This is a genomic window from Enterococcus sp. C102(2024) (assembly GCF_040888205.1).
In the GTDB taxonomy this organism is placed as follows: domain Bacteria; phylum Bacillota; class Bacilli; order Lactobacillales; family Enterococcaceae; genus Enterococcus; species Enterococcus faecalis.
Window position 1 is genome coordinate 57,672 of sequence record NZ_JBFOHH010000002.1, and the last position, 115,343, is coordinate 173,014.

Here is a 115,343-nt window from a genome sequence, read left to right on the forward strand (position 1 = left end):
TTCCCCAGCTAATTGGCGAGCACGTTCAATTGCTTCTGCTAAGATTTGTGTTGATTTCGCTTCAGCATCTGCAATCATTGCATTTGATTTACGTTCAGCTTCTACCAAGGTTTCTTTGGCTTGGTTATCTGCCGAAGTGATAATCATTTCTGATTCTTTATTGGCACTTGATTTCACTTTATCAGCGGTATCTTGTGCAACAATAATTGATTGGTTCAATGCATCTTTCAATTCATTGAAGTATTGTAATTTTTCTTCTGCGTGTTTTAATGATTTCTCAAGTTCACGATTTTTTTGTAATGCATCTTCATAATCACGTGTGACTTGATCTAAAAAGTCATCTACATCGTCTTGGTTATAGCCTCTCATTTTTGTTGAGAAGTCTTTGTTTTGAATATCTAATGGAGTTAATGCCATATTCCTTCACCTCTTTGGATTATTTTTGTAAAACCCCTTATGAACACATTCTCATACTAATCCTGAAATAGCAAATATCTTACTTTTTTTATTATACACAACTTCGTCTGAATGAACAGCCAAAATGGTTTTCTTAAACAAAAGTTCGAGATTATTTTCTCAATACCCCTAAGAGGACACGAAATTTTTCTTTCTTTGTTTTTCCTTCTAATTCTTGAATCTGAAGGCGCCCAAATCCTCGTATCGAAACAATATCTAATAAGTCTAAGGCAAAATCTGGTCGTGTCGTTTCTGTCCAATTGACTTTTACTTTACCAGATTCGATCAATTGTTTTGATCGCTGCCTTGAAATATTAAATACGGCGGAAATCACACTATCCAGCCGCAAAGAGCTCATAGTCGTTCGCTCTTCTTGCCAACCATCCTTCGGTATCAAAATTTGTGTATAATCCCGCTCTTCTAAGCGAACAGTAATTTTACCAATTTTGTCGACTTGGTTAACAACGAAGCCAGCTACTTCTTGTGCTATAAAAACCTGCCACTTATCACCATCGGAAATAATATCTCCAAAGGCTTCCCTACGAACCCCAACATTCATCAAGGTGCCTAAAATTTTCCCATGAGATAATGTCGCAAATTTAGATGGATAAATAATTTCAAATAATACAACACCAAAATCTGTCTCTTCTGGTATGTAATACGCTGGATAAATCAAGCAGCGTTTTCGTTCTGCTTGCTCATAACCACCATAAAAAGTAAACGATAAATCACTGTTTTGTCGAATCAACGTTTCCAAAATATACGCCTGTCTAGGATCAAGAAAGTCTGTCAAATAAGGCGCGTATTGCATCTCCACTTGCTCTAGCCAATCCCCGACAGTGTCAATAAAAGGATGTTCATCTTTGCGGAAATGTTGATACACATTTGCGTTCATAGATAAATCATCCTTTCTAAAAGTTATTAATAAACAATAGCTCGTAAAATGACTGCTAAGCCACCCGCTGCTAGGTTAAGGACAATAATCCCTACCATTACGTTAAATCCAACCATTCCAATCCTTAAATTCAAACGGTCAAACAAACTTAAGTATGGTTCACAAATTCTAGAGAGCAAACGCCCGAAAGCAGAATCATATGCTCCTGGAAACCATGAAAGTAGCGCGTAAATCACTAGTAATCCTGAATAGATTTGAACGCCTTTGTATAATAGAGTAATCAGTGTTGCGATAATAACACCTCCCTAAGGCTTAAAAATCAAAGAACTGTTTGTTGGCTAAAGATTGTGCTGTCGCACTATCAATTTCCATATTCGCTGGTGTGCATAAGAAGATTTCATTGCCAACGCGCTGAATATCTCCGTCTAAAGCATACACAGTACCAGTTAAGAAATCAACGATGCGTCGTGCTTGGTCTTCTTCTACTAATGTAAAATTAACTAGCACAGCTTCTTCAGCAAATAAATGTTTCGCAATGCTCATTGCTTCTGAATACACACGTGGTTCAATAATAGTAATTTTATGTGTTTTTGCATTGGCGGTGCTTTCTTGTGCTCGTCTTGTATTCGTAGTCGCTGATTGATTAGAACTACGCATAGAAACCACTTTTTTCTCTGTGTAAGCAGCTTGTTGTGTGTCTCTTTCTTGATGCGCTTCAGCAGAACGATAGCGTGCAGAAGGTTTTTCAACTACAGGCTCACTTTGTTGTGTATAAGCTGGCTGACTGTAACTTTCCTGTTGTTGAACAGGGCGTTGTGGTTTAGGCCGAGCTGCACGACGCGGTGGTTCATTAACTGCTTTGCGCTCTTCATATTCTTCGTAGTTATCATAATAATCATCTTCTTCGCCAGATAAGCCAAAAAAGCTCGATAACGCATCCTTGTTAAAAATTGACATAAATTCCTCTCCTTTACGCATCTCTGAATAACGCTGTTCCGATTCGTATAAAAGTTGCACCTTCTTCAACTGCGATTGGGAAATCGTTACTCATTCCCATGCTAAGTTCTGTACAAGGAGCAAAAGATAAATGTTTCTCATTTACGGTCATTTGCAGCTCTTTTAATTCTCTAAATGTTGCATGTAATACTTCTTCACTTGCCCCAAAAGGTGCCATAGTCATTAGACCGACGATTTGAATTTTGTCCAAATCAGCAAGTTCTTGAATGAAAGGTAAGACGTCTTCTTTACGAAAGCCGTGCTTGCTTTCTTCCCCAGTTATATTCACTTCAACAAAACAACGAATAACTTTCGTTGCTCTTTTTTGAATTTCTTTGGCTAGACTCAGACTATCTAATGCATGAAAATAATCTATCTCATTAATAATTAATTTTACCTTCCTACGTTGTAAATTACCAATTAAATGCCACTGAATATCATTAAATTTTTCCAATCCAGCTTTCTTTTCTAGTAACTTATCTACTCGGTTTTCAGCTAAATTCTGGACACCAAGCTGAACAAGCTCTGCTGCTTCCTCAATTCCTACTGATTTAGTGACGCCAATCATTGTCACATCAGCAACAGAGCGCTGTGAGCTTTTACATGCTAGCTGAAGTTGATTATTAATATTTGTTAAGTTTTCAGCTATCATTTCTAATCGATGCTCCTTATCGTTTTCTGCGGAAAAATGGTGGCGTACTTAATTCGTCATCATTGTGATTTGGTTCTTCACGGTGGAATGTGTCAAATTCTTTTTTGTCTACTTGTTCTAATGAAGATTCATCAACTTTTGGACGTGTATTTTGTTCTCTGCGAATATCCCAATCGCCAAAAGCACTTGCTTCTTCTTGTGATTTTGGTTGATCCATTTCCACAGATTGAGTTGTTTGTTGCATTGGTTGAACCGCTTGTCTTGTTTGACGGTGCGGTTTTCTATCCTTTTTTGATTCATCAATACCTGTAGCGATTACTGTTACACGAATTTCGTCGCCTAAATCTTCATTGATTGATGTACCTAGGATGATGTTCACATCACCTGAAGCAGCATTTGTAACGATATCTGAAGCATCTTGTGCTTCAAACAAGGTCATGTCTAAGCCACCAGTAATGTTTAATAAGACTTGTTCCGCACCATCGATTGATGTTTCTAACAATGGTGAAGAAATAGCTTTTTTCGTTGCTTCAATTACACGTTCTTCGCCGCTCGCTACACCAATTCCCATTAAAGCTGTTCCTTGGTTTTCCATCACTGTTTTCACGTCAGCAAAGTCCAAGTTTACGTAACCTGGCGCAGTGATTAAATCTGAAATTCCTTGAACACCTTGACGTAATACATTATCAGCTTCTCTAAATGCTTCAAGCATTGGCGTTTTCTTGTCAACGACTTCTAATAAGCGGTTGTTTGAGATAATTAATAGTGTATCAACGTTTTCTTTTAATAAGGCAATTCCTTCAGCGGCAAAACGACCACGCTTTGGACCTTCAAAACTAAATGGACGAGTTACTACACCAACTGTTAAAGCGCCTAATTCTTTAGCGATTTTTGCAACTACTGGCGCAGCACCTGTACCAGTTCCGCCACCCATACCAGCAGTAATGAAAATCATATCCGCGCCTTGTAATGATTCTGAAATCACTTGTTCACTTTCTTCTGCAGCTTTTTGGCCAACTTCAGGTTGTGAACCAGCACCTAAACCACGAGTGTATTTAGGGCCTAATTGAATCACTGTTTCTGCTTTTGAATGTTTTAATGCTTGAACGTCTGTATTGGCTGTGATAAATTCCACGCCTTTAACGTTTTCTTCGATCATACGGTTTACAGCGTTTCCGCCGCCGCCACCTACACCGATAACTTTAATGACTGCACCGTTGTTAATGTTATTGTCTAATGAAAATTCCATGATATCGTATCCTCCTGTTTGTGTGATTAGTCGAAAATGTTCGAGAAGAAGTCTTTGATTTTGCCTGTCACTTTTTCACCAGACTCACGTTCGTTGAATTCTTCGTATTCTTCTTGAGGCTGTTCAGCATATGTGTCATAGCGAACTTCTTGTTGGACAGCGACTGATTGTGCTGGTTTCGATTTTTCACCAGGGATTGCATATTTGGCAATGTGATAAATATCGTTTAGTTGCGCTGAATATTCCACAATGCTAATGACATTAGCAAAGACTGGGTTACGTAAGCCCATGTGATTTGGTACGTATAGTTTTACGTTGGCTTCAAAAATCTCTTGCGCCAAATCGACAATACCTGGCATACTAGCGGCGCCACCAGTTAACACAACGCCTCCAGGTAATTCAAACGCATCAATTTCATCCAGAACTTCTTTTGATTTTCTCAAAATTTGTTCCACACGCGCTTCAATAATTTCTGAAAGGTAACGTTCGTCCACTCTTACAGGCTCTGACTTACCAATAACATCAACAGGAAACTCTTCGTTTGCTGAAGTTCTTTCTGGATAAGCATCCCCATAATTAATTTTTAAGGCTTCGGCGTTGTTAAAAGAAGTATTCAATACGATTGAGATATCTTTCGTGATGAACTCGCCGCCTTCTTGGTTAACATGAGTAAATTTCAATTGTTTGTCGTGGATAACAGATGTCGTTGTTTGACCGCCACCCATATCAATGACAATTGTTCCAAAGTCTTTTTCGCCATCTGTTAAAATTGTTTCTGTTAAAGCAAGCGGTGTAATCACTAATTCGTTAATTCCTAAGCCAGCTTTTTCAACACATTTACGGATGTTATGGATGATTGTTTTTGGTCCAGTATAGACAACGCCAAACATCTCCATGCGAACGCCAAGCATTCCACGTGGGTCTTTGATGCCTTCAAAGCCGTCGACGGTAAAGTCTTGCGGTAAGATTGCAACAATTTGACGTTCAGGAGGAGTTGAACGAACCAAAGCTGCAGATGCGACGTTGCGCACATCCTCATCTGTAATTTCTTTTGATTCACTGCTAACAGCTATCATTCCTTGACAGCTTTCTACTTCTAATAAATTCGCTGGTAATCCAACATTTACACTTTTAATTTGAATGCCGGCTTTTTCTTCGGCTTGTCGAACGGCCCGTTGGATTGCTTGAACTGTTTGATCAATATCGACGACAATTCCTCGATTCAAACCGTCTGATTTTGCATTTCCAACGCCGATGATGTTCATTTGACCTTCAATATATTCAGCGACAACTACTTTGACAGAAGTTGTACCAATATCGAGGCCTACATACATTCCTGTTTTTGCCATGAACGGAATTCCTCCTCCTATTAATTCCAATATCTAAGCGGACAAAGGCGTCCGTTTAACTATCTCTTTTTTAGTATTATTCACTTCTTCCAATTTTACCATAAAAATGGGGGTTTTAGAAAGCAGATTATACGAATTTGTTCGTTAATTTTTGAAACATTTTTGTAAAAAACTTATTCTGCTTGTTGCACTTCTTGATTTTCTCCATTTGTAGGCGTACCGTTATTCGCTTCATCCGTTGCTACGCCTGCATTTGGGTCCTCAACTTCTTGATTTTCAACCGCTGAATCTTCGGAAACTTCACTGCCCGTTTCTTCACTTTCTTTTTCATACGGATAAGAAAAAATGCCGACTTCCATATCAACGATTCCAGGTTTGTCCATTTGCTCGGCTACTTGTGAATAATAAGCCATTTTCTCACTTAAATCAGAAATATTAACAATCACTCGATTTCCATCATTCATATAGACATTAATCAAGTCTTTATTGGTTTTGGATGGTGCATATTTAATTTCTGAAATTCCTTGTTTAATTTCTTGAGGTAATTTGTTGTAAGAGGCCATTAATTCAGGGATTAATTTATCCTCTTTGAAATTCTCAAAAATTGGTTTGCCACTTTCAGCAGCTTTGGTGGTTTCCGCCAAAGTTTTACCATTCTCTAAAATCGGATGATAGCCGCCTTTAGTCGCAGCAAGAGCGACAATTTGATACTCTTGAATATCAATTTTAAATGAATTAATACCATTTAACTTAATGTTCGCCTTTTTTATAATTGGAAACTTTTTCTGAATATTTGCAGAAAAATAATTTCTATTTGAATACTGCTCCCATAAGCCACTGCCCGTTTCAAGTTTTGACTGCTGAATAATCGCTTGACTCTCCACACTTTTGTTGCCTGAAACTGTTACTTCACTCAATCGACTAAGAGGCGAAACAAAATACAATGCCACTAAAATGGCTGTCCCTAAACAAGTTAAAATAAAGGCTAAACGCCTGTATAAGCGCTTGTTCCGTGTTTTCTTAACGTTCGGTAAACGATCTGCAAAATGCTCCTCTTCTTCCACTGTTTCTTGTGGAAGATGTTGTTGAGGCTCTTCTTGACTTTGTTCTTGTAAAGTGATGGTGACTTCTGCTTGTTCGTTTTCACCTTTTAAAGCAGCTTCTTCCGCTTGCTTCTTCAAATATTCTTGGTTTTGTTTTTGCCAAGGTGTCAGTTCAGGTTGAGACTCTTCCGATTTTTTTGGAGGTAATGGTTTTCTTTTTTTGAATATATCGTTCTCGTTACTAATCTTCCACACCTCCTATCTCAGACTAACGTTTTCACAACTTGATACAAACGATCACTTGCATCTGGGATGCCTTCCCCTTTGGACGCCGTTGCCATCTGTTGTCTTTTTTCATTGTTTAATAAAATATCATCTATTGCCGCAACTAAACGAGCGCCGGTCAATTCTGCATCTGGAATCATTTCAACAGCACCAACTTTTACTAAGCTTTGCGCGTTTTTCGTTTGATGATCATTCGTGACGTAAGGACTCGGAATTAAAATTGCTGGTAATCCTAATGCGGTGAACTCCGCAATTGAGGTTGCTCCTGCACGTCCCACCATTAAATCGGTATTAGCCATCACTTCAACCATTTTATCAATATACGGTTGCACACTTATGTTTGTCAATTTCTTTTCAGAAAACTTTAGACTTTCTTGAAGTTCCTGATAATATCTTTCTCCTGAAGCGTATAAAACTTGATACTCTCTCTCTTCAAACAAAGGAAAGGCCTGTTCAAACGCTTGATTGATTTTCAAGGCGCCACGACTTCCGCCAAATAAAACCACCGTTTTCTTTGCTGGATCCAAGCCAAACTCTGATAAAATAGCTGACTTTTCCACCGTTACGACTTCTTGTCCCCGCGGGTTCCCTGTTAAAATTGTTTTTTCTTTCGGGAAAAAACTAGCGACATCCGGAAAACAAATCGCAATTTTATCCACATAACGACTTAAAAATTTATTTGTCATTCCGGGGATACTATTTTGTTCATGAATAATTGTCGGTATTTTTAATTGGTGGGCCGCATAAACCACTGCACCAGAAACATAACCGCCTGTACCAATGACCACATCTGGTTGAAATTCACGAATAATTTTTTTTGCTTTATTAATGCTTGTTAAAAATAAATAAATTGTTTTAAAATTTTGAGGACTTAGCGAACGCTTGAATCCTTGAATTTTAATCGTTTTAAATGGAATTTTCGCCTTTGGCACAATTTGACTTTCTAGACCATTTTCTGTTCCCACATACAAGAATTCTGTTGCAGGTGCTTCTTTTTTGACGTGTTCGACGAAGGATAACGCAGGATAGATATGCCCACCTGTGCCACCACCAGTTACTAGTATCTTCATTTTCTCACATTTCACTTTCTTTTAATTGTTGAACAGCTTGCATAAAGGCTTCCCCGCGTACTTCAAAATTCGGGTATTGGTCCCAACTTGCGCAAGCAGGTGATAGTAAAATAGTATCATCTTTTTCCGAATAATCAAAGGCAATGGTAACCGCCGTTTGAACATTTTCAGCAAATAAAATTGTTTCAATGTTCGCTTTTTTAGCAGCTTCCGCCAATTTTTCTTTGGTTTCTCCAAACAAAACAATTGCTTTGAGTCCCAACAGGGCAGGAACCAATTCATCAAATGAGTTACCGCGATCCAAGCCACCCGCAAGTAAAAGTAGCTTTTGGTTGTCAAACCCACTTAACGCCATCTCTGTAGCTAAAATATTGGTTGCTTTTGAATCGTTATAAAAACGTCTTTGCTGAACTTCGCCAACAAATTGCGTTCGATGAGGAACGCCTGAAAAGTTTGTCAAAGTTTGTCTAATCTGAGCATTCGATACATTTTTTAATTTAGCTACACAAATCGCTGCGAGTGCATTTTCAATATTGTGACTGCCAGGAATCCCTAGCTCATCGGCGGGCATAATATATTCTTCATTGAAATATAATTTCCCCTCTAAAAGATAAGCCCCTTCTACTGCTTCTTTCGTTGAAAAAGGCAATACGTTGGCAGCTGTGGTTTTGGCTAACGTTTGAAGCTCTACTTGATTCCAATTTAAAATCAAGGTGTCCTCTGCGGTCATGTTTTTTTGAATGGCCCATTTTGCAGCAACATATTCTTTCCGCGAACCATGATAATCCAAGTGTGCCTCAAAAATATTTGTAATTACTGCAATTTGTGGGTGAAACGTCTCAATTCCCATTAACTGAAAACTAGAAAGTTCCATCACAAGATTATCCTTGGCCGTTGCTTCTTGAGCCACCGTACTCGCTGGAAAACCAATATTTCCCGCCAAACGTGCCTCACCAGCCGTTCTGTCAGCGTTTAGCAGTAAACCAATCATCGTGGTCGTGGTTGTTTTACCATTGGTGCCCGTAATGCCGACAATTGGACATTCGGCAATTTGACCTGCTAATTCCACCTCAGTTATGATAGGAATTTTCCGAGTTAGTGCTTCTGCCACAAGTGGATTTGTATAAGGAATACCAGGATTTTTAACGATTAGTTCAAATTCTTCATCCAACAATTCAATTGGATGCCCCCCTGTAACAACACGAATACCCAAGGTTAATAAATCTTGGGCGTCAGGGTTTTGATCAAATTGTTTTGCGTCATTAACGGTAACGAGCGCACCTAACTCATGTAAGAGTTTCGCTGCGCTGACACCACTTTTAGCTAGTCCTAAAACCAACACTTTTTTGTTTTGATAGGTTGTTATTTTTTTCATTGTCAATTTCCCCTTTGATAGATTAGAAAAGAATCCATAATGTGATTCCTGAACAGATTAAACCGACAGACCAAAAGACAAAATCAATTTTCCATTCAGACCAACCACACATTTCAAAATGGTGATGAATTGGTGACATTTTAAAAATCCGTCGACCAAATAATTTAAATGAAGCAACTTGTAAAATAACACTTGCTGTTTCACAAACGTAGACAAGTCCAATTAAAAGTAGCGTCCATTCTTGATGCAAAATAATTGAAATTGCTGCTAACAATCCACCTAATGCTAATGAACCAACATCACCCATGAAAATTTTTGCTGGTTTTCTGTTATAAGGGAAAAAGCCAATCAGCCCACCAATCACACTTAGGCAGATAATCACAACATCAAATTGTTGTTGTTTCCAGGCAATAATTGCATAAGTACCAAATGAAATTGTTCCTAAACCAGCAACTAAGCCATCAATCCCATCTGTCAAATTCACGGCATTAGAAAAACCGACTAACCAAAAAATAATAAACACACCATAAAAAATACCTAACGGAACTTCTGCTACTCCAAACAAATCTAAGGTGTCTGAAAAGCCTTCACTTCGATAAACAAAGTAGAAAACCAACCCACCAAAAATTTGACCAATTAATTTTTGACGAGAATTCAAGCCCATGTTCCGTTTTTTAAAGACTTTAATGAAATCATCTAAATAACCTAACAAACCGTATAATACTAAAATAAATAGAATAATTAGTAGAGACGGCGTAAATTGGTGGAAGAACAACCCCATTGCTAATGAAGTAATCAAGCTGGCTACAAGGAAAACGACTCCCCCCATTGTAGGGGTACCTGTTTTCACGCTATGCCAAGTCGGGCCATCTTCACGAGTAACCTGCCCTTGTTTTTTCATTTGAAAATAGCCAATGAATAGTGGCATTACGCTCACTGTAATGGCAAAACTCACCACTATGGGAATAAAAATCTGTGTCCACTCCATGTTATCTCTCCTAATATTCTACGTTATTATTCTGTGCCTTCTAAAGTCACGGTTAATTTTTTCTCCGTAATTTCAGTTTCAGCAGCGATACTTTGTTTCGTCACATAGCCTTCACCTTTAAACTCGACAGTCAAACCTAATAGATCACCAAACTTGGTAACATCGCTCTTGGACCAGCCGGTTAAATCAGGCATATAGTTCGTTCCATTTGTGATCAAAATCAATTTTTGATTAGGCATTAATGTTTGACCAGACGGCGTTGATTGCTTCTTGATTTTTTCACCATCGCCGATAATCACAGGATCCACCCCGTTCACTTTGGCATTGGCCAACGCTTCCGCTGGTGTCATATTTTTATAATCAGCAACTGTGACTTTATCAGAAGCTACTTTCGTTGTTTCCGGATCTGTCTCTTTAATGTCTAACGCTAATTTCATTAATGGGTTTGCAATTGCCGCCATTGCTTCTGAAGGCGAACCTGATTTTGCTTGTCTCAGTGTAATATACAAAACATATTCAGGATTATCCGCTGGGACCATTTCTACTACAGAAGACAAGACTTGACTTGCTCCATCAACGTACCCTTTACCATCTGAAATCTGGGCAGTTCCTGTTTTGGCAGCAACATGATAGCCTGGTACTTTATAAATATCATACGCAATCCCGTAAGTCGGGTCTTCAACAGTATCAATCATGTACGTACGAATCTGTTGAGCTGTTTGCGCTTTGATTGGGGTTCCTACGATTTGTGGTTCCGTAATCGTTTCTTTTCCTGTATTTTTGTCAACAATTTTGCTGATGTAATGAGGTTGCAACATTGAACCGTCATTTGCAATAGCTGAGAAACCTTTCATCATTTGGAAATTAGTAACCGTAATTGCTTGACCAAATGCCGACATTGCTCTATCTACAAAGTTTGTTCCTGGCAATTTACCAGCAGATTCACCACTTAAACCTGAATGCGTGCTCGTACCAAAACCAAATTTTTTCAAATATTCCATCCATTTTTCATCACCCATTTTTTGTTCTAGTTTTACCATACCAATATTACTAGACCAAGAAATGGCTTGACGATAATTCAAATATTCTTTGCCGTTCAACCGAGTGTAGTCATGGTCATTCACAGTTACATCCCCAACCTGAATTCCACCAACACGATTGAATAATTCATTAGGATTAAACTGTCCTTGTTCCATAGAAGCAGCTGTTGTAAATAATTTGATTGTTGAGCCTGGTTCATAAGGACTTTCAACTAATAGGTTCTGCCACGTGCCATTATCGTCTAACCCTTGTTTCGTTTCAGGATTAAATGTTGGCCGTTGAGACATGGCAACAATTTCGCCTGTTTTTGCTTCCATTAACATGGCAGTCATAGAAACTGGTTCATATTTTTCATTAACTTGCGTCATTAAATCTTCTAAGGTATTTTGCAAGCGACTATCTAGCGTCGTGTAAATATCTTGACCATCCACTGCTTTTTTCTCTTCCGCCACAGTTCCTGGTAAGGCATTGCCATAAATATCTTTTTCAAAATACACACGGCCATCGGTTCCACTTAAAATATCATTATAGGTCTGTTCTAGTCCCATCGCGCCTACTAAGCCTTCTTTATCATCATCTGGATTGGCTGCTTTTGTATAGCCAATAAAGTGAGAAGCAAACTGACCATTGGGATATAATCTGGCTGGATGTTCATTGAAATAAACACCTGAAATTTTTTTCTTTTTCAAATCTGCTTCAATTTTTTGGCGTGTTTCCAAGGTGATATTTTGACCACCCGTACCAAATTCCACTTGATATTGTGTTGACCCATCTTCATGGATCCCATTATTCAAGTATTTCAATGCTGTTTTTTTGTCTAGTTTGGTATATTTCGCTAAAATTTCAGCAATATCATCGAAGTCTTTTTTCTCCGCATATAGCTTTTCATTATTTTGTCCCGTATATTTTTTTGATAATACGACATATAACGAATAAGAAGTAGCATCTTCTGCGATTGGATTACCATATCGATCTAAAATTGATCCTCGCTTAGCTTTTACCACTTGGCTTCCTTCATATAGAGAAGCTGTTTTTTCCTTTAGTGATACACCGGCTACTTTGCCTGTTGCCACAATGTATGTCGTTCTAAAGGCAAATAAAAAGAACAATCCAATACTCGTAGCGAATAAAATGATGCCTACTTTTTTACGATTGTTCATCGGATTTAAGTTTTTCTTTTTCATGAATTGTTTAAATTTATGTCTTTTACTCATTATTTAACAGTCCTAACATTGTCGCCGTTATTTTCTAGTCCTTGTTTTTTAGCGACATCTTTGATTCGATCTGATTTAGAAAGTTCGCTTCTTTCTTGTTCCAATTTCAAAGCGTTATCTTCCTTTTCTTTAATGACTGCTTGTGTTTCTGTAATATCGTTCATGGTTTGGACAATTGTCGTTCTTACTTGAATTGTCGCAATTGCAATACCAATCGTTGCACAAACTAATACAACACCGATTAATTTTTCTAGTAAAGAGACATTTTTTAGTTTCTTTTTGGGTAATAGAGTGGGGACAGGTAGTGTTTCCTCTTGCATTTTTCTGTCTTGCTCTGTTGCCACAGTTGGCTGATCCATTTCTGGTGCTTCATAATGGAAATCATTTACTTTCTTCAATTCAGCCATGTGTCTACCCCTCTCTCTATCTAGATTTTATTTTTTCGGCAATGCGTAACTTCGCACTTCGTGAACGATTATTCTCAGATAACTCACTGTCACTTGGTAAAATTGGTTTTCTAGTAATTACTTTTAATTCTGGTTGAAATTCTTCTGGTACCACTGGAATGCCTGGTGGCAAATCTTGTACCGTACTGTATTCTTTAAACATTGTTTTAACGATACGATCTTCTAACGAATGGAACGTAATCACACTGATTCTGCCATTTTTCGCTAGCAAATCAATTGCTTGTTCTAGCGACTCTTCAACTGCCCCTAATTCATCATTAACGGCAATGCGAATTGCTTGGAAAATTCGTTTTGCAGGATGTCCACCTTTGCGTCTTGCTGGAGCTGGAATCGCCGTCTTAATAATCTCAACGAGTTCACCTGTTGTTTCAATTGGTTGCTTTTCGCGAACACGTTCAATTTCTCGAGCAATCTGTTTCGAAAATTTCTCTTCCCCATAACGAAAGAAAATTTTTACCAACTCACTATAACTATACGTATTCACCACTTCGCGAGCCGTCAAGGGTGCGTCTTGATCCATGCGCATATCTAAGGGCGCGTCTTGATGATAGCTAAAACCACGTTCTGCTTCATCTAATTGTGGTGAAGAAACACCTAGATCGTATAGAATCCCATCAACGTGGAACACCCCGTGTTCTGCCAATTCTTCTTTAATATTTCTAAAATTTGATTTGATGAAGGTCACTTGACCTTTGTCTACATATTTCTGCAAACGAGTCTTAGCATGTGCCAACGCTTTTTGGTCTTGATCAAAGGCATATAAATGACCGTGCTCATTCAATTGTGTCAGTAAGTATTCACTATGTCCGGCACCACCGAGTGTGCAATCTACGTATACACCATCCGGCTTCACTTGTAATCCATCCACTGTTTCTTTTAAAAGAACGGTGTAATGGCGAAATTCTTCAGTCATCATTTGCCTCATTCCTAAAATCCAAAATCAATCATTGTTTCTGCTAATTCATCAAAGTTTTCTTCAGCTTCATCAGAGAATGCATGCCAACGTTCGTCACTCCAAATTTCAATTCGGTTAGAGACGCCAATAACAACACAGCCTTTTTCTAAACTGGCATGTGTTCGTAAATTCGCCGGAATATTGATACGACCTTGCTTATCAATCTCACATTCTGTTGCAGCGGAATAAAAGAATCGTACAAAGGTACGTGCATCTTTCTTAGCTAAGGGCATTTCTTGAAGTTTTGCTTCAAGTTGTGACCATTCATTTAAAGGATAACCAAATAAACAGCCATCCATCCCTCTCGTTACCACAAATTTTTCACCAAGTTCCTCACGAAACTTTGATGGAACGATTAGGCGGCCTTTGGCATCGATATTATGTTGGTATTCACCCATAAGCATAGCCAATACACCCGCTTTTCCACTTGATAGAACAAGTCTACCACATCCCACCACTTTCTACCACTATAAATCTAAAAACTTCTATTTTTTAACTGTTATTTAAAATTTCTGTAATATTTACAGGGTTTTATGTAACAAGCATCACCCAACAAAAAATGTTATTATAACAAGGTTTTTACTATGTTTTTTATAAAATAACCCCACAAATAACAAAAAAACCCCACGGAGTGGGGAGTTGTGGGGGACATTTTCCCACAGCGTATTTCCCCTATTGTCTCCACGCTTTATTACAGTAGATAATGACTGATATTTAGCAAGATAAGCAACACATACAACACAAACGTTAGTAAAAACGTCAACCGCCAAAACATCTTGAAATATCGTCTATATAAAATCTCTCCATAATAATAAGCTTGAAACAGGGCAACAGCGACTCCTAATAACAAAATAGAAATCACAAAATACGGCATAATCGATTCATCATAACTATCTTTGGATAACTCATGGATCCCTATGAATAAAAACGGAATGGCCAAATCCGGTGCTTTTATTTTCCAACGTTCCGTTAGGGAAAAAGTGGACACGAGAAAATTGCACGCAAAGAGCACAATTACCGGAAAAATATACCAAAATAACATTATTGCCGAAAACGACACCATTCTCTCAACAAATCCTTTCATTCCACCTGCTATAACTATACTTCATCAACGTTACACAGATGTTTCATTTCGTTTAAATATATGTGCTAAAAGCCCTTTTTGCTTGCTTTTTCATATAAAAAACGGATTACTTATCAAACCATTTTCAAAACGAGGCCTCACCTATCGCGGCCACTTATTTTTGAATGTTTTTTATAAGCTTTTCTTCTCGTATTGTGTCATACTTCTATTATAATGGATTTAGAACAAAAAATGTTGATTCGGGGTGAATCTTTTGATTAATTATTTATTATTGAAAAATGACTATTTTGAACCTTGTTCACCAGACGATGAAGCCCTAAGTTGGATTTCGGTAGAATCTCCTACAGAAGAAGAAATCGAGCGTCTCGTCAATCAATACCACTTACCAACAGATTATCTTACCGGCGTTTTAGATGATGAAGAAAATGCTCGAGTGGAAGGCTTCCGCCACGAAAAATTACAAACGCCTACGTTACTTTTATTTCGTTATCCCAAAGCTAGTATCAGTCCTAGTGGCTATCTGCAAGTAGAAACGGTGCCGATTGCTTTAATCGCAACCATCGATAACAAACTAATTACTGTTAGCAATGGGCCTAACGACATCGTTCATGGGATTCAAAAAGAGGCGTTCACCCATCAAGATCTTTCTATTGAGAAGGCCTTAATTTTAGCCCTTTCATGGAAGATGGCCCTTTCCTTCAATAAAAACTTACAAGCACTTATCCAACAAACCAACAAACTTGAAGGAGAGCTCCAAGTAGCCACAGAAAATAGTCAATTGTATCAGATTATGGACATTCAAAAAAGTCTAGTTTATTTCGAAGCAGCTTTAACGGATAATTTAAAAGTATTAAAACGTTTATATAGCGCTGAAATTTTTAATCATCCAGAAAAACATTTGCCATTTTTAAGGGATATTCTGATTGAACTAGAACAAGGACTGAATACGACTAAAATACAACTAAAATTAGTTGATAACATTAGTAATACTTTTTCAGCAATCGTTTCAAATAACTTAAATAATGTCATGAAAATTTTAACATCCTTAACAATTGTCCTGACCATTCCGACCATCATCGGAGGAATTTACGGCATGAATGTGAAACTCCCTTTTGCAGAGCATGAATATTCTTTTTGGATTATTTTTGCCATCACTACCTTAATCTGCGTAATTAGTATTCGAATTTTAAAGAAAAAGAATCTCTTATAACTTTAGGTTGCTGTTTTCAGGAAAAGGTTGTACACTATTAGCAGAAATTAAAAAGGACGTGTCATTTATGAACGACAAAGAACAAAGTCGCTTTTCAAAAATCACGAAAGTCGTGGTTTGGCTAATGCTGATCGCAATTGTAGGTTCAACTGTTTTAACAGCGATTCTTAGTCTTTAAACTGGAGAACTTTTTCACACATTAAAAGTAAAAAAACAGCCCCTTCTATCAATTGAAAGGGCTGTTTTTTTACTTGCTCAAATAGAGCGGCTATTTTTTCGCCATCGCCAACAGCTCTTGTGCATGTTCAATGGTTAATTTCGTAATTTCACTTCCTGCGAGCATACGCGCAATTTCGTTTACTCGCTCTTTTTCAGATAAAATTCGGACGCTTGTTTCTGTCCGCCCCGCCACAATTTCTTTTTCAATAAAATAATGTTCATCGGCAACGGCCGCCACTTGTGGCAAGTGCGTGATACACAACACCTGCGAATTTTCTGAAATTTGATAAATTTTATCGGCAATCGCCTGTGCTACTCGGCCACTAACTCCTGTATCCACTTCATCAAAAACAATACTAGTGATCCCTTGCGTTTGAGAAAAGATTGTTTTCATAGCCAACATCACTCGCGAAAGTTCTCCGCCAGAAGCCACCCGAACTAACGGTTTTAATGGTTCCCCTGGGTTAGTAGTAATATAAAATTCTACTCCGTCTAAGCCATTTTCTTGTAAATGCTCAAGTTCTGTAAAGCGGACTTCAAATTCAGTTCGCTCCAAATATAGTTCTTTTAATTCGGTTAAAATTTGTTGTTCGAGCTCTTTGGCTAGGCGCTTTCGTTCTTTTCGTAAAGCTAATGCTTGTTGATGAGCGGCTTGTTGTTTCTCTGCAAGCAACGCTTCTAAGTCACCTGTACCACCTTCCAAAAAATCAGCCTCTGCTAACTCTTTGGTGATTTCTTCATAGTAAGATAAAATCGTTTCGATTGAATCGCCATATTTACGTTTCATTTGACGGATTAATTCCAAACGATTTTCTACTTCATTCAAGCGACCTTCGTCTAGTTCTAAGCCATCAATCAACCTAGAAAGATCTCCACTAGCTTCTTGTAGTAAGTAGTAGGCATTTTGAACAGTATCTGACAATGATTTATATTCTGGATCAAGGGATTCAATCGAAGCGAGTTCATTCATACTTGTTCCGATTTTATCCAAACTACTATCGTCTTCACCATTTAGCGCGGCATAACTAATCGTCAGTGCATCAGCAATCTTTTGAAAATTGTTCAGTTTATTGCGTTCTTCTAGCAATTGTTCTTCTTCACCAGCCACTAACTGTGCATTAGCAATTTCATCACTTTGAAAATGAAGCATGTCCATTCTTTGGGCAAATTCTTTTTCATTTTTTTGTCGCTTTCTGACTTTGGCTTCGAGTGCGCGATACTCTTGATACGCCTGTGTATATTTTTCTTTGACTGCTAAAAGTTTTTTCCCACCAAATTCATCTAACATATCAATATGGCGTTCACTTTGCATCAATTCTTGATGTTCATTTTGCCCATGAATATCTACTAAATATTCCCCAATTCTTTTTAAATTAGTAATGTTGACAATTCGTCCGTTGACACGGCAAACATTTTTACCAGAAGCGGAAATATCTCGTTGAATCACTAAAGAATCTTCTTCTGTTTCAATACCTAATTCTTCTAATAATTGCTTTAATTCTTGACTTTTCGGCATTGAAAAAAGTCCTTCTAAGGTGCATTTATTTGCTCCTTGACGAATATAGTCACTGGAGCCACGTCCGCCTGTGAGTAATCCCATTGCATCAATAATGATGGATTTCCCCGCACCCGTTTCTCCCGTTAAAACGGTCATACCCATTTGAAACTCTAATTGTAACGAAGAGATAATCGCAAAATTTTTCACGGAAAGTTCTTGTAACATCTTGTTCACCTCATTCTTTATAGATAGCTTAACAGCTCTTTATGAAGTTTTTCTGCCGCCTCCTCAGTTCGTGCAATCATGAGAACACTATCATCATCGTTGATGACGGCAAAAAGTTTCTCTTGGTAATTCTTTTCGATTAAACTACCACACGCCGCTGCATTGCCAGGAATGGTTCGTAATACGACATATTTTTCCATTTGTTCTGCAGCTACAAAGGCATCTTTTAAAAGCTTTGCAAGTTTAGCACTCGTATTAGCTTGTGTTTCTAATGGAAGGCTATATCGATAACCCCCTTCTGCAGAAGGAACTTTAATCAGTTTCATATCTTTAATATCGCGAGAAATTGTTGCTTGTGTAACAGCTACGCCCTTTTCTTGTAAATAGTTGACAAAATCTTCTTGCTTTTGAATATTTTTTTCAGTCAATAAACGTGTAATTAAACGGTGTCTATCTTGCTTTCTCATGGCGCCGCTCTCCTTTTCAGTTTACTCTTGCCCTCATCATAGCTTATTTTTATGCATTTTAAAAGACTAAACAAAGAAAAGAATAACAAAAAGCAAGGGAAGCTCCGCTGACTTTTTGTTATTCTCTACTTCTATTCTGCTGGAAGTTCAATTCCTAATTCATCTTTTAAATAGGTAGTTAAATTAGTCGTTTCTTTGGTTGATTCATTGACAACATTCCACGTTTTGCCAATCGCTCGGCGATTCCTTTTGGTTAATTCTTCAGCAGGTTGCTGCTCGTCTTCTAAACGTAAAGAACCGTATTGATAGCCCATTATTAACCCCTTATTCCATTCCGTATCCCAATAAACATAAAACAAATAGGTCTCACCAGCTGCTAAATAAAAATCTCCTTCATACTGTAGTATTTCAACAAGCTGACGACTTTGCTGAATTGGCGGCATTCGTCTTGTTGCACGTCCACGATTCAATTTATCAACATTTTCTTTCGCATCATTTAAAAACATCCGCCCTTCTTCCATAATACCGCCTGGTCGCGCAAATTCAATCGTAGGTGCTAATTCGCCTTGAATATTTTTTAGTACTTGGATTTTTCCAAATGTCCATGGGTAGATTTCTCCATTATAAGGACTACTAGGATCATTAGCAGGCGCGTCTGCTTTATCTAAAGAAAGAACTTTGCCAATAACAATATTTGTTGACAAAGATTGGATATCTTTTGGGATTTCAGGATTATACATTAACAGTCGTTGCGATCCACCGGATTGATTAATAACCTTACTTTGGTCAATTTCATCAAGATATGAATAATATTTTCTTTCTGAAGAATCAATACTATTTTTCAAGGCTTTTTTCTTTAATGAATTGGAAGTTGTTGTTATTTTTTCAGCAGCAACTTGTTTCTTCTCGTTCTCTTTAACGAAATTAATCATTAAGAAAGCGAACGCCAACAAAGAAAGCGCTACCAAAAATACTATGGGATTTTTTTTCATTTTTTCACCACCCATATATTCTTGCTAAGATATCATTATTCGCTTTATCAACAGCAAGATTTGTATTAGTACTTACAGAACGTATCATAATGCCATTTGAATGTGCAATCCCGAGCGCATGCCCAATTTCATGTCTAGCAATAGTCCCATTCTTCATCGATGAAGCTCGTAAATACATAGTATTATAATTAATTTTAGCATAGTAGTAGTTTATTCGCGGAGCTTCTCGCATCCCAGTTGCAATCATCCTATCTCTGCCATCAAAAAAATCTGTAACCCCACCTATTCCCGGATTTAACTTTGTCGAATAAAAATCAATTGATGTCCCATAGTTATTTCCTTGTTTATAAATATACAAAGGATTCCCCCACGGAGTATACATCCAATTTCTAATCGCTGTATCGGTATTACCAAATGTTGCGGTTGGTCCTAACCAATAACTAATCCCATTAATTCCTCTCGATAATACGCCAGGAAACCTAGAGGCTGCAAATGCATCAACACCAGTACCCAAAACGATTGCTACAAAAAAAACCAGAAATTAATAACTTCATTTTTTTCATTTTTTTACCTCTCTATTCAATTACTTGGTCTTACTAAAATAGTTTGTCTGATCAGAACTATCCTTAGTTTAACATTAAAAAATACACCAGTAAATTAAAATAAGATTAAATAATATTTTCGATGTTTTTTTAATTATTATTTAAAAGATACATATCTTAAAAATGTTATTTCATCACGATAAAAAAGGACTAATAAAGTTCAATTCAACGACTATTTTTATTCAAATCCCTTTCTATCATTATTAAATGTCTCACTAATTCATTTATAAAATAAAAAAAGACCTGAGACAGTTATACTTCTAATGGCTGTCTCAAATCCCTTTTTGTTTAATTGCTTAGTCTACAAACTTTGCTGCCTTTCTCATCATTCCGCTAATTTTTGATGCGCATGCGCGACAACTTCTTCAATGGATTCTGTCGCTTGATAGGATCCTTCTCCTTCAACAGAAACTAAATGTGCCAAAAATTCAATGTTTCCTTCGCCACCAGTGATTGGTGAAAAATCCAAGTTTTTCACATCATAACCATTATTCATGGCAAAGCGCGTGATTTCCTCCACAACCATTTGATGGGTTTCTGGATCACGCACGATTCCTTTTTTCCCAACAAACTCTTTGCCAGCTTCGAATTGTGGCTTAATTAACGCCACCACACTACCACCTTTTTTCAAAATATCATGAAGAGGTGGCAAAATTAAGCGTAATGAAATAAAGGAAACATCAATCGTTGCAATATCCGGCACCCCTTCGGTGAAATCTTCAGGTTTACTATAGCGAAAATTGGTACGTTCCATTACCACCACGCGTTCATCTTGCCGAATTTTCCATGCTAGTTGGTTATAGCCAACATCTAAAGCGTAACTCAAACGAGCCCCATTTTGTAAAGCGACATCGGTAAAACCACCTGTGGAGGAACCAATATCTAGCATTGTTTTGCCTTGAACGTTGATTGCAAAAACATTTAGTGCCTTCTCTAGTTTTAAGCCCCCACGAGAAACATAAGGCATTACTTGGCCCTTAGTATGTAAGGGTGTCTCCACAGAAATTTTTTCCCCTGGTTTATCTAAACGTTCATTTTTATCATTGTAAACCAAACCAGCCATCACGCTGCGTTTGGCTTTTTCTCGTGTTTCAAATAGTCCTTGATTAAACGCCAAGACATCGACGCGTTCTTTTTTCATAAGTGCCTTCTTTCTATCTCAATTGTAACTGAGTTAACAAGTTTGCTAAATGTTCTTCTGAAAAGTTGGGAACATTTGCTTTGATTTTTTCTAAAACAGCGCTACCTTCTGCTAATTGATGTGTTAGCGCATCTTTCGCGCCAGCAATCCCTAGAAGAGCTGGATACGTACTTTTATTCAACGCTTCATCTCGGCCTACTTTTTTACCTAAATCTGCTTCTGTACTTGTGGCATCTAATAAGTCATCACGAATTTGAAAAGCCAAGCCATAGTGATGCGCAAACTGTGTCAGTAAACCAATGACTTCTTCTGTTTGATTGGCTAATACGCCCCCAGCAATTAAGGCGAATTCAATTAGCGCTCCGGTTTTCTTTTCATGAACAGCTGCTAACTCTTCTAAAGTCAAGCTGACTTTTTCTCCTTCAATATCACCCATTTGGCCGGCAACCATGCCTTGATTCCCCGCTGCCTTTGCCAGTTGTTGCATCAATAAAACTTTTTCACTTAAGCCTAATTGACTCAAAGAAAGTAACTGAAATGCACCTGTTAATAAGCCGTCCCCTGCTAAAATGGCAGTCGCTTCACCAAACACTTTATGATTGGTTGGTTTGCCACGACGTAAATCATCATCATCCATTGCTGGTAAATCATCATGAATTAATGAATACGTATGAATCATCTCTAAAGAGGCAGCCACTTGGTAGTCTTGTGTTTCCATCTCTTTTTGAAAAGCGGCCACTGTTGTTAGCACTAATAGCGGGCGTAATCGTTTACCACCTGCGTGTATTGAGTAGAGCATTGCTTCTTTCAAACGCTCATTTTCAGTATATTCTGCGATAAAATCCACCATGACTTTTTCAACCAACGGTAAATGCTGTTGACTAAAATTCGTCATTACGCTTCCTCGCTCTCTTCAAAAACAATTTCTTCATTGTTTTCTGTCATCATTTTCGTTAAAGTTTTTTCCGCTTTTTCCAATGTATCTTGACATTGTTTACTTAATGCCATGCCCTCTTGAAAGGCAGCTAAGGCTTCTTCCAAAGGAACATCTCCTCGTTCTAAGCGCTGAACGATTTCTTCTAAGGCATTTAATGATTCTTCAAACGTTTTTTCTTTTGCTGGCATGTTAAAACTCCTCTTTTTTCGCTGTTATTGTTTCGACGTTTGCTTGAACTGTACCGTCAGCATAATGAATCGTTAATTGATCTGCTGGCTGTAACTCGGTAACAGTTTTAACGAGACGGTCCTCTTTTGTAGTATAACTATATCCTCGACCCATAATTTTGAGTGGGCTGAGTAAGTCTAATTGTTGAACAGCAGACGTGAATTGCTTTTGTTTGTTTAGGAACAATTGTGTCATTTGCGTTTGCAAGTTTCGTTGTAAAAACGCCAACTGTTGCTGACTTTCTCTTAATTGTCCCTTTGGTGTCTGTTGTTGCAATTGAGCGATAATTCCTTGGGCTTGACGTTGTTTTTGGTGATGAATCGTTGTCATTGCTTGGAAAAGACGTTGCGTCATTCGATCTAATTTAATCGTTTGACCTTCATAAAGTCGCTCAGGTTGCTTAAACACATAAGAGTTTTGTAGTCGTTGGAAACGTTCTGTTCGTTGTTGCAAGAGATATAAAAAGCTTTGTTCTAAACGACTACGCCGTTCACTAATTCTTAATAGTTCTTCATTTAAAACTGGTACCGCTAGTTCCGCTGCTGCCGTTGGCGTTGCTGCACGAACATCTGCTACCATATCGGCAATTGTCACATCTGTTTCGTGACCAACCGATGAAATAATCGGTGTGGTGGCAGCATGAATGGCTCGAGCCACTTTTTCTTCATTAAATGGCCATAAATCCTCGATTGAACCACCGCCACGGCCGATGATCATCGTATCAAAATCGCCTTGCGCATCGGCTCGCTGAATGTTCCGCACAATGTCATCCGCCGCCTGCTCGCCTTGGACCAAGGTTGGAAAAAGGACCAGTTGTGCAATCGGATACCGTCTTTTGACTGTCGTAATGATATCCCGAATGACAGCACCACTAGGACTTGTAACCACAGCGATTCGTTTGGGATAACGAGGCAACTGTTGTTTAGGCCCTTCAAAAAGTCCTTCTTTTCCTAGTTTTTCTCTTAATTCTGCCAATGCTTGATAAAGTGCACCTACACCATCTGGTTCCATATGTTCAATATAAATTTGATAGGAGCCGCTGTTTTCATAAAGCGAAATCCGCCCCACCACCATGACTTTCATGCCTTCTTTTGGTTGAAACTTCAATTTTTGAAAGGCTGATTTAAACATAATTGCAGAAATCTTCGCATGGTCATCTTTTAAACTGAAGTACTGATGCGCGTTCGCTCGGAAACGAAAGTTCGAAATTTCACCTGTTAAATAGACACGTCCTAAGTAAGGGTCTGCATCAAATTTACGTTTTAAATACTTCGTTAAGGCTGTTACTGTTAAATACTGTTGCGTCATTTTTTCACCTTACTTTTGTTTTTTTGCTGCCTCGACTGTTTGATACATTAACATGGTAATCGTCATTGGGCCAACACCTTTGGGAACTGGTGTGATATAGCTTGCAATTTCAGAAACTTCATCGAATGCTACATCACCAATCAGTTTTCCTTCTTGATTGCGATTCATACCCACATCAATCACTACCGCACCTGGTTTCACGAACTCTTTGGTGACAAAATGCCCGCGTCCAATTGCTACAACTAAAATATCCGCTTCTTTTGCAACTTCTGCTAAATGTTCAGTTTTAGAATGGGCAATCGTCACGGTCGCATTTTTCATTAACAATAATTGTGCCATTGGCTTGCCAACAATATTGCTTCGACCAATAACCACCGCACGTTTACCTGTTAAATCAATATCATAGGCTTCAAACATCTTCATAATTCCATACGGCGTGCAAGGAATCATTTCAGGTTTGCCGACAAACAAACGGCCTAAATTCATTGGATGGAACCCATCTACATCTTTTTTGGGATCAATCGCTAATAAAATCTTTTCTTCATCAATATGTTTTGGCAAAGGTAGTTGTACAAGAATGCCATGAAAGCGTGAATCTTGATTATATTTGTCAATCTCAGCCAATAATTCTTCTTCTGAAATAGTTTCTGGCAGTTTTTCGACCTTTGACAGAATGCCAATTTTGGCTGCTGCACGTTCTTTATTTCTCACATACGTTTGGCTGGCAGGATTTTCCCCAACTAATAAAACAACTAATCCTGGTTGGATGCCTTGTTGTGTCATCTTTTCTACATCTTTTTGAATTTCTGCTTGCATTTGATCTGCTAATTCACGACCGTTAATTACTGTACTCATTCCTTCGCTCCCTCTATTGTTTCTTTACTTCTTTAATAGTATTTATTTTAGCATATAACCCAGTATCTTAACACCAGTTAGATAGTAAAAAAAGATTCAGAGCTTACGCCTCTGAATCAATTTCTTTCATTACATTTGATAACACACCATTAACAAATTTACGTGAACGGTCGTCGCTGTATTTTTTACTTAACTCAACGGCTTCATTTAATGCCACAATGTTTGGCACATCTGAAACGTATAGCATTTCAAAAATAGCTAAGCGTAAAATAACAATATCTATTTTTGCTAAGCGTTGCATAGACCAGTTATTACCTAAATGATTCGTAATCACTTCGTCTAGTTCTGCTTTGCGGCTACACACACCGCCGACAAGTAAATCTAAATACGTAGGGACTAGGTCTTCGCCATCTTCACTAACGATTTCCCGATTATCATAAGCCAATGCATAATCAATGGCATCTTGTTTGGTTAAATCAGCATTAAAATCTAAAGGAAAAAGGGCTTGGAGCGCTTTTTCACGAATCTCGTGACGGGTTAATTCTGTTTTACTCATTCTCTTCTCCATCTTCATCTTCTGGGAATAATTCATTTAAGTCTGGTTGAGGGATTTTTTCAGGTACTACCGCTACAACATGAATATTCACTTCAACTAAATCAATATCTGTCATAAATAAGACTTGTTGTTTCACACGGTCTTGCATTTCTAATGCAACTTTTGGCACAGAAACACCGTAGTTCAAGTAACAATAGATATCGACTTTTAAGCCTTCTTCTTCTGTTCGTAAATATACACCTTTGCCGTGTGCTGCACGGCCTAATAATTCATTCACATTATTGGCGAACGTGCCACGCATCCCATAAACGCCCTCTACTTTTGAAGCAGCGATTCCGATAATTACTTCAATGACTTCAGGAGCGATCACGATTTCTCCTAAAGAATCGTTTGCATTGATTACAAGATTTTTTTCTTCTGACATTTGGTTGTCCTCCTTATCTATTACGCACAAAATCGTTAAATAAACGATTTATTTGATGAATCACTAAGTCTCTTAAGGATTCTCTTTTAAGCAACGGATGATTCTTAAAAATTAAAACAACACTGGTTTCTTCAGTTAGTTGTGAAAGAACGTCCAAATTTTGCTTATCAATACTCGTTCTTAGTTTATCATTAATTAGCCTATTTCGCTACCAGAAAAGCTAAGTTCTGACTAAAAGAACAGATAATTTCTTGTCATAAATTTCTAATTCAAGCCTTTAGACGTAAAAATAAGAAAGACCAAGTAATTTTGGCTTTCTTATTTTTACATCTTTATTCTTCAGGATAACGTTCCATTAGTTTCGTCCGATGCTTTTGCATAATCATTTCTAAAGAGATGTCATATTTATCCGCTAAAATAAATAAATTATCCAACACATCGCCTAACTCTTCCGTTAAGTTTTCCAGATTCTCTTCATCTGTCAAAACTGTTTCATCCGGTCGATCACGGCCAATTTCAATTGTCCGAATGGCCCGACAAACTTCGCCGACTTCTTCTGTTAAAAAGTTGGAACGAATAAACGGATCATATTGATACCAGTTACGTTTTTTATAAAACGCGCTAATAAACCGCTGATACTCTTGGATATCCATGTTCTCCCAACCTTTATAAAATGATTAATTCTTTTGGCGCATGTGTTAATACACGATTACCTTCAGCAGTAATTAATAAATCGTCCTCAATACGCACGCCACCAATTCCTGGCAAATAAATTCCAGGTTCGTCCGTAATCACATTCCCTGGTACAAACTGTTTATCTGCTCGGAATGAAACATTTGGTCCTTCATGAATTTCTAACCCAATGCCATGACCAGTACTGTGGCCAAACGCATCGCCATAGCCATAGGAAGCAATATGATCCCGTGCAATCGCATCTAATTGAATGCCCGTCAACCCAGGTTTAGCTTCTGCTAACACTTTTAATTGTGCTTCTAAAACAATATCATAAATTTCTTTTAGTTTTGGCTGAATACTACCAATAGCAAATGTCCGTGTCATATCAGAAACATAGCCTTCATAATAACAACCGAAATCTAAAGTGATTAACTCACCTTTTTCGATGACTTTATGGCTAGCAACGCCATGTGGCATCGCCGAACGTAGACCGCTGGCCACAATTGTCTCAAAAGAAACACCACTGGCTCCTTTTGAACGCATGAAGAAATCTAATTGATTAGCCACTTCAATCTCTGTCATTCCAGGTTTAATCATCTCTAAGACAAAGGCAAATCCTTGATCCGCGATGGCACACGCTTTTTCAATAATCGCTACTTCTTCTTCATCTTTCACTTCTCTTAATTCTTCAATCAAACCCATTACAGGAACTAATTCACATGGTAAAATTTCTTCCAATAAGCTATAATCAGCGAAACTAACTTGCGTTTCTTCAAAAGCTAAATTATCTAATTGCAAACGTTCAGCTAAATCTGCTACTTCGTCAAAAATATGTCCTGTGTTTTTAACGATAGTAAAACCAGTTGCTTGTTCCGCAGCTTGTTCCGTATAACGAAAATCCGTTACAAAAAAAGCTTTATCTAATGTAATCATTGCCAAGCCTGTTGTCCCAGTAAAATTGGTTAAATAACGTAAATTATACGGACTTGTCACTAAAAATCCTTGTAAATTATTTTCTTTCATTAACTCCCGTAGCTTTTCGACTCTTGCCATCATTGGTTCGACCTTCTTTCTTTTTTCTCATTTTTCATTATAGCAAATTTACTTCAGAAAAGCATGAATCACCAAAAAACTTCATCGAGAAAGTTTACTAAAAATTTTACCTTTCCTTATTTTTTGCTTAACACTTTTGTAGTAAACTAATTTAGCGACTTCAAGGAGGAAATTATGAACGTTTATTTATTTCTGGCACTATTTTTCATTATTATCGGCATTTTAAGCTATAGTTTTTTTATTGAACCTAACTGCTTAGTCATACACAAAAATCAAATTAAAGTAACAGAATCAGGGAAAACCTTACGAATTGTTCAACTCTCTGATATTCATTTAAAAAAGAATTATTCTGTGAAGGTCTTAAAACAGATTGTTGAAAAAACAAATACATTACAACCAGACATAGTCGTTTTTACAGGAGACTTATTTGATGATTATGCCCGTTTCGGTATCGAAATTCAGGATGAAGTGAGTCAACTTTTCCGTAAAATTAACGCCCCTTATGGCAAATTCGCTATTTATGGCAACCACGAATATAGCGGGTTAGATACCAATTTTTACGAAACAATCTTAGAAGCTGCCGACTTTACCGTACTTAAAAACACGGGCAAATTACTGCCTGTCTCACACCGTATCTCCTTGTACGTCGCTGGTTTAGAAGATTCGTTATATGGACAAACCGACTTAGCTGCAGCTTTAGTCAACCGCCCTACTGGAACGCCCACTCTGCTACTAACCCATGAGCCAGATGTCGCAGACTCAGCAGTCAACAAAAACATTGACCTCATTTTAGCAGGACATAGTCACGGCGGACAGATTCGCTTGCCTTTTTTCACTTACAAAAATCAGCTTGCCAAAAAATATACACATGGGCTTTATCATTTAGAAGATGAAACGCCGCTAATTGTTCACCCAGGAATCGGAACCACTAAAATCAGCGCACGCTTTGGTGTCTTACCAACAATTGAACTGATTGAGTTAACTATTTAACTATGCATTAAAAAGACCGCCCCACGTTAGAGAAAAATTCTCACGTTGGACGGTCTTTGATTATGTTCAATTAATGATGAAAATCTTGCTCGTGATCTTCTTCTACTTTCGCTTTTCCTAGCGTATAAAATTTGCTGCCATTTAACCCGAGAATAAATAGCACAACCACTAGTAAAAGAATTGATAAAGATAACAATAAAGTCTGCAAGCCATCGCCATGTGCAACCATTAATTGACGTAAAATTGCGGTTAAACATATTAAAATCAAATAACGAATCGGAATATGGTGTCCTTCTTGAATATAGCGAAGAATCATCATAATAAACTCAAATAACATAAAGAATGAAATAATTTCTTGCATGATAACTGAAAAATTATCCGGCGTCATTGGCTTCATGAGATATGTAGCGAGGTCAACTAAATAACTAGCCATAAATACTAATAAGAAAACTCCTAAAATCCCTAATACAATATCCAAAATCAAATTCACGTACTTCTTTACTACACTAAAATTCTTCTGCATAATACCCTTCTTTCTTTTGACTCAATTATTTTATAACATGCTTGTTATTACATTAAATATATCATCAATTAACCTTGTCAGACAAGCAGTTAAACCCAATGTGAGATTTTTTTTATTTTGAGATGTTTCTTTATTTTCCGGCTAACCCTTTATGCAAGACAAAAAAAGCTGAATCCGCAGATTCAGCTTTTTAATCGTATTAGTTAGCTACTGGATAAACTGATACTTGTTTTTTGTCGCGGCCTTTACGTTCGAAACGTACCACACCGTCAACTTTTGCAAATAACGTATCGTCGCCACCGATTCCAACGTTCACACCTGGATAAATTTTAGTTCCGCGTTGACGGTATAAAATTGAACCACCTGTAACTGTTTGGCCATCAGCACTTTTAGCGCCTAATCGTTTAGATTCAGAGTCACGGCCGTTTGATGTAGAACCGCCACCTTTTTTATGGGCAAATAATTGTAAATTCATAGTCAATAACATAGTCTGCACCTCCTATTTCTCAGTGATTGTTTTTATTTGAATAAATTCAGTATTTTCGTTCTCTATTGATTGTAAACCTAATAAAAGATTTTCTAATAGAATTTGGGCAATATTTTTTTGTTCCTGATTGACAGTTGTTAACATCTCGACATAAAGGTAGCCACCTTCTACATCATCAACTTCCACAATCGGTTCAAAACCTGCTAAGGCATCAATTCCATTGACTGCGCTAATTGCTAAGGCAGAAACTGCCGCGCAAACCACATCGCTGCCATAAGGACCTGCTTCAGCATGCCCGGTTAATTCGAATGAAACGATTCGGCCGGAGCCTGTTCGTTTAAAAGAACCTTTAATCATTGATAGGCCTTCTTTCCTGTCAACAAGAGAGATTAAGCGTTGATTGCTTCGATCATAACTTTTGTATACGGTTGACGGTGACCTTGTTTACGGTGAGAGTGTTTTTTAGGTTTGTATTGGAAAGTCACGACTTTCTTTTGTTTGCCGTGTTTTTCAACAGTTCCTTCAACAGTTGCGCCTGCAACAGTTGGCGCACCAACTTTTGTAGATTCGCCACCTACTAAGATAACTTCGTCAAAAACAACTTTCTCGCCAGCCTCAACGTTTAATTTTTCAACGTAGATTGCTTGACCTACTTCAACTTTCACTTGTTTACCACCAGTTTTGATAATTGCGTACATGCTATACAGCACCTCCTTCTTCTAGACTTAGACTCGCCATCCCAAGTGATGATTGCTCATGCTTAAAAACTTGTTCTGTGCGGTTGTAGCTGTGGAGACCACAATTACAACACTAACTATAATAACAGAACCAGAAAACCTCGTCAATATAAACTCTCTATTTTCTTCACTTTCTCTCTCCAAAAAAACTTCTTCTGTTATTTAAATTTCCGATTGACTTTCTAACACTACTTCCATTATAATTAGCTTTGTTGTGTTACAACTATTGTCATAGTAGCTCAGCAGGATAGAGCATCCGCCTTCTAAGCGGACGGTCGGGGGTTCGAATCCCTCCTGTGACGTAACAGACTGACAAAGACAGCGTTACCTTTAGAGGTGACGCTGTTTTTTTAGAGTTTATCCAATTCTTTTCGATATGTTCTCGTCCATTCACGTTCTTTTTCCTCTAATTGTTGTCTATAACGATTTCCTTCTTGACGTATCAGATGATCACTTTGTTCCATTGCATGGTAAAATTGCTGTTTGTGCCATTGATCATTTTTCGTTAAATAATTGACTTTATCTACCAATTGTCCAGTTTCTCTTCTAAAGTTTACTAATTGATTACTCAGCACTTCTTGTTGGCGGTGAATTTTATTTTTTTCTTCATAATATTGTTCTTCTAAATATTGCCGTTTTCTTCGCTGTTCATCCATTTGTCGGTCACTCTCCCTTGACAGGTGTTTTTAAATTTGGTCTCTGGCTTCCTTTTAAAAATTTTTCTGCTGATTCTGCACTTTTCCCCTGCAAAGCTCCGTTCAAGGCATTAGGTAGGGCACTATTTGTTTGTTGAAACATGGCTTCTGAAAGTTCTTTCAAACTTGCGGTTGTGTTTTGTTTGGTTGTAGTAATTCGTGTTTTTTTAGCAGTAATTACTGTCTGGATTGCTACTCGTTCACGAGCTTTTTGTTCTACTTCTAATTTTTCTTGAAATTCTCTTTCATCCATAAGAAAACCCTTTCATTTATTATTTTTGAAATAAACTACTTCTTGCTTGTTGATCGTATGCTTGAATATTTTTAGCAACAGTTGTTAATTTTCCGCTAAAATCAGTTAATTTTTGCTTGTATTGCTTGGCTTGGTTGCTAGTATTTGTTGCTTCAGCGCTATCCCAAAGACGACTTTTTTCGTAAGGAGCAATCATTGCTTGGACTTCTGCATAGGATAGATACTGTCGGATATTCATTGCACTTTCACGAATTTCCTTTGAAACTGTCTGGACTTCATCTTCTGCTTCTTGGAGGATATTTTTCACAAGTAGTTCGTATTCTTTTCCAGCTTGCTGCGCTTGTTTTGCAACTAGTTCTGCTAATTCACTACGTAATTCAATCTTTTGACTACCTGAAGCACTGGCTAAACTTTTCTGAATACGACTCACTTTTCCTTGCCATTGGCTGGCAATTTTTGCTTCGTGAATGATTTTTTCATATTCTTTGATGATTTTCTGGCGATTTTCTTCAGATAGCAGACTTAACAAAAATTGGAGACTGTTTTTAGCTAAGGATTCACCTGAAGCATCCATGATTTTCCCTAAATATTTATCAATAAGTTTGGAAACTTTTACTCCTGCCGCAAAAATATAGCCATGTTCCTTTAGATTGGCTTCTTTGGGCGTACCATCAGGATTTAATTGATACTGACCAAAATCATGACTAGAACCGTATTTGTCCGTCAGATCAAAAGTAGTGGTGAACGTTTTTGGTAATAGATAATGCACCCGACCAATTTCATCTACCCCTTTTTTATTTCGATTCAACATGGAGACAATATCAAACGCATTCACATAATAATCGATTTTCCCTTGTTCTTCTAATTGTTGAATATTTTCCTGAGCTTGTTGAGACATTTTATTAATGCTTTCTCGCGCATCAGGGCCTTGAAACAATACTACTTTATCAATTTTAGCAAGATCGGCTTGTGGGAGATTGGCCACCGCTTGAATAGAAATCATGGTCCCTAAAGAATGACCTGTAATCGACATAGTCGCATTAGGGGCTTTAGCACTCATCTCCATTATCTTTTGATGCATGGCTTCATTGGCTAATTTTGCTTGAGGCAAATAGGCATTAAATAACGTAAAGGAACCATTATTATTGACCCAGTCATTCAAATTATTCCCTGACCAACCTTTTTTCACGTCCATTGAAACGCCGTCACTACCGCGAGTGGCAAAATATGTATGTTGCGTTTTTGGACTCAAGGTCGGCGTATCTGTTACATAATAAGAATTATAGCCAGCTTTCTCATCTGTTAATAACCCTTTTTTATAAACCTTTTCCCTACCTACCCAGTTTTTTTCTTTGATTGTTTTTACAGTGTTGTCGGGTTGGAGGTAGACAGTACTGGCGTCATTTCCGTGGGCGTCTTTGGCGTTGGGGAAATGGAATGTAGCATGTTCATTTAGCTTAAGCTCTTCTTTTTGAACTTGTGTCAATTTAGCAAACATAAACCCTTCTTTTCGACCGATGTATGCTCCTTGGGCTAAATCAGCATAAATATTAGTATACTTTTCTAAATTTGCCATTAAATTTCATCTCCTTAACTATTCAATATTTTTTATTTCAGTTGGATTTTTTACATTATCTGGAAGCACATATATTTCAAACCCATCTAATTTTTTACCAATACCATCAAAAATAGATACTTCAACAGCTATAGTTTTTGGGCTAAAAGCCATACTTCGAACTTCAATCACTGATTGCCAACTATAGGTTACTTCTTTAACATCATATTGTTTTAAAAGTACATATTCACTTTCATACTTTACATACTCCGTCATTTCCTCTTCATGCTTTTTCAAAAAAGCAATTTGTCTTTCTTTTTCTGTTGGTTCATTCATCTTCTTCACTCCAATCGTTCCGATTATAACTATTGCTATTATTGTTGCGATTAATATACCAAATTTTATTCGCTTTCTATTTTTCACTTTTTCACCTCCTTAATATGTATGAGGAAGAGTTTCTATGTGATTTATTTTTTCGATTTGAATTGTTTTTACAGTGTTGTCGGGTTGGAGATAGACAGTACTGGCGTCATTTCCATGGGCGTCTTTGGCGTTGGGGAAGGTGAATGGAACAGCCTCTTTATTTCGGTACTTATCTAATTGTTTATCATTCCATTTCTTTGCACTATACGGAAATTGTATGGATCTGCCATTATAAGTTGCCTGCGCTAAATCCGCGTATAAATTACTATATTTTTCTAAGTCTGCAATATTATCCTCCTTCTGTATAGTAATCGTAGTCAGCATTAATCGTATACAGTTCTTTTATTTTAGTAGGCTCATTCCAATTATTTGGTTTTATTGCAAGTCCAAATGAATTTATTTTATTGTTATTATTATCAATAATTTGTATTCGGATAGATAGAATATCTCCTGCTCCTTGCGGAAGACCATTTCCCACTGACTCTTTTTCTAACGATTCCCAACAAAACGCAACTTTAGCAATCTTTTCATTTTGCTGTTTTACATACTCCGTCATTTCTTCTTCATGCTCTTTCAAAAAAGCAATTTGTTTTTCTTTTTCTGTTGGTTCGTTCATTTTTTTCACTCCAATCGTGCCGATTATGGCTACTGATATTACTGCGATTAAGATTCCAAATTTTATTCGCTTTCTGTTTTTCACTTTTTCACCTCCTTAATATGTATGGGGAAGAATTACTATGTGATTTTTTTTGATTGACTTTTCCTATGTTAATAACCCTTTTTTATAAACCGTTTCCCTACCTACCCAGTTTTTTTCTTTGATTGTTTTTACAGTGTTGTCGTGTTGGAGGTAGACAGTACTGGCGTCATTTCCGTGGGCGTCTTTGGCGTTGGGAAAACGGAATGTAGTATGCTTTTTGGTTTCTATTTCTTTTTTCTTTTCAGGTGTTAATCGGTCATGAGGAAAAGAGTATTTTTGAGGTCTTCCATTATAAGCTCCTTGAGCTAAATCGGCATAGATATTAAAATATTCCTTTAAATTAGCCATTGTTGTCACTCCTTACTTAAATATTTAGTATCTTTCAAAATTTAATATTTTTGTCGGCTTCTTTAATGAGTCAACATCAATTAACAGTTCAAAGATTTCTGTATCATTATACAAACCAGTAATATCAATCGTATAAACTTCATAAGGAATTCCACCTGCATCTCGTTGATACGTACTGTAGTTTTCATAGTCAAAACTCACTTTTTTTACTTCAGGTTGTACTTTTTTATTTTCTGAAGTAATATACAATTCCTGAGATTTAATATACTCCGTCATTTCCTCCTCGTGCTCCTTCAAAAAAGCAATTTGTTTTTCTTTTTCTGTTGGTTCGTTCATTTTTTTCACTCCAATCGTGCCGATTATGGCTATTGCTATTATTGTTGCGATTAATATACCAAATTTTATCCGCTTTTTATTTTTCATTCATTTAGTCTCCCTTTGTATCTACATACAAGAATTAATCTTTCGCTTTCTCCTTTTATTCCATTGTTTTATCAAGATTTTTATAGCCAGTTTTTCTTTGTTTACAGTTTATCAAAAATCAATCTGGCATTTTCTCAATTTTTTTAACGTTAGATTAATTATTAGAGAATAATGCTGTATTTCTATGACACACTTACTTTCTATCTCCAATTTTTTACTGTCTTGTTGATCACTACAGGATCATTGGTATTTTACTTCTATTGTAAAATAAAAAAAGTGGTACTCATCTCTGAGCACCACTCCTTACTACATTTCTTTTTCTAAAATTTCTGTTCGCTCTTCAAAATTTAGTTCTTGGTTAATTTGATGCACCATCCACATGTAACCAAATGGATCAACAAATAACGAATTTTGAATAGCTCCTTCCATCATTTCTGTAACTGGTTGCATCTCAATGCACTTATTTGCTAAGGCTTTTTTATGAGTTTGCACAATATCTGCTACCGTGATATTGAACCAAATTGTATTGGGATGTTCTGAATCTGGTGCTTTTAAACCAAATTCTTCATTAGCATCTAACATATGGAACCGAGTATCATATAAGTTAAACACTACTTCATTCCTTCCAACAGGATACTTTGTCGCTTCAACTACATGAACCTCAAAGATTTCTTTATATAAAGCTAATGCCTTTAAACTATCACTAACAATAAAATCAATTTCTGTGCCTGTAATCATTGATTGTTCCTCCTTAAAATTTTTTGCAGCAGAAAGCTACTTTTTATTTCTGTTTTCCGCAAACCCTTCAGAATTTCTTAATACTGGCTATTTTCCACTTCGTTATTCTTTTTTAGAAGTTCTTCGATTCATTTGTTTCAACACTTATTTTTCTGGCACTGGATATTTCACCGCATTTTTCTTCAACTTTTCTTCGATAATTTCGTCCAAATCAAACCCTAAATTATCGGCCATCATGTAGGAATAAATGAGAACATCAGCCAATTCTTCTTTGATTCGTTCTTCTTGTTTGATGCCTTCTTCTGCTGTTTTCCATTGAAAAAGTTCTAACAATTCTGCTGCTTCTAAACAAATTGAGAGCGCCAAATCTTTTTCATTATGGTGGGGGCGCCAATTTCTTTCATCTCGAAATTGATTAATTTTTGCCATTGTATCCATCTGTTTCCCTGCTTTCTTATTCATTTGATGGCAACTGAAACCCATCGAACGTTTCACCATCATAGTATTTTAATAACTGTTCTGTAGACAATAACGAGGAAGTTATTTCTTCCTCTTCAACAACTGCTTGATTCTCTTCTCTATACAACAAATAAGCCTGTAAAAGCTGTTGGTAAAGTTTTTTTCGTGAAGAGGCTTCCGCTGAAAGAAACGTTAATTCTTTTAAGTGTCCGCGATAGACAGGCAAATCATCAACGAATTCGATTGGTAATTCTACTACAGTTAACTGAAATTCTTCAAAGATTTCTTCGTACATCTGCCATTCCTTCTTTCTGTCGATATTGTTTTGGGGTCATGCCCATTTCTTCTTTAAAACGTTTATAAAAAAAGGCTTTGTCTTGATAGCCGATTCGTTCAACAATCGTTTGAATCGATAAATCTGTTTGCTTCAAGTAGTTTTTCGCCAATTGGATTCGGTAGGCTAAGACAATTTCCGTAAACGTTTTGTTTGTTTTTTCTTTTAAAAAATTCGATAAGTAATTCGGATGAAAATGAAATTTAGCGGCGACTTCTGCTAAAGTGACATGTGCAATCTGTTGCTCAATATACGCTAAAATCACCTCAACACGTTGATGATTCGACAAATAATTATCTTGCATCTTTAAAGCTTCTCTAGGCAGTTGACCTAGTTCCACCATCAGCAAAACAAAGGCCGCTTTGGTCACTTTATTATTAAAATAGGCCATTTTCACAATTTGTTTCAGTAATAATAGCGAATAGACGTGAACATCCGAATTTGGCTGGCTGGCAAAAACGAAATATCGAGGAATGTTTTCAAATTCACTGCTAGCAATTTCTGTAAAAAAACGATACATGACTGGCTCTTCCGCCAGCTGATTTAAGAGCGTATCAAGAAAATAGTGCTTTTTAAAATAAAATATAATCATAGACATTCCTTGCCCCTGATAGCTAACCGAGGTTGCCTCATTGACAATCATGACTTGGCCAGCCGAAAACGAACACCTTTGTTGATCCAAATAAGCATTGCCATCTTGCTCTAAACAATAGAGCATCCGAATAAATCCTTTCGGAACGTCAATTGTTTCCGAAGATGCCAACATAAAGCCCGCAATTTCTCGATGCGGATTTCCCTTAAATTGCGCTACTTCATTCTCAAGAGCATTGGTAGTGGTTAAATAACAATCTAAGGTCTCTAAAAACTGATAAAATGCTGCATATTGCTCTTCTTTGCTTGCCAATTAATCACCTCATAATCCAACACTTTTTACTTTACTCCCTCTATTTTTTTCTTTGGCGTTTCCTTCTATACTAGATACATGGTAACACGAAAAAAGAGATTCAACAGTTTTTAGGAGGAATTTTTTATGAAAATTAGTTTTATCGGTGCTGGAAATATGGCATCCGCTATTGCCAAAGGTGCGCTAAAAAAGCAATTTATTGCCGCAGAAAACCTTTATTTTTATGATATTCAAGTCGAAAAAACCGCCGCTTTTGCACAAGAAATTGGTGCACACGCGGTTGCTTCGCCTCAAGAAGCTATTACAGTAGCTGACTTAGTTATTTTAGCGGTGAAACCGCAATTCGTTCAAGCAGCTTTACTTGAAGCAAAAGAAGCAATTTTAGACAAGCAACCGTTAATTGTTTCCATTGCAGCAGGTACGACTATTGCAGAATTGCATCAACTGTTTGAGACTACCCAACCGCTTCGTCTTGTTCGTGTGATGCCAAATATGAATGCATTGATTGGCGCAGGTGCAGCAGCTGTTTGTGGCAACGCTTTTGCATCCCCCGAAGACATCCAGACTGTATTATCGTTGTTTCGAGCAGTTGGCCAAGCCTGGGAATTAGAGGAACAGTATTTTTCGATTTTTACTGCTATTGCAGGTAGCACTCCTGCGTATGCTTTCTTATTTATTGATTCGATTGCCCGAGCAGCCGTTAAAAATGGTATGAACAAAGAGTTAGCCTTAGAAATTGCCACACAAGCTGTACTAGGCAGCGCTCAAACTTTGGCAAATAGCACAGAGAATCCTTGGACTTTAATCGACCAGGTCAGTTCTCCTGGTGGAACCACGGTTGCTGGGATTGTCGAATTAGAAAACAATGCGTTTATTTCAACAGTCATCAAAGGGATTGAGGCCACCATCCTTCGGGATCAAGAATTAGCCAAACAAGACTGAGAAGAATAGTTACATGAGCGAATAAATAAGAAAAAGCGCTGAAAATTCAGCGCTTTTTCTTATTTTAATTGAATGAGTAAGCCAAAATGATCACTGACTATCGGTGTTTTCCTACCATCAAAAATTACTTCATATTTTCGTACGTGCCACTGTTTTGGAACAAATGCGTAGTCAATCCGCAAGGCTGCTTCATTTTCTTCCCAGCCATCTATTTTTTTCTCTACTGTCGCTTCACCGCTTGTCTCTTCCGCTACAACAAATGCATCTTGAATCGGCAAGTAACTATTTTCCACTAATTGATAGCCAGTTGTACCAGCTGGGTTGTTTAAATCGCCTAAAATGACTAACGGTTGTTGCCCCGTCGCTAAGTATTTCTCTAATTGTAGCCATTCATAGGCAAAACCTGTACAGGGTGTTTCCCACCAAGAAAAGTGACCAGAGACAACAGTAAGCGTACCTTTTGAACTCTCTGTCTCCGCTACTAAGATTTTTCTTGTTCGATAATTCGTTGGTTCTTGGCTTTCTGAAATAAGGAGAGCTTCACTAGTCAACGGACATTTCGAAAGTAGTGCGTTCCCTTCTTCATAAATAGCGTAACCAATGTGGCTCATTTCCCAACTCCAATAATAGTGTTGGCCTTTTTCAGCTAGATATTGAACGATTAGATATGCAAAATTATCTTCATGGACCGGTGTTTGGGTCGCCACGGGACAAAAAGTAGTTAACTGTTCTAACGGCACTTTCTTGGAAGCGACTTTCTGATTCACTTCTTGTAAAGCAATTATTTCACTTTCAGAAGATAAAATCACCTTGGCAATCTCCTCTAATTTTTTTAATGGTTCTTCTTCTAACCAGCTATGAGTATTGATTGTTAAAAGATTCATCTTTTCCCCTTCTCTTACATGTTATTAGGTCTGTGAGTGGGACAAAAATCACTTTGGATTTTTGCTTCACGCGCAAAACCTGATAAACGGCGGGAACAGAACCAACTCCTTCGGAAATAAGCCGAAATTATCCAAAAATTAAAAAGCAATTTCCGGAAATTTCTTCTTATTTCTCGGAGTTAAACGGTTCTGTCCCGACCTCATACCTAATCATTTAAATTTCAATCTGTCCGATCACAGTTCCCACAGTGGTGGTTCCTAGTTGATTAATAACTACTTGTTCCACTTTGTCGCTGTTTGTAAAGGCGACAATAATCGTTGTTTCTTTGCCAGCTTGTTCAATCACATCCAAATTCATTTTAGCTAGTTTCGTCCCAGCTTTCAATGATTGTCCTTCTTTAACAAAAGATTCAAAAGCAGGAGTTGCCATTTCGACTGTATCAATTCCCATATGGACAAGTACTTCAATACCTTCTTCTGTTTGTAGCCCAATCGCATGTTTGCTTGGGAAAACACTTAGAACTTTCCCCGAAATTGGTGCCACCACCTCTCCTTCTAGAGGCTTAACTGCAAATCCATCCCCCATCATTTTTTGTGAAAAGACAGGATCATTGACTTGCGCCATTGGAATAACTTCCCCTGTCGCCACAGCCACGAAATCTTTTTTCTTGCCTAAGAAATTCGTTGTTGGCGTTCCTACTGTACTTTCTGCTATAACCGGTTCTGGAATGTCAACGCCGGAAGCTAATAAATCTTCAATATCGGATTTTAAAACATCGGCTTTTGGCCCATAAACGGCTTGAACGCCATTATCTTTCACAATCAAGCCCATTGCACCTGCCCGTTTCCACGCCTCTTCCGAACCGACTTTTTCTCGATCCTTTACACTGACACGTAAGCGTGTCATACACGCATCAACTTCTTTGATATTTTGTTTACCACCAAGTAAGTAGACAATTTGCGCGATTTGCTGATCGACGACACCTGAACCAGCCGCGCCAGATGCGATTTCTTCGCCGTTATCATTGTCATAGTTTCCATTTCTTCCAGGTGTTGCGTAATTGAATTTTTTAATTAAGAAATTCGCTAAGAAATAAGTGACAGCACCAAAAATGATGACCATTAAAACAAAATTGATTAAATCGCCACCTAAACCAGCTTTTATTGCTAGCGGTGTTCTTGTTAACAATTCAATATTTCCAAACGAATGCACACGCAATGGTAAAATATCAGCCATTGCAAAAGCAGCACCTTGGATCACGGCATAAATCACATAAAGCGGCACTGCAGCAAACATAAACATGAATTCTAGCGGCTCTGTCACACCAGTTAAGAAAACAGCTAAAGCAGCAGAAAAATACATTGATTTATATTTAGCTTTTTTATCTGCATCGACATTACGATACATCGCCAAAGCCATCCCCATTAAAATCCCTGAAGAACCAATCATTTGGCCTACTTTGAATCGAGCTGGTGTCCAATTTTCTAAGACAAACTGATACTTGCTCATATCACCAGCGCCTTTAAGATTCACTAAGTCTGTTGCCCAAGCCAACCATAAAGGATCTTGACCAAAGACTTGGGTTCCAGCTTGTGCGCCAGATAAAATTTCATACGTTCCACCTAATTGTGTATAGTTGATTGGAATCGTCAACATATGATGTAACCCAAAAGGTAATAACAAACGTTCCAACGTTCCATATAAGAATGGCGCTAAAATAGGTGCACTATCTTGAGATTGCGCAATCCATAACCCAAAATTATTAATTCCCGCTTGAATATTTGGCCAAATAAGTGCTAATGCAATTGAGACAATTGTTGACCACAAAATAACGACAAATGGGACAAACCGTTTACCATTAAAAAATGATAGCGCATCTGGTAATTTCCGATAATTGTAATACTTGTTGTAAGCCATCGCACCGACAAAACCAGCAATAATCCCTACAAAAACACCCATATTTAATGCCGGAGCTTCTAAGACACTTGTAAAGAATCCCTTCACCATAATCTTGGTGCCAAATAAGGTATGCGTGAAAGCTTGTTCATCAGCCAACATTTCATTTGTTACACCAAAAATGGCTCCAGTAATACGGTTGATTAAAACAAAAGAAATCCCCGCTGCAAATGCGCCACCTGCACGATCTTTGGCCCAACTGCCACCTATTGCTAACGCAAATAGTAAATGTAAGTTGCCAATAATTGCCCAACCGATACTCTCCAGAACTCCGCCTGTTGTTACTAACAAGCCTAAATTAGGATCGATTAAAGGAAGCGATTTCCCAATACTAATCATTAAACCCGCTGCGGGCATTACTGCCACAACGACCATTAAAGCTTTCCCGAATTTTTGCCAAAACTCAAAACTAAACATTTTTTTCATTCCTGCCACTCCTTACGCAATCGGTTTCGTTATGTTGCCATTATATACTCCTGTTTCCTTTTTGTAAATGCTTTAATTTCAAAAATATTGTGGAAAACAACTCCCTACTACTTAATCCTTTTTTATTTTGTCTTTTAATAAAGCAAATAAAGCTCCTTCTAACCTACCTTTGTTTCAGCTTTTATTCATAAGATTACACTTTTTAAGCATTGACTATTGACTAATGCAATCGGTTGCGTTTATGATAGACCTATCAATAAAATCACTGAGGGGGATTCTCATGAAACAAATCAAACGTTTATTCCAAATTGATCCTTGGAAAATCCGTACTACACACTTAGATAAAGAAAATTTACGTTTACAAGAATCATTAACGAGCATTGGCAATGGCTATATGGGGATGCGGGGAAATTTTGAAGAACACTATTCTGGCGACCACCATCAAGGAACCTATTTAGCAGGTGTTTGGTATCCAGACAAAACACGTGTTGGTTGGTGGAAAAATGGTTATCCTGAATATTTCGGCAAAGTGATTAACGCAATTAATTTCATCGCAATGGACTTACAAATTGATGGACAAACAATTGATTTAGCCACTACACCTTACGAAGATTTTTCTTTAGAATTAGACATGCAAAATGGGGTCCTTTCTCGGCAATTCACCATCCAAACACCGAAGAACAAAGTGCGCTTCTCTTTTGAACGTTTTTTAAGCTTAGAAAAAAAAGAGGCAGCTTACATCCACTTAACAATTGAAATGCTGGAAGGTACAGGCACAATCACTCTTCACTCAAAATTGGATGGCGATGTTCAAAATGAAGACAGCAATTATGAAGAACATTTTTGGGAAGAAATAGCTATTGAAACGCAAGAAACACTTGGCTTTGTTACGACTAAGACCATTCCTAACAACTTTGAAATAGAGCGTTTTACAGTGACTGCAGGCATGCGCCATTTCATCGATGGAGCCGCTGTTGTGCCTACATATACACAACAGCCCTTGGCCTTAACCGCAGAATTGACAGTGTCTTTAAACGAAGGCGAAACAACCGCCATCACAAAAGAAGTGCTTGTCGTTACCAGTCGTGATGTGCCAGAAACGCAACAAATCAAACGAGTAAACGAATTATTTGCAGAAATGACTACCTTGTACCCTGAAGCAAAAGCTGGGCAAGCTGCCGCTTGGGCAAAACGTTGGCAATTAGCTGATGTTGTTATTAAAGGAGATGATGAAGCCCAACAAGGCATTCGTTTTAATCTTTTCCAACTTTTCTCAACCTACTATGGCGAAGACGATCGTTTAAATATCGGACCAAAAGGCTTTACTGGTGAAAAATATGGCGGTGCCACATATTGGGATACTGAAGCATATGCTGTCCCACTTTACTTGGCGTTGGCTAAGCCCGAAGTTACTAAAAATCTACTGAAATATCGCCACAATCAATTGCCTCAAGCCATTCATAATGCCCAACAACAAGGGTTAAAGGGTGCCCTTTACCCAATGGTTACTTTTACTGGTGTCGAATGTCATAATGAGTGGGAAATCACTTTTGAAGAGATTCACAGAAATGGTGCGATTGCTTATGCGATTTATAATTATGTCAACTATACAGGAGATGAAGATTATCTAAAAGATGCTGGTCTAGAAGTACTTGTAGCAATCGCTCGTTTTTGGGCAGATCGGGTCCACTTCTCCCAACGTCATAAACAATATATGATTCATGGCGTAACGGGGCCAAATGAATATGAAAATAATATCAATAATAACTGGTATACCAATACCATCGCTGCGTGGGTTCTACGTTACACCCGTGAGTCTTATTTAAAATTCCAAGAAGAAACAACGCTCAAAATTGCAGACGACGAATTAGCTAAATGGGCAGACATTGTAGAAAATATGTACTTCCCAGTGGATAATGAATTAGGCATTTTTGTACAACATGACACTTTCTTAGATAAAGATTTAATGCCTGTTTCTGATTTACCACTTAGTGAGCTGCCTTTAAATCAACATTGGTCATGGGATAAAATTTTGCGGTCTTGTTTCATTAAACAAGCCGATGTTCTTCAAGGAATTTATTTCTTCAATGACGCCTTTTCTTTAGAAGAAAAACGCCGGAACTTTAACTTTTACGAACCAATGACTGTCCATGAATCTTCTCTTTCACCAAGCATTCATGCTGTGTTAGCTGCTGAATTAGGTATGGAAGAAAAAGCAGTGGAAATGTATCAACGAACAGCGCGCCTTGACTTAGATAATTACAATAATGATACAGAAGATGGCTTACACATTACCTCAATGACTGGTAGTTGGCTAGCGATTGTTCAAGGTTTTGCCCAAATGAAAACGGACCATCAGCAACTAAAATTTGCACCCTTTTTACCAGCGACATGGACAGCCTACTCATTCCACATTAATTATCGGAATCGTTTACTATTTGTTGAAGTTGCAGCAGACCAAGTAGCCTTCACTTTACTCGACGGCCCTACAATTTCATTAACTGTTTACGATCAAAAATACACATTAAAAGATCGATTAGTTTTACCGATCAGAAAGGAAGAAGTTCATGTTTAAAGGCGTTTTATTTGATTTAGATGGCGTTATTACTGATACAGCAGAATTTCATTACCACGCTTGGAAAAAATTAGGAAACGAAATTGGAATTTCCATTGACCGTGTTTTCAACGAACAATTGAAAGGTGTAAGCCGTGAAGATTCTCTGCAGTTACTGTTAAAATACGGAAAAAAAGAAGGCACGTTTTCTTCTGAAGAATTTGCCCAGTTAGCGCAACGGAAAAACGATTATTACTTGGAAATGATCCAAGCGATTACGCCTGAAGATGTCTACCCAGGAATTCTTTCTTTATTAACGGAATTACGTGCGGCCAATATTAAAATCGCCTTGGCTTCTGCAAGTAAAAATGGGCCTTTCCTTTTAGAAAAAATGCAATTGACGCCCCTTTTTGATGCCATTGCTAATCCAGCAGACGTTCAGGCAGGCAAACCCGCTCCAGATATTTTCATTTTAGCTGCGAAAGAAATTGATTTGACACCAGCAGAGTGTCTTGGCATTGAAGATGCCAAAGCTGGGATTCAAGCGATTCTTGCTAGCGGAGCGCAACCTGTTGGCGTTGGCCGCAAAGAAGAGTTAGGCGAAGGGTTGCCCATCGTGCCAGAGACGAGTGCTTTAACGTTTGATTACTTAAAAAAAGTGTGGCTTGATCATGAAGGATAATCGTATCACCGTAACCGATATTCCAAACACAAACTTAAAAAAAATTACTTTGAAGAACGACTTTTTAGAAGTCGTTCTTCTCAATTATGGCGCGCGCCTCCATCAACTTTTGATGCCAAGCAAAAATAATCATTGGGAAAATATCCTTTTATCGTATGATTCGTATCAAGATGTATTAAAGGATCAAAGCTTTTTTGGCGCCACTGTTGGACCAGTTGCTGGACGCATTCGTAATGGCCATTGGCAAAATGGAATATTAGAACAAAATAGCGACGGTCATCATATCCATGGTGGCTCAAAGGGGTGGTCTTTTCAATATTGGACAGTCGAGCCCTTTGAAAAAAAGGATATCATTGGCGTTGCTTTTCATTTAACCGACACCATTTCTGGCTATCCTGGACCAATTGAGGCCACCATCACTTATCAGCTAGAGGATAATCATTTACGAATGATCAGTACTGGACGGAGTAAACAGGAAACACTTTTTAATCCTACAAACCACGCCTACTTTAATTTATCTGGCGATGGAAAGTTAGACATTCTGTCACATTTGCTATCTTTGAACTGTCAAGGTATGTTAGAATTAGACGATAATAAGCTGCCTACTGGACGGATTTTACCAGCTTCTGAACTATCCATACGTTTTAATGAACTGACACCTATCGAAACAATCCTCCAACGCTATCCAACCGGGTTAGATGATGTTTTCCCCTTAGTTGGCTCTGACTTAAGACAGCCACAATTATGCTTACAAGAACCTACTTCTGGAAGAAAAATGACGATAGCAACAACGAACCAAAGTATGGTATTATTTTCTACGACTGGTTTTGAGGCTCCATTTTCTATTAATGGACAAGCGATGCATTCAAACTATGGCTTAGCAATTGAACCACAAGAGTATCCAGACATTGTTCATCATCCTCAGTGGGGCTCTATTTTATTACCAGCTAATAAAAAGCAAACCTACCAAACGGTTTATCAATTTAACCTTCTATAATCACTAAGAAAGGCGTGGCAAAAATGGCAATTACAGTAAAAGATGTCGCTAAGAAAGCGGGGGTTGCAACCTCAACCGTTTCGCGTGTCATTAACGATCATCCAAGTATTTCTGAATCGACAAAAAAGAAAGTGCGAAAAGTCATGGATGACTTAGGCTATGTGCCAAATATGACGGCACGGAATTTGGGTAAACGAATTTCAAGTGCCATTGGCGTAATTTTACCTCCTTTAGATTCGAAAGAACGGTTAGGGAATCCATTTTATTTAGAAATTATGGAAGCCATCAACGAGGAAGCCCGTCTTTATGATATGACTACTGCTATTGCAACTGCCAAAAGTTTTGATGTACTATTGGAAAACGTTAAAAGAATGCATCTTCAAAAACAAGTGGACGGTTTTATTCTTGTGTATTCAGATAGTAAGGACCCCGTCATTGATTACTTATATGAAAACAACATTCCCTTTACTTTAATCGGTCAACCTTACCAACATGAAACGGAAATAGTTTACGTGGATAATGATAATCAATTATTAGGGAAACAAGCGACGGAATTTTTAATTGAAAACGGCCATAAAAATATTTTATTTGTGACCAATACAACGCATGAAAGTTTGTACTTTGAACGTTACTTTGGTTATCAAAAAGCAATGATGATGCAAGGATTAACTGTTTTACCAAGCGTTGCGTTAGAAAAACCTGAAGATTACATGGCTTTCGATGATATTCTTCATCAAAATAATGCCACGGCGTTGGTGGTGATTGATGATATCTTTGCTTTACGGACGATGCAACTTGCGCAAATCTATGGTTATCAAGTTCCTGAAACGTTATCCATTATTAGTTTTAACAACTCAATCTTTTCAACATTGACACATCCTTATCTAACAAGCATTGACATCGACACGTCAGAATTAGGGCGAATGGCGATGAAAAAATTATATGAATTAATCCATGAAGAATTGACGAATGGTGTCCGTCTCGTTATTCCTCACAAATTAATTAAGCGTGAAACAGTTATTCCTATTCATTAAAAAAGAAGCGTAAGCAGTGTTAAACTGCTTACGCTTCTTTCTATGTGTACGCTCTTATTCGTATGTATTACTTTTATAAAATAACTTTTTGCGAAATTTTTTTCCAAAACGTTTCTTCTTTTGCATCAAATTGAGCTGGTTCCCCGTCAGACAATTTTTCATTTAATAATGATAATTTTTCTTGATGTTTTGCATACTCATCTTTTTTTATTAGCTCTAAACGATACGCACGATCCAAGATCGACTCTCGATAGTTAACATTCATTTTCGTTGCCTTCGCCATTTCTTACATTCCTTCCCAAAATAAATTTTCATTTTTTCGTTAAATTCTTCTATAATTATAACAAAAATATCAGAAAAATAAATATGAAACAAACGATAATTGCGAAAATTTTGTTTTTTCATGCAATTATCGTTCGATTATTTAAGAAATTAAAATTATTAACCAATAATTAATCAATCAGCAAACGCATTAAATGAACATCTAAAAATTCACCTTGGTCTGTTTTGGCACCCCGAGGCATAATTGCCTCTGTTTCAAACCCTAATTTTTTATAGACATGAATCGCTCGTTGATTGCGATCCTGTACCGTTAATTCCAAGCGACGAATAACATGACTTTCACGCGCCCAGCGAATAAGTTCTTCCATCAGGATACTGCCCAGTCCATAGCCCCAGTACTCTTTTAAAATACTAATGCCAATTTCACCAATATGCTCCATCCGCTTTTTAGAAGAAGCAGACACAGAAGCGGTCCCAATGATCGCTTCCCCCGCTAATGCCACCAATAAAACATTATTTGGTGATTCATAGAGTGTTGCTAGATTTTCAGCCAATTCTGCTGTCGACATGGCCATTCCTCGCTCATCCATTACCAAATAGGGCGTTTCACTCCCAATTTTTGACATCACAGATAGTAATTGATCCGCATCAGTAGGCACTGCTTCTCGAATAGAAAATGTTTGTTCAGTCATATTCGCGAGCCTCCCACGCTTGTAAAATCTCTGCTATTCTTTCTTCTGCCAATGGACCAGTTCCGCGGAATTCAAGAACTCTCTTGTCAGCTTCTTGAGAATCTTTATTTAAAATAATTTCTAAATAATCTTCTGGCAATTCTTCTTCAATCAAGCTGCCCCATTCTACAACGGATAGCCCATCTCCTTCAAAATACTCATCTAACCCTAATTCATCCGCACCCTCTTCAACACGGTAAACATCCATATGGTATAACGGAAGTCGTCCTTGTGGATATTCTCGGATAATCGTATAGGTGGGACTTTTAATCATTTGGGAAATGCCTAATCCTAAAGCAATCCCTTTCGTCATTGTCGTCTTACCGGCCCCTAAATCACCAGTCAGGACAATTACATCACCAGCTTGTGCCTTTTGTCCAATGATTTTAGCAATTGCTTCTGTTTCCAATGGATTGTTCAGGACAATATTCATTTTTTTTGCCTCCCATCTGCAAGAATCTATGTATGAAAGTATACCGAAAATTCAATAAGTTGACTAGTGGCAGCTTCAAAAAAATAAAGTTGAGGCCCAAGTGTCCTGGGAACCTCAACTTCTACTTTGCTTATTTATCATGCTTCGACATAGTTAATTAGTCGTTCATTAATGTTTGAGCAGCTGTAATGATTGATAATTTATAAACATCTTCTTCGTTTGCACCACGTGATAAATCAGAAACTGGTTTGTTCAATCCTTGTAAGATTGGGCCAATTGCTTCAAAGTTACCTAAACGTTGAGCAATTTTGTAGCCAATATTTCCTGATTGTAAATCTGGGAATACAAAGACTGTTGCTTCTCCAGCAACTTTTGAGTTAGGCGCTTTTAATTGTGCGACAGAAGATACATAAGAAGCATCAAATTGTAATTCACCATCAATCGCATATTCAGGTGCTAATTCTTGCGCAATTTTTGTAGCTTCAGCAACTTTTGTTACTTCTGGTGCTTTTGCAGAACCTTTTGTTGAAAAACTTAACAATGAAACTTTTGGTTCAATGTCAAATAATTCAGCTGTTTTGGCACTATCAACAGCAATTTCAGCTAATTCTTGTGCAGTTGGGTTCACGTTAATCGCGCAGTCTGAGAATAAATATCTTTCTTGGTCACGACCACGAATCATTAAGAAAGCACCACTTGTACGGCTCACGCCTGGTTTTGTTTTAATAATTTGTAACGCAGGACGAACTGTATCACCTGTTGAGTGGATAGCACCACTAACCATACCATCAGCAATACCCATGTAAGTTAACATAGTACCGAAATAGTTGACATCTTTTAAGATTTTTTCAGCATCTTCTTTAGTAGCTTTTCCATTACGGCGTTCAACAAATGCTTCGACCATTTCATCCCATTTTTCATAATCATTTGGGTTGATAATAATAAAGTTTGATGTGTTGATTCCACGAGCCATAGCAGCATTTGCAATATCTGTTGGATCACCAATTAAGATTGGTTCTACTAATTCATCAGATTTTAAGCGGGCAGCAGCACCTAAGATTCTAGGATCTGTTGCTTCAGGGAAAACAATTTTGATATTACGGCGTACGACTTTAAATTTTAAGCTATCGAATAATTCCACGATAAACCCTCCAGTTTTATATTTACAAAATCCATCATACACTATTCTCAAAGAAAATAACAGTTTTTTCTAGCTGTATTAGTCAAAAAAACCAATAATCCGATAAACTTTTCACAAACTAACTCTTCTACACTATAACAGCATACACTGTTACACTACACTGTTTCAGGAAGTTGCCAATCAATCGGCGTTTCCCCTAAACGTTCTAGAGCAGCATTCGCTTGAGAAAACGGACGTGAGCCAAAAAAACCACGATGTGCTGACAATGGACTTGGGTGTGGCGATTTGATAATCACATGACGAGTCGTATCAATCATTTTAATTTTTTCTTGAGCTGGACGTCCCCATAAAATGAAAACAACGGGTTTTTCACGCTCATTCAACTTTTCGATAATGACATCTGTCAGTTGCTCCCACCCTTTGCCTCGATGGGAATAGGCTTGACCTGCCCGAACGGTCAACACAGTATTTAATAATAACACGCCTTGTTTGGCCCAGCTTTCTAAAAAGCCATGGTTGACGGGTTGGTACCCTAAATCAGCTTGTAATTCTTTGTAAATATTCGCAAGAGATGGCGGCACTTTCACACCTGGCTGGACAGAGAAACTTAGTCCGTGTGCTTGATTGGGTCCATGATATGGGTCTTGTCCCAAAATTACTACTTTTACTTCTTCAAAAGGGGTTAGTTCTAACGCTGAAAATAAATGATACATATCTGGATAAATCGTTTGTGTCTGATATTCTTTTTTCAAAAATTCCCGCAATTCTTGATAATACGTTTTTTCAAATTCAGCAGATAAAACGGTTTGCCAACTATTGTGAATAATTTCTTTCATAATGCTCACTCCTTCGCTCTCTAAGCATAACGAATTTCTCCAAACCTGACAAGAAATTTCTGGGTACTTTCTCTTGGAAAAACGTGGTAAACTATAGGTAAGCTTTAAATAGATAATGAGGTGTAGAGAATCGATGATTAAATTAATTGCTTCAGATATGGATGGAACACTTTTAGATGCAAAAATGAGCATCACAAATGATAACGCTTCAGCAATTCGCGAAGCGGAACGTTTAGGAATCGAATTTATGGTTGCTACTGGCCGCGCATATACCGAAGCGAAACCCGCGTTAGAAGAAGCTGGAATTGACTGCGCTATGATTACTTTAAACGGCGCCCAAGTGTTCGACAAAGATGGACACTCACTTTTCACGGCTGGGATCGAAAAAGAAACAGTAACAGAAGTACTAACTATTTTGAGTCAACACAATGTTTACTATGAAATCTCTACAAATAAAGGTATTTTTTCTGAACATCAAGAAAAAAGAATTGAAAACTTTGCCGCTCATATTGCAGAATCCATGCCCCATTTAACTTATAAAGTGGCGATTGCCATGGCTTCAGCACACCTATCTTTATTGCATATTACCTATGTTGATCGTTTAGACGACATTTTAAAAGATGATTCGATTGAAGTCCTTAAAATTATTGGCTTCAGTATGGATGGGCCGAAAGTATTAGGTCCTGCTGGGATGGAAGTAGAAGAACTAGATGATTTGGTTGTTACCTCTTCTGCGCTTAATAATATTGAAATTAACCACCGCCTAGCACAAAAAGGGATTGCGGTTGCGCGCGTCGCTAAAGAACGTGGGATTCCCGCTGAACAAGTCATGACTATTGGTGATAATTTAAATGACGTCAGCATGATTCAATGGGCTGGGGTAAGTTTTGCAATGGGCAATGCCGAACTGGAATTAAAAGAATATGCTAAATATGAAACAGCCACTAATTTAGAAAATGGTGTTGGCGAAGCCATCCTGCGTGCAATAAGAGAAGATTTGTAATAAGCACTACCAGTTACAGCACTCATTTATATATAGAAAGGAGATCGTGTCGTGTCTGAATTTTTTATTCAAGAACAACAGTTAGGAAAAGTTACGCGAACCATCGTGAAAGACCAAGCAGGCCGTTCACTTTTTCTATTGGTGGGGCGCTGGGGTACACGAGGAGATGCGCTTTCTTTATATGCAATGAACGGAGAAATTTTAGCCAGTATTAAACAAGTTTCTTGGACTTTTGGCACACGATTTGAATTATATCAGCGTTTTGAAAAAGTGGGTACTCTACGAAAACTGTTCAATTTGAATGCTGATTTCTATTATGTTCAAGGCCTTCATTGGGCAGTTGTTGGTGATATCAAAGCGCACCAATATTCAATTTATCAAGTCCATAAAAAAATCATGTCAATGGATAAAACCATGCTTTGTACAGGCGACTATTTTGTTTTAACTGTTGCCAATGATGAGGACGCACCATTGTGCATCTGCATAGCAGCTGTCCTTGACTACTGGTTATATAATAAGAAAAAACAAAAAACTTCCGATGATTTTGGATTAGATTTTGATCCTTTAACGGATTAATGAAAAATAACGAAGCTAAAGTGATTGACTTTAGCTTCGTTATTTTTACACTTCTTTTTGCATATGATTGTACAAGTGACCACTAATAGTCATTGTTGTGACATCTTTAAAGCCTTTGCTTGCGTATAACTTTCTCGCCCCAGGATTGTCAAAGTCAACATTTAGACCCAAGGCTTGCTTCCCGCTAGCTTTGGCTACTTCAGGTAAAGCATCTAATAACTTAGAACCAATGCCCATTCCGCGGAAACGTTCATCCACTGAAATCGTGTCTAAATACCATTCATTAGGCAAGGTTTCTTCTTCAATAAATAGCCGAACATCTTCTGCTAAGCCATGTTTTTTAAAGACTTCTCTTAAAGGTTCATCAATAATCTTTTCATCTTCTGCAGGATAGCCGACAGCAATCCCTGCAACTTCACCTGCATGTTCATAAACTAAAATTCGTTGATAGCCATAGCGATAGGTTGGATACGCCGTTGCCTCTGCTAACAGGTCAATCATTTGTTCTTCTGAGACTTCTTCTAAAATTGGTAACTCCATATCTTTTAAAATAACTAAGACCAGCCGAGCAATCGCTTGACCGTCTTCTTTTGTTGCCGAGCGAATCATTATAATTCTCCTTTACATTTAACTAAAAAAGAACTGGCTACTATCATTACTGACTTAGCCAATTCCTTTTATCTTGTCTTTAGTATAACAAATTTATTATTGAATTTCTACTGTAACCTGACGTCGTCCCCAAGCAGTACATTGCTCTACTGAATCAAAATGAACATCAACAATATTTCCTTGAATGGCGCCACCTGTATCTCCAGCAATAGCAAAGCCATAACCAGAGACTTTCACTAATGAACCTAGAGGAATTACGCTTGGATCAACTGCAACTACATTGCTTTGTTTACTTAAGTCAATACCAGTAGCACTTAGATTACTTGCACCTGGCTCACGCCAAGAATAAGCGGTTGATTCCATCTGAAGCACACGACCAGAGCCAGTTCCTGGTGTTGATGATTCGCCTGTCGATGATTCTGGCGTTGATGACGATTCGGATGAACTAGCAGAACTTGAAGATTCAGTGCTACTGCTTTCCGTACTTGTAGAAGAGCTTGATGCTTGACTGCTTGACTCTTCAGCAGCTTCGGCTTCTAGTTTAGCCGCCGCATCTGCTTGCGCTTGTTTGTCGGCAGCTGCTTGTTTCTTCGCTGCTTCTGCTTTGGCGGTTTCTGCCGCACGTTTTTTCTGTGCCTCAGCTGCTGCTTTTTCGCTGACTAAGCGTTGTTGCTCTTTCTGTTTGTCTGTCGAAATTTGAGCCAATAATTCTTCATTATTCGCCATTTTTTCTTTTAACTCAGAGACTTTATTATTCATTGAAGAAGCTTCAACTTGTAATTTCTCTTCATTTTGTTTTAAAGTTGTTTGCGTATTTTCAACTTTTTCTTGTAATGCAGCTAACTTTTCTTTTTCGCTAGTTAAGCTTTCAATCTTTTCCCGTTCAAAGTTTTGTAAAACGGTCATGGCGTAGGCCCGATTAAAGAAATCTGATAAATTTTCTGCATCTAATAAGGCTTGCCAAGTACGTTGGTCGCCATTTAATTGAATATCCTTCATACGATCGCCAACAGCTTCTTTACGACGAGAAATATTTTTTTCTGTTTTTTCTATTTCCTCTTTCGAAGTTTTCAACGTATCTTCCGCTTTCGAAATTTGCGTTTTTAAACGTTCGATTTCCGCATATTTAGCATTTACATCGTCTAAGGCTGAATTGATTTCTTTACTAATTAACTCCCCAGATTGTTTCGCTTGCGCTTCTTTTTCTTGCAACGAATCAAGTGATTCTGCTGCCGCAGCGACTGGAAGTCCAAAATTGATAAGCATCATTGTTGTTAAAAATGGTATCAACTTTTTAACCTTCACTAAATCCAACACCTTTCCTAACTTATCTAAAACACCTACTCATTATACTAGTCAGGAGGGCTTGTTTTATTTCAATAATGTTACAATTTGTTACAATTTAAATGCAACTCTTTTTTTATCCTGCGTTTATTCATTAGTCCATTTCTATCTCAATTCTTTAAGAATTTCTTAAGACGCCTTAAAAACTAGCTTTTGATGATTTTTCTTTTTTTCATCCCATTAGACCATTGATTGAAATATTTTGTAATATTTTTTGTTAATTATTGGCCCTTTTTCTTCAAATCTTCTAAGAGATGCCGAACTTCTTTGGAATTTTTAATGTTTTTTAAAGTTAGTTTTGGGTAATTGTTAATAAAACGACGTTGTTGGAAATTTAACCGATTTTGGAAATGCTCTTTTTTGGTTCGTTCTTTTAACTTCTGCCAATCAGCTGTAGCGATTTCCATTTTTGTGTTCAACCGTTGCTTAAATTCTTGTTGGTTCGTTTCCAACGTTTGGCCCATCTCGGTAATAAGTTTTTTGAAACCTTGCATGTTCAGCAACGTATAAATTAAGTCAAGCCCCATTACAATCACTATGCAAAGTGCTAAGTAGTTGCCAAAGGTTGCTTGTAAAAAACTGACAACTTTGGCGATTTCTGGTTGAATAACTTTGACAATCAAGACACAACCCAATCCCCAAAAAAGAGAAACCGGTAAAGCCACGCGACCGTTTAAATTAAAAGGTACATCATGATAATCCCACCAAGAGGCATGAAACAATTTTTCCAAGCCATAACTAGTGACATATTCTAAAATCGTCACTAAAACAGCCGATCCGACATACAATACCAAGAGATTGTTCTCAAAGGGTTCCACAAAATAGAGAACGCTTAAGACCCCAAATCCATAAATAGGACAATAGGGCCCTACCAAAAATCCTCGATAAACAAATTTTTTGGCTTTTAATGAACAATACACCGTTTCCCATAACCAACCGATAAAGGAATAAATAAAAAATAACAAAATAACCTGACTCATTTTTTCCACGTTTCTGTCACACTCCACTTCTTTGCGCTTTTCTTCTATTTTAACAGAAGTTGAGAAAATGTAGCGAACAACTTTCTTTCATTGAAAGATTAAGCTACAATGAGAGCAGCAAAGGGAGGAATCTTATGTTTGGTTTATTGAAATACGCAAAAAATTATCGAAAACAAATTATCCTCGGTCCAGTCTTCAAATTTTTAGAAGCTTGTTTCGAGTTAGTCTTGCCCTTATTCATGGCTCACTTAGTCGATGTCGGTATTCGTCAAAACGACCGACAGACTGTCATAGAAATGGCCCTCTGGATGCTTGTTATGTCGTTAGTTGGTTTATTTTTTGTCATGATTTGTCAATATTATGCTTCAGTCGCTTCGCAAGGCTTTGGGACAGAGCTAAGAAATCAATTAATGAAGAAAATTAATCAGCTTTCACACAAAGAATTGAATAGTTTTGGTACAGATACCCTCATCACCCGGATCACAAACGATATCAACCAGCTTCAATTGGCTTTAGCGATGTTTATTCGGTTGGTCATTCGGACACCTTTTTTAAGTATCGGTTCTGTGGTCATGGCTTTTTACATTGACGTGCAGATGGGCTTTCTTTTCCTATTACTTTTACCAATTTTCAGCCTTATTCTCTTTATTATCATTAAAGTGACTGTGCCTTTATATCAAAAAGTCCAAGAATATTTGGATCGGTTAAACCGTCAAATTAGTCAAAACTTAAGCGGTGTCCGTGTAATCCGTGCGTTTGCTAGAAAGGAAACAGAGCAACGACATGTTGATAAAGCTTCAGATGATTTAGGCGATATTTACATTCGCGTATCGAATGTTTCTGCTTTATTAACGCCTTTAACCACTTTGATTATGAATGTTGGAATTTTATTTTTACTTTATTTTAGTGGCTTAAAAGTTTCTTTTGGTTCCTTGCAACAAGGGGAAGTTTTAGCATTGATCAATTATATGAATCAAATGATGCTCGCTTTAATTGTTGCTTCTAATCTCGTGGTAATTTTTACGCGAGCCGCCGCTTCCGCAAACCGTGTCAATGCGGTTTTAACTGTAGAAAGCCAGTTAACAGATACACCAGAATCAGCAAAAACATCTCCACAATTTGGTGATATTACCTTTGACCATGTAGATTTTCGCTATGAACCAGAGGCCGGTTTGGCTTTGGAAAATATCAATTTCACGATTCCTAAAGGCTCAATTCTCGGCATCACAGGACCTACCGGCAGCGGGAAAAGTACCTTAACCCAACTCATTCCCAGATTTTATGATGTGAGTGCAGGAAACCTTTTTATTAATGGTATAAATGTGCGCGATTGGCCGCTCTTTACTTTACGCCAACAAGTGGCAAGTGTCCCACAAACTGCCGTCTTATTTACAGGGACTATTCGAGAAAACTTACAATGGGGCAAACCAAATGCAACTGATGAAGACTGTTGGGAAGCATTAGCTATCGCCCAATGTAAAGAATTTGTTGAACAATTAGACCAAGGGTTAGACACGCCTGTTAACGAAGGCGGAAAAAACTTTTCTGGTGGACAAAGACAACGGTTGACCATTGCCCGTGCCTTGATTAGGAAACCGCATTTACTTATTTTAGATGATTCCTTGAGTGCCCTCGACTATCAAACAGATTTGAACCTGCGCCGTGCTTTACAAAATGAACGAGCAGAGACAACCGTTATTTTAATTTCACAACGCGTGAGTTCGATTGCAACGGCGAATCAAATTTTAGTCCTAGATAGTGGAAAAGTCGCTGGCCTTGGCACCCACGAAGAATTACTTACTTCTTCTAAAGAGTATCAAGAAATCGTTGCGTCACAGGAGGAGGATACCCATGCAAACTAAAAAAATTCATTTTGGCGCCTTCTCACGTTTTAAGCCGTATTTACTACGCTATCCAAAAGAAATTATCGGCGCCTTAATCCTAGGAATTCTCAGTGGTTTTTCGACTGTCCTCATGACTTATTATATAGGTAAATCCGTTGATACAATGGTTGGTAAAGGACAAGTCAATGCTGCACAACTCATCAAAATTTTAGGTTTATTAGCAGGGATTTTACTCGTAACCGTTCTAAGTCAATGGCTGATTCAACGTCTCGGTAATCGCGTGTCTTATTTATCGACCACACAGCTGAGAAAAGATGCCTTTGCCCATTTAAATCAATTACCGTTAAGTTATTATGACCAAACGTCACACGGAAATATCGTCAGTCGCTTTACCAACGATATTGACAATATTTCAATGGCTTGCTCGGCTGTCTTCAACCAATTATTTTCCGGCATGGCCACCGTCGTTGTTGCTTTGCTCTTTATGATTCGGCTAAGTCCCCTGCTCACATTAGTGGTTCTTATCAGTACGCCGATTATTTTTATTGTAAACTGGCTTGTTGCAAAAGCTTCACAAAAAAACTTTGCTGCACAACAAACGATTGTTGGTGAAATTTCCGGCTTCGTTTCAGAAATGGTTGGCAACCAAAAAATTGTTAAAGCCTTTCAACAAGAACAAGCTACGCAAGAAACATTTGAAGCATTGAATCAAACGTTGTATGAAAAAGGACAGAAGGCTCAGTTTTCTTCCTCCTTAACCAACCCACTTTCTCGATTTATCGACCATTTATCTTATTTATCGATTGGATTAGTCGGTGGCTTGTTAGTTTTAAGTGGCAATCCTTTAGTCACAGTTGGTGTTATTTCCAGTTTCACCATTTACTCTAGTCAATTTTCTAAACCTTTTATTGAACTCTCAGGAATCACCAACCAAATCCAAGCCGCCTTAGCTGGATTGGAACGTACCTTTGATATGATGGATCAACCAGTTGAACGTCCTGATGTCCCGAACGCAATTGTTTTGAAAGAAGCGCGAGGCCGTGTTGAATTTAAAGACGTTGATTTTTCTTACACGCCGACGCGACCTTTAATCGAAAACTTTAATTTAATTGCTGAACCAGGAGAAACAATTGCCATTGTTGGGCGAACTGGTGCGGGTAAATCAACATTAGTGAATTTGTTAATGCGCTTTTACGAGGTCGACCATGGTCAAATTACGGTTGATACTCACGACATTACTCAAATTACTCGGGACAGCTTACGAAAAAGTTTTGGTATGGTTCTCCAAGATACTTGGCTATTCGATAGTTCCATTCGGGAAAATTTAACATACGGGAATCCTGAAGCCTCTGACGAAGAAATTATAGAAGCCATGAAAAAAGCCCATATTTTTGATTTCGTCATGCGTTTACCTCAAGGACTAGATACTCAGATTGGTTCCCAAGGCGTTAAAATTTCTGAAGGACAACGACAATTAATGACTATTGCACGCACGATGATTAGTAATCCGCCGATGCTTATTTTAGATGAAGCGACCAGTTCAGTTGATACATTGACCGAGCAAAAAATTCAGGATGCTTTTTTACAAATGATGACTGGCCGGACCAGTTTTGTTATTGCCCACCGCTTAGCAACAATCAAAAGTGCTGAAAAAATTCTAGTTATGGACAACGGTCAAGTAGTTGAAATTGGCACCCATGACGAATTATTGCAAAAAGAACAGGGTTATTATCGTGACCTTTACGAAGCGCAGTTTAATCAAAAAGCACAATAAAAAAGAGTCACTTTTCTGGGATGATGAAAAGTGACTCTTTTAATTTTAAATTTATTGATCTAATTCAGATAATGGTTTCCCAAATAAACGTTTAAAGGGAATTTTATTGCCTAAATAATAAGTGGCAATTACTTGTATAGGAAAGAAAATAACTGTTTTAATTAAGCGTGGCACCCACCAAGCAAAATTTGCTAGATTGACTCCATACATTAAACTTAACCACAAAGGCGTTAAAATGATATTAATTAAAACGGTGACCAACAATGTCGCCAAAATCACTCGTTGCCATGTCATTTCTTTCTTATAATAGAAATAACCATAAATAGCACCAGCCAAAAAGGCATTTAAAGTAAACCCAGGAAAATAGCCTGCTTTTGGAAAAAGCAACATTCCTACTACATCAGCCACCGCCGTGCCGATTCCAGCCCAAAAAGGTCCGAAAATCATCCCAATCAATGATTCTGGGATAAACGTGAAACTGATTTTTAAAAACGTTGTTTCATACGCAAAAAAGCGTGAAAAAACAACGACCACCGCAATGAGTACGCCCATTAACGCAATGGATTTTGTGCCAAATTTTTTCTTTGTCATTTTTAGCATCTCCTCTAAGAGCTGCTACATGACGAACCATGCAGCGAATGCGAAAACAAAACCGCGAACATCAAAAAGCTGAACGTGTTGTTCTGATGATAAGCAAAATAAGAACCTTTGCTTTCTAGCAACACACTGTTTATGTTCTTCGTCCAAAAGGCAACATCCCATCCTTTTAGCACTTAACGCTTTGTCTCCTACTCTGTTATTTTATTTGGACAAAAGTCCTCATAAAATATACCACAAAATAGTCAAAATAACCATTAAGGTTCTCTAAAAAGCTAACGGTCGACGATCGCCTTCATGGATAACTTCACGGAAGTCCGCAAACCCCGCCTCGACACCTCTCAAAAGAATTTCAGCACTGCCGATATTGGTTGCTAAAGGAATTTCATAGACATCACTTAGACGAATCAAAGCTGTCACATCTGGTTCATGCGGTTGCGCGGAAAGAGGATCTCTTAAAAAAATAACTAAATCAATGTTGTCTTCTGATATCATTGCGCCAATCTGTTGATCCCCACCTAATGGCCCCGATTTAAAGCAATGCACGGGTAAGCCAGTTGCTTCCATCACTTTCATGCCTGTCGTTCCTGTTGCATACAATTCATGTTTTTCTAAAATATGTTTATAAGCGGTTGCTAGTTTGATCATTAATGTTTTTTTACGATCATGAGCGATTAAAGCGATTTTCATGTTATCCAACTCCTGTCTTTGTTATATTATAACAAAAGTTTATCGATAAATCCGCTGAGAGTGTTTGTCCTTTGTCACCTTGACGAAAAAGTCTTCTTTTTCTTGTGCAACTCTCCCTTGCTGAAAGATAGCGTTTTCATTTAAACTATGAGTAACAAATCAAAAAGAAAAGAGTGACGTATCAAATGGTGGAAATGGCGCTTAGAAATGTGTATAAAAAATATGACAATGCAGAACATTATTCTGTTACAGATTTTAACTTAGAAATTACAGACCGTGAATTTATCGTCTTTGTCGGACCTTCTGGTTGCGGTAAATCAACAACATTGCGAATGATTGCTGGCTTAGAAGATATTACTGAAGGTGAATTATCAATTGGGGACAAAGTCATGAATGACGTTGCGCCAAAAGATCGTGATATTGCCATGGTTTTCCAAAACTATGCGCTTTACCCGCATATGACTGTTTTTGATAACATGGCTTTTGGTTTAAAACTAAGAAAATATGATAAAGCTGAAATTAAAAAACGGGTGGAAAATGCTGCGGATATTCTGGGCTTAACAGAGTACTTACAACGTAAACCTGCGGCGCTTTCTGGTGGACAACGCCAACGTGTTGCACTTGGCCGGGCAATTGTTCGTGATGCCAAAGTCTTTTTAATGGATGAACCTTTATCAAACTTGGATGCAAAATTACGTGTAGCCATGCGTGCTGAAATCGCTAAACTACACCAACGTTTAGAAACTACGACAATTTATGTGACACATGACCAAACCGAAGCGATGACCATGGCTGATCGAATCGTAATTATGAAAGATGGCTTTATTCAACAAATTGGTTCACCAAAAGAAGTTTACAATACACCTAAAAATATGTTCGTAGCTGGGTTCATCGGCTCACCTGCCATGAATTTCTTCAAAGTTACCTTAAATAATGGGGTTATTTCTAACCAACATGGCTTAAAGCTAGCAATTCCTGAAGGAAGAAACAAAGAGCTTGTTGAACATGGTTATGAAGGCAAAGAATTAATTTTCGGTATTCGTCCAGAAGATATTCATAGCGAACAAGTGGCTTTAACAGCAATGAAAGATGCAGTGATTAAATCTGAAGTTGTTGTTTCTGAATTATTAGGGGCTGAATCCATGCTTTATACAAAAATTGGTGATACAGAGTTTATCTCAAAAGTAGATGCTCGTGACTTCCACCATCCTGGTGAAATGATTGACTTAGCTTTTGATATTAACAAAGGACATTTCTTCGACCCTCAAACAGAAGAAGTCATTAAATAAAAAAATCTCGAGGCATCCGTCACAATGACGGATGTCTCGATTGTTTCTCTTTATGCTAATTTAACCTTCTTCTTTATCACTTTGGGTTGTTTCGCTTCTGTAAAAGTTGGAATATCTACATGTTTACTTAAGGTACTTGCTAAAAAGTAGGCAATACTGAAATCCACCAAACTATGAATTAATCCACCAACGCCCATCAAAAGAAAAATAGAATACATGAAGCCGGCTGTATAATAAGTTCCTGGCAAGTTGCCCATTGTGTAAAATACAGAAACAACCACTAGCTCGGCAGCGGAATGAATCACTCCAATTCCCACGTTAAACAACTGTAATTTCCCATTTAATAAAGTGAATTTCCCCTCTTTATTGATTAAAATTTCTGGATGCTTTTGTAAAATCACTGCGCCAATGACTGCAAAAATCAAATGAGATAAGGCCCGCAAAGCAATAATCGGTGTTGCGGATAAGAAAAAACCAAAACCTGTTCCTAGACTAACCGCAATTGCCACCACTGGAGAAATAAACATGGCAATAAAAACTGGGACGTGACTTGCTAACGTAAAACTGGCTGGACCAATGGTAATTCTTGGCATAACCATTGGAATGATAATCCCCATTGCAATTAAAAGTGCTGAAATTGTTAAACGTTTTACTGAGTTTGTTTTCATTAAAACTGCCTCCTAAAGGTGTCATGACACCTTTTTGTTTTTCTCAAGTGTAGCTGAACGGCCGCAATGTGTCAAGACACATAAAAGAACTTTCTGTTATTTCTCATAAATAACAGAAAGTTCTTTTTTATACTGGTTTATTTTTTTCTAAAGCATTACTTAAACGAGCGAATTCTTCTAAAGACAATGTTTCACCACGTCTAGAAGGATCAATTTCTGCTTCAGCTAGGCTCTCTTTTAGCCAAGCCACCGTTTGTTCATCTTTCCCATAAAAATGCGTTAAGTTATTCCACAATGTTTTACGTCTTAATTGGAAACTGGCTTTGGTTAATTTGAAAAATTCTTTTTCATTGGTCACTGTCACTGCTGGTGTAGCACGGCGCGTCAATTTAATAATCGCCGAGTCAACATTGGGCTGCGGCACAAAAACTGTTTTTGGCACAATAAAGGCGACACTTGCTTCCATAAAATATTGGACAGCAATTGATAATGAGCCATAAGCTTTCGTTCCTGGTTTAGCAGCAATTCTATCAGCGACCTCTTTTTGCATCATCACAACCATTTCAGCTACATCTAAAGAAGATTCTAAAAAATGCATCATAATTGGCGTAGTAATATAGTAAGGTAGGTTAGCCACCACTTTAATCGGATACTTCTCTTGAAAAACTTGGTTGGTTGTCTCGACCAAATCAGCTTTTAAAACATCCTGATGTACCACTGTCACATTATCATAGCGACTTAAGGTATCCGCTAAGACAGGAATCAAGCGATCATCAATCTCAAAAGCCACAACTTGGGCTGCGTTCATCGCTAATTGCTCTGTTAATGCACCAATTCCAGGCCCGACTTCGACAACATTTGTCCGCTGATTGATTCCCGCTGTTTCTACAATTTTTCTTAAAATATTAGGCTCTGTCAAAAAATTTTGACCTAAACTCTTTTTAAATGAAAATCCATGCTTTTTTAGTATTTCTTTGGTTCTGGATGGTGTGGCAATTTCTTTATAGTCCGTCACGCTTGTTCCTCCATGTAGTTATTCTTCGTTTTCAAGTTCTTTTAAAATACGTGTCATGCTTTCTTTCAATTCTGCTTCTGTAATCCGAAACATGCTTAACCGTTTGACTAACTGTTTGCTATTTGTATAGCCAATTCTTAGGTCATCTCCTAATAATTCACGGTATTTTTTTGCATTTGCTCCCGCTATTAAACCATATTCAACTAGTGTTTGTCTAGGAATTTCTTGATAGTCTTCATCAGCTTGAACAGGTGTTACAACTTTTTTTAAGGCTTCAATAATTGCTTCATCACTAGCATGTTCAACCCCTAGGCTACCGCCATTTTTTTTAGGAACTGCAACTTTTCTTGATAAAAAAGCATGCTTTGCATCAGGGACAACTTCCATTATTGTTTTACGAATTTTTTCGCCCGAATAGTCTGGATCTGTAAAAATAATCACGCCTCTCGTTTCTTGTGCGTGTTCAATTTGTGTCAAAATTTCATCATTGATAGCAGAACCAATCGTTTCAATCGTATCCGCTGCAACTACCTCTTGAATGCGGCGTGTGTCGTCTTTTCCTTCAACGACAATGATTTCTGCAACTTTCATTTTTTCCTTCATTTATCTATCCGAAACAAGCGATGAGCGTTGACTCTCGTTTGTTCTGCCACTTCTTCAAAGGTTAGTTGTCGTAATTCAGCAATTTTTTCCACTACGTATCGTGTATAGCCGGGTTCATTCCGTTTACCACGATAAGGAACAGGGGCTAAATAGGGTGCATCTGTTTCCACCAACATTCTTTCTAGTGGTACCGCCATCGCCGCTTCTTGAACATCCAACGCCTTTTTAAACGTTACGACTCCGCTAAAAGAAATATGCAGACCTAAATCTAAAAATTTCTTCATCCACTCAGCATCGCCACTGAAACTATGCATGATTCCACCAATATCTGAAACTTTTTCATCTTTTAAAATTCGATAGGTATCTTCTAATGCCTCTCTCGTATGCACACTAAACGGTAAATTCATTTCCCGAGCAATCGCAATTTGACGGCGAAAGACTTTTTCTTGCACCTCTTTAGGATCCTCCATCCAGTAATAATCAAGACCGATTTCACCTAATGCGACAATTTTTGGTAACGTTAATTGTTCTTGTAATCGACGTTCAACCTCTGGCGTATAGCTGCCCGCTTCTGTTGGATGCCAACCAATGATACTATAAATATTGGCATATTCCTGACTAAGTAAAAGAGATTTTTCAATCGTTGGTTCATCAAAACCGACCACGGCCATCTCTGTAACACCCAATTCTTGGGCATGTGCAATCGTTTCTGGAATATCATCATTAAATTGTTCTGCATTCAAATGTGTATGTGTATCAAAAATCATTATGATTGCCTCCTTTATCTCCTCTCTACTTTATCATATTTCTTGAAAAATCTGAATGACTAGGCAACAAGATTCGCCATTTCCTCATAAACAGCGCTTGCATTTATGCTAAAAGTAACGTATACTATTCAGTCATGTTATTAAAAGGAGGAATCTCCATGACCGATGAAAAAATTTATGAACAACAGCATTTAACAACGGTTTATCATGAGCTACAAGCGGCTAAAAAAGTTTACGAAGAGCAATTGGCGAACACAATGAAAGATGGCAAACATATGCTAGAAGAATTTGGTCGCGATTCTAAGCTGAATTTTGATAGTTATGCCGATAATCTAGAGACGTTTGCCATGTTGGAAATGAAGAACCGTGAAATTGATCAGTGGAACTTAAAAAATGAAGCAACGGCTAAAAATTTAGACAAAGTGAAACGCCTATTACAAGTTCCTTATTTTGGCAAAATTGGCGTGACTTTTGAAGACAGCCCTGAAGAGCCAGAAAACTTTTATATTGGCGTAAACGATTTTACTTCTTTAGAAGAAGAAACGCGCATTCACGATTGGCGCTCACCGATTGCTTCGTTATTTTATGACAATGTTTTAGGGAAAACAGCCTACATGGCACATCAACAAACCATTCCTGTACAACTTGATTTGAAAAGACAGTTAATTATTGAAAAAGATCAATTAATCAACTATTTTGACACAACCATTGCGATTCAAGATGATGTGTTATTGCATTCTTTAGAAGAAGATGCTTCTCCTTATATGAAGGACATTACGACAACCATTCAACAAGAACAAAATCAAATAATTCGTGATGAAACGCAGCCACTCCTACTAGTCAACGGGATTGCTGGTAGTGGGAAAACGTCTGCGATTATGCAACGGATTGCTTATTTACTTTATCAACATCGAGCAGAAATTACGGCGGATAATATTTTATTACTTTCACCAAATTCAACATTTATTGATTATATTTCTCAAGTTTTACCGAATTTAGGCGAACGAAATCCCTTGAATTTGACTCTTTTACAATTTTTGCGCTTCACTACCAAAGAATCATGGCCAATGGAAGAAGAAACGGACTATTTCGAACGCATTACTCGCTCTGAGGCAACGGAGCAAGAGCACGTTATTCGTTCAAAAGAATTTGCAACGTTTCTTTTAAGCAATCCTGAAAAAGCGGTTGTGCAGCCACATTTTTTCCGTCCTTTAACTTTTAAAAAGCAGACCTTATTTACTTCAGAAACAATTTTTAAACTTTATCAAGAAACACCAGCTGACTTGAGTATTCGCCAACGAATTTCAGCCACAAAAGAAAAGTTAACCAGTCTTTGGACACGGTACTTATTAAAACAAGCCCATTCTAAAAAAATGTTGGATCAATTCCAAGATTTAACAGAAGCTGAACAAGTTCGTTATTTTGGCACAGTGATTACCGAAGATAATGAAAAACATCTGGCTGATTTTGCTTTAAAACGTTTGAAGAAAAAATATCGCTCCATCACTGCCGCTATCAAAAATGATGCTTGGCTAGATCAATGGGCCTTTTTTGAAACGTTTTATTCTTTATTCACTGAAAAATCGTATCAAAAAGAGACAGCTGTTTTCACAGCCGATGAAATTGTGGCCCTTATTTTGGTGAAACATGCATTTATTGAAAACCTCGCCAACCAGCAAATGGCTTTTATCCTAGTCGATGAAGTCCAAGATTATACAGAAGCCCAATTATTATTACTGCTGACACTTTTCCCTAAAGCTAGTTTTACTTTAGCTGGTGATGAAAATCAAGCCATTTTTAATACAGCCATTGAATTTTCTGAAGCCCATGATCTATTGGTTAACGAAACCAGCCGTTCTGTTGGAACCTATCAATTATTAAACAGTTACCGTTCAAGTAAAGAAATTACACGACTCTTCCAAACATTAGGCACTCAACCAGAGCAATTAACCATTGTGCCCATCCGGCATGATGGAGAAAAGCCGACATTTATTCCTTGTGACTCTGCGTCTGACTATCTTAAAGCAATCGTCACTTCCATTGCAACTTTTGATCCGAAAGAAAGCACCGCCATTATTACTAAAACTTTTGCAGAAAAAGAACAATTAACAAAAGAACTCAGTGCTTCTCTTTCATTGGAAGAGCATCCGTCACTGCAAGTTTTATCAATTGATATGGCAAAAGGTCTAGAATTTGATAATGTAATTCTTCATAACCCAAATGTTAATCGTTATTCCGACAATAAACGAGATAAAAAAATCCTGTATACTGCTATTTCTCGTGGAATGAAACGGGTCGTTTTACCTTATACCGGCACACTTTCTGAATGGTTTACACCTTACTTGGCAGCCCAGTAACTGAGACTTAAGACGGATTTTATTTTTAGAAAAACCACTTATAATAGACGAGTAGGTACTGCTTTTTAATTAGCAGACCTACTCGTTTGTTGTCTCTTAAGTTGAGAGGAGCGTGATAAGGTGAAACAATCACCTGATTTAGAAAATTTTTTAAAAACCTCTATCCAAAAAAATGTAACTATTGAGCGAAAACAACAAAACCAAACCATTTGGCACTGGCTACTGCTTATTTTATTTGGCTTGCTAACCTTTGGCTCACTGACACAGCAGTTACTCCTAATTGGCTTGTTTACACTTATTGCCGCTATTGTTAAAGGTCCCTTAATGCTCGTCTGGGGAACCATCTATTCGGCGTTAGTGGCTTTGTTTCCACCTTTTGCTTTAGTCCTATCTTTACTTTTTTTTATAATTAATTTAGGCACCGTTATGAAAAGTTGGCGGATTACTTTAACAAGTGCTTACTTTTATCTAATTCCTTTAAGTTTTAGTCTCTTGAAAACGACCGACTGGGTATCAACGCCTTATTTCCTGACAGGCTTGGCTTTGTTAAGTATTTTAGGACTGCATTTTATATTAGAGTGGCTCTATAAAAATAATAGCTTAGGCCGCTTACTCACGTGGCAAATTATTAGTGTCCCTTTTTCACTCTTACTGATCATTTTACCAAGTCGCCTAACGAAAGGCCGTTTTGGTAAAAAACGAATACCTAAAAAAGTGAAACTCTAAAATAGAAAAGCCTAGGAAAAATCGCAAATAATTTTTTCTAGGCTTTTCTTCGATTCTTTTAATTTAAAAATTCGTTGATTTTCGATTTTAGGACGTCGATAAAACTGGAGAAAGAGAGTTCATTTGTTTGTGAATATGTCCAATGAGCCAATAACAGAAAAACTAAAATAACCAGTATCGCAACCACTAAAAAGGTTCTAATTCTTGCCCTTCTTTTTCTACGTTGAACTGTTAGCCGTGCTTGTTCCCTTACTCTCATAGCTTCTAAATAATACGGACGCCATTTAGGATCATTTTTTCGTTGCTCATAAAATTTAAATTTATGATAAGCCATCAAACTTCCCCCACATCAAATCACTTTTCTTCTAGTATACAAAAAAAGTAGTAAAGATAAAAGGTTACAATTCACCTTTTATCTTTACCACTTATGCTTTTATGCGATTCCTGCACCATTTGGCATTTCTTTTGGTGCTTCAACAATTTGAAGTTTACCTTCTGGTGATTCAGCTGAAAGAATCATTCCTTGGCTAATTTGACCACGCATTTTTCTTGGTTTTAAGTTAGCCACAATGACTACTTTTTTGCCAATTAGCGCAGCTGGATCTGGATAAAATTCAGCAATACCTGAAAGAATTTGACGATGGTTTTCATCTCCAGCATCTAAACGGAATTGCAATAATTTATCTGCTCCTTTGACTTTTTTACAGTCAATAACTTCGGCAACTTTTAATTCCACTTTATCGAAATCATCGTACTTAATTTGTTTTTCTTTCGTTGAAACCAACGTTGTTTCTTCTGGATTCCATTTAATATCCTCTTCTGTAGCACTTTCGCTTTGGGACATTTTCTTTTGAATATACGTTACTTCTGTTTCAATTTCTAAACGTGGGAAAATAGGTGTTCCTTTACTTGTTACTGTTACGTCTGTTGGGAACTCACCAAAATGAATATTTTCCATGTTCATTGTTTCTGGATCTAAGCCTAATTGTTCGAAAATTTTCCCTGGTGTTTCTGTCATGACTGGTTGCAATAAGATTGCCACAATTCGTAAGCTTTCCGCTAAATGGATCATGACACTTTCTAATTCGTTGCGTTTCTCTTCTTCTTTAGCCAATACCCAAGGCGCTGTTTCATCAATATATTTATTGGCACGAGAAACTAGCGTCCAGATTTCTGCAATGGCCGTATTAAATTCCATTTTTTCCATTGCTTCATGATATTTTCCAATAACATTCGCCGCAGTTGTCGATAGTTCACTATCAAATGGGGTAACTTTTGAAGCATAGGCTGGTACTTTGCCATCACAATATTTATTAATCATCGCAATTGTTCGATTCAACAAGTTTCCTAAGTCATTAGCTAAATCATAATTTAAGCGAGAAACGAAATCTTCTGGTGTAAACACGCCATCACTACCAAATGGAATTGCTCGTAATAAATAATAACGTAACGCATCTAGACCGTAGCGTTCTACTAACATTTCAGGGTAAACAACATTTCCTTTAGATTTAGACATTTTTCCGTCTTTCATCAATAACCAACCATGTCCAAAGACTTTTTTCGGTAATGGTAAATCCAAGGCCATTAACATAATTGGCCAATAAATCGTATGGAAACGCACGATTTCTTTCCCAACCATTTGCACGTTCGCAGGCCAATATTTTTGGAATAATGAATCATCTTCTGAGCCATAACCTAGTGCTGTAATATAGTTTGATAACGCATCAATCCATACGTAAACCACATGTTTTGGATCATTTTTTAATGGAATTCCCCAAGAGAAAGTCGTTCTTGAAACGGCTAAATCTTCTAATCCTGGTTTGATGAAGTTATTTAGCATCTCATTTTTACGAGATTCTGGTTGAATAAATTCTGGATGTTCTTCGTAATATTGTACCAAGCGATCCGCATATTTACTCATGCGGAAGAAATAGGATTCTTCTTTAACTAATTCGACTTCGTGACCACTTGGTGCTTTCCCACCAATGACATTGCCTTCGTCGTCACGATATACTTCAGCTAATTGTGTTTCAGTGAAAAATTCTTCATCAGAAACTGAATACCAACCTTCATATTCTCCAAGGTAGATATCTCCTTGTTCTACTAAACGATCAAAAATTTGTTGCACGGCTGCCATGTGATAATCATCCGTTGTCCGAATAAATTTATCATAGCTGATATCTAATGTTTTCCATAATTTTTGAACATCTGCTGCCATTTTATCAACGTACTCTTTTGGTGTCACATTCAACTCAGCAGCTTTTTTTTCAATTTTTTGGCCATGTTCATCCACACCTGTTAAATAAAATACATCAAAACCCATTAAACGCTTGTAACGGGCCATTGCATCGCAGGCGATTGTTGTATATGAATTCCCAATATGTAATTTCCCACTTGGGTAATAAATTGGGGTGGTAATATAAAATGTTTCTTTCTGTGACATACAGAAAAAACCTCCTTTAGTCATTTTCCTAAACCCTCAGGATTTACTCCTAAACAGTATACCATAATTAGACATTATTAAACTATATTTCTTGTCGGTTTTCTCTTGAAAATGAAGAAAATGCCAGAAAGAAAAGAGAGAAAGACCTGTCTAATTGACAAGTATTCCTCTCTTTTTTTGTTCATTTTTATTCTTTTGTCTCGAAACGAACGATACTATGGTGTCGGCCATAAAAGAAATAAATAGCCAAACCAATCACTACGGCTACGCCAAATACTTGCCAAGTAGCTAAAGACAATTGGAACATCAAAGCCGCGCAAACCACGATTGAAATTAATGGTAGAACCGGCACAAGCGGCACTTTAAATTCACCTGCTTGCGGTTCTCCTTTCATTGTCCGTAATTTGATAATTCCTAAAGCGAGAAACATCAGATAAAAGAGTGTCACGATATTTGTAAGTTCAGCCAACATCTCCATTGGAACAACACCAGCAAAAACCATTGCTAAAAATCCAGCTACATAGGTTGCATTCTTAGGTGTGTGCCGCTTCTCATCAATTTTGCTCATAAACTGCGGCAATAATCCATCTTTACTAATCGCATAAATCACACGGGCTAAACTGTACATCATCGCAATCGTCACTGTTAATAAGGTTAAAATAGCGCCAACTGAAATGATTGTCGCGATTGCGCCATGATTAATGAAACGCATCGCAAAAGCCACCGGATCCTTGACCCCTAAATCCGTAAATGGAACAATCCCAGTTAAAACTAATGTAACAACAATATATAACAATGTTGAAATAATAATGGAACCAATAATCCCTTTTGGAATATCTTTTTTCGGATTCTTCACTTCCTCCGCAGCCATGCTGACCGCATCAAACCCTAGAAAGGCAAAGAAAACTAAAGCAGCACCACTGAAAACGCCTGAAAAACCATAAGGAATAAATGGTTGCCAGTTCGTTGGTTTCACATAAAAGATTCCCACGAGAACAAATAATAAAATAATCCCAAACTTCACGAAAACCATTAAGTTATTTAAACGTAACGCTGTTTTCGCTTCTAAGGATACCCAAAAAGTTACAGCTACAACGACCAACATGGCAATCAAATCAATATATGTACCATTTGTTGGATTATAAGCACCACTTAACGCTTGCGGCAAAGAAAAACCTAAGCTATCCAAAAAGCCATGGACATAGCCTGACCAACCTGAAGCAACGGATGAAACCGCCAAGAAAAACTCACAAATAATCATCCAACCAGTCATCCAAGCCACAATTTCTCCAAAGACCACATACATGTAGGCATACGGCCCACCAATGACCGGAATACGTGATGCAAATTCTGCATAGCATAAACCAGATAAAATAATCGCGGCTGCTGCTACCAGAAATGATAAGACGAGCCCTGGACCTGCATAGCGTTCCGCTGCGACACCTGTCACAACAAAAATCCCTGTTCCTACTACAGCCCCAATTCCTAGAAAAATTAAGTCCATCGTCTTAAGATTTTTTTTCATCCCACCACTGTCATTGACAGGCACAGTGATTTCTTTTTTTCTGAAAATAGACATGTGTTTACCCCCGTAAAAAAAATAAGCGTAAATAAACTATTTACGCTTTCATATACCCTAAAAGAATACCACCTAGAATAACAAAAATGCAACCAAAAATAACATAAAACATTTCTTTTTTTGATTTTCTTTCGCCTAAAAGGAAGATGCCCCCAAGAGTCGAAATAATAATCCCCATTTGTGATAAAGAGAAGCTAATAGCTAAGCCAATTTCACGCATGGTTAATAACATACAAATATTTCCTAAGCCCCAAAGCAGACCCGTCGTCATATTCATCCAAACAAAACGATCAACTTTGACTTTTTTGAAGGCAAAGAAACTAGCCCCCACTAACATACCAATACTTTGTGGCAAAATAATTCCCCACGGATCTAAACCAGTGGCATTAATAATGATGGTATAGACACCATACCCAACTGTTGAGAAAATCAAGGCCCGAATCCCTTTATTAAAATCTAACATACTGTTTGAGGTTTTCGGTTGACTATCATCATCTTGTCGAGCTGTTAAATACACCCCAAAAACTAAAAAGGCTAAAGCGATAAAGCCCACAACAAAGTCTTTTGTTTTTGTCCATTCATGGAAAAAAACAGCCCCTGCAACGGTATTAACAACTAACTGCATCCCAGTTGAAATTGGTAAGCCAACTGAAACGCCCATATATTTCATGCTATGAAATTGTTGATTCTGTCCCAAACTCCAGAATAAACCAGATATAAATCCAACAATTAATGTGGCTGTCGTCAACGTAGGCTGGATAACAAAAAAGACAACAATTGAAAATAGTAACGCGCCGATTGTCATACCTAACGTTTGTTGATTGGCGCTTCCACCAATTTTACCGCTGACTAAACCAATACTGCCCCACGCAATCATGGGCACTAAAGCGATAAGTAAACTCATAATATTCTCCTAACAAATTTATTTCATTTCATTCTAACAATAAAAACGTTTTCTAAACAACTAAGAAGAGTAAGAGAAGTTAGCAAGAAAGTTTTAATAAATAAAAAAAGGCCTATCACCTCTTTAATTTGCTGATAGACCTACTTTTTATTTCACTTCATTATAATAACTGAGGGAAGGAAAAAACAATGTCATCGTCGTACCTTGCCCCTCTGTCGACTCAACTGTTAAATCATGACCTAACTTTTTCGCTAAGCTATGGGCCAAATACAGGCCTAGACCAGTCGAATGCTGTTCACTTTTTCGCCCGTTTTCACCAGTAAATCCTTTATCAAAAATGCGTCGTTGATCTTGCGTCGGAATGCCAATTCCAGAATCTTTTAAAGATAAATAAACACCTTGTTTATTTTTGGAAATTAGGACCGTAATCGTGCCACCTTCTGGCGTATACTTGACTGCATTACTTAATAATTGGCGGAAAATAAAAATGACCCATTTTCGGTCGGTTAAAACCGCTTCATCTTCTCCTTCAATTGAGAACTGCAATCTTTTTTGGATAAAATAATTTGCTTGCGTACGAACAACAGATTGCACAATTTCTTTTAAAGAATATTCTTGGAGTAAATAATCTCGAGAAAAGCTATCCAGTCTAGCATAATATAGGACTTGCTCGACATATTCATCAATTTTCCCTAACTCATTTTCCAATAGATAATATTTTTTCTCTGGAATATCATCTTCGACAGATTGTACCAGTAAAGTGATAGCCGCTAGGGGGACTTTGATTTCATGAACCCAAGAGTCAATGTAATCTTTTTGGTCCTGTTGGTTGTTAATTGCTTGTTGCATGGTTTGTTGGTGCTCTTGCAATAAACCGTTAATATACGTTTGGACAAGTAGTTCTTCTTCTTTTTCTGCTGTATTCAAATATTCTTGTAAAGAAGGCGGCTCTTTTTCCGTTGCCAACGAAAGCCACCACTTACGTTTTAAATAATAATCAATTGTTAAAAATAGCGATAAAAAAACACTTTGCAGTAAAAAGATATAGCCAACCACTGTCCAATCTAAGCGGACATTAGGAGCCAACCATAAAATAAAACAAGTTAAGAACAGAAAAAATAACCAACCAATTAGTAATAACCAGCGATCTTTTAAATACTTTAGAATGGTCATTGTCTACTCCTATCTAGGGCACCATATAACCGACGCCCACTTTGGTTTCAATATAGCCAGCAATGCCTGCTTGCTCAATTTTTTTTCGTAAACGATTGATATTTACCGTCAACGTATTGTCATCCACAAAACGTTCATCGTCCCATAAAGCGCGCAATAGTTTTTCACGTGTTAAAATTTTTCCGTGCTTTTTCATTAAAAGATACAGTAATCGGTATTCATTTTTACTTAAATCGATCATTTCGCCTTTGATTTCCATCCGTCCATTGTCCACATTTAAAGTAATGCCATTATGTGAAAGCACTTCACTATCCGTATCGGAATAGTTATAAGAGCGGCGCAACAAAGCATTGATTTTAGCAATTAAAACATCTATCTGGAACGGTTTTGTAACAAAATCATCCGCGCCCATGTTCATCGCCATAATCATATCCATATTGGTACTACGACTCGAAATAAAAATAATTGGTACTTTAGAAACTTCACGAATTTTTTGACACCAATAGTACCCATCGTACACAGGTAAATTAATATCCATCAAGACTAATTGGGGATTCTCCTCTTGAAAATCATCCAATACATCATTAAAATCGGTTGTTCCAATCGTTTCAAATTGCCATTTTTGTAATTCCTCGCTAATTAATTCTCGAATGGTTGTTTCATCTTCGACAATCATGATTTTAGCCATGCAATCCCACCTCTTTTATTTCTAAATTTTCATCTTTCTTATCCTAACAAACTTCATTCTTTTTGGATATAGGACTTTATGATGATTTTTACACTATTTCAAAAATAGGCGCTAATAATTCCCATTCTGATAACATGATGAATTTACCAACAAAAGCAAAAATACCATCTAATAATAACACAGACATATTAATTCCTAATACAATAGAAGCTTTTTCGACAATTGGCATGGACTTTTTATTTTTCAAAATAAGATATAAAACAAAGTTCGTTCCATAAGTAAAAACTGTTAACAACACAATTAACTCAATCATTTTACCACTTCCTATTTTGGACTTTTCATTTTTCCTTCAATAATTTACTACTCTTAATTATAGCATAATCTTATAAAAAAATCGGCAGAGTCCTAACCATTAAGTAAACAACAAAATAGAAGTAGCCTCTTTGGAACTCGCAAGAATCGAGCCTTTTTTAAGAGTTGAAGGTCTCAATCATTAAAAGACAAGTCCTTCAACTCTAGTATGTTCCATGCATAGGAATTGATACCAACGTACCAAAGTGTAGTGGATCAAACAACCTCAGTTTTTCTAATGATTATATTTGTCATACACTTCTTTTAACTGGTTTAAATCTATTTTTTTCATTTGGTACAATTTTTTGGTCACTTCATTTGCTCTAGCTGGATTTGAGTCAGATAGATAACGTTTCAGTTCAGGATTGCCTGTTTGCCAACTGACTCCAAATTGATCTTCCATCCAGCCACACGGCCATTCTTTCCCTTTAGCAGTCACTTGTTGCCATAGCCGATCTATTTCCTCCTGATTTTCACAATCAATATAAATGGAGAAAGCCATGGTAAAATCAAAATCATGTTTATCTCGTGCATCCATTACTCGAAACGGTTGCTCCTGTAATGTGAAAAGTGCTTGCGCAACGTTCCCATCTTCATATTCAACTTTTTCAATTATTTCGCCTGGACCGAAAATCGCCAACCATTCTGATAGAGCTTTGGCTGCTTCGCCATATTTTTCATTAGCAAACATAAAGGTTGGTACAATTGTTTGTTCTTTTCCTGAAAAAGACACTTGCCAAGAGACACCAAATTTGTCCACTACCCAGCCATATAAAGGACTAAAAGGATATTCCCCAAAAGGCATCAATATCTGTCCATCTGCTGTTAAATTTTTCCACAACGTTTCTGTTTGTGATAATGTTTTACATTCAACAAAAAATGAACTAGCTGGCGTAAAGGAAAATTCTGGTCCGCCATTTAAACCAATGATTGTTTGGTTCGCCAAGGTAAATTCAATGGTCATTAATGATGTTCCTTGAGGTTGATGCTCCTCATTAACGTAGTTCGTTTTACTTAGAATCGCACCTTTTTCAAAGATTGTTGTATAGAAGTTAGCAGCTTCTTCCGCTTGTGTGTCAAACCATAAACAAGGTGAAAATTTAGGCATTGTGGTTCCCTCCTTCGTTTTCTTTAGTGTAGTCAAAGATTGATAAATAAACAAAGAGAACGTTTTAGTATTTATTCATTTCCTTCTGATAGAATCGATAAATTGCTTGTTTTACTTCTTGAAGCAAGGAGGATTTTAAATGTCCCCGTGTCAAAAAATAAAAGGAACGCCAATACTTTTCACCTAACGTTTGGAAAGGAATTTTTTCAGTAATCGCTTTTCTTGAAAGCAACGATTGCCCCATACCCAATTCCAACATTTTAACAATCATTTCATTATTTTTAACCGTCATGAGTGTTGGGCTTTGATTACTTTCTTCTAAATACTGTTGGGTATAATGAAAGACCCCAGAATCCTTTTCACGTACCAACCAATTCTGATTGGCAGGGTCCCCAGCTAAAACCAATTGATCCTGAATAATTTCTTCACGAGTTGCTCCTTTCGTAATTAATGGTTTTTCGATAAAGCCAAAATCAACTTGATGTTTTTCAACTTTTTCCACTACTTCTTCTGAATTGTTCATTTCTAAAACAAAATTGATTGTTGCATACTGTGTCTGCAAATGCTGCATCAGTTGCGGCAAATAATAAACTGCAAAAGTATTAGACGCAGCAATTCGGCAAGTTTCTTTAGGTAATCTCGCCTGATGAAGAGCTGTTAATGTTTCTTGCCAATCATCAGCTAAATTTAGCAAACGATTATATAAGACTTCCGCTTGCCTAGTAGGGACTACATCTTGTCGACCATTTCTTAAAAACAATGAACAGCCTAATTCTTCTTCTAATTGTTTGATTTGATTAGAAACGGCTGGTTGTGAGATATATAGGCAGGTAGCTGCTTTGGAAAAGTTCATTTGCTCATACACAATTTGAAAAGTCTTTAATAATTTAAACATAGGCATCCTTTCGATAACTTTCTATTATAAATATTATTTTAACTATTTATTTCTCAAATGTAAAAAATTTCGTTATACTGGAAGTAATGAACAAGAAAGAGAGATTTTTTCAATGAAAAATTCAGAAAATGATTATATCCAATCTTTATTACAAATTCTTCCTGGCTTGCTAACAGCTTTCCTTGTCGCCTGCCTTAGCAAGTTTCTTGCCATCTGGTTACCTAGCTTAGGCGCCGCAACGATCGCTATTTTACTAGGAATCTTTTTGGGAAATACCTTTGTTCGCGGTGCCAATTTAAATCGCGGAACCAAAGTAGCCGAAAGTAAATTACTAGAATTTTCTGTTGTTTTATTGGGAACCACCGTGACCTTTCAAACGATTGCCCAAATTGGCTTACAAGGTGTCGCATTTATTCTCATTCAAATGTCGCTGACCATTATTTTTGCCTATTTGATCGGTAAAAAACTGGCTTTTTCTGATAATATGTCTTTATTGATGGCTGGTGGTAATGCCGTTTGTGGATCCTCTGCCATTGCCTCGATTGCTCCAGCAATTCAAGCAGACGAGGAAGAAAAAGGCCAAATCATTACTTTAGTAAACTTATTAGGAACCGTTTTAATGTTGACCTTACCCATTTTTAGTGGGATTCTCTATGGTACCAATTTGTTGGCTCGTAGTGCACTAATCGGAGGGACTTTACAATCAGTTGGTCAGGTTGTCGCCAGTGCCAATATGGTCAATGAGAACGCAGTTCAACTTGCGATGCTCTTTAAAATTATGCGGATTGTCCTACTCGTAGCAGTTGTCTATTTATTTGGACGTTTCAAGCAAAGTAAGACGGCAGAATCAGAGGCTGAGTTGGTAGAAGTCACCAAAAAAAGTAGCGCCCTACCTTGGTATGTAGTTGGCTTTTTCATTGCCTGTGTCTTTAATAGTTTGATTCATTTCCCCGTCGTGATCAGTGAGACTGCTCATTTCTTTAGTTCTTGGTTTGAAATTACTGCCTTGGCAGCAATCGGGTTACGACTCGATTTTAAAAAGTTTTTCCAAGAAGGCAAACGTTTCTTAATCTATGGTTTATCAGTAGGAACTGTTCAAGTCGTCCTAGCCATTTTGTTGTTGGCACTGTTACAGTTCTAATAAAAAAGTTTGACGTTAATACGTCAAACTTTTTTATTTCAGCTTATTCATGCTATTATGAATAAGGTTTTATTAACTTAAAGGAGTTTTTCGATGTTATTTAGTATTAAAAAAAGCGAATGGTTAGGCAATGAACGAAATGATCTATTTGCCGGTCTCGTTTCTTCTGTCGCCATTTTACCAGAAGTAATCGGGTTTGCGATTATTGCTGGTGTTCACCCGCTTTCTGCAGTGTTTGCTTCAGCAGTTACTTTACTTGTAATTACTTTTACGGGCGGCCGTCCGGCAATGGTTTCGGCGTCTGCTGGTTCAATGGCCTTAGTCCTTGCAGGCTTAATTCAAGCACATGGTTTGTCATACATGCTTGCTGCGACTATTTTAACAGGCTTTCTGCAATTTATTTTAGGTTATTTAGGTATCCATAAATTGATGCGCTTTATTCCCAAGACAGTGATGTACGGATTCGTCAATGCGTTAGCTATTTTAATTTTCATGGCGCAAGTACAACAATTGCCTCATCAAACACTGTGGTCCTACGGCATGATTATCTGTAGTATCTTACTTATTTATCTATTACCTAAGTTTATTACAATTGTGCCTCCTGCGTTAATTGTTATTTTATTCATGACTATCCTGTCCTATTTTTTAAAAGGTCATTTACAAACGGTAGGTGATCTTGGTGAAATGAGTCAGTTTCATCCAGCGATCCGTTGGCCTAATGTACCCGTCAACTTAGAAACGTTGTGGATTATTTTACCTAGTTCTGTTGCCTTAGCAATGGTCGGGTTAATTGAATCTTTATTGACGATCCCCATTGTGGACAAAATGACAGCGAGCCAAAGTGATAGCCAGCGAGAAGTTAAGGCGCAAGGATTCGCTAATATAATTACCGGCTTTTTTGGTGGCCAAGCTGGCTGTGCGATGATCGGGCAAGCGGTCATTAATGTTAAATCTGGAGGACGAAAACGGCTTTCTACTTTGATTTCAGGTATTACCCTCCTTCTATTCATTTTTGTTTTTAAATCCGTGATGGTAGCCATTCCTACAGCTGCATTGATTGGGATCATGATGACAGTGGCAGTCGACACCTTTGATTGGGAAAGTTTACAGCTTTTCCGAACTTTTGAAATTACTGAAATTGTTATTTTACTCGTGACAGTTGGTGTGATCGTCTATACGCATAATTTAGCGATTGGAATTATTCTAGGTGTTCTTTTAAGTGGTCTTCTTTATCATTTTTTCAAAAAAGAACCAAAAAAAAGTTGCTAGCTTTAGCAACTTTTTTTATTTTTCCCAATATTTCTTCAACGCTTCTTTTTCTATTTTCTTAATGAACGCATCTTTGCCATCCATATATTTATCAATGCTATCGGGGTGTGCTTGGGCCAATTGCTTTTTTAATGTACCATAGGTTGTAGCAATTGCCGGATTTTCTCGTAAATAATTTCGAAAAGCAAGATGGCGCAAAATTTCTTGCGTATTGTCAAACTGATAAATATGCACATGATGTGTTCTTTTTATCGGGCCTTTTCGTAAATAACGACGTCCTGATAGTCCAAATTCCCCCATATATTCATAACCGATTCTTTCAAATTCCCCTTGTAGCAGGTCTACTTTTTCAATTTCTTCAACAATGACCAAAAAATCAATAATTGGTTTGGCTGCTAAATTAGGCACAGATGTGCTACCGATATGTTCAACTTTAAGACAATTTTCCTTTAGAATCTGTTTCAACGCTTGGGCTTCTTCTTCAAACTGTTCCACCCAGGCTGGTTGGTATTCAGTAACGATTACCCGCATGATTTCTTCCCTCTTTTCTATATCCGTTTCATATGTAAAATAGGAAACGGATTTCCTTGAGGATCTTCCTTTGATTCACCAATTACTTGAAACCCTTGAGATTGATAGAACTTCACAGCCCCTTCATTTTGTTTATTGGCATCAACAAAGACAATTGATTCTTGCTCTATTAACTTTTTGATAATTTCTCCACCATAGCCTTTACGAAAATAGACTGGGTCAATAAATAACATTTCCAACGTTTGTTGATTTGTTCCACTAAAGCCCACACATTTCTGTTCTTCATTTAACCACATACTTAATTGAACTTGTTGAAAATAATCAGGTAAAACTACTTCGATTTTATCAATATCTGCCTGACTCAAAAACAAATGGGTAGCTTCTACTGAAGAACGCCATAGAGAAATTAATTGAGGATAATCGTTTTTTTTTACTTCTTTTTGGTTCAGCATTTTTAATTCCTCCCTATCTAATAAACAAAGTATACCACATTTTGTCTCTCTCAATTCCATAAAAAATAGTCAAATCAACCGTGTTTTTTCTGTCGATTTGACTGTCTCTCTCTATTAACTCTGATGGCTAAACAAGTAAACTAATCAAAGCCACGATAGCTAAACCGCCTTGTGTTAAAATGATTTTTTTATCACTAGTTAAGCTACCGTACGCCGCCACTAAAATAATATAAATCAATAAAAATTTTGTCATCTCCATCGTTGCTTGCGCAAAATAGACACTATAAATAAGTCCTGCACCGATTAGTCCATTATAGATTCCTTGATTTTTAAACAATGTAGTGACTGATTTTCTTTGTAACTCTTGCTTATCCATTTTAAAAACACGGCTTGTTGTCTCAGATGTTGGTACAATCGTTTCTAAATACATAATGTAGAAAAATTCTACAGCCACCAAGGTTACTAAAATTGTTGAAATTAATGTCATCTGCTCCCTCCTCCCATTCCTTTGAACGAAGTAATTTTATGTAATTTTTGCTATGATGTAAATAGATATGCCTAGCCTTAACGAAAGGAAGAAACCTATGACTTTTCAAGAAACTATTAGCGCCTATATCCAAGAACGTTATCAGATAACGCCCGATTTTCCTTTTAAAAAACACCCAGACTATCTCGTCTTTCGTCATCCTAGAAATGCGAAATGGTTTGCTTTAATTATGCCACTGGATGCACAACTGCTCGGCGCTACCGAGAATAAGCAGCTCACTATTTTAACCGTTAAACTTGCGCCTGAATTGATTGCCTTATTAAAGAACCAACCTGGCTATTTTCCTGCCTATCATATGAATAAAGAGCATTGGTTAAGTCTTTCTGAAGAAATTCCGCTCTCACAAGTTTTTTCATTTATAGATGAAAGTTACCAACGGAGTTATTAAAAAAACACCCTACTCAAGGAGTAGGGTGTGAAAGATTATTTAAGCTTATTTGCTTAAAGCGTCTTTTGCTTGTTCAGCTAACGCTGTAAATGCTGCTGCATCGTTAACGGCTAAGTCAGCTAACATTTTGCGGTTGATATCAATCTCTGCCAATTTCAAACCGTGCATTAATTTAGAATAGCTTAAGCCATTCATGCGAGCTGCCGCGTTGATACGTGCAATCCATAATTTACGGAAGTCACGTTTCTTTTGACGACGGTCTCTGAATGCATAGTAATAAGAGTTCATTACTTGTTCTTTTGCTGATTTAAATAAAGTATGTTTTGATCCGTAGTAGCCTTTCGCTAACTTAAGGACTTTTTTACGACGTTTACGGGTTACTGTTCCACCTTTAACACGTGCCATGTTGAATTCCTCCTAATATCTTGTTTCTCTTGACGGTAATCTAAAAGTCACCGAGTTGTTTTATTTCATTCTTGCTAATTGTTGGCGGATACGTTTGTAATCGCCTTTTGCAACCATGCTTGCTTTACGCAATTGACGGCGTTGTTTTTTAGTTTTACCGTGGAAACGGTGAGATGTAAAGGCACGGCCACGTTTTAAGCCGCCTCCACCAGTACGTTTTACACGTTTTGCTAATCCGCGGTGTGTTTTTTGTTTTGGCATGACTAATTTTCCTCCTCAAAATCTTTGCTTCAAGTGAAAGACTCTAACAGTCACAACTGTCGAATATCCTTCTTGTAGAAATTACCAAAAGTCCGAATGCTCGGTCTCTTCGTTTACTTGTCGTTTTTCGGTGCCAGCGTTAGAAACATGCTGCGTCCGTCCATTTTCGCTTTTTGTTCCACTGTGGCGATGTCCGCAGTTTCTTCAGCTAAGCGATCAAGAACTTTCTGACCAATCTCTTTATGGGTAATGGCACGGCCTTTGAAACGGATAGAAGCTTTCACTTTGTCTCCTTTTTCTAAGAACTTACGCGCATTACGAAGTTTTGTATTGAAGTCATTTACGTCAATTGTTGGACTTAAACGAACTTCTTTGACGTTGATCACTTTTTGTTTCTTGCGAGCTTCACGCTCTTTCTTTTGTTGTTCGAAACGGAATTTTCCATAATCCATAATTCGCGCAACTGGTGGTTTCGCTCCTGGCGCTACAAGTACTAAATCCAAGTTTGCAGATTCAGCGATTTGTAATGCTTCTGCTTTGGTTTTTACACCTAATTGTTCACCATCTTGTCCGATCAAACGTAACTCGCGTGCACGAATGCCGTCGTTAACCATCATATCCTTTGCTATGGTCATTCACCTCCAAAATTTTTAAGAGAAAATCCTAACGGAAGTCTGCTTTGTTTGCTAAATGCAATAAAAAAACAGGTTCCTATCCAGAACCCGCCAACAGTCTGCCTTACTTAAAAAAATAAGGAATACTTTATCTAGCCCAGCGATATACTCAACTAAGGCGAGAAGCGGGTGCTTCTGCTTTCATTTCTCAACTTCACTAGTTTACCTTAGTTTATCCTAGTTGTCAATATATTTCCTCAAAAAAAAACGAATCTAGCACTAGATTCGTTTGAACTCGTATTTTGATCATTAATAATTAGTGGACTGTCCCAATGTGACTTCCTAGAAACAAATGGTTCAACACATGGTGTACATTTTCTATCCCCTAGGCGATCCCTGTAGTCCCTACAGTTCTTCTATTTATAAGGTTTCTCGTTTAGACAAGCCACGTTCTAAGATTTTTTGGCTTTTAAGATACTCTGAATTTTCTGTACTTTCAGAAAAAGACAACTCTGTTTCTATCTCCTCTGACTCAATACAAATGAGTTCTTTGCCATACCATTGTGCTTTATACAACAGTTTAGCTAAAAATAAAGACCAAGCCAGTTCAGAACGATCATGTTTTGGCGGCCGCTCATTACTGTGATGGGCTTTTTCAATACAAATAACATCGTAACTTGAAACCAATTCCGTTGTAATTTTGTTTAAAATATCCGTTCGTTGGTTGGCTATTTTTTCGCGAATTTTTGCGACTTTTATTTTTTGTTTTTGATAATTTTTTGCTTGCGAAAGATCGACACCTTTTTCTAAAGCAATCATTTTACGCTTGTTTAATTTTCGTTCTTCTTGACGTAGTTTTTGCTTTAAATGCTTTGAACAATAGCTTTTTTCGAAGCTTTCACCATTCGAAAGCAGCGCAAATTTTTCCCTACTGCTACAAATTCCCACCATTTTTTGTTGCTTTGTTTTCGTTTCAATCGGCGCTTCACACAAAATGGAAACATAATAATTGTGACTCGCACTCATAGAAATAGTTACAGATTTTATCTCCCCCAGCGGTTGGCGATGTACCTTCATTTTAATTAAAGATTTCAATTTAGGTACTTTCAAATAACGATTATCCAAAATTTTGACCGTGCCATGTTGATTGTTCGTAGTGTAGGAATGCACCGTTTCTTTCTTTTTCTTTTTTGGAAAGCCCATCCCTTTTTCCCGATAAAAATTTTTAAAGGCTCGATCCAAATAAACTTGTGCATTTGCCAAGGCTAAACTATCAACTTCTCTGAGGACAGGGTATTGTTTCTTATATTTAGCTGGCGTTGGCATTTTAAACGTTTGTTGAGGATTTTTTCGCATCTCTTTGTAGATATCAATCCGGTCTTGTAACATTAAATTATACACCAAGCGAACACAAGAAAATGTTTTTTGAATAAACTCTTCTTGTTTTGAGGTTGGATAAAGTCTGTATTTATAAGCTTTCAGAGCCTTCATCTCATAACCACCCTACCAAGATAGTTAGAAAAGAAGCTGGTTATAAACCAGCTTTTCTTTTCTTCTCTTCAATTTTTTCACGGTACATTGCAACTTCGTCTTCAGCACAATAAACATAGTGTCCATTGAGAATTTCACGGAGCTCACGATCTTTCCCATCTGCCGCTGCAGGCTGGTAAACGATCCGTTTACGTGTGCGTTCATAGTCTGGATCTGGTAATGGAATCGCAGAAAGTAAACTTTCTGTATAAGGATGAACGCCGAAATTATAGACATCATCACTTGTGCCCATTTCCAATAATTTCCCACTGTGCATTACGCCAATTCGGTCACTGATATGTTTTACCATCGATAAGTCATGTGCGATAAACAAGTAAGTTAAGCCTTGTTCTTTTTGTAAATCTTGTAATAAGTTTACTACTTGGGCTTGAATCGACACATCCAAAGCCGAAATTGGCTCATCACAGATAATAAAACGTGGATTAACCGCTAAAGCACGAGCAATCCCAATCCGTTGACGTTGCCCACCAGAAAACTCATGAGGATAACGCGTACTGTGACTTGGATTTAAGCCCACCGTTTTTAAAAGTTCATTGACTTTTTCTTCCCGCTCTTTTGGTGTTTTAGCTAATCCATTGACATCGATTCCTTCAGCAATAATATCATTGACTTTCATTCTTGGATTCAATGAAGCATATGGATCTTGGAAGATCATTTGAACATCGCGGCGGAATGCTTGCATGTCCGCTTTTGATTTAATTTTGCTAATGTCTTTTCCATCGAAAAGAATTTCACCAGCAGTTGGATCATATAAACGAATGACACTGCGACCAGTTGTTGATTTTCCACTTCCTGATTCGCCAACTAATCCAAAGGTTTCGCCTTCAAAAATATGAAAACTAATGTCATCAATGGCTTTTACTTCGTCTTTACGACCAACATTGAAATACTGTTTCAAACCAGTGACTTCTAATAGGACTTTTTTCTCTTCTGCCATTAATTACTACCTCCTGGATTTTTTTGACGCTCTGCATAAATTGCCCAACGACGAACAATCTCTGCTGGAGGCGTAACTTTTGGTGCTTGTGGTGCTAATAACCACGTTGCTGCTTTGTGGGTTGGTGATACTTCAAAATAAGGTGGTTCTTTTTCTGTATCAATTTTTAAAGCAAACTCATTCCGTGGATAGAAGGCATCTCCAGTTGGTGGATCTAATAAATCTGGAGGTGAACCTGGAATCGCATAAAGTTTGTCTTCTGTTCCTTCCATCGTTGGCATTGACCCTAAAAGTCCCCAAGTATATGGATGTTGTGGATTATAGAAAATTTCTTCTGCTGTTCCCACTTCAACCAGACGTCCACCGTACATGACAGCGACACGGTCAGCCACGTTTGCTACTACCCCTAAATCATGGGTAATGAAAATAATCGAAGTGCTAATTTTTTCTTGTAAATCTTTTAATAACTCTAAAATTTGTGCTTGGATGGTTACATCCAACGCTGTAGTTGGTTCATCTGCAATTAGAACTTCTGGATAACAAATTAAAGCAATTGCAATGACAATCCGTTGACGTTGTCCACCAGAAAATTGGTGCGGATAGTTTTTCAAACGTTTTTCAGCATTAGGAATGCCGACTAATTTTAGTAATTCTAATGCTTGCGCTAAGCCTTCTTTTTTTGAGACTTTATTATGTTTGATTAATGATTCCGCCACTTGTTTGCCAATTGGCATCGTTGGGTCTAATGAAGTCATCGGATCTTGGAAAATCATTGCGATTTCTTTACCACGAATGGCTTGCATTTGTTTTTCTGTTTTATGAACAATATCTTGTCCTTTAAACAAAATTTCCCCGTTATCAATATTGGCATTACTGCTCAACAAACGCATAATACTGCGGGTTGTAACAGATTTACCACTCCCTGATTCACCTACGATGGCTAACGTTTCACCTTTATAAAGATCAAAACTCACACCACGAATGGCGTTGACTTTACCTGCAAACGTATCAAAGGAGATTCTTAAGTCTTTAACTTCTAATACTTTTTCCATAGTCATTCACCACTCTTACTCTTTCATCTTAGGATCAAATGCGTCACGTAAACCATCAGCTAACAAGTTGAAACAAATCATGATAACTGAAAGTGTTGCCGCTGGAATCCACATTAAATATGGAAGGAAACGGAAAGTTTTGTATCCTTCGTTTAACAAGGTTCCTAAAGATGCGGTTGGTGGACGTAAGCCTAACCCAATAAAACTTAGGAACGCTTCAAAGAAAATTGCCGATGGGATACTGAACATCATTTGGACAATAATGACACTTGAGATATTCGGTAAAATATGTTTAATAGCAATTTTCCAACGAGATTCGCCCAATGTTTCTGCTGCCATGACAAACTCTTGGTCTTTTAGTTTCATGGTCTGGGCTCGCACAATCCTGGCCATTGATATCCAGTTTGTAATAACCATGGCTAAAACAATCGAAACAATCCCTGGATCAAAGACTGTTAGCATCAAGATCATAACAACTAAGTTAGGAATACCAGAAAGAACTTCTAAAATACGTTGCATCACTGTATCGACACGACCACCGACTAACCCGGAAATCAGTCCATACGTTACCCCAATCGTAATATCTAGAATCGCCGCGATAAACGCAATTAATAAGGAAATACGTGTTCCCATAAATAAACGACTTAGGACATCACGACCTAAACCATCTGTTCCTAGATAAAAGTTTACGTTATCTGGAACGTTTGCTTGTGCATATTTATCAACTAATTGACCAGCAACTGTTGTTTTACCATTTAAACCATTCACGCTTTCCAAGCCAGGAATTCGTGGTGGTAAGTTAATGTAAGAAACATTTTGTTTCGTTGGGTTATGTGGTGAAACCCAAATGGTAATAATAGAGATAAAGATAATAACTGCTAAGAAACTCATTGAGATAACTGCAGCTTTATTCTTTTTCAAACGACGCCATGAGTCTTGTAAGAAACTTAAAGACGGTGTGGCAATACGCTCTCTTTCTTTTAGAGTTGAAGTGTTTAGAGGCTGAAACTCATCTGCCGGAATATCTTTAATCGCTTGTGGTAGATTATTTTTATTGACTGTTTCCATTAGCCTTTTGCACCTCCTGATACGCGAATTCTTGGATCAATTAAACCATAAAGTAAGTCAACAATCAGAATTACAACAACTAACATTGTTGAATACAAAATAGTTACTGCCATAATTGTTGGATAGTCGTTTGTCATAATTGATTTTACAAACTGTTCCCCAATTCCAGGGATGGCAAAAATATTTTCTACTACTAAAGAACCTGTCATTAAACCAACGGCTAAAGGTCCTAATAAGGTAATCAATGGAATTAAACTGTTTCTTAACCCGTGGCGGAATGCAACTTGCCAGCGACTCAAGCCTTTTGCTTTGGCTAATTCGACATAATCACTATGCAAGACCTCTACCATCTCGGTTCGAATAAACCTAGCCGAATCGGCCATTGGACTCATTGCCAAGGCAATAGTTGGCAAGATTGTGTATGCAAAACCATTCCACATAGCAATTGGTAAGATTCTTAATTTCATTGCAAAAATGTATTGTAATAATACCGCGAAAACAAAGTTTGGAATAGAACGACCTAAAATGGCTAACAATGTTGCCAACGTATCTACCCAAGTATTTTGACGCATCGCTGCGATAATCCCCAATAAAATACCGACTAACGTACCAAAGATAATCGCTTGTCCTCCCAGTTGAAGGGATGGTCCAATTCGACCAGCTAATAACTTAGCAACAGGTTGGTTTTTAAATTGGAATGAAATACCAAAGTCTCCCGTTACCAGGTTCTTTAAGTAAATTCCGTATTGAACAATCACTGGTTTATCTAAGCCAGATTGTTTATTCAACATAGCGATTGTTTCTGGACTAAGTTTTTCTTGGTTGGTATAAGGCGTACCTGGTAATAATTGCATTAAGAAAAACGTAATCGTTGCGATTAACCACAAAGTGATAATCATGAAAAAGATCCGTTTAAGAAAATATTTTCCAAAACTATTCAATAATGACACCTCCGAGATTTTTTTGACTTCCTCAGTTATTTTCGTTAAAGTAATGACTAGATAGACCACAATAATAGATAGGGTGAACACATGAAAACTTTTAAATGGCCAATTATTACAGCCGTTATTTCCAGTATCGGCATTTTTCTTTACTTATTAATAAGTAAAGAACCTATCACTACCTCCTCATTATCAGATACCTTCTTTATCGTTTCGCTTTTCTTTTTAATTATCGGCATTGCTTTATGGATTATGTCCTCTGGCTTTTTCGATAACTTTCAGCGCTCAATGAAAAACGCGTTTCGTTTTAAAAAGAAAAATGAACCGAAAGAGTTTATCCCGCTTTCAGTCATTGGCGATGCACATCGCTCTTTCTGGCTAAAAACTGGGGGCATCTTACTGATTCTGTCTTTAGGCTTTCTACTATTTTACTTGGTCTAAGACAAGATAGCAAGAGGACCGTTGCCTTTTATTCCATGGCAAAGGTCCTTTTTTGTTTGCTATCGATCTTTTGTCAGGTTATTCTGAAATGTATGCCCATTTGTAGTCATACGTTGCGCCAGCAGGATGAACTGCGACATCTTTGACTTTTTCAGCACGTAAATGCGCTTCTGATTTTTGGAATAATGGTACCACACCCATGTCTCCCATAATCGTTTTCTCTGCATTTAACATATCATCCCAACGTTTTTCAGGATCTGTCGCATCTGCACTACTTGCAGCTTTCACTAACTTGTCAAACTCTGGATTGTTATAACGTCCACGGTTATATGAGTTATCTGAAGCAAATAAGTCTAAGAAACTACTTGGATCAGCATAGTCAGCACTCCAACCACCGATTACTGCATCAAAGTCGCCTTTGTTTGAACGATCTAAACGAACGGAGAATGGAACCGGACTAACCGTTACCTTCACACCATCTAAAGCATCTTGAATTGACCCTTGAACAAATTCAACTGTTTTCTTAGAAGAATCTGCATCTGAAGAAAGAATATCCATTGTTAAGGTTGAAATCCCCAATTCTTTTTTCGCTTTTTCCCAGTATTCTTTAGCTTTTTTCGTATCATATTCAATTTGACTACCTGCTTCTTTAGCAAAGTCTTTGCCGCCACTTGGGTCTTTTGCCATATCTGCTGGTACTAAACCGTTTGGCTCGATAGAACCATCCCCTAAGATTGATTCAACTAACGCTTTACGGTCGATTGAGTAAGAAATTGCTTTACGTAAGTTCGCATTTCTAAATGGTGATTTTTCATCACGTTGATTTAGTTCCATATATTGTGTTGATGCTTCTTTTTGACTAACAAAAGCTGGGTCATTGGCCATTTGTTGGGCTAATTCACCAGAAAGAACGACATCGTCTGTTTGTCCGTCTTGGAACAAGTTCAACGCGGTTGGTGATTCTTTCACGACATTCACATCTACTGAGTCCAGTTTCACTGTGTCTTTATCCCAATATTGATCGTTTTTCTTGAATGACCATTTTGTATCTGTACCAGGACCATCAAAGCCGTCTAAGACGAATGGACCATTGTAGACAGCACTTTCGCTGTTTGATGCATAATTTTTACCATATTTTTCCACAATATCTTGACGTTGTGGGAAGAATGATGGGAAAGCTAATAAGTAATCAAAGTATGGTGTTGCTTTTTCTAAAGTGATTTCTAATTCTGTATCACTGACTGCTTTAATTCCTAATTCTGATTTATCTTTTTCCCCTTTAGCAATGGCATCACCATTTTTTACAGAGGCATACAGATAAGCATATTCAGAAGCTGTCGCTGGATCAACTGTTCGTTGCCATCCGTAAACATAGTCATTAGCAGTCACTGGTTTACCGTCTGACCATTTTGCATCTTTATTTAATTTAATTTTGTATGTTAGTCCATCTTCAGAAACTTCTGCTTTTTCCGCTGCACCTGCAGGTTGGACTTTGTTATCTTTGTCTAAACGATAAATTCCTTCATATACATTATTTAATGCAATAAAACTAATTCTGTCTGTTGCTAGTGATAAATCAGCTGTTGGCATTTCTTGTTGTTCTGTGACACGTAAAACTTGTTCGCCACTTGCCTTACCGCCACCAGACGCGCTTGAGCTATCTGACGTTCCGCCGCCTCCACAAGCCGCTAAAGTTGTTACGCTAAATAATGTAATCACACCGAATGTTAATGACTTTTTCAATTTCATAGTGTTGCCTCCTAAAATAATGCAATCTGTATTTTCTGAAAAATCAGAATTTAATAATTATTTATTGCTATGGAATATATCTTACATTTTTCATATTAAAATTGCAAGTCAAAATGTTAACTTTTTTTAATTTTTCTTCTCTTCCTATCAGAAACCACTCTTTTTCTTCCTGTCTTTTATTGCAATTCTTTTGTCAGTTTTCTAAACATTATGGTAAATTAGGAAGTAAAGGAGTGACAAAATATGAAAAATTCTACGTTTTTAAAGGATTTGTTTGCTATCGATAAAGCAAATGACGAATTATTTCGGTTAGTTGGTGTCGCAATTTGTATGGCAATTCCATTATTAATTGGTTATTTTTCCAATAATTTACTCATTGGGACCTTTGGCTCGATGGGCATTTATACGTTTATTTATTATCAGCCGCTTCCTTTGCCCCAATTATTGCGCAGACTGAATATTGTTGGCTTTTTTATTGTTCTGGGCAACAGCTTAGGAATGCTAAGTCACCATGTACCTTGGTTGATTCCCATTACAATTGCCATCGTCGCTTTTCTTGCACGCTTACTTTTTAGATTGTATGGCATTGAGAAGCCTGGTGCTTTGTTAGTTATCATGTCAACCGCAATGGGAACAAGCAACAATTTTCCTTTACATAAGATTCCCATCATGGCCAGTTTTGTTCTTTTAGGAGTAGTGACCGGCATTATCATGGGCATTGTGCTTCATTTCATCGACAAGCGCCCCTACGTTTTTCAAAAACGGATGTCTCTTCAAGAACGACTTTATATCGATCCCGCTTCTTTATTAGATGCTTTGCATTATGCGGCCATTTTATTTTTAGCGGCTTATTTAAGCCAATCGCTTCATTTAGTCAACGCCTATTGGATGACGTTTACTTGCGCAGCCATTTTACAAGGGGAAAATTTACATTCTGTGATGCAGCGAAATGTTCAACGGATTCTAGGTACGAGTCTTGGTTTGTTGCTTTCTGCAATTTTATTAATGATTCCCTTTACACCTTTACAAACAATCGGTATCATTAGTATTCTGTATGCAGCTTTTGAAGGATTCATTAACAGAAACTATGCGATTGCCAGCTTTTTTATTACCCCGATGTCCTTATTATTATCAAATCTTGCACGACAGCAAGTCATTAGTAATCTTTTAAACTATCGATTAGTCGGGATTGTGTTAGGTAGTTTGCTTGGTTTTGCCGGCGCTTATGTTTTCACAACTGCGCTACGTTTCTATAATCGGGCCTACTCAATTGATGAAACCTTTGAAAATCAACAAGAAGAAAGAGGCGTTTTATGAAAATAACTTATCCCTTACCACCAAATTTGCCAGAACAACTTCCTCTATTAACGAACTGTCAATTAGAAGATGAGGCAATCTTAGAAAATCATTTGTATCAGCAGATTGATTTACCGAATCAAGAAGTTCGTAACTTAGTCTTTCGGGATGCTGTTTTCGATCATCTTTCATTAGCAAATGGCCAGTTTGCTTCTTTTGATTGTAGTAATGTGCGTTTTGAATCTTGCGATTTTTCTAACGTCGAATGGCTGTCTGGTAGTTTTCATCGAGTGACTTTCCTTCGTTGCAATTTGACAGGAACGAATTTTGCAGATAGCTATTTAAAAGATTGTCTATTTGAAGATTGCAAAGCCGATTATGCTTCTTTTCGTTTTGCAAATTTTAATCTTGTTCACTTTAATCAGACACGTTTAGTCGAAAGTGAATTTTTCGAGGTCACCTGGAAGAAACTCCTGCTAGAAGCTTGCGATTTAACCGAAAGTAATTGGCTAAATACTTCTTTAAAAGGATTGGATTTTTCCCAAAACACCTTTGAACGCTTGACTTTCTCACCAAACTATTTATCAGGTCTTAAAGTCACCCCTGAACAAGCCATTTATTTGGCAAGTGCCCTTGGTTTGGTGATTACCTAAGAAAATTTTAAAAAAATAGCCGAATAACTGGTTCTGTCGGTTCTTTCTTATTAAATTGTTATTAATTTTTTGGAAAAACCAACGGAACCATTTTACTTGTGCCTTATTTTTAGGTAAACTATCTTAGGTTAAGCAATCTCTTTTTTTGGAACAAGAGAAACTTTTGGAATCATTTCCTATAAATCATGAAGAGATTATGACAAACGTTCTTCTAATCCAAGAACGTCTTTTGTCCTATACTCGATTCTACTCAAAAGGAATGTCAGTGAATGAATATAAAAAAACAAGGCCTCGGTCAAGCGACGGGAAAAATCATTTTAATGGGGGAACACGCCGTTGTTTACGGCGAACCAGCAATCGCCTTTCCTTTTCAAGCGACAGAAATCACAGCCGTCTTTACCCCAGCAAAAACTATGCAGATTGATTGTGCATATTTTACAGGATTGCTTGAAGACGTGCCCCAAGAGCTAGCAAATATCAAGGAAGTTGTTCAGCAAACCTTACATTTTTTAAAGGAAGATACATTTAAAGGCACTTTGACCTTAACAAGTACGATTCCCGCTGAACGAGGAATGGGCTCAAGCGCAGCAACCGCTGTGGCCATCGTTCGAAGCCTTTTTGATTATTTTGATTACGCTTATACATATCAAGAATTGTTTGAGCTTGTTTCCTTAAGTGAGAAAATTGCTCATGGCAATCCTAGTGGTATCGATGCCGCAGCAACAAGCGGCGCTGATCCCTTATTTTTTACTAGAGGATTTCCGCCCACACATTTCTCGATGAATTTATCTAATGCCTACTTAGTAGTAGCTGATACGGGAATTAAAGGTCAAACACGTGAAGCAGTGAAAGACATTGCGCAGCTAGCTCAAAATAATCCCACAGCAATCGCTGAAACAATGAAACAATTAGGTTCTTTTACTAAAGAAGCGAAGCAGGCAATTTTACAAGATGATAAACAAAAATTAGGTCAGCTAATGACGTTAGCGCAAGAGCAACTCCAGCAATTAACCGTCAGCAACGATATGCTGGATCGACTAGTGGCTCTCTCTCTAGAACATGGCGCTCTAGGAGCAAAATTAACCGGCGGCGGTCGCGGTGGTTGTATGATTGCCTTAACAGATAATAAAAAGACCGCACAAACCATTGCACAGACTTTAGAAGAAAATGGAGCTGTTGCTACATGGATTCAATCATTAGAGGTGAAAAAGTAATGCTTTCAGGAAAAGCACGAGCGCATACAAATATTGCTCTGATTAAATATTGGGGAAAAGCCAATGAAGAATACATTTTACCAATGAATAGTAGTTTATCATTAACATTAGATGCCTTTTACACAGAAACAACTGTGACATTTGATGCCCATTATTCAGAAGATGTATTTATTTTAGATGGTATCTTGCAAAACGAAAAACAAACAAAAAAAGTCAAAGAATTTTTGAACCTTGTTCGTCAACAAGCCGATTGTACTTGGTTTGCAAAAGTAGAAAGTCAAAATTTTGTGCCTACTGCAGCTGGTTTGGCTTCTTCAGCGAGTGGTCTAGCTGCTTTAGCAGGGGCCTGTAACGTAGCCTTAGGATTAAATCTTTCAGCAAAAGACTTATCACGTTTAGCGCGACGTGGTTCAGGTTCTGCTTGTCGCAGCATTTTTGGTGGTTTTGCTCAATGGAACAAAGGCCACTCTGATGAAACTTCGTTTGCTGAAAATATTCCAGCCAATAATTGGGAAAACGAATTGGCCATGCTCTTTATCTTAATTAACGATGGCGAAAAAGATGTTTCCAGCCGTGATGGAATGAAACGAACAGTAGAAACTTCTAGCTTTTATCAAGGTTGGTTGGACAATGTGGAAAAAGATTTATCCCAAGTTCATGAAGCAATTAAAACAAAAGACTTCCCTCGTTTAGGAGAAATCATTGAAGCCAATGGGTTAAGGATGCATGGAACAACCTTAGGTGCTGTCCCTCCATTTACTTACTGGTCCCCAGGCAGTTTACAAGCGATGGCTTTAGTTCGCCAAGCACGGGCCAAAGGAATTCCTTGTTACTTTACAATGGATGCAGGTCCGAATGTCAAGGTCTTAGTCGAAAAGAAAAACTTAGAAGCATTAAAAACATTTTTAAGTGAACATTTTTCAAAAGAGCAGTTAGTCCCAGCTTTTGCTGGTCCCGGAATTGAATTGTTTGAAACGAAAGGAATGGATAAATAAGCATGATTGAAGTTACTACGCCAGGAAAGTTATTTATTGCAGGAGAATATGCCGTTGTTGAACCTGGCCACCCTGCCATTATCGTTGCTGTGGATCAATTCGTAACTGTAACTGTCGAAGAAACAACAGATGAAGGCAGTATTCAATCTGCACAATACAGCTCGTTACCTATTCGTTGGACACGCCGAAATGGTGAGCTCGTATTAGATATTCGCGAAAATCCCTTTCATTATGTTCTAGCGGCGATTCATCTAACTGAAAAATATGCGCAAGAGCAAAACAAAGAATTGTCATTTTATCATTTAAAAGTGACGAGTGAATTAGATAGTTCAAATGGACGAAAATATGGTCTTGGTTCAAGCGGTGCAGTAACCGTTGGAACTGTCAAAGCCTTGAATATTTTTTATGACTTAGGTTTGGAAAATGAGGAAATTTTCAAATTATCAGCATTAGCTCACTTAGCCGTTCAAGGAAATGGTTCTTGCGGAGATATCGCCGCCAGCTGTTACGGGGGCTGGATTGCCTTTTCAACCTTCGATCATGATTGGGTCAATCAAAAAGTAGCCACTGAAACATTAACTGATTTGTTAGCAATGGACTGGCCTGAATTAATGATTTTTCCGTTAAAAGTACCGAAACAACTACGTTTACTAATTGGTTGGACAGGTAGTCCTGCGTCCACTTCAGACTTAGTTGATCGAGTTCATCAATCAAAAGAAGAAAAACAAGCGGCTTATGAGCAGTTCTTAATGAAAAGTCGGCTTTGTGTCGAAACAATGATTAATGGCTTTAACACAGGAAAAATTTCTGTTATTCAAAAACAAATTACTAAAAATCGCCAATTGCTCGCCGAATTATCTTCACTGACTGGTGTGGTAATCGAAACAGAAGCCTTGAAAAATCTTTGTGATTTGGCTGAATCTTATACAGGAGCTGCGAAATCTTCTGGCGCTGGCGGGGGCGATTGTGGGATTGTAATTTTCCGCCAAAAATCTGGGATTTTACCATTAATGACTGCTTGGGAAAAAGACGGAATTACCCCACTGCCACTTCACGTCTATACCTATGGTCAAAAGGAGTGTAAGGAGAAGCATGAATCGAAAAGATGAACATCTATCATTAGCTAAAGCGTTCCACAAAGAAAAAAGTAATGACTTTGACCGTGTGCGTTTTGTTCACCAATCGTTTGCTGAATCCGCTGTTAACGAAGTGGATATTTCCACTTCGTTTCTTTCTTTTCAGCTTCCCCAACCTTTTTATGTCAATGCAATGACAGGTGGTAGTCAGCGTGCAAAAGAAATTAATCAGCAATTAGGCATTATTGCCAAAGAAACTGGGCTTTTAGTTGCGACAGGATCTGTCTCGGCAGCGTTAAAAGATGCTAGTTTAGCGGATACGTATCAAATTATGCGAAAAGAAAACCCAGATGGACTCATTTTTGCCAATATTGGTGCAGGCTTGGGTGTGGAAGAAGCAAAGCGAGCGCTTGATTTATTTCAAGCGAATGCCTTACAAATCCATGTAAATGTGCCCCAAGAATTGGTCATGCCTGAAGGAGATCGTGATTTCACTAATTGGCTAACCAAGATTGAAGCTATCGTACAGGCCGTAGAAGTGCCTGTCATTGTCAAAGAGGTTGGCTTTGGCATGAGCCAAGAAACCTTAGAAAAACTCACCTCTATCGGCGTTCAAGCAGCGGATGTGAGCGGCCAAGGCGGAACGAGTTTTACACAAATTGAAAATGCCCGGCGTAAGAAACGAGAACTTTCTTTCTTAGATGATTGGGGTCAATCAACGGTCATCTCTCTTCTGGAATCACAAAATTGGCAAAAGAAGCTAACTATTCTTGGCTCTGGCGGTGTGCGTAACTCTCTTGATATTGTCAAAGGACTCGCTTTAGGTGCCAAAAGCATGGGAGTTGCTGGGACTATCTTAGCTTCCCTTATGAGTAAAAATGGTTTAGAAAATACCTTAGCCCTTGTACAGCAATGGCAAGAAGAAGTGAAAATGCTTTATACTCTTTTAGGAAAAAAGACGACAGAAGAATTGACGAGTACCGCACTTATCCTCGATCCAGTTTTAGTTAATTGGTGTCATAACCGTGGTATCGACAGCACTGTTTTCGCAAAACGTTAAAGAGACCAGAACATTAATGTTCTGGTCTCTTTATTTGAGTTCTTTTATCCTACATAAGCATCTAAGATAATTTGTTTTAGTTCACTAATTAATGGTTCTTTCGGATTTGCAGTTGTACATTGGTCTTCATATGCAAGTTCTGCCATACGATCAACTGTTGTGTCTAATGTTTCTTGTGAGACACCTTGGGCTTTCAAGTTCATGTCAATTCCGACTGATTTACCTAAGTCTGCTACTGCTGTTGCTAAAGCTTCTACTAATTCTGCGGTAGTATTTCCTTTTAAGCCTAAGAATTTTGCAATGTCTGCATAATCAGTATCGGCGCGGAAGTAATCATATTTAGGGAACATTGCGTGTTTTGATGGATCTTTCGCATTGTAACGAATAATATGTGGTAATAAAATCGCATTTGTACGACCATGTGGAATGCCATATTCCCCACCAATTTTATGAGCAATAGAGTGACAAATACCTAAGAATGCATTGGCAAATGCCATCCCTGCCATGGTTGATGCATTATGCATTTTTTCGCGAGATTCCATATCTGGACGTTTCACTGAATTTTCTAAATGATCGAAAACTAACTTGATTGCTTGTAAACTTAAACCACGTGTGTAATCTGAAGCCATCACGGAAACATAAGATTCAATAGCATGTGTTAAAACATCCATACCTGTATCTGCAGTGACTGAAGCTGGCACAGACATTACGAACTGTGGATCAACAATCGCTACATCTGGTGTTAACGCATAGTCTGCTAACGGATATTTCACGTGTGTTTCACTATCAGTAATAACGGCAAATGGTGTAACTTCTGAACCAGTTCCTGAAGTAGTTGGGATACAAACAAATTGTGTTTTTTCTGGTTTGGCAATTTTATATGTCCGTTTGCGGATATCTAAGAATTTTTGTTTTGCACCAAAGAACTCTGTATCTGGGTGTTCATAGAACATCCACATGCCTTTCGCCGCGTCCATTGCAGAACCGCCACCCAAGGCAATCACTGTATCTGGTTGGAAATCAACCATCATTTTGGTACCTGCATAAACAGTATTTGTTGATGGGTTTGGTTCAACATCAGAAAATACTTCGATTTTCACATCATTTTTACGTTTTTGTAGCTCTTTACGTACGATATCTGCATAGCCAAATTGAACCATACCTGGGTCACAAACTAACATGACACGTTCAACATTTTCCATTTTTTGTAGATATTGTAAAGAATTTTTTTCAAAGAAAATTTTTGGAGGTAATTTAAACCATTGCATATTATTTCTCCGTTTCGCTACCGTTTTAATATTAATTAAGTTAATGGCTGATACGTTTTTAGAAACAGAGTTTTTCCCGTATGAACCACAACCAAGTGTTAAAGATGGAATCATTTCGTTATAAATGTTACCGATACCGCCTTCTGCTGATGGAGTATTCACTAAAATACGACAAGCTTTCATACGTAAACCAAAAGCAACTTGTAACTCTTCATCTTCTGTATGAATTACTGCTGTATGTCCTAAACCACCTAAGTTTAACATCGCTTCACATAGTTCAAAAGCATGCTCTGCATTGTTTGATTTCATCATTGCTAAAACTGGCGATAATTTTTCTCTTGATAATGGATATTCTGGACCTGCACCTTCTAATTCAGCGACTAAAATTTTTGTGCCTTTTGGTACGCTAATTCCTGCTAATTCAGCAATTTTTTCTGCAGAGTTACCGACAATCGCTGGATTTACTGCGTATTTGCCTTCATTCATCACTGCATCTTCTAGTTTTTGTAATTCATTCGGTTTCACGAAGTAAACATTGTGTGCTTCAAACTCAGCTTTGACAGAAGCATAAATTTCTTTATCCACAATGACCGCTTGCTCAGAAGCACAAATCATTCCATTATCAAATGATTTTGAAACAATTAAATCATTAACCGCACGTTTTACTTTAGCCGTTTTTTCAATATAAGCTGGTACGTTCCCAGGACCAACGCCTAGTGCTGGTTTACCTGTTGAGTACGCAGATTTTACCATGCCTGCGCCACCAGTTGCTAAAACAATGGCAATCCCTGGATGATTCATCAAAGCAGATGTTGCATCAATCGATGGTTGTTCAATCCATTGAATACAATTTTCTGGTGCACCTGCTGCAATCGCCGCATCCCGTACAATACGTGCCGCTTCTGCCGAACATTTTTGTGCGCTAGGATGGAAAGCAAAAACAATTGGATTTCTTGTTTTTAAGGCAATTAGTGATTTAAAAATAGTTGTTGACGTTGGGTTCGTTGTTGGTGTGACCCCACATACCACGCCAACTGGCTCAGCAATTTCCATTAAGCCGGTTTGTTCGTCTTTGTTAATTACACCCACAGTTTTATCATGTTTAATATTATTCCAAATGTATTCAGATGCATACATATTTTTGATTGCTTTATCTTCATAGATTCCACGGCCAGTTTCTTCGACAGCCATTTTTGCTAAAGGCATATGTTGGTCTAACGCCGCCATCGCCATTTGATGGACAATGTGATCTACTTGTTCTTGTGTAAAATCTTCCATTGCTTTTAAAGCGACATTCGCTTTTGTTGCTAATTCATCAATCATTGATGAAACATCAACTGTTTCTGTCTTTTCTTTTTTTACTGTTTTAACCATGTTCATCCTCCTAAGAGTTTCATTTTAAAAAAACTTTGTTAACTATTTCACATTCACATCATACAACATAAAACGAATCTTGTAAATAGTTTTTGTGATATTTTTCACAACTATTTATAATTTTTTTATCTCAAAAAAAAAGACCTATTCTTTTTTCTAGAATAAGTCTTCAATATCATGCCAGTCCCTTAAAGGATTTTTTGATGTCTGTGCCAATAATTGTTGATAGTCAAAAAATTCATTCGGCTTAACCTTCTGAATGTCTTTGCGACAGTCTTTGACAGATAAATGGGTTTGTTTTTTCCAACGATAGGTGAGTAAATAAGTCAATAAATCTTCTTCGTTGATGGAAGAATAACCTAGTTCACGAAAATTTTGGCACTTCTTTTTAATACTTTTATTGAGCATTTTTTGTTGTAACCAACTTAATTTTTCCTTTGTCATGGGCTCTTCTCCTTCCAACCAAGCGAAAGATTGCTCACTTTTTAACTATCTTCCAACACTATAAAAAGGAACCTTTTTTGTAAACTTAATAGTTAAAAAGGACTTAGGACGTAAGTCCAAATGACCTACCTTCCTAGTCCTACATTTTAAGATAAACGACACGAGCGGAATAGGAATTATCTCTTCTTATTGGCTTTCTCGTGTGACTACTGGTCACAGTTTCGCCTTTGAAAAGCCTGTTCCGCTCTCTTTAACCATTAAATGAATCAGTTGAATCGTTTAGTCTTTCTTTTCTTTTGAAGGATCTGATGTTTCAGGAACTTCAGTTACTTCTTCTGTGACTGTCTCTTCAACTTCTGTGACTGGTACACTAGTTACTGCTGAATCATTTGTAACAGCAGTTCCAGGTGTTACAGTTCGAATTGCTGCACGGTCAAATTCTAAGACAATACCTTCGCAATCGATTAAAACTGTTTTTTCGTTGATTTCACTTAAAACACCATGTAAACCACCAATTGTGACAACACTATCGCCAGTTTTCATTGCGTTTAGTTGTTTTTGACGTTCTTGCTGTTGTTTCTTTTGAGAACGTGTCATGAAAAACATCATTCCTCCTAAAAGGACTAATGTAAAAATCATTGTAAATCCGCCACCCATTTGTTTCACCTCACTCTGCATTATTCACACTACTAACTGTATCAAAAAAATGCTTGAAGAACTAGTTTTTTCCTCTAATTTTTAGAAACTTTTTGCATTCGCTTTATTAAAGCCATATTCTTCAAAAAACGCTTGTCGGAATTCTAATAAATTGTCGTCCATAATTGCTTGACGGACATTTTTCATTAAGTCTAACAAGAAGTATAAATTATGATACGATGTTAAACGGATTCCGAATGTTTCATCACATTTAATCAAATGACGAATATAGGCCCGCGTATAATTACGACAAACATAACAATCACATTTCTCATCAAGCGGACGAAAATCTCTTGCATATTGGGCATTTTTAACAACCAAGCGACCTTGTGAAGTCATACAAGTACCATTGCGCGCAATACGTGTTGGTAACACACAATCAAACATGTCAATCCCACGAATCACTCCATCAATTAATGAATCAGGGGCACCCACACCCATTAAGTAACGTGGTTTATTTTCAGGAATTAACGGTGTCGTAAAGTCTAAGACTCGGTTCATTTCTTCCTTAGACTCACCAACAGATAAGCCACCAATCGAATAGCCAGGAAAATCCATACTCACTAAATCTTTGGCACTTTGACGACGTAAATCTTCAAATCCCGCACCTTGAACAATACCGAATAATCCCTGTCTATCAGGATTCGCATGGGCTTTTAAGCCACGCTCAGCCCAACGAGAAGTCCGTTCAATCGAGCGTTTGACATACTCATAGCTTTCATCAAATGGTGGACATTCATCAAAGCTCATCATAATATCTGATCCTAATTTATTTTGAATATTGATCGCTTTTTCTGGAGAAAGGAACATTTTTGAACCATTTAAATGATTTCTAAAATGCACACCTTCTTCTTCGATTTTCCGCATATCACTTAATGAGAAGACTTGGAAGCCACCTGAATCAGTTAAAATAGGTTGATCCCAGTTCATAAATTTGTGTAAACCGCCTGCTTCTTCGACTAAATCTTCACCTGGGCGTAACCATAAATGGTAAGTATTACTTAAAATAACACCGGCACCCATTTCTTTTAATTCTTCTGGTGACATTGTTTTAACTGTCGCAAGTGTACCTACCGGCATAAACATTGGTGTTGGAAATGTGCCGTGAGGAGTAATTAATTCACCTAAACGCGCACCTGTGTGTTTATCTTTTTTGATTAAACGATAACGAATGGCTGGTTCCGTCATTCATTTCCCTACTTTCTACTATAATTTGTCCTCCCATCATCATACTTTTTTTTTATTGAATTTGCAAGGATTTCTCAAGGTTTCTTTTTTCAAAAAAGGATCCTTAAAAAACAGCAACTAGTTCAAATAATTCAAATGAGCTAGTTGCTGTTTGGCACTTATTTTGTCGCTGTATATTTTTCTAAATCTTGCATCGCTGTTTTCACAATTTCAGGGGTAATTTTTTGTTTCATATAATGAATCGTTTCGCCTTCTATACAAGCACGTTCTGCTACTTCTTGATACTCGGCTTCAGTTAAGTCCATCTCCATTTCTTTTAAAGAAATAGGCAAACCTAGTTGGTGATAGAAAGGAATCAATTCAGCGATTTCTTGCCATTTCTCTTCAATGGCTAATTGAACAAACACACCATACGCCACTTTGTTTCCATGCAATTGTCGATGGCTAGCTGGCAGCAAAGTTAGTGCATCATGAATGGAATGGGCACCCGCTGTCCGACCATAATCATCGCCAAAGCCACCCACCATTCCACCAATAATTAAATTTGTTTCGATGACATCAATAAACGATTGATTTAATTGTTGCTCTTCCATCGCTTTTAAAGCATTGATACTTTCATTTAACAAAATATCGCGGCATTTTTCTGCGGCAAAATGAGAAACTTGAATAGGTAACACTTGGACGTCTAACTGCGAAATAATCGCATCTGCTTCGTACCATTTAGCTAATGTATCCCCAATACCTGCCACCATTAAGGACCGAGGCGAATGCAATAACACTCTTGGTTCTACCAACACCAAAGCGTTTGCTTGCGGAAAAACGTCATACCGTTCCATTGCTCCATCTTCTCGATACATTACACTCAATGGCGTGCACGGCGCACAAGTAGCTGCTAAAGTGGGCAAAATAATTACCGGTAACGCCATTTTGTGTGCTAAGGCTTTGCCCAAGTCGGCCACTTTTCCTCCACCAACAGCGACGATGGCCTCTAAATGATTGTCCAGCACTTGCGCTTCTAACTCTTGCACACGTTGATCTGTACAAACACCTCCATAGTTTTCAAAAACAGCTGTTACTTTTTGAAACGTCGGAAAATACGGTTTTGCCGCTTGCCATGACTCAGTCCCGTGTAAAATGAATACACGATGAATATTTCTGCATAATAGTTGTCCTTCTAATAATTCCCACGAACCAATTTCGCAAAGATACTCTTGTGGTGTCCCTCTCACAATTAATGATTGTTCCATCTTGAAAATCCCCTTCATTTTTGACTTTTGAAAATTTTTTTGAAAAAGTTGTATTTTTTCAACTCTACTACTTTTCCTTTTACATATTCTATGATATGATAAACCACATCATAACACAATAAATTTTTATACATTTATTCGTTTTTTTTGAATATTTATAAAAATAATACAAAAAGGAGTTTACGCAAATGACCAAATGTAAAAAATGGCTACAGACGATTTTACCAATTTTATTCTTGTTGCTCTCATTATTACCTATTAAAGAAACTTTTGCAGCCGAAAACGATCCAGTCTATGACAAAATCATCCAAAAGGGAGAACTAGTTGTCGGCTTATCCGCAGACTATGCCCCTTATGAATTTCATGCAAAAGTAGATGGTGAAGATAAAATTGTCGGTTTTGATATTTCTATTGCTCAAAAAATTGCCGACGATTTAGGCGTTAAATTAAAAATCGAAGAACTAGGCTTCGATGCTCTGTTAGGGGCCTTAAAAACTGGCAAGATTGACATGGTCATCTCAGGCATGTCGCCAACGCCTGAACGATTAAAAGAAGTAGCTTTTTCTCAACCATATATGAACGTTCAACAAAGAGTCATTGTTCGGAAAGAAGATAAAGATAAATTTCATTCCACTAAAGATTTCGAAGGCGTTCGTGCAGGTGCCCAAAAGCAAACGACACAAGAAGAATTAATTAAAACCGAATTAACCGGTGCTGTCCCTACTTCTCTTCAAAAAATTCCAGATTTAATTATGAATCTAAAAAATAATAAATTAGATGCAGTCGTTATGGAAGAACCGGTTGGCGAAGCCTATGTTTCTCAAAATGAGGATTTAGCTTTTGCTGATGTTACCTTTGAAAAAGGCTCAAAAGATACTGCCGTTGCTTTTCCTAAAGATGCGCCCGTTTTGACGGAGAAAGTAAATGCCTCTATTAAACAAATTAATGATCAAAAATTAATGGACGGTTATAAAAAAGAAGCCAATCAATTAATGTTCCAAAAAGATCAAAGCTTTTTACAAAAGTATGGAAAGTTCTACCTTAACGGTGCAGGCTATACCATTTTCCTAGCTTTCATTGGTGTTTTGTTTGGTGCCATTTTAGGGGCATTACTTGCCTTAATGAAGTTAGCCAATTCCAAAATTTTACGTGGCATTGCCATTGCTTATATTGAATATGTTCGTGGCACTCCTTTGCTTGTTCAAATTTTTATTGTCTATTTCGGGACAGGCGTTCTTGGTTTAGACTTATCCAAAGTAGCAGCTGGTTGTATTGCTCTTTCTTTAAACAGTGGTGCATATGTAGCAGAAATTATTCGTGCTGGTATTCAGGCAGTTAATAAAGGACAATTGGAAGCTGCTCGTTCTTTGGGAATGAATCAAAACCAAGCAATGCGATACATCATTTTCCCACAAGCTATTAAAAATATTTTACCAGCGTTAGGCAATGAATTTGTTACAGTAATTAAAGAATCTTCCGTTGTTTCAGTCATTGGTGTTTCAGAACTAATTTTCCAAGCTGGCAACGTTCAAGGAGCAAGTTTTAAACCCTTCTTACCTTACTTAATTGTATCGTTGATTTATTTCGTCCTAACCTTTACTATCTCACGTCTATTAGGTGTTGCTGAAAGGAGAATGAGTACTAGTGATTAACATTAAAAACTTACAGAAAACATTCGGAAAAAATGAAGTACTTAAAGGAATTGACTTAGAAATTGAAGCTGGTGAAGTTGTCGTAATTATTGGCCCTTCTGGTAGTGGTAAAAGTACTTTTTTACGTTGCTTGAACTTATTAGAAACACCAACTGGTGGCAGCGTTGAATTTGAAGGAAAAAATTTATTAGATAAAAATACCAACATTGATCAACTTCGTCAAAAAATGGGAATGGTATTCCAAAATTTCAATCTTTTCCCGCATAAAAATGTCTTGGAAAACTTAACAATTAGTCCTGTTAAAGTAAAAAAAGAAGCCGCTGCTGAAGCCACAGAACATGCTCTTTCTTTACTGGAACAAGTTGGTTTATCAGATAAAAAAGAAAATTATCCCGCTCAACTTTCTGGTGGGCAACAACAACGGGTAGCGATTGCTCGTGCTTTAGCCATGCGCCCTGACGTGATGCTGTTCGATGAACCAACTTCTGCCTTAGACCCTGAAATGGTGGGCGAAGTGCTATCTGTTATGAAAAATTTAGCTATTGAAGGGATGACAATGGTAGTGGTTACCCACGAAATGGGCTTCGCAAAAGAAGTTGCGGACCGTGTCATTTTTATGGATGCAGGAATCATTCAAGAAGAAGGCACACCTGAAGAAATTTTTGATGCGCCACAAAACCCAAGAACACAAGATTTTCTAAGAAAAGTTTTATAAAAAGGAGCACCTGGTATGGATCGCAAGAATATCGCAACACGTTACCAACAACCTACTGAAAATTTACTCATGGATATTGCAACATTGGCGAAAAAGACCCCAAATTTAATCGATTTATCGATTGGTGACCCTGACTTAATTACCGATGAGCGGATTATCGAACAAGCAGCTAACGATGCCAAAAATGGGCATACAAAATATACCGCTTCTGATGGTAGCGAGGCATTCATTGAGGCGGTCATTCAGTTTTATCAGTCACATTATCAATTATCTTTTCAACCGAATCAAGTCCGGGCCACAGTTGGCGCTCTGCACGGAATGTACCTTGCCTTACAAGTGATTCTAAATCCTGGAGATGAAGTGATTATTCATGAACCTTATTTCTCTCCTTATAAAGACCAAGTCCTTTTAGCAGATGGCGTTCCGGTCTTTTTACCAACCTATGAAGAAGATGGTTTCCAAATTGATGTAGCTCTTTTGAAAGAAAAAATCACGCCTAAAACCAAAGCGATTATTCTTAATTCACCGAATAACCCGACAGGCGCTGTTTTCTCTGAAGAAACTTTCAGAGAAATTGCACAGGTAGCGATTGAACACAACTTATACATTCTTTCAGATGAAGTTTATGAAGCCTTTTGTTTCCAAGAAACGTTTACTCCCATGGCTACGTTTGCTCCAGAAAATACTATCACTTTTGGTAGCTTTTCAAAAGCCTTTGCAATGACTGGTTGGCGTATTGGTTATATGATTGCCCCAGACTATATTAACGAAGTAGCCAAATTAATTAATGAAGGCGTTACGTATTCTGCGCCTACGTTGTCACAGCAAGCAGGAATCTATGCGTTACAACATTTTGACGAATTTGTAGACCCAATCGTTGAAGTGTTCCAAACACGTTTAGAGTATGTGGCCCAACGAGTAGCAAAGATTCCTTTCCTTTCGCTTCATCCAGTCAAAGGAAGTATTTACGCCTTCATTAATATTCAAAAAACTGGACTAACTTCCGTTCCTTTTGTGGAAAAGCTTTTAAAAGAGACACAGGTATTAGTGATTCCTGGAAAAGCATTTGGTGAAACAACGGGCGATGAGTACATTCGTTTAGCCGCAACACAAAATTTAGATTTATTAAAGGAAGCGTTCGATCGAATTGAAAGAATGACCTTTGAATAAAAAAGCTTCTGCATTAGCTAATAATCATAGCTAATGCAGAAGCTTTTTAGATTTCTTCTATCAATTCAATCGCTTGCCCACCAACATGCGGTGGAATCGACATAGTCATCGGTGGCAAGCCCACGACTGTGAAACGGACTTTGGTCCCTTTTTTCAAGTGAGACAGTGGGATACTTTCCTCTAACTGTTCAACAAGTATGTTTAAAATTACCCCATGAGAAAATAAGGGAACAATGGATTCTGGATCACTTTCTGCTTGGATATTTTCTAAATGTAATCGCATTGACAATGGCTGCGTCTCATTTAACACACCAGCCTCTACTAATTTCCCTGTAAAAACAGCAATTTTTTCAGTCATTTGTTTGCCTCCTTTTTAAACATCATATTGAAGAGAATTAATTCCATCCCCTAAAAATTCTGAAGCGTTGTTAAATTCGGCAGGATCATATTTGGTATAGGAAACTTGTAATGTCAAAGTAATATTCCTTAAGGTTTCAGAATGGGCAAATTTCTCTTGAGCTTGTTGTTTGAATTCTTTTCTAGTAGTGTATCCGTCATCCCCATCGCGGAAAATTAATAACGCCCAAGTCGGCGGTGTGCCGTCGATAAAGTATGGTAAGAAGCGATCATCCGTTGTCTCTTTAATCGCCGCTGTCACGATTTGTAGCAATTCATTCTTTTGTTCAGGACTTAATAAGTTACGAATACTTTCCCAATAGGCCACTCGGATCACGACTAAATATAACGGCGCTTCATAACGTGTAGAAATGTCAGAAAATAAATCGAATCCTTCTTCGTACATTTTTGCTGTTCTTAAATTAGTTACTGCATCTAACGCATTTAACCGTGAAGTTTCTTTACGTAAGCGAATATTTTCTTCTTCAATCGTACGAATTTGGTAAGTCACTGCATAGATTGTTAAACAGTAGAGCGGCGGCATGATTAGCCAAAATAATGAGCCATAGCTAAACAAATCATGATAGACATACTGATATACAACATAAGTCAATTGTAGAAAAATAAATATAAGCGAAAATGTTAACCCCGCTGTAATTCCTACAAAATAGGTAACGATAATTAAGATAACTGAAATTAATAGACAACTTAAGTCCACAAAGAAATCATTCGTTCCTAAGGCCATAAAGATGGTTGTGCCGACAACCAAAACAATTCCTACCAACAAAGTTAAATCCAAAAGTAAGGTCACTCGTTTTTGATTCACTCTATTCCCCACCTTTCAAATTCTTCTTCACGATGAAGAACGCACTTAATCCAATAATAGTCATACCAATTAAGAAGACAAATAGATAAATCATTAATTTATGATTATTGACAATTCGTTTACCTAATGATTCGTTGCTAACGTTGCTTACACGTTTTTTGAAACGATAATCATAGCGACGATAGTTCGGATCGACCACAATGGCATCTCCTTTGTACATAGAAGTATTCTTCTCTGTATTCACTTGTGTAGAGGCTAAAAAGACACCTTGTGATTTAGCTCCTGTTAAGATTAACGCCGCGGCTTTCGCATTATATGGAGAAAACATTAACTGCGCCGTACCGATTTGTTTACCATAATCTTTTTCAATGCTCAGTTTCTCGTTTGAAACAAAACGTGTGAAGTCCTTATCATAATGGAAATATAACTGATCGTTTAACTTACGAATCATCGGATTATCCTTAGGCGTACCAAAAATAATCAAGTTATGATTTTCTAATGCCGCATTTTTAGGCGCTTTTTTATAATACGTAATCTCACCGACATTACTTTCGGCATAATTACCAATTAAGTTAAATAGATTGGTCAACACTTTAAAATAGTTGTCGTCCATTTTTTCTGGTAATAAAATCGCTAAATCAGCAAAAGAACGGCTTCTGATAAAAATGTTCGGATAGTTATTAAATAATATGTCATTCAGTTCTTCTGTTTGAATAAACGCATTCGAATTATTTTCAATAAAGGCCCATGGAGTCTGACCATTTCGTAAAACTTCTGGTGATTTAACATTCAAATCAAAAGCAACTTTTAAAACAAAACTATCAGCAATTTCTAAGTTCTTTGGAAATTCGAGATTTAATTCATCACCGTTCGCACGAGCAGCGGTTAATTTCTTGCTGCCAATTGGTTTATCATTGGCATAGACCGTCACTAAAGAAGAATCAAAATCTAAGTTTTCAGCGTATTTAAAATGTAAATGCACGCGACTTCCATTGGCATTGTTTCGATCCACTGGTAAATTGACAAAGTACGTTTGTTCTTGGTGATAGGCCCCTTCTAGTTTGTCCCCCGTTGATGTTAATGGATAATTTCCATCAAATTCTAAAGTTGAACTAAACGTATCGGTATTCTCATCAACTGTTGTCTCTTCTTTATCTGTTTGGGTCATTAATTCATAGTTTGCTAAATAACGTCCCGCACGAACAAGTAAGTCCTCATCTTTAGAAGTAGCTACTAAAACATGCTTATCTGGTTGATTGAAAAATTTTAAGACAGCCTGGTCCTCCACGCGTTTGCTATCAATTTGACTTTTATACTGATCTGGTAATTTATCATAGCTGGCAATAATCAACTGATAGGGTGCAGACTGTTCTTTGTTCAAAGAAGCCATTGGCAACAATTCTTCTGAGGTAGTAATCAAACGAGCAGCGCCAGCTAACGCATGGGTCGCTGCAGCTAATTCTTTTTCCGATGCATTTTCTGGTGTCAAAATAACACTGTGTTTATTCGCAATCGTGTCTGCTCCCACAAAATGATTATAAAAAGAATGAATCGTATTCTTTGGTAATTGTAAATCGTATTGGAAGTTTACGTTAGATCCTTCATACATCGTTAACCAATTTGCTGGAGTTTCAATTAAATTATACATGTCGTTTCCTGCCTGATTAATAATTTGGCCTTCAACAGTCAATGTATTTGTCTCTTTAATCAGTTCCAAAGGGATTTCAATCGTCTTTTGTTGAATACCAGTCGTATTTTCAGGACGCCAAGAATAAAACTTCACACCATTAACCGCCACAGTTAAATCTGAGGTCTGATTATTTTTTAATTGTGTGATTTGGTAGGTCATATTGAATGATGCTTTTTTAACGTTCCAATAATCAATTTTTGTAAAATACATGGTGCTACGGACAGAAGTACCTGTTAAAGAGATTGTTTTATTTTGAAAAGGTTGTGTAAAGGTATGGTTGTCTTGTTCTTTGTTTTCGGCGTATACGGTCGGACTTGCGACACCAATCAGAATTGCCAGAAAGAACAACCCTATTAAAGTGACTGTTTTTTGTTTCATTGCACGTTTCCTCCTTATTTAAATCGTTCAGTTTTGTACCATTTTGTTTGTGTTTGTTTATGAAAAACATTTTCTTTAATATACATCACCATGCCATAAGCGGCGACTACTAGCCACATCTGACTGTATGTAATATACATCAAGGCAATAATTAAGATATTCTCTAAAGTCATTTCGCCTTTTTCGGTCGTAATACTGACAAAAGTACTGAAAATAAATAACAAAATCGCTAACAACCACAAGGAATTGCTAAATCCTTGCAGGGTCGTTGTTAAGTAACCAGACATTGATAAAACTAACATGATGTCTGACAAAACGAGCGATGTCATTAAGAGAAAATAAATGGACAAGAAATATAAAATATCAAAACGGATCCGACTCGCTTTAGGATTAAACAATAATTTAGCATTTTTAACAATGACATAAATATTGCCTTTGACCCATCGCGTCCGTTGTCGGAACCAAACTGACAAAGTTTGTGGCTCTTGCTCCCACGTCACTGCTTTTGGTTGAAACTTAATTTTATAGCCCATCATATAGATGCGGAAACTGATTTCTGTATCTTCGGCTAACGCTTTGTCATCCCAGCCGCCAATGGCTTCAATAATACTACGACGAACAATGAAATTTGTGCCAGGAATCGTGCATAACTTAAATAATTGAAAACGACCGGCTTGTGCCATCCATTGAAAGGCCAGTGTTTCGATATTAATAAAGCGTGTCAACAAGCTTGCATTGCGATTTCTCGTTCTAAATTTACCAATAACCGCGCCGTATTCCTCACTAGCGATTAACTCTCCAACTAAATAACGGAGTGCATTCGGTTCAGGTGTATTGTCCGCATCATAAATGGCAATCACGTCCCCCTTGGCTTGCTTGAAACCAATGTTTAAGGCATTAGACTTACCTTTCCCACCTGTTATATTGTCTGTATTAATAATCTGCAAATTTCGATTAACCGCCTTTTTTTGGACATTCGCTAAAAGCTCAGCACTATTATCACTTGAGTTGTCATTAATCACAATAATTTCATAGCGATCTTGCGGATAATTAAAATTCAATAACGCTTCAACTGTCCGCACAATGACAATTCCTTCATTATGGGCCGGCACCATAATTGAAACAAACGGCGCGTCTTCGTCCTCTACAGGTGGTGGTGCGACAGGATCTGTTTTTAAATAATAAACATAGCCAAAAATAACTAAGAGAATATTTACAATTAGTAGACTCCAAATAATGATAGTTGCTGTTAACATTACAATGTCAGCAATGGTCATTTGTCTTCCTCCTTATTAATATATTTCGACCGATAATTCTTTCGTCCAATCATAAACAAAATAATCAGGATGATTAAAGTCAGCGTGACAACGCCAATCAAAATATTGTTTGTAATACTGAAAAAGAATGAAAATAAGCCTGTAAATCGTTGTTTTTCAACTGTTGAGGCCCCTGTATCAGCCAAACCATTGACAATTTGATTGTTTAAGAAGAACCGATTATTCCGAAATTCGATTTTCTGCGTTTGTGTTTGAACAGTGAAATGTTGATCCGCTTCTGAAACACTAAACACTATTGGTGCTTCCTTGACTTCTTGAATTAGATGATCCACTTCTTTTTTAGAATTTGGAAATGAAAAACTAATGGTGGTCGGCATTGGAAATCGATAGTCATTCGGATTATCTTTATCCGTCCATTCAATCCCCGATAAATAATCATACGGTAAATCAAACAAAGCATTCTTATAAGTGATTGATTCTCCCGTTTGGTTCCGATAAAAAACGCGTTCAATCGGCGGATTTTCTCTTAGAATCACTGTATCACTAATTGCTAGACCATCCTCTTGGTATTGAAGGTCTTGATTCCAGTATCCTGGAGCAGAAATGCCTACTGGATAGACATGTCTGTCGACCAATAAACTAATCTGCTGCTCCATCAATTGTTTCAAGGCACGTTGGTCATTTAAATCAACATTGTTAACGACCGGTGTTTCTAAGAAAATAACCCCCGTCGAAGCAAACGCACGTAACGCATTCGTAAATAGTTTATAAGGTAAAATCGTATTGTTTTGTGAAACGCTCGTACTGGATAAAATATAAGGATACGTGGTTTTAACTAATTCTTCTTGCAAATAGGTTGCCACAGACATATCTCTTAACGGGTTAAAATCAGAAATCGTCAAAAACGGCCGTGACATTTTTTCACTTTCCAGCCATTGACTAATCACGTCCAAGCTTTCTAAAAAAACAGCGCCTTTGCGTTCAAACATTGGTAGAAAAGCATGCCCATTCTCAATTACACCAAATGGATATTCTTCTGGTGCTAATTCTTGTGTTTTTAATCGGCCAACTGTCTGACCTTGCGTATTTTCCAGCACAACTGATTGATCTTGAAAAGGCAATACTTGAGAAAAGCGGTTTTTTTCATCTTCTAACCGATATTGACGATGACTTAATTCTTTCCATGTACCGCTAAAATATTGTTTTTCATCGTCACGCATGTTTCGACCAATGTGTAATTGTTTGCCTTTAAAATGAACTCGATCTGCTAGAAAATCAGAGGCAATAACGCCGGCTTGTTCAGGCCAATTCACCATAGAAATCAAACTGTCATAGCCATCATTTAGCAATTCTCCAGGCACATAGTCTGACACCGCCACGCTCTGAACTTCTACTCCAAAACTCGTCAACACTCGTTGTAAAGCATCCACATCATTTTCTTTTTTCCCAGCAATATTCAAGCTGTCATAGACAAGTAAGACATGTTTACTTGGTGCAGCCAGCGCCGGTTTGGCAAAGCCAAAAAAAACGAAAAAGAGTAAGAAACACACCCAGCCAATAAGATATTGTTTATTTTTCAATTCCCTCTACCTCCCCAATGACTTGTGGTGTTGTATCTTGCCACATTCGTTTACCAATAACATCAGAAACAATTTGTAACAAGAGAAAATCTAAAAATACTGAGACTAAAAACAAATGACGTACTAAGTCACTATCCCCATCAATAATAATTGTTGAAATGAAAACAACTAATAAATTAAGATATATCCCTGTCATTAAAAAGAAGCGAAAAACTAATCTGGGTTCGTTTCTCTTGAGTCCTCTGTATAAACCAACGCCATATAAACCAAACAGAATCACGCCTAATAATAGATAGAAAGCAAAGTTTTTAGGGAAAAAACTGGCTTTAATACGGTTATACACCATAAAAAATTTAGATTGTTCCAGCGGTGCACGCCCCGTCGTTTTCTCAAAATTCCCCACATTATTAGGCTTTACTAAGTAAACATTTGGGACCGCTGAATTCAGTCCTTGCCATAATTCAGATGGATAATTTAAATAATTCAATAACACCCATCCAAAACTCGTTTTATCAAAAAAATCTTTTTTCATTTGTTCAGAAGTTGGTGATACAGGACTGTATTCTTCAAAGTAGGAACGTCCCTTTTGCAACCCATATTGCGGGTTGATTCCGCCCTCTGACATCCGTTTATCTGGAACCTTACTATCCTTCATTACACCGCGCGTCATACTGTGGTAGACATCACGTTCATAGATATCGTTAGGAACGATAAAAGCTGCTAACGTTGTAAAACCAATCAACGCAATTAAAAAGGCCGTCATTGACAATCGTTGGTAACGTTGTGACAAGTAGACAAAAAATCCTAATCCAGCAATAATTACGCCAATAATCAGCAAATATTCTTGGCGTGTTGTTCCTATTAAAAGTACTACTGCTTGTGCCAAGATAACTAAAACTATTCTTCTGAGCCAAGTTCGTGGTTTCGTCACCCGATAAAAATAGACTGAAAATGCTAAGACACTCACAGAAAGTAAAAAACTCGTCGCTTCTGTATAAAAGGAATTAAAATAAATCGTATAGGAGGTATCCCCCAAGATGAAAATAACCAACAAGGAGATAAGATAACTTTTTTTCAAAGATACGCCTTCGGTTAAGCCTCGTACCAGAATATAAATTGACACTAAAAAACAACTAAGATAAACGAAACCTAAGAAACGAATATCGAAAAGTGTTTGACTATAAAAAAGTTTATTAAGCCAAATGGCAATGGTGATGAAAAATTGTTGAGTGGAAACAAAGTGCGTCGTTGTTTCATTAAAATAACGCATAATCGAAAAGTCCTTAACAAAATAGGCCACATTGTCGTAGCTATCACCATTGACACGATAAAGACTATTTGAATTTAACACACGAAAATACTCGCCATTATCTCCCAAGCCATTAATCGGATAAACGAATAACAAAATGCTTGTCACTAACCCAATCCCTAAAACGGCCAAAAGACTTGGAGAAATATAACGACTCAACCATTCAAAAGCCGAGTTCATGTATTTTTTGATCTTTTCCATGCTTTCACCTCATCTAGAAATCATAGGCCAAAAGAGCCATTAAGTTATTATAGGAATAGACTTGTTTCGTAACTTTATCACCAAATCCTCCATAAATCGGACTGCTTGAATCCATAATTTGAAAATTATTAAGTACTGTAATTGCCGCACGATACAACTCTTTGTCATTTTCGGCAACACCAATTAAAGCCGCTATCGCATAACTGGCTGCAGATTGATTTTTATCCACGGGCGATCCATTTAAATCATACGAGTTAAATAGCGTTCCTTGCTGAACTTGTTTTCGTACAAAATCAATACTAGTCTGTTTCGCCATACCCACTTCACTTAAATGAACAATCGTTAATAAAGATTCAATAATATTAAGTGTTCCGTTGTTTTCGTATTTATTTGTTTGATGATTAAACTTCGTTTGATAAAGAGGTAAATCATCAGAAATATAGCCATCGTCTATTAATTGGTAATGATATTGCAAATAGTCTGCTGAAATCCCAAATTCTTTGTATAAATAACCCAGCGTAATTAAGTCAATATAAAACAAAGAAGTTTCTGAAGACTGTTGTTTTGATTTACTATCGTAAAAATCAATTAGAATATTATCTTTCATAGAGGTTTTCATAAAACTCTTGCCTAATTTTTTAATTTCTTGATCGTACTGATCTGTTTTAAAATGACCCCCTGCTTCAATTAATGAACGAATGATCCGTAAATCATCAATCGAGGCATTGACATTGTATTTATTGCCTTGTTCGTCAATTCGGTAACTAAATTGGACGCCGTCGTAAAAGGTGTCTTTCGTCTGCTTGTAAAAATTATCAAAACGTCCCTGCGTATCAAAAGCTAAATTACGCAAATATAGACCTGAAGACTCACTTAGCAGCTCATGTCCTGTGGCGACATCTTTGCGTTCAGCATCTGGTAAATAGTTGGTTAAAAAACCGCCGTCTGTTTTGAGCCGGGTTTCAATAAAAAACTTCAACAAATCTTTGCGTTCAGCGGTTTCTTTTGTGTGAAATTCATGTTTTGTTAAAAAATGTTGTTTGTCTGTCGACATTAAGCGTTGAATTTTTGGATTCACTTTTTCCACCTCTACTTTATAGGATTTTTCTCTAAACAAAAGAAAATATCCTCCCAGAAGCACCACGAATACCCCAATAAAAATCCAAAGTTTTCTCTTCATTGTTACGCCTCTTTTCCTCACTTCTTTATTGTCAGTGTACACAAAAGTACTTGTTTTTGCGAAACTTACGCTACCTCTTCAAGCGCAAGAAAAAAAGCAATCCATAAAAATAAAAGGATTGCTTTAACCGTTTCGTCGATCATTTCCTGTCATCGTAATCTCTTTTGACAGATAACGCACACGTTCCATAATTCGTCTGGCTTTTAGCGGCTCTTGTTCTCCTCGTTGCGTCACGGTTAAATGCTCTTCTAAAGCTTTTAAATCTAGATTGGAAGAGAAAAAAGTAACTAATTGTTCTTGCATTCGGTATTGCAAGATTACGCTTAAAACGTCGTCACGAATCCAACTAGTCATGGATTCCGCACCAATGTCATCAATCATTAATATAGGGGATTTTTTTACTGCATCGAGCTTTTCACCAACTTGATCGCGACCAATGGCTTGCTTCATTTCTACTGTAAATGTTGGAAAATGAACAATTGTCGTAGTAAATCCACGTTCTGCTAAAGCATTAGCCATCGCACCTAATAAGAAAGATTTTCCTACACCGAAGGGGCCTTGTAAATAGAGCCCTTTATGAAATTCTTTTGGTGTCGCAGGATATTCTCTTAAAAATTGCATTGCTTCTGCTAACGCTTTGGCTCGACCTTGAGAAGATGGATCGAAATCTCGTAAATTTGCTTCTCGGACATCTTTTGGCATGTCCATTGCCCTTACTCGATTACGAATTTCTTCTTCCTTCTGACGGGCGATTAAATCAGCCGTTGGGACATACGTTACATCAATGTAATGAAAATTCAACATCAATCTTGGCTCATAGCCTGGAGCAATCATTGCCGGATCGTTTAATTGAAATTTCTTTTTTTCTTGAACAAATTCATACAGCTTAGCATAACTTTTACGAATATCTTCATCGGTTAAACGCTCTCGGTTTGCTTGTATAAAGGCTTGAACATCTTGATCTTTCAATACTTCGTTAACCAGCTCTTCATATCGTTCATTGATGTCACGCTTCTGGATAATTTTTGACATTTCTTTTCCTACGTCTTCCATCATTGGTCACCTCCTTGGTTTAAAAATTCTTGAATTTGTCGATCTAACTCGGCTTGTTCTTCTGGGGAAAGTTTTGTTTCATCGTTTGGCTGATCTGC

General features: G+C 37.5%; 122 protein-coding genes, 1 tRNA gene, 1 pseudogene, 1 riboswitch and 2 other annotated features (2 of these 127 cut by a window edge). Of the genes and pseudogenes, 29 read left to right on the plus strand and 95 right to left on the minus strand.

The window, feature by feature from the left end; genetic code table 11:
• From divIVA to AB3I34_RS04940, 16 genes and pseudogenes are all read right to left on the minus strand, one after another.
• Positions 1–417, minus strand: a pseudogene (gene divIVA, locus AB3I34_RS04865) (cell division protein DivIVA); its annotated part reaches 207 nt to the left of the window's first position; the annotation flags it as partial.
• Positions 418–568: 151 nt separating this feature from the next.
• On the minus strand, positions 569–1,351 hold the full coding sequence (locus AB3I34_RS04870) for an RNA-binding protein (RefSeq protein ID WP_002355903.1): 783 nt from the start codon (positions 1,349–1,351) through the stop codon (positions 569–571).
• A gap of 26 nt (positions 1,352–1,377) precedes the next feature.
• On the minus strand, positions 1,378–1,635 hold the full coding sequence (locus tag AB3I34_RS04875; RefSeq protein WP_002355902.1) for a YggT family protein: 258 nt from the start codon (positions 1,633–1,635) through the stop codon (positions 1,378–1,380).
• Between the two features lie 28 nt (positions 1,636–1,663).
• Entirely contained in the window at positions 1,664–2,308 is a 645-nt protein-coding gene (locus tag AB3I34_RS04880; RefSeq protein WP_002355901.1) for a cell division protein SepF, read from the minus strand.
• A 13-nt stretch (positions 2,309–2,321) separates the two neighbouring features.
• Positions 2,322–2,999, minus strand: coding sequence for a YggS family pyridoxal phosphate-dependent enzyme (locus AB3I34_RS04885; RefSeq protein ID WP_002358890.1), 678 nt, complete (start codon positions 2,997–2,999; stop codon positions 2,322–2,324).
• 16 nt (positions 3,000–3,015) lie between these two features.
• Positions 3,016–4,248 (minus strand): cell division protein FtsZ, encoded by a 1,233-nt coding sequence (gene ftsZ / locus AB3I34_RS04890; protein ID WP_002355899.1) that lies wholly within the window; start codon positions 4,246–4,248, stop codon positions 3,016–3,018.
• 26 nt (positions 4,249–4,274) lie between these two features.
• Positions 4,275–5,597 carry a cell division protein FtsA gene (ftsA, locus tag AB3I34_RS04895; RefSeq protein ID WP_002355898.1) on the minus strand — a complete coding sequence of 441 codons (1,323 nt, stop codon included), beginning with the start codon at positions 5,595–5,597 and terminating at the stop codon, positions 4,275–4,277.
• Between the two features lie 173 nt (positions 5,598–5,770).
• Positions 5,771–6,895 (minus strand): cell division protein FtsQ/DivIB, encoded by a 1,125-nt coding sequence (locus tag AB3I34_RS04900; protein WP_010818305.1) that lies wholly within the window; start codon positions 6,893–6,895, stop codon positions 5,771–5,773.
• 8 nt (positions 6,896–6,903) lie between these two features.
• Positions 6,904–7,995, minus strand: coding sequence for an undecaprenyldiphospho-muramoylpentapeptide beta-N-acetylglucosaminyltransferase (gene murG, locus AB3I34_RS04905; protein ID WP_002379204.1), 1,092 nt, complete (start codon positions 7,993–7,995; stop codon positions 6,904–6,906).
• Positions 7,996–7,999: 4 nt separating this feature from the next.
• Positions 8,000–9,370, minus strand: a complete 1,371-nt coding sequence (gene murD, locus AB3I34_RS04910) for a UDP-N-acetylmuramoyl-L-alanine--D-glutamate ligase (protein ID WP_085443791.1) — start codon at positions 9,368–9,370, stop codon at positions 8,000–8,002.
• A 22-nt stretch (positions 9,371–9,392) separates the two neighbouring features.
• Complete coding sequence (mraY, locus tag AB3I34_RS04915; RefSeq protein ID WP_002355894.1) at positions 9,393–10,358, minus strand: phospho-N-acetylmuramoyl-pentapeptide-transferase; 966 nt, start codon at positions 10,356–10,358, stop codon at positions 9,393–9,395.
• A 26-nt stretch (positions 10,359–10,384) separates the two neighbouring features.
• Positions 10,385–12,613, minus strand: coding sequence for a penicillin-binding protein (locus tag AB3I34_RS04920; RefSeq protein WP_002381310.1), 2,229 nt, complete (start codon positions 12,611–12,613; stop codon positions 10,385–10,387).
• Positions 12,613–13,020: a cell division protein FtsL gene (gene ftsL / locus AB3I34_RS04925; RefSeq protein ID WP_002358883.1), complete on the minus strand. Its 408-nt coding sequence runs from the start codon at positions 13,018–13,020 to the stop codon at positions 12,613–12,615. The genes AB3I34_RS04920 and ftsL overlap by 1 nt, the downstream gene beginning before the upstream one ends.
• Positions 13,021–13,036: 16 nt before the next feature.
• On the minus strand, positions 13,037–13,993 hold the full coding sequence (rsmH, locus tag AB3I34_RS04930; protein ID WP_002355891.1) for a 16S rRNA (cytosine(1402)-N(4))-methyltransferase RsmH: 957 nt from the start codon (positions 13,991–13,993) through the stop codon (positions 13,037–13,039).
• Between the two features lie 14 nt (positions 13,994–14,007).
• Complete coding sequence (gene mraZ, locus AB3I34_RS04935; protein WP_002383402.1) at positions 14,008–14,493, minus strand: division/cell wall cluster transcriptional repressor MraZ; 486 nt, start codon at positions 14,491–14,493, stop codon at positions 14,008–14,010.
• A 233-nt stretch (positions 14,494–14,726) separates the two neighbouring features.
• Positions 14,727–15,119: a DUF3397 domain-containing protein gene (locus AB3I34_RS04940; protein WP_002383401.1), complete on the minus strand. Its 393-nt coding sequence runs from the start codon at positions 15,117–15,119 to the stop codon at positions 14,727–14,729.
• A gap of 244 nt (positions 15,120–15,363) precedes the next feature.
• Between AB3I34_RS04940 and AB3I34_RS04945 the strand changes: the two genes are divergently transcribed.
• Both AB3I34_RS04945 and AB3I34_RS04950 read left to right on the plus strand, forming a co-directional pair.
• Entirely contained in the window at positions 15,364–16,329 is a 966-nt protein-coding gene (locus tag AB3I34_RS04945; protein ID WP_002387038.1) for a magnesium transporter CorA family protein, read from the plus strand.
• A 67-nt stretch (positions 16,330–16,396) separates the two neighbouring features.
• Positions 16,397–16,507 (plus strand): DUF4044 domain-containing protein, encoded by a 111-nt coding sequence (locus AB3I34_RS04950; protein ID WP_002383399.1) that lies wholly within the window; start codon positions 16,397–16,399, stop codon positions 16,505–16,507.
• A gap of 90 nt (positions 16,508–16,597) precedes the next feature.
• Here the strand turns inward: AB3I34_RS04950 and recN are convergent, their stop codons facing one another.
• The 13 genes from recN to AB3I34_RS05015 all read right to left on the minus strand — a co-directional run bounded on the left by recN (position 16,598) and on the right by AB3I34_RS05015 (position 27,512).
• The gene (gene recN / locus AB3I34_RS04955; RefSeq protein WP_010712184.1) at positions 16,598–18,271 is read right to left on the minus strand and encodes a DNA repair protein RecN; all 1,674 of its coding nucleotides are present in this window, start codon (positions 18,269–18,271) and stop codon (positions 16,598–16,600) included.
• Between the two features lie 17 nt (positions 18,272–18,288).
• Positions 18,289–18,738, minus strand: coding sequence for an arginine repressor (locus AB3I34_RS04960; protein ID WP_002358881.1), 450 nt, complete (start codon positions 18,736–18,738; stop codon positions 18,289–18,291).
• 131 nt (positions 18,739–18,869) lie between these two features.
• Positions 18,870–19,730: a hypothetical protein gene (locus tag AB3I34_RS04965; protein WP_010712183.1), complete on the minus strand. Its 861-nt coding sequence runs from the start codon at positions 19,728–19,730 to the stop codon at positions 18,870–18,872.
• Between the two features lie 4 nt (positions 19,731–19,734).
• On the minus strand, positions 19,735–20,244 hold the full coding sequence (locus tag AB3I34_RS04970) for a matrixin family metalloprotease (protein ID WP_010712182.1): 510 nt from the start codon (positions 20,242–20,244) through the stop codon (positions 19,735–19,737).
• 413 nt (positions 20,245–20,657) lie between these two features.
• On the minus strand, positions 20,658–21,473 hold the full coding sequence (locus tag AB3I34_RS04975) for a TlyA family RNA methyltransferase (RefSeq protein ID WP_002355880.1): 816 nt from the start codon (positions 21,471–21,473) through the stop codon (positions 20,658–20,660).
• Between the two features lie 13 nt (positions 21,474–21,486).
• A complete protein-coding gene (locus tag AB3I34_RS04980) occupies positions 21,487–22,368 on the minus strand; it encodes a polyprenyl synthetase family protein (protein ID WP_002355879.1) in 882 nt (293 codons plus the stop codon).
• The gene (locus AB3I34_RS04985; RefSeq protein ID WP_002355878.1) at positions 22,368–22,598 is read right to left on the minus strand and encodes an exodeoxyribonuclease VII small subunit; all 231 of its coding nucleotides are present in this window, start codon (positions 22,596–22,598) and stop codon (positions 22,368–22,370) included. The genes AB3I34_RS04980 and AB3I34_RS04985 overlap by 1 nt, the downstream gene beginning before the upstream one ends.
• 1 nt (position 22,599) lies before the next feature.
• Positions 22,600–23,946: an exodeoxyribonuclease VII large subunit gene (gene xseA, locus AB3I34_RS04990; RefSeq protein ID WP_010712181.1), complete on the minus strand. Its 1,347-nt coding sequence runs from the start codon at positions 23,944–23,946 to the stop codon at positions 22,600–22,602.
• Between the two features lie 9 nt (positions 23,947–23,955).
• Positions 23,956–24,801: a bifunctional methylenetetrahydrofolate dehydrogenase/methenyltetrahydrofolate cyclohydrolase gene (locus AB3I34_RS04995; protein ID WP_002355876.1), complete on the minus strand. Its 846-nt coding sequence runs from the start codon at positions 24,799–24,801 to the stop codon at positions 23,956–23,958.
• A 103-nt stretch (positions 24,802–24,904) separates the two neighbouring features.
• Positions 24,905–25,357 carry a transcription antitermination factor NusB gene (gene nusB, locus AB3I34_RS05000; RefSeq protein ID WP_002355875.1) on the minus strand — a complete coding sequence of 151 codons (453 nt, stop codon included), beginning with the start codon at positions 25,355–25,357 and terminating at the stop codon, positions 24,905–24,907.
• Complete coding sequence (locus AB3I34_RS05005; protein WP_002355874.1) at positions 25,350–25,781, minus strand: Asp23/Gls24 family envelope stress response protein; 432 nt, start codon at positions 25,779–25,781, stop codon at positions 25,350–25,352. Before AB3I34_RS05005 ends, nusB begins: the two co-directional genes overlap by 8 nt.
• 332 nt (positions 25,782–26,113) lie before the next feature.
• Positions 26,114–26,434: a MazG nucleotide pyrophosphohydrolase domain-containing protein gene (locus tag AB3I34_RS05010; RefSeq protein ID WP_010712180.1), complete on the minus strand. Its 321-nt coding sequence runs from the start codon at positions 26,432–26,434 to the stop codon at positions 26,114–26,116.
• A gap of 13 nt (positions 26,435–26,447) precedes the next feature.
• Positions 26,448–27,512: a Xaa-Pro peptidase family protein gene (locus AB3I34_RS05015; RefSeq protein WP_002391500.1), complete on the minus strand. Its 1,065-nt coding sequence runs from the start codon at positions 27,510–27,512 to the stop codon at positions 26,448–26,450.
• 171 nt (positions 27,513–27,683) lie between these two features.
• Here AB3I34_RS05015 and AB3I34_RS05020 point away from each other — a divergent pair, with 171 nt between their 5' ends.
• Entirely contained in the window at positions 27,684–28,499 is an 816-nt protein-coding gene (locus AB3I34_RS05020) for a metallophosphoesterase (RefSeq protein ID WP_010712179.1), read from the plus strand.
• A 70-nt stretch (positions 28,500–28,569) separates the two neighbouring features.
• On the opposite strand, the gene psiE is transcribed toward AB3I34_RS05020, so the two are convergent.
• The 4 genes from psiE to rplU form a co-directional block, all read right to left on the minus strand.
• A complete protein-coding gene (psiE, locus tag AB3I34_RS05025) occupies positions 28,570–29,022 on the minus strand; it encodes a phosphate-starvation-inducible protein PsiE (RefSeq protein WP_002355869.1) in 453 nt (150 codons plus the stop codon).
• Between the two features lie 199 nt (positions 29,023–29,221).
• A complete protein-coding gene (rpmA, locus tag AB3I34_RS05030) occupies positions 29,222–29,509 on the minus strand; it encodes a 50S ribosomal protein L27 (protein ID WP_002355868.1) in 288 nt (95 codons plus the stop codon).
• Positions 29,510–29,521: 12 nt separating this feature from the next.
• Positions 29,522–29,866, minus strand: coding sequence for a ribosomal-processing cysteine protease Prp (locus AB3I34_RS05035; protein ID WP_010820413.1), 345 nt, complete (start codon positions 29,864–29,866; stop codon positions 29,522–29,524).
• A 32-nt stretch (positions 29,867–29,898) separates the two neighbouring features.
• Entirely contained in the window at positions 29,899–30,207 is a 309-nt protein-coding gene (rplU, locus tag AB3I34_RS05040; RefSeq protein ID WP_002355866.1) for a 50S ribosomal protein L21, read from the minus strand.
• Between the two features lie 19 nt (positions 30,208–30,226).
• Positions 30,227–30,302: a sequence feature (ribosomal protein L21 leader region), on the minus strand.
• Positions 30,303–30,474: 172 nt separating this feature from the next.
• Here rplU and AB3I34_RS05045 point away from each other — a divergent pair.
• Positions 30,475–30,548, plus strand: a tRNA-Arg gene (locus tag AB3I34_RS05045).
• A gap of 48 nt (positions 30,549–30,596) precedes the next feature.
• Here the strand turns inward: AB3I34_RS05045 and AB3I34_RS05050 are convergent.
• The 11 genes from AB3I34_RS05050 to AB3I34_RS05100 form a co-directional block, all read right to left on the minus strand.
• Complete coding sequence (locus AB3I34_RS05050) at positions 30,597–30,902, minus strand: hypothetical protein (protein ID WP_002388873.1); 306 nt, start codon at positions 30,900–30,902, stop codon at positions 30,597–30,599.
• Between the two features lie 7 nt (positions 30,903–30,909).
• Complete coding sequence (locus tag AB3I34_RS05055; protein WP_002355864.1) at positions 30,910–31,194, minus strand: hypothetical protein; 285 nt, start codon at positions 31,192–31,194, stop codon at positions 30,910–30,912.
• A gap of 19 nt (positions 31,195–31,213) precedes the next feature.
• On the minus strand, positions 31,214–32,770 hold the full coding sequence (locus AB3I34_RS05060; protein WP_085444098.1) for a cutinase family protein: 1,557 nt from the start codon (positions 32,768–32,770) through the stop codon (positions 31,214–31,216).
• Positions 32,771–32,788: 18 nt separating this feature from the next.
• On the minus strand, positions 32,789–33,172 hold the full coding sequence (locus AB3I34_RS05065) for a hypothetical protein (protein ID WP_025189325.1): 384 nt from the start codon (positions 33,170–33,172) through the stop codon (positions 32,789–32,791).
• 289 nt (positions 33,173–33,461) lie between these two features.
• Positions 33,462–33,872: a hypothetical protein gene (locus AB3I34_RS05070; protein WP_025189324.1), complete on the minus strand. Its 411-nt coding sequence runs from the start codon at positions 33,870–33,872 to the stop codon at positions 33,462–33,464.
• 63 nt (positions 33,873–33,935) lie between these two features.
• A complete protein-coding gene (locus AB3I34_RS05075; RefSeq protein ID WP_010712108.1) occupies positions 33,936–34,220 on the minus strand; it encodes a hypothetical protein in 285 nt (94 codons plus the stop codon).
• 24 nt (positions 34,221–34,244) lie between these two features.
• Positions 34,245–34,643, minus strand: coding sequence for a hypothetical protein (locus AB3I34_RS05080; protein WP_010712107.1), 399 nt, complete (start codon positions 34,641–34,643; stop codon positions 34,245–34,247).
• A gap of 306 nt (positions 34,644–34,949) precedes the next feature.
• Positions 34,950–35,381, minus strand: coding sequence for a VOC family protein (locus tag AB3I34_RS05085; RefSeq protein ID WP_002355856.1), 432 nt, complete (start codon positions 35,379–35,381; stop codon positions 34,950–34,952).
• A 144-nt stretch (positions 35,382–35,525) separates the two neighbouring features.
• Positions 35,526–35,843, minus strand: coding sequence for a nucleotide pyrophosphohydrolase (locus tag AB3I34_RS05090; protein WP_002355855.1), 318 nt, complete (start codon positions 35,841–35,843; stop codon positions 35,526–35,528).
• Entirely contained in the window at positions 35,836–36,135 is a 300-nt protein-coding gene (locus tag AB3I34_RS05095; RefSeq protein WP_002395680.1) for a hypothetical protein, read from the minus strand. Before AB3I34_RS05095 ends, AB3I34_RS05090 begins: the two co-directional genes overlap by 8 nt.
• Positions 36,116–37,078, minus strand: a complete 963-nt coding sequence (locus tag AB3I34_RS05100) for an AraC family transcriptional regulator (protein ID WP_010712106.1) — start codon at positions 37,076–37,078, stop codon at positions 36,116–36,118. Before AB3I34_RS05100 ends, AB3I34_RS05095 begins: the two co-directional genes overlap by 20 nt.
• Positions 37,079–37,204: 126 nt before the next feature.
• Here AB3I34_RS05100 and proC point away from each other — a divergent pair, with 126 nt between their 5' ends.
• Positions 37,205–38,020, plus strand: coding sequence for a pyrroline-5-carboxylate reductase (gene proC, locus AB3I34_RS05105; RefSeq protein ID WP_002358864.1), 816 nt, complete (start codon positions 37,205–37,207; stop codon positions 38,018–38,020).
• 59 nt (positions 38,021–38,079) lie between these two features.
• Here the strand turns inward: proC and mapP are convergent, their stop codons facing one another.
• Together mapP and AB3I34_RS05115 are read right to left on the minus strand one after the other, a co-directional pair.
• Positions 38,080–38,904 (minus strand): maltose 6'-phosphate phosphatase, encoded by an 825-nt coding sequence (mapP, locus tag AB3I34_RS05110; RefSeq protein WP_002383379.1) that lies wholly within the window; start codon positions 38,902–38,904, stop codon positions 38,080–38,082.
• A gap of 214 nt (positions 38,905–39,118) precedes the next feature.
• Positions 39,119–41,287 (minus strand): PTS transporter subunit IIBC, encoded by a 2,169-nt coding sequence (locus AB3I34_RS05115; RefSeq protein WP_010712105.1) that lies wholly within the window; start codon positions 41,285–41,287, stop codon positions 39,119–39,121.
• Between the two features lie 280 nt (positions 41,288–41,567).
• Here AB3I34_RS05115 and AB3I34_RS05120 point away from each other — a divergent pair, with 280 nt between their 5' ends.
• Genes AB3I34_RS05120 through bopD form a run of 4 tightly spaced genes read left to right on the plus strand, consistent with a single transcriptional unit; the run spans position 41,568 to position 46,554 of the window.
• The gene (locus tag AB3I34_RS05120) at positions 41,568–43,862 is read left to right on the plus strand and encodes a glycoside hydrolase family 65 protein (protein WP_010712104.1); all 2,295 of its coding nucleotides are present in this window, start codon (positions 41,568–41,570) and stop codon (positions 43,860–43,862) included.
• On the plus strand, positions 43,855–44,523 hold the full coding sequence (gene pgmB, locus AB3I34_RS05125) for a beta-phosphoglucomutase (RefSeq protein WP_002388917.1): 669 nt from the start codon (positions 43,855–43,857) through the stop codon (positions 44,521–44,523). The genes AB3I34_RS05120 and pgmB overlap by 8 nt, the downstream gene beginning before the upstream one ends.
• Positions 44,513–45,520 carry an aldose epimerase family protein gene (locus AB3I34_RS05130; RefSeq protein ID WP_010712102.1) on the plus strand — a complete coding sequence of 336 codons (1,008 nt, stop codon included), beginning with the start codon at positions 44,513–44,515 and terminating at the stop codon, positions 45,518–45,520. Before pgmB ends, AB3I34_RS05130 begins: the two co-directional genes overlap by 11 nt.
• Positions 45,521–45,543: 23 nt before the next feature.
• Positions 45,544–46,554: a LacI family transcriptional regulator BopD gene (bopD, locus tag AB3I34_RS05135; protein ID WP_002358859.1), complete on the plus strand. Its 1,011-nt coding sequence runs from the start codon at positions 45,544–45,546 to the stop codon at positions 46,552–46,554.
• A 73-nt stretch (positions 46,555–46,627) separates the two neighbouring features.
• On the opposite strand, the gene AB3I34_RS05140 is transcribed toward bopD, so the two are convergent.
• The 5 genes from AB3I34_RS05140 to AB3I34_RS05160 all read right to left on the minus strand — a co-directional run bounded on the left by AB3I34_RS05140 (position 46,628) and on the right by AB3I34_RS05160 (position 49,977).
• Positions 46,628–46,837: a hypothetical protein gene (locus tag AB3I34_RS05140; RefSeq protein ID WP_002355840.1), complete on the minus strand. Its 210-nt coding sequence runs from the start codon at positions 46,835–46,837 to the stop codon at positions 46,628–46,630.
• Between the two features lie 169 nt (positions 46,838–47,006).
• On the minus strand, positions 47,007–47,528 hold the full coding sequence (locus AB3I34_RS05145; protein ID WP_010712101.1) for a GNAT family N-acetyltransferase: 522 nt from the start codon (positions 47,526–47,528) through the stop codon (positions 47,007–47,009).
• The gene (gene tsaE / locus AB3I34_RS05150; protein WP_002376131.1) at positions 47,521–48,000 is read right to left on the minus strand and encodes a tRNA (adenosine(37)-N6)-threonylcarbamoyltransferase complex ATPase subunit type 1 TsaE; all 480 of its coding nucleotides are present in this window, start codon (positions 47,998–48,000) and stop codon (positions 47,521–47,523) included. Before tsaE ends, AB3I34_RS05145 begins: the two co-directional genes overlap by 8 nt.
• A gap of 157 nt (positions 48,001–48,157) precedes the next feature.
• The gene (pta, locus tag AB3I34_RS05155) at positions 48,158–49,141 is read right to left on the minus strand and encodes a phosphate acetyltransferase (RefSeq protein WP_002355836.1); all 984 of its coding nucleotides are present in this window, start codon (positions 49,139–49,141) and stop codon (positions 48,158–48,160) included.
• Positions 49,142–49,296: 155 nt separating this feature from the next.
• Entirely contained in the window at positions 49,297–49,977 is a 681-nt protein-coding gene (locus AB3I34_RS05160; RefSeq protein ID WP_010712100.1) for a uracil-DNA glycosylase, read from the minus strand.
• 133 nt (positions 49,978–50,110) lie between these two features.
• Here AB3I34_RS05160 and AB3I34_RS05165 point away from each other — a divergent pair, with 133 nt between their 5' ends.
• Positions 50,111–50,980, plus strand: a complete 870-nt coding sequence (locus tag AB3I34_RS05165) for a Cof-type HAD-IIB family hydrolase (RefSeq protein ID WP_002383369.1) — start codon at positions 50,111–50,113, stop codon at positions 50,978–50,980.
• Between the two features lie 51 nt (positions 50,981–51,031).
• A complete protein-coding gene (locus tag AB3I34_RS05170; RefSeq protein ID WP_002355833.1) occupies positions 51,032–51,556 on the plus strand; it encodes an LURP-one-related/scramblase family protein in 525 nt (174 codons plus the stop codon).
• 45 nt (positions 51,557–51,601) lie between these two features.
• Here the strand turns inward: AB3I34_RS05170 and AB3I34_RS05175 are convergent, their stop codons facing one another.
• The 3 genes from AB3I34_RS05175 to AB3I34_RS05185 all read right to left on the minus strand — a co-directional run bounded on the left by AB3I34_RS05175 (position 51,602) and on the right by AB3I34_RS05185 (position 54,498).
• A complete protein-coding gene (locus AB3I34_RS05175; protein ID WP_002355832.1) occupies positions 51,602–52,165 on the minus strand; it encodes a GNAT family N-acetyltransferase in 564 nt (187 codons plus the stop codon).
• A gap of 96 nt (positions 52,166–52,261) precedes the next feature.
• A complete protein-coding gene (locus AB3I34_RS05180) occupies positions 52,262–53,431 on the minus strand; it encodes a 3D domain-containing protein (RefSeq protein WP_050560641.1) in 1,170 nt (389 codons plus the stop codon).
• 299 nt (positions 53,432–53,730) lie between these two features.
• Positions 53,731–54,498: a putative ABC transporter permease gene (locus tag AB3I34_RS05185; protein WP_002387023.1), complete on the minus strand. Its 768-nt coding sequence runs from the start codon at positions 54,496–54,498 to the stop codon at positions 53,731–53,733.
• A gap of 125 nt (positions 54,499–54,623) precedes the next feature.
• On the opposite strand from AB3I34_RS05185, the gene AB3I34_RS05190 reads away from it, so the two are divergent.
• Together AB3I34_RS05190 and AB3I34_RS05195 are read left to right on the plus strand one after the other, a co-directional pair.
• Positions 54,624–56,351 (plus strand): ABC transporter ATP-binding protein, encoded by a 1,728-nt coding sequence (locus AB3I34_RS05190; RefSeq protein ID WP_010712098.1) that lies wholly within the window; start codon positions 54,624–54,626, stop codon positions 56,349–56,351.
• Positions 56,341–58,107, plus strand: a complete 1,767-nt coding sequence (locus AB3I34_RS05195) for an ABC transporter ATP-binding protein (protein WP_010712097.1) — start codon at positions 56,341–56,343, stop codon at positions 58,105–58,107. Before AB3I34_RS05190 ends, AB3I34_RS05195 begins: the two co-directional genes overlap by 11 nt.
• A gap of 51 nt (positions 58,108–58,158) precedes the next feature.
• On the opposite strand, the gene AB3I34_RS05200 is transcribed toward AB3I34_RS05195, so the two are convergent.
• Both AB3I34_RS05200 and mgsA read right to left on the minus strand, forming a co-directional pair.
• The gene (locus AB3I34_RS05200; protein ID WP_002385065.1) at positions 58,159–58,707 is read right to left on the minus strand and encodes a folate family ECF transporter S component; all 549 of its coding nucleotides are present in this window, start codon (positions 58,705–58,707) and stop codon (positions 58,159–58,161) included.
• A 30-nt stretch (positions 58,708–58,737) separates the two neighbouring features.
• Positions 58,738–58,905: riboswitch (THF riboswitch) on the minus strand.
• Between the two features lie 66 nt (positions 58,906–58,971).
• A complete protein-coding gene (mgsA, locus tag AB3I34_RS05205; protein ID WP_002355823.1) occupies positions 58,972–59,394 on the minus strand; it encodes a methylglyoxal synthase in 423 nt (140 codons plus the stop codon).
• 185 nt (positions 59,395–59,579) lie between these two features.
• Here mgsA and AB3I34_RS05210 point away from each other — a divergent pair, with 185 nt between their 5' ends.
• Entirely contained in the window at positions 59,580–60,683 is a 1,104-nt protein-coding gene (locus AB3I34_RS05210; RefSeq protein WP_002355822.1) for an ABC transporter ATP-binding protein, read from the plus strand.
• Positions 60,684–60,733: 50 nt separating this feature from the next.
• Here the strand turns inward: AB3I34_RS05210 and AB3I34_RS05215 are convergent, their stop codons facing one another.
• From AB3I34_RS05215 to AB3I34_RS05230, 4 genes are all read right to left on the minus strand, one after another.
• Complete coding sequence (locus AB3I34_RS05215) at positions 60,734–61,351, minus strand: hypothetical protein (protein ID WP_002355821.1); 618 nt, start codon at positions 61,349–61,351, stop codon at positions 60,734–60,736.
• A gap of 127 nt (positions 61,352–61,478) precedes the next feature.
• Positions 61,479–62,366 (minus strand): 16S rRNA (adenine(1518)-N(6)/adenine(1519)-N(6))-dimethyltransferase RsmA, encoded by an 888-nt coding sequence (rsmA, locus tag AB3I34_RS05220; RefSeq protein WP_010712096.1) that lies wholly within the window; start codon positions 62,364–62,366, stop codon positions 61,479–61,481.
• A gap of 18 nt (positions 62,367–62,384) precedes the next feature.
• Positions 62,385–62,969, minus strand: a complete 585-nt coding sequence (rnmV, locus tag AB3I34_RS05225) for a ribonuclease M5 (protein ID WP_010712095.1) — start codon at positions 62,967–62,969, stop codon at positions 62,385–62,387.
• Positions 62,966–63,736, minus strand: a complete 771-nt coding sequence (locus AB3I34_RS05230; protein WP_010712094.1) for a TatD family hydrolase — start codon at positions 63,734–63,736, stop codon at positions 62,966–62,968. Before AB3I34_RS05230 ends, rnmV begins: the two co-directional genes overlap by 4 nt.
• 134 nt (positions 63,737–63,870) lie before the next feature.
• On the opposite strand from AB3I34_RS05230, the gene AB3I34_RS05235 reads away from it, so the two are divergent.
• Together AB3I34_RS05235 and AB3I34_RS05240 are read left to right on the plus strand one after the other, a co-directional pair.
• A complete protein-coding gene (locus tag AB3I34_RS05235) occupies positions 63,871–66,093 on the plus strand; it encodes a UvrD-helicase domain-containing protein (protein WP_002395665.1) in 2,223 nt (740 codons plus the stop codon).
• Positions 66,094–66,213: 120 nt separating this feature from the next.
• The gene (locus AB3I34_RS05240) at positions 66,214–66,819 is read left to right on the plus strand and encodes a hypothetical protein (protein WP_010712092.1); all 606 of its coding nucleotides are present in this window, start codon (positions 66,214–66,216) and stop codon (positions 66,817–66,819) included.
• A gap of 58 nt (positions 66,820–66,877) precedes the next feature.
• Here AB3I34_RS05240 and AB3I34_RS05245 read toward each other — a convergent pair whose 3' ends face one another.
• The 9 genes from AB3I34_RS05245 to AB3I34_RS05285 form a co-directional block, all read right to left on the minus strand.
• Positions 66,878–67,153, minus strand: a complete 276-nt coding sequence (locus AB3I34_RS05245; protein WP_002361374.1) for a hypothetical protein — start codon at positions 67,151–67,153, stop codon at positions 66,878–66,880.
• 99 nt (positions 67,154–67,252) lie between these two features.
• Positions 67,253–69,262 carry a methionine--tRNA ligase gene (gene metG / locus AB3I34_RS05250; RefSeq protein ID WP_002355813.1) on the minus strand — a complete coding sequence of 670 codons (2,010 nt, stop codon included), beginning with the start codon at positions 69,260–69,262 and terminating at the stop codon, positions 67,253–67,255.
• A 187-nt stretch (positions 69,263–69,449) separates the two neighbouring features.
• Complete coding sequence (locus tag AB3I34_RS05255) at positions 69,450–70,841, minus strand: amino acid permease (RefSeq protein WP_002361373.1); 1,392 nt, start codon at positions 70,839–70,841, stop codon at positions 69,450–69,452.
• Positions 70,842–70,881: 40 nt separating this feature from the next.
• A complete protein-coding gene (locus AB3I34_RS05260; protein ID WP_002355811.1) occupies positions 70,882–71,745 on the minus strand; it encodes a GRP family sugar transporter in 864 nt (287 codons plus the stop codon).
• Between the two features lie 147 nt (positions 71,746–71,892).
• Complete coding sequence (locus AB3I34_RS05265) at positions 71,893–72,918, minus strand: HAMP domain-containing sensor histidine kinase (RefSeq protein ID WP_002355810.1); 1,026 nt, start codon at positions 72,916–72,918, stop codon at positions 71,893–71,895.
• A gap of 13 nt (positions 72,919–72,931) precedes the next feature.
• Positions 72,932–73,606 (minus strand): response regulator transcription factor, encoded by a 675-nt coding sequence (locus AB3I34_RS05270; RefSeq protein ID WP_002355809.1) that lies wholly within the window; start codon positions 73,604–73,606, stop codon positions 72,932–72,934.
• Positions 73,607–73,694: 88 nt separating this feature from the next.
• Positions 73,695–73,919, minus strand: coding sequence for a hypothetical protein (locus tag AB3I34_RS05275; RefSeq protein WP_002355808.1), 225 nt, complete (start codon positions 73,917–73,919; stop codon positions 73,695–73,697).
• Between the two features lie 273 nt (positions 73,920–74,192).
• Positions 74,193–75,065 (minus strand): VOC family protein, encoded by an 873-nt coding sequence (locus AB3I34_RS05280; RefSeq protein WP_002366300.1) that lies wholly within the window; start codon positions 75,063–75,065, stop codon positions 74,193–74,195.
• A gap of 64 nt (positions 75,066–75,129) precedes the next feature.
• Positions 75,130–75,960 carry a LysR family transcriptional regulator gene (locus tag AB3I34_RS05285; protein WP_002376106.1) on the minus strand — a complete coding sequence of 277 codons (831 nt, stop codon included), beginning with the start codon at positions 75,958–75,960 and terminating at the stop codon, positions 75,130–75,132.
• 112 nt (positions 75,961–76,072) lie between these two features.
• Here AB3I34_RS05285 and AB3I34_RS05290 point away from each other — a divergent pair, with 112 nt between their 5' ends.
• Positions 76,073–77,101 carry a YeiH family protein gene (locus AB3I34_RS05290; RefSeq protein WP_010712090.1) on the plus strand — a complete coding sequence of 343 codons (1,029 nt, stop codon included), beginning with the start codon at positions 76,073–76,075 and terminating at the stop codon, positions 77,099–77,101.
• A gap of 93 nt (positions 77,102–77,194) precedes the next feature.
• Positions 77,195–78,370, plus strand: a complete 1,176-nt coding sequence (locus AB3I34_RS05295) for a SulP family inorganic anion transporter (protein WP_002380126.1) — start codon at positions 77,195–77,197, stop codon at positions 78,368–78,370.
• 15 nt (positions 78,371–78,385) lie between these two features.
• On the opposite strand, the gene AB3I34_RS05300 is transcribed toward AB3I34_RS05295, so the two are convergent.
• The 3 genes from AB3I34_RS05300 to AB3I34_RS05310 all read right to left on the minus strand — a co-directional run bounded on the left by AB3I34_RS05300 (position 78,386) and on the right by AB3I34_RS05310 (position 79,840).
• Entirely contained in the window at positions 78,386–78,901 is a 516-nt protein-coding gene (locus tag AB3I34_RS05300; protein WP_002361365.1) for a GrpB family protein, read from the minus strand.
• Between the two features lie 17 nt (positions 78,902–78,918).
• Positions 78,919–79,413, minus strand: coding sequence for a GNAT family N-acetyltransferase (locus AB3I34_RS05305; protein ID WP_002383352.1), 495 nt, complete (start codon positions 79,411–79,413; stop codon positions 78,919–78,921).
• A gap of 67 nt (positions 79,414–79,480) precedes the next feature.
• Positions 79,481–79,840: a DUF1304 domain-containing protein gene (locus AB3I34_RS05310; RefSeq protein ID WP_002358829.1), complete on the minus strand. Its 360-nt coding sequence runs from the start codon at positions 79,838–79,840 to the stop codon at positions 79,481–79,483.
• A 67-nt stretch (positions 79,841–79,907) separates the two neighbouring features.
• On the opposite strand from AB3I34_RS05310, the gene AB3I34_RS05315 reads away from it, so the two are divergent.
• Positions 79,908–80,288 (plus strand): MmcQ/YjbR family DNA-binding protein, encoded by a 381-nt coding sequence (locus AB3I34_RS05315; RefSeq protein ID WP_002385048.1) that lies wholly within the window; start codon positions 79,908–79,910, stop codon positions 80,286–80,288.
• 45 nt (positions 80,289–80,333) lie between these two features.
• Here the strand turns inward: AB3I34_RS05315 and rplT are convergent, their stop codons facing one another.
• From rplT to opp1B, 8 genes are all read right to left on the minus strand, one after another.
• A complete protein-coding gene (gene rplT, locus AB3I34_RS05320; protein ID WP_002355799.1) occupies positions 80,334–80,693 on the minus strand; it encodes a 50S ribosomal protein L20 in 360 nt (119 codons plus the stop codon).
• Positions 80,694–80,753: 60 nt separating this feature from the next.
• Entirely contained in the window at positions 80,754–80,954 is a 201-nt protein-coding gene (gene rpmI, locus AB3I34_RS05325) for a 50S ribosomal protein L35 (RefSeq protein ID WP_002355798.1), read from the minus strand.
• A 113-nt stretch (positions 80,955–81,067) separates the two neighbouring features.
• Positions 81,068–81,589, minus strand: a complete 522-nt coding sequence (infC, locus tag AB3I34_RS05330) for a translation initiation factor IF-3 (protein WP_002355797.1) — start codon at positions 81,587–81,589, stop codon at positions 81,068–81,070.
• Positions 81,590–81,643: 54 nt separating this feature from the next.
• Positions 81,644–81,775: a sequence feature (ribosomal protein L20 leader region), on the minus strand.
• A gap of 213 nt (positions 81,776–81,988) precedes the next feature.
• Positions 81,989–83,059, minus strand: a complete 1,071-nt coding sequence (locus tag AB3I34_RS05335) for an RNA-guided endonuclease TnpB family protein (RefSeq protein ID WP_047649243.1) — start codon at positions 83,057–83,059, stop codon at positions 81,989–81,991.
• Positions 83,060–83,099: 40 nt separating this feature from the next.
• Positions 83,100–84,056 carry an oligopeptide ABC transporter ATP-binding protein Opp1F gene (gene opp1F / locus AB3I34_RS05340; protein ID WP_002361357.1) on the minus strand — a complete coding sequence of 319 codons (957 nt, stop codon included), beginning with the start codon at positions 84,054–84,056 and terminating at the stop codon, positions 83,100–83,102.
• Entirely contained in the window at positions 84,056–85,114 is a 1,059-nt protein-coding gene (gene opp1D / locus AB3I34_RS05345) for an oligopeptide ABC transporter ATP-binding protein Opp1D (protein ID WP_002355794.1), read from the minus strand. The genes opp1F and opp1D overlap by 1 nt, the downstream gene beginning before the upstream one ends.
• Before the next feature lie 9 nt (positions 85,115–85,123).
• Positions 85,124–86,176: an oligopeptide ABC transporter permease Opp1C gene (opp1C, locus tag AB3I34_RS05350; RefSeq protein ID WP_002355787.1), complete on the minus strand. Its 1,053-nt coding sequence runs from the start codon at positions 86,174–86,176 to the stop codon at positions 85,124–85,126.
• Positions 86,176–87,117 (minus strand): oligopeptide ABC transporter permease Opp1B, encoded by a 942-nt coding sequence (gene opp1B / locus AB3I34_RS05355; RefSeq protein WP_002381304.1) that lies wholly within the window; start codon positions 87,115–87,117, stop codon positions 86,176–86,178. Before opp1B ends, opp1C begins: the two co-directional genes overlap by 1 nt.
• A 90-nt stretch (positions 87,118–87,207) precedes the next feature.
• Between opp1B and AB3I34_RS05360 the strand changes: the two genes are divergently transcribed.
• Complete coding sequence (locus tag AB3I34_RS05360) at positions 87,208–87,558, plus strand: DUF3899 domain-containing protein (protein WP_002355784.1); 351 nt, start codon at positions 87,208–87,210, stop codon at positions 87,556–87,558.
• Positions 87,559–87,636: 78 nt separating this feature from the next.
• On the opposite strand, the gene opp1A is transcribed toward AB3I34_RS05360, so the two are convergent.
• Positions 87,637–89,307 (minus strand): oligopeptide ABC transporter substrate-binding protein Opp1A, encoded by a 1,671-nt coding sequence (gene opp1A / locus AB3I34_RS05365; RefSeq protein ID WP_002402970.1) that lies wholly within the window; start codon positions 89,305–89,307, stop codon positions 87,637–87,639.
• Positions 89,308–89,550: 243 nt separating this feature from the next.
• Between opp1A and AB3I34_RS05370 the strand changes: the two genes are divergently transcribed.
• The 6 genes from AB3I34_RS05370 to fni all read left to right on the plus strand — a co-directional run bounded on the left by AB3I34_RS05370 (position 89,551) and on the right by fni (position 95,601).
• A complete protein-coding gene (locus AB3I34_RS05370) occupies positions 89,551–90,624 on the plus strand; it encodes an FUSC family protein (RefSeq protein WP_002355782.1) in 1,074 nt (357 codons plus the stop codon).
• Positions 90,621–91,256 carry a pentapeptide repeat-containing protein gene (locus tag AB3I34_RS05375; protein WP_048736929.1) on the plus strand — a complete coding sequence of 212 codons (636 nt, stop codon included), beginning with the start codon at positions 90,621–90,623 and terminating at the stop codon, positions 91,254–91,256. Before AB3I34_RS05370 ends, AB3I34_RS05375 begins: the two co-directional genes overlap by 4 nt.
• 269 nt (positions 91,257–91,525) lie before the next feature.
• Positions 91,526–92,470, plus strand: a complete 945-nt coding sequence (gene mvk, locus AB3I34_RS05380) for a mevalonate kinase (protein WP_002355780.1) — start codon at positions 91,526–91,528, stop codon at positions 92,468–92,470.
• A complete protein-coding gene (gene mvaD, locus AB3I34_RS05385) occupies positions 92,470–93,465 on the plus strand; it encodes a diphosphomevalonate decarboxylase (protein ID WP_002355778.1) in 996 nt (331 codons plus the stop codon). Before mvk ends, mvaD begins: the two co-directional genes overlap by 1 nt.
• Positions 93,466–93,467: 2 nt before the next feature.
• Entirely contained in the window at positions 93,468–94,574 is a 1,107-nt protein-coding gene (locus tag AB3I34_RS05390) for a phosphomevalonate kinase (protein WP_002355777.1), read from the plus strand.
• Positions 94,558–95,601, plus strand: a complete 1,044-nt coding sequence (gene fni / locus AB3I34_RS05395) for a type 2 isopentenyl-diphosphate Delta-isomerase (protein ID WP_002381302.1) — start codon at positions 94,558–94,560, stop codon at positions 95,599–95,601. The genes AB3I34_RS05390 and fni overlap by 17 nt, the downstream gene beginning before the upstream one ends.
• Before the next feature lie 44 nt (positions 95,602–95,645).
• On the opposite strand, the gene adhE is transcribed toward fni, so the two are convergent.
• From adhE to AB3I34_RS05420, 5 genes are all read right to left on the minus strand, one after another.
• The gene (gene adhE / locus AB3I34_RS05400) at positions 95,646–98,243 is read right to left on the minus strand and encodes a bifunctional acetaldehyde-CoA/alcohol dehydrogenase (protein ID WP_002388933.1); all 2,598 of its coding nucleotides are present in this window, start codon (positions 98,241–98,243) and stop codon (positions 95,646–95,648) included.
• Between the two features lie 156 nt (positions 98,244–98,399).
• The gene (locus tag AB3I34_RS05405) at positions 98,400–98,705 is read right to left on the minus strand and encodes a post-transcriptional regulator (RefSeq protein ID WP_002355774.1); all 306 of its coding nucleotides are present in this window, start codon (positions 98,703–98,705) and stop codon (positions 98,400–98,402) included.
• 261 nt (positions 98,706–98,966) lie between these two features.
• Positions 98,967–99,365: a preprotein translocase subunit YajC gene (gene yajC, locus AB3I34_RS05410; RefSeq protein WP_002383336.1), complete on the minus strand. Its 399-nt coding sequence runs from the start codon at positions 99,363–99,365 to the stop codon at positions 98,967–98,969.
• Between the two features lie 60 nt (positions 99,366–99,425).
• Entirely contained in the window at positions 99,426–100,571 is a 1,146-nt protein-coding gene (gene tgt / locus AB3I34_RS05415; protein ID WP_002355772.1) for a tRNA guanosine(34) transglycosylase Tgt, read from the minus strand.
• Between the two features lie 158 nt (positions 100,572–100,729).
• Positions 100,730–101,836 (minus strand): iron-containing alcohol dehydrogenase family protein, encoded by a 1,107-nt coding sequence (locus AB3I34_RS05420; protein WP_002358821.1) that lies wholly within the window; start codon positions 101,834–101,836, stop codon positions 100,730–100,732.
• A 170-nt stretch (positions 101,837–102,006) separates the two neighbouring features.
• Here AB3I34_RS05420 and AB3I34_RS05425 point away from each other — a divergent pair, with 170 nt between their 5' ends.
• The 3 genes from AB3I34_RS05425 to AB3I34_RS05435 are packed head-to-tail and all read left to right on the plus strand — an operon-like array spanning position 102,007 to position 105,355.
• A complete protein-coding gene (locus AB3I34_RS05425; RefSeq protein ID WP_002355770.1) occupies positions 102,007–103,470 on the plus strand; it encodes an ABC transporter permease subunit in 1,464 nt (487 codons plus the stop codon).
• Complete coding sequence (locus tag AB3I34_RS05430; RefSeq protein WP_002355769.1) at positions 103,463–104,185, plus strand: amino acid ABC transporter ATP-binding protein; 723 nt, start codon at positions 103,463–103,465, stop codon at positions 104,183–104,185. Before AB3I34_RS05425 ends, AB3I34_RS05430 begins: the two co-directional genes overlap by 8 nt.
• Positions 104,186–104,200: 15 nt before the next feature.
• A complete protein-coding gene (locus AB3I34_RS05435; RefSeq protein ID WP_002355768.1) occupies positions 104,201–105,355 on the plus strand; it encodes a pyridoxal phosphate-dependent aminotransferase in 1,155 nt (384 codons plus the stop codon).
• 46 nt (positions 105,356–105,401) lie between these two features.
• On the opposite strand, the gene AB3I34_RS05440 is transcribed toward AB3I34_RS05435, so the two are convergent.
• The 9 genes from AB3I34_RS05440 to AB3I34_RS05480 all read right to left on the minus strand — a co-directional run.
• Positions 105,402–105,713 carry a hypothetical protein gene (locus tag AB3I34_RS05440; RefSeq protein ID WP_002361350.1) on the minus strand — a complete coding sequence of 104 codons (312 nt, stop codon included), beginning with the start codon at positions 105,711–105,713 and terminating at the stop codon, positions 105,402–105,404.
• A gap of 15 nt (positions 105,714–105,728) precedes the next feature.
• Complete coding sequence (locus tag AB3I34_RS05445) at positions 105,729–106,589, minus strand: hypothetical protein (RefSeq protein ID WP_002385041.1); 861 nt, start codon at positions 106,587–106,589, stop codon at positions 105,729–105,731.
• Complete coding sequence (locus AB3I34_RS05450) at positions 106,579–108,645, minus strand: cellulose biosynthesis cyclic di-GMP-binding regulatory protein BcsB (protein ID WP_002361348.1); 2,067 nt, start codon at positions 108,643–108,645, stop codon at positions 106,579–106,581. The genes AB3I34_RS05445 and AB3I34_RS05450 overlap by 11 nt, the downstream gene beginning before the upstream one ends.
• Positions 108,646–108,659: 14 nt before the next feature.
• Complete coding sequence (locus AB3I34_RS05455) at positions 108,660–109,922, minus strand: glycosyltransferase family 2 protein (RefSeq protein ID WP_002355764.1); 1,263 nt, start codon at positions 109,920–109,922, stop codon at positions 108,660–108,662.
• Complete coding sequence (locus tag AB3I34_RS05460; RefSeq protein ID WP_002358815.1) at positions 109,919–111,502, minus strand: hypothetical protein; 1,584 nt, start codon at positions 111,500–111,502, stop codon at positions 109,919–109,921. The genes AB3I34_RS05455 and AB3I34_RS05460 overlap by 4 nt, the downstream gene beginning before the upstream one ends.
• Complete coding sequence (locus AB3I34_RS05465) at positions 111,492–113,012, minus strand: membrane protein (RefSeq protein WP_002385037.1); 1,521 nt, start codon at positions 113,010–113,012, stop codon at positions 111,492–111,494. The genes AB3I34_RS05460 and AB3I34_RS05465 overlap by 11 nt, the downstream gene beginning before the upstream one ends.
• Positions 113,013–113,025: 13 nt before the next feature.
• On the minus strand, positions 113,026–114,234 hold the full coding sequence (locus AB3I34_RS05470) for a hypothetical protein (RefSeq protein WP_002385036.1): 1,209 nt from the start codon (positions 114,232–114,234) through the stop codon (positions 113,026–113,028).
• Positions 114,235–114,315: 81 nt separating this feature from the next.
• A complete protein-coding gene (dnaI, locus tag AB3I34_RS05475; RefSeq protein WP_002355760.1) occupies positions 114,316–115,245 on the minus strand; it encodes a primosomal protein DnaI in 930 nt (309 codons plus the stop codon).
• Positions 115,245–115,343, minus strand: the 3' end of a protein-coding gene (locus AB3I34_RS05480; protein WP_002358810.1) for a replication initiation and membrane attachment family protein. It continues 1,311 nt past the right edge of the window; the window shows 99 of its 1,410 coding nt (coding positions 1,312–1,410); its start codon lies beyond the right edge, outside the window — the gene reads right to left on this strand; its stop codon occupies positions 115,245–115,247. Before AB3I34_RS05480 ends, dnaI begins: the two co-directional genes overlap by 1 nt.

Bases quoted from the DNA above. Each gene is read 5' to 3' on its own strand.
- AB3I34_RS04870 (WP_002355903.1), bottom strand. From the start codon at position 1,351: ATGAACGCAAATGTGTATCAACATTTCCGCAAAGATGAACATCCTTTT.
- AB3I34_RS04880 (WP_002355901.1), bottom strand. From the start codon at position 2,308: ATGTCAATTTTTAACAAGGATGCGTTATCGAGCTTTTTTGGCTTATCT.
- AB3I34_RS04885 (WP_002358890.1), bottom strand. From the start codon at position 2,999: ATGATAGCTGAAAACTTAACAAATATTAATAATCAACTTCAGCTAGCA.
- ftsZ (WP_002355899.1), bottom strand. From the start codon at position 4,248: ATGGAATTTTCATTAGACAATAACATTAACAACGGTGCAGTCATTAAA.
- ftsA (WP_002355898.1), bottom strand. From the start codon at position 5,597: ATGGCAAAAACAGGAATGTATGTAGGCCTCGATATTGGTACAACTTCT.
- murG (WP_002379204.1), bottom strand. From the start codon at position 7,995: ATGAAGATACTAGTAACTGGTGGTGGCACAGGTGGGCATATCTATCCT.
- murD (WP_085443791.1), bottom strand. From the start codon at position 9,370: ATGAAAAAAATAACAACCTATCAAAACAAAAAAGTGTTGGTTTTAGGA.
- mraY (WP_002355894.1), bottom strand. From the start codon at position 10,358: ATGGAGTGGACACAGATTTTTATTCCCATAGTGGTGAGTTTTGCCATT.
- AB3I34_RS04920 (WP_002381310.1), bottom strand. From the start codon at position 12,613: ATGAGTAAAAGACATAAATTTAAACAATTCATGAAAAAGAAAAACTTA.
- ftsL (WP_002358883.1), bottom strand. From the start codon at position 13,020: ATGGCTGAATTGAAGAAAGTAAATGATTTCCATTATGAAGCACCAGAA.
- rsmH (WP_002355891.1), bottom strand. From the start codon at position 13,993: ATGACTGAAGAATTTCGCCATTACACCGTTCTTTTAAAAGAAACAGTG.
- AB3I34_RS04940 (WP_002383401.1), bottom strand. From the start codon at position 15,119: ATGAAAGGATTTGTTGAGAGAATGGTGTCGTTTTCGGCAATAATGTTA.
- AB3I34_RS04950 (WP_002383399.1), top strand. From the start codon at position 16,397: ATGAACGACAAAGAACAAAGTCGCTTTTCAAAAATCACGAAAGTCGTG.
- recN (WP_010712184.1), bottom strand. From the start codon at position 18,271: ATGTTACAAGAACTTTCCGTGAAAAATTTTGCGATTATCTCTTCGTTA.
- AB3I34_RS04960 (WP_002358881.1), bottom strand. From the start codon at position 18,738: ATGAGAAAGCAAGATAGACACCGTTTAATTACACGTTTATTGACTGAA.
- AB3I34_RS04965 (WP_010712183.1), bottom strand. From the start codon at position 19,730: ATGAAAAAAAATCCCATAGTATTTTTGGTAGCGCTTTCTTTGTTGGCG.
- AB3I34_RS04975 (WP_002355880.1), bottom strand. From the start codon at position 21,473: ATGAAAAAAGAACGCGTCGATGTCTTGGCGTTTAATCAAGGACTATTT.
- AB3I34_RS04980 (WP_002355879.1), bottom strand. From the start codon at position 22,368: ATGACGAATTTTAGTCAACAGCATTTACCGTTGGTTGAAAAAGTCATG.
- AB3I34_RS04985 (WP_002355878.1), bottom strand. From the start codon at position 22,598: ATGCCAGCAAAAGAAAAAACGTTTGAAGAATCATTAAATGCCTTAGAA.
- xseA (WP_010712181.1), bottom strand. From the start codon at position 23,946: ATGACGCAACAGTATTTAACAGTAACAGCCTTAACGAAGTATTTAAAA.
- AB3I34_RS04995 (WP_002355876.1), bottom strand. From the start codon at position 24,801: ATGAGTACAGTAATTAACGGTCGTGAATTAGCAGATCAAATGCAAGCA.
- nusB (WP_002355875.1), bottom strand. From the start codon at position 25,357: ATGAGTAAAACAGAATTAACCCGTCACGAGATTCGTGAAAAAGCGCTC.
- AB3I34_RS05005 (WP_002355874.1), bottom strand. From the start codon at position 25,781: ATGTCAGAAGAAAAAAATCTTGTAATCAATGCAAACGATTCTTTAGGA.
- AB3I34_RS05010 (WP_010712180.1), bottom strand. From the start codon at position 26,434: ATGGATATCCAAGAGTATCAGCGGTTTATTAGCGCGTTTTATAAAAAA.
- AB3I34_RS05015 (WP_002391500.1), bottom strand. From the start codon at position 27,512: ATGATGGCAAGAGTCGAAAAGCTACGGGAGTTAATGAAAGAAAATAAT.
- AB3I34_RS05020 (WP_010712179.1), top strand. From the start codon at position 27,684: ATGAACGTTTATTTATTTCTGGCACTATTTTTCATTATTATCGGCATT.
- psiE (WP_002355869.1), bottom strand. From the start codon at position 29,022: ATGCAGAAGAATTTTAGTGTAGTAAAGAAGTACGTGAATTTGATTTTG.
- rpmA (WP_002355868.1), bottom strand. From the start codon at position 29,509: ATGTTATTGACTATGAATTTACAATTATTTGCCCATAAAAAAGGTGGC.
- AB3I34_RS05035 (WP_010820413.1), bottom strand. From the start codon at position 29,866: ATGATTAAAGGTTCTTTTAAACGAACAGGCTCCGGCCGAATCGTTTCA.
- rplU (WP_002355866.1), bottom strand. From the start codon at position 30,207: ATGTACGCAATTATCAAAACTGGTGGTAAACAAGTGAAAGTTGAAGTA.
- AB3I34_RS05050 (WP_002388873.1), bottom strand. From the start codon at position 30,902: ATGGATGAACAGCGAAGAAAACGGCAATATTTAGAAGAACAATATTAT.
- AB3I34_RS05055 (WP_002355864.1), bottom strand. From the start codon at position 31,194: ATGGATGAAAGAGAATTTCAAGAAAAATTAGAAGTAGAACAAAAAGCT.
- AB3I34_RS05060 (WP_085444098.1), bottom strand. From the start codon at position 32,770: ATGGCAAATTTAGAAAAGTATACTAATATTTATGCTGATTTAGCCCAA.
- AB3I34_RS05075 (WP_010712108.1), bottom strand. From the start codon at position 34,220: ATGGCTAATTTAAAGGAATATTTTAATATCTATGCCGATTTAGCTCAA.
- AB3I34_RS05080 (WP_010712107.1), bottom strand. From the start codon at position 34,643: ATGAAAAATAAAAAGCGGATAAAATTTGGTATATTAATCGCAACAATA.
- AB3I34_RS05085 (WP_002355856.1), bottom strand. From the start codon at position 35,381: ATGATTACAGGCACAGAAATTGATTTTATTGTTAGTGATAGTTTAAAG.
- AB3I34_RS05090 (WP_002355855.1), bottom strand. From the start codon at position 35,843: ATGAATAAGAAAGCAGGGAAACAGATGGATACAATGGCAAAAATTAAT.
- AB3I34_RS05095 (WP_002395680.1), bottom strand. From the start codon at position 36,135: ATGTACGAAGAAATCTTTGAAGAATTTCAGTTAACTGTAGTAGAATTA.
- proC (WP_002358864.1), top strand. From the start codon at position 37,205: ATGAAAATTAGTTTTATCGGTGCTGGAAATATGGCATCCGCTATTGCC.
- mapP (WP_002383379.1), bottom strand. From the start codon at position 38,904: ATGAATCTTTTAACAATCAATACTCATAGCTGGTTAGAAGAAGAACCA.
- AB3I34_RS05115 (WP_010712105.1), bottom strand. From the start codon at position 41,287: ATGAAAAAAATGTTTAGTTTTGAGTTTTGGCAAAAATTCGGGAAAGCT.
- AB3I34_RS05120 (WP_010712104.1), top strand. From the start codon at position 41,568: ATGAAACAAATCAAACGTTTATTCCAAATTGATCCTTGGAAAATCCGT.
- pgmB (WP_002388917.1), top strand. From the start codon at position 43,855: ATGTTTAAAGGCGTTTTATTTGATTTAGATGGCGTTATTACTGATACA.
- AB3I34_RS05130 (WP_010712102.1), top strand. From the start codon at position 44,513: ATGAAGGATAATCGTATCACCGTAACCGATATTCCAAACACAAACTTA.
- bopD (WP_002358859.1), top strand. From the start codon at position 45,544: ATGGCAATTACAGTAAAAGATGTCGCTAAGAAAGCGGGGGTTGCAACC.
- AB3I34_RS05140 (WP_002355840.1), bottom strand. From the start codon at position 46,837: ATGGCGAAGGCAACGAAAATGAATGTTAACTATCGAGAGTCGATCTTG.
- AB3I34_RS05145 (WP_010712101.1), bottom strand. From the start codon at position 47,528: ATGACTGAACAAACATTTTCTATTCGAGAAGCAGTGCCTACTGATGCG.
- tsaE (WP_002376131.1), bottom strand. From the start codon at position 48,000: ATGAATATTGTCCTGAACAATCCATTGGAAACAGAAGCAATTGCTAAA.
- AB3I34_RS05160 (WP_010712100.1), bottom strand. From the start codon at position 49,977: ATGAAAGAAATTATTCACAATAGTTGGCAAACCGTTTTATCTGCTGAA.
- AB3I34_RS05165 (WP_002383369.1), top strand. From the start codon at position 50,111: ATGATTAAATTAATTGCTTCAGATATGGATGGAACACTTTTAGATGCA.
- AB3I34_RS05175 (WP_002355832.1), bottom strand. From the start codon at position 52,165: ATGATTCGCTCGGCAACAAAAGAAGACGGTCAAGCGATTGCTCGGCTG.
- AB3I34_RS05180 (WP_050560641.1), bottom strand. From the start codon at position 53,431: ATGCTTATCAATTTTGGACTTCCAGTCGCTGCGGCAGCAGAATCACTT.
- AB3I34_RS05190 (WP_010712098.1), top strand. From the start codon at position 54,624: ATGTTTGGTTTATTGAAATACGCAAAAAATTATCGAAAACAAATTATC.
- AB3I34_RS05195 (WP_010712097.1), top strand. From the start codon at position 56,341: ATGCAAACTAAAAAAATTCATTTTGGCGCCTTCTCACGTTTTAAGCCG.
- AB3I34_RS05200 (WP_002385065.1), bottom strand. From the start codon at position 58,707: ATGCTAAAAATGACAAAGAAAAAATTTGGCACAAAATCCATTGCGTTA.
- mgsA (WP_002355823.1), bottom strand. From the start codon at position 59,394: ATGAAAATCGCTTTAATCGCTCATGATCGTAAAAAAACATTAATGATC.
- AB3I34_RS05210 (WP_002355822.1), top strand. From the start codon at position 59,580: ATGGTGGAAATGGCGCTTAGAAATGTGTATAAAAAATATGACAATGCA.
- AB3I34_RS05215 (WP_002355821.1), bottom strand. From the start codon at position 61,351: ATGAAAACAAACTCAGTAAAACGTTTAACAATTTCAGCACTTTTAATT.
- rnmV (WP_010712095.1), bottom strand. From the start codon at position 62,969: ATGAAGGAAAAAATGAAAGTTGCAGAAATCATTGTCGTTGAAGGAAAA.
- AB3I34_RS05230 (WP_010712094.1), bottom strand. From the start codon at position 63,736: ATGATTTTTGATACACATACACATTTGAATGCAGAACAATTTAATGAT.
- AB3I34_RS05235 (WP_002395665.1), top strand. From the start codon at position 63,871: ATGTTATTAAAAGGAGGAATCTCCATGACCGATGAAAAAATTTATGAA.
- AB3I34_RS05245 (WP_002361374.1), bottom strand. From the start codon at position 67,153: ATGGCTTATCATAAATTTAAATTTTATGAGCAACGAAAAAATGATCCT.
- metG (WP_002355813.1), bottom strand. From the start codon at position 69,262: ATGTCACAGAAAGAAACATTTTATATTACCACCCCAATTTATTACCCA.
- AB3I34_RS05255 (WP_002361373.1), bottom strand. From the start codon at position 70,841: ATGTCTATTTTCAGAAAAAAAGAAATCACTGTGCCTGTCAATGACAGT.
- AB3I34_RS05260 (WP_002355811.1), bottom strand. From the start codon at position 71,745: ATGAGTTTACTTATCGCTTTAGTGCCCATGATTGCGTGGGGCAGTATT.
- AB3I34_RS05265 (WP_002355810.1), bottom strand. From the start codon at position 72,918: ATGACCATTCTAAAGTATTTAAAAGATCGCTGGTTATTACTAATTGGT.
- AB3I34_RS05270 (WP_002355809.1), bottom strand. From the start codon at position 73,606: ATGGCTAAAATCATGATTGTCGAAGATGAAACAACCATTCGAGAATTA.
- AB3I34_RS05275 (WP_002355808.1), bottom strand. From the start codon at position 73,919: ATGATTGAGTTAATTGTGTTGTTAACAGTTTTTACTTATGGAACGAAC.
- AB3I34_RS05280 (WP_002366300.1), bottom strand. From the start codon at position 75,065: ATGCCTAAATTTTCACCTTGTTTATGGTTTGACACACAAGCGGAAGAA.
- AB3I34_RS05285 (WP_002376106.1), bottom strand. From the start codon at position 75,960: ATGTTTAAATTATTAAAGACTTTTCAAATTGTGTATGAGCAAATGAAC.
- AB3I34_RS05290 (WP_010712090.1), top strand. From the start codon at position 76,073: ATGAAAAATTCAGAAAATGATTATATCCAATCTTTATTACAAATTCTT.
- AB3I34_RS05295 (WP_002380126.1), top strand. From the start codon at position 77,195: ATGTTATTTAGTATTAAAAAAAGCGAATGGTTAGGCAATGAACGAAAT.
- AB3I34_RS05300 (WP_002361365.1), bottom strand. From the start codon at position 78,901: ATGCGGGTAATCGTTACTGAATACCAACCAGCCTGGGTGGAACAGTTT.
- AB3I34_RS05305 (WP_002383352.1), bottom strand. From the start codon at position 79,413: ATGGAATTGAGAGAGACAAAATGTGGTATACTTTGTTTATTAGATAGG.
- AB3I34_RS05310 (WP_002358829.1), bottom strand. From the start codon at position 79,840: ATGACATTAATTTCAACAATTTTAGTAACCTTGGTGGCTGTAGAATTT.
- AB3I34_RS05315 (WP_002385048.1), top strand. From the start codon at position 79,908: ATGCCTAGCCTTAACGAAAGGAAGAAACCTATGACTTTTCAAGAAACT.
- rplT (WP_002355799.1), bottom strand. From the start codon at position 80,693: ATGGCACGTGTTAAAGGTGGAACAGTAACCCGTAAACGTCGTAAAAAA.
- rpmI (WP_002355798.1), bottom strand. From the start codon at position 80,954: ATGCCAAAACAAAAAACACACCGCGGATTAGCAAAACGTGTAAAACGT.
- infC (WP_002355797.1), bottom strand. From the start codon at position 81,589: ATGACCATAGCAAAGGATATGATGGTTAACGACGGCATTCGTGCACGC.
- AB3I34_RS05335 (WP_047649243.1), bottom strand. From the start codon at position 83,059: ATGAAGGCTCTGAAAGCTTATAAATACAGACTTTATCCAACCTCAAAA.
- opp1F (WP_002361357.1), bottom strand. From the start codon at position 84,056: ATGGCAGAAGAGAAAAAAGTCCTATTAGAAGTCACTGGTTTGAAACAG.
- opp1D (WP_002355794.1), bottom strand. From the start codon at position 85,114: ATGACTATGGAAAAAGTATTAGAAGTTAAAGACTTAAGAATCTCCTTT.
- opp1C (WP_002355787.1), bottom strand. From the start codon at position 86,176: ATGGAAACAGTCAATAAAAATAATCTACCACAAGCGATTAAAGATATT.
- AB3I34_RS05360 (WP_002355784.1), top strand. From the start codon at position 87,208: ATGAAAACTTTTAAATGGCCAATTATTACAGCCGTTATTTCCAGTATC.
- opp1A (WP_002402970.1), bottom strand. From the start codon at position 89,307: ATGAAATTGAAAAAGTCATTAACATTCGGTGTGATTACATTATTTAGC.
- AB3I34_RS05370 (WP_002355782.1), top strand. From the start codon at position 89,551: ATGAAAAATTCTACGTTTTTAAAGGATTTGTTTGCTATCGATAAAGCA.
- AB3I34_RS05375 (WP_048736929.1), top strand. From the start codon at position 90,621: ATGAAAATAACTTATCCCTTACCACCAAATTTGCCAGAACAACTTCCT.
- mvk (WP_002355780.1), top strand. From the start codon at position 91,526: ATGAATATAAAAAAACAAGGCCTCGGTCAAGCGACGGGAAAAATCATT.
- mvaD (WP_002355778.1), top strand. From the start codon at position 92,470: ATGCTTTCAGGAAAAGCACGAGCGCATACAAATATTGCTCTGATTAAA.
- AB3I34_RS05390 (WP_002355777.1), top strand. From the start codon at position 93,468: ATGATTGAAGTTACTACGCCAGGAAAGTTATTTATTGCAGGAGAATAT.
- fni (WP_002381302.1), top strand. From the start codon at position 94,558: ATGAATCGAAAAGATGAACATCTATCATTAGCTAAAGCGTTCCACAAA.
- adhE (WP_002388933.1), bottom strand. From the start codon at position 98,243: ATGGTTAAAACAGTAAAAAAAGAAAAGACAGAAACAGTTGATGTTTCA.
- yajC (WP_002383336.1), bottom strand. From the start codon at position 99,365: ATGCAGAGTGAGGTGAAACAAATGGGTGGCGGATTTACAATGATTTTT.
- tgt (WP_002355772.1), bottom strand. From the start codon at position 100,571: ATGACGGAACCAGCCATTCGTTATCGTTTAATCAAAAAAGATAAACAC.
- AB3I34_RS05420 (WP_002358821.1), bottom strand. From the start codon at position 101,836: ATGAAGGGGATTTTCAAGATGGAACAATCATTAATTGTGAGAGGGACA.
- AB3I34_RS05425 (WP_002355770.1), top strand. From the start codon at position 102,007: ATGACCAAATGTAAAAAATGGCTACAGACGATTTTACCAATTTTATTC.
- AB3I34_RS05435 (WP_002355768.1), top strand. From the start codon at position 104,201: ATGGATCGCAAGAATATCGCAACACGTTACCAACAACCTACTGAAAAT.
- AB3I34_RS05440 (WP_002361350.1), bottom strand. From the start codon at position 105,713: ATGACTGAAAAAATTGCTGTTTTTACAGGGAAATTAGTAGAGGCTGGT.
- AB3I34_RS05450 (WP_002361348.1), bottom strand. From the start codon at position 108,645: ATGAAACAAAAAACAGTCACTTTAATAGGGTTGTTCTTTCTGGCAATT.
- AB3I34_RS05455 (WP_002355764.1), bottom strand. From the start codon at position 109,922: ATGACCATTGCTGACATTGTAATGTTAACAGCAACTATCATTATTTGG.
- AB3I34_RS05465 (WP_002385037.1), bottom strand. From the start codon at position 113,012: ATGGAAAAGATCAAAAAATACATGAACTCGGCTTTTGAATGGTTGAGT.
- dnaI (WP_002355760.1), bottom strand. From the start codon at position 115,245: ATGGAAGACGTAGGAAAAGAAATGTCAAAAATTATCCAGAAGCGTGAC.